Here is a 109,955-nt window from a genome sequence, read left to right on the forward strand (position 1 = left end):
CCAGGATGGCGCCGTCCATTTGAGCAGCGCCGGTGATCATGTTCTTGACGTAGTCGGCGTGGCCGGGGCAGTCAACGTGAGCGTAGTGGCGACCGGCCGTTTCGTACTCGACGTGGGCGGTATTGATCGTGATGCCGCGAGCCTTTTCTTCAGGTGCTGCGTCGATCTGGTCGTAAGCCTTGGCTTCGCCGCCGAACTTCTTGGACAGAACGGTAGCGATAGCAGCCGTCAGGGTCGTCTTGCCGTGGTCCACGTGACCGATGGTGCCAACGTTGACGTGCGGCTTGTTCCGCTGGAATTTTTCTTTTGCCATGATTTCTCCGAAAGAGCAAAACCTGTGTGGTGTTTAAGGTCTGCACCCCATTGCTTGGTCGCCCCGCACAGGTGACAGGGCGGCATGGGATCGCAGACCGGCAAAAACCGCAGCACCCCGGCGCCAAAACGCCTGGGTGCTGCGATTCAAAAGCCTTCAATTATACAAAAAAGCTTACTTCGAGCGAGCAGCAACGATGGCTTCAGCCACGTTACGGGGAGCTTCAGAGTAGTGCTTGAACTCCATCGTGTACGTAGCGCGACCTTGCGTCTGCGAGCGCAGCGACGTGGCGTAGCCGAACATTTCCGACAGAGGCACTTCAGCCTTGATGGACTTGCCGCCGCCGGCCATGTCGTCCATGCCCTGCACCATGCCGCGACGCGAGGACAGATCGCCCATCACGGTACCGGCGTAGTCTTCAGGCGTCTCGACTTCCACAGCCATCATGGGTTCCAGGATGACGGGGCTGGCCTTGCGGGCAGCTTCCTTGAAACCGAAGATGGCGGCCATCTTGAACGCCATTTCGTTCGAGTCCACATCGTGGTACGAACCGAAGGTCAGCGTGACCTTCACGTCCACGACGGGGTAGCCAGCCAGCACGCCGGAAGTCAGCGCTTCGATCACGCCCTTCTCGACTGCGGGGATGTATTCGCGAGGAACCACACCGCCCTTGATGGCGTCGACGAACTCGAAGCCCTTGCCGGGTTCCTGGGGTTCGACCGTGAACACCACGTGGCCGTACTGACCCTTACCACCGGATTGGCGAACGAACTTGCCGTCCACGTCCACGACCTTCTGGCGAATGGTTTCGCGGTAGGCAACCTGGGGCTTGCCCACGTTGGCTTCCACGTTGAATTCGCGCTTCATGCGGTCAACGATGATTTCCAGGTGCAGCTCGCCCATGCCGGCGATGATGGTCTGGCCCGATTCTTCGTCGGTACGCACGCGGAACGACGGATCTTCGGCAGCCAGGCGCGACAGGGCGATGCCCATCTTTTCCTGGTCGGCCTTGGACTTGGGCTCCACGGCCTGTGCAATCACGGGCTCGGGGAAGACCATGCGTTCCAGCACGATGGGGGCGTCCACGGAGCACAGCGTTTCGCCGGTCGTCACGTCCTTCAGGCCCACGCAGGCAGCGATGTCGCCGGCGCGGATTTCTTCGACTTCCACGCGCTCGTTGGCCATCATCTGCACGATACGACCGATGCGTTCCTTCTTGCCCTTGACCGAGTTGAACACGGTGTCGCCCTTGGTCAGGACGCCCGAGTACACGCGCACGAAGGTCAGCTGACCGACGAACGGGTCGGTCATCAGCTTGAAGGCCAGTGCCGCAAACTTTTCACCGTCGTCAGCCTTGCGGCTGAGCTTGGTTTCTTCGTTTTCGGGATCGGTACCGGTGACGTCAGGGATGTCCACAGGCGCCGGCAGGTAGTCGATCACGGCGTCCAGCATGCGCTGCACACCCTTGTTCTTGAAAGCGGTACCGCACAGCATGGGCTGGATTTCGGTAGCCAGCGTACGAGCACGCAGGCCGGCCTTCACGTCTTCTTCGGACAGAGTACCTTCTTCCAGGTACTTGTTCATCAGCTCTTCGCTGGCTTCAGCGGCGGCTTCCACGAGGTTCTCACGCCACTTGTTGGCGGTCTCCACCAGCTCGGCGGGGATCTCGTGGTATTCGAACTTCATGCCTTGCGAGGCTTCGTCCCAGATGATGGCCTTCATCTTGACGAGGTCGACCACGCCCTTGAAGTTGTCTTCGGCGCCGATCGGGATCACGACGGGCACGGGGTTGGCCTTCAGGCGCAGCTTCATCTGGTCAACGACCTTGAAGAAGTTGGCGCCGGTACGGTCCATCTTGTTCACGAAGGCCAGGCGGGGCACCTTGTACTTGTTGGCTTGGCGCCACACGGTTTCCGACTGGGGCTGCACGCCGCCCACGGCGCAGTACACCATGCAGGCGCCGTCCAGCACGCGCATGGAACGCTCCACCTCAATGGTGAAGTCCACGTGGCCGGGGGTGTCGATGATGTTGAAACGGTGCTCGGGGTAGGACAGGTCCATGCCCTTCCAGAAGCAGGTCACTGCAGCGGAAGTGATGGTGATGCCGCGCTCTTGCTCTTGCTCCATCCAGTCGGTCGTAGCAGCGCCGTCGTGCACTTCGCCCAGCTTGTGGGTCACACCGGTATAGAACAGGATACGTTCAGTGGTGGTGGTTTTGCCTGCGTCGATGTGGGCGGAGATACCGATGTTGCGGTAGCGCTCGATGGGGGTCTTGCGAGCCATGATGGATCCTTGATCGTATGGAGGGAGTCTCTGCCCGTTCCAGCCTCATGGTGCAGACGGACAGCAGTCTTATCTGGGGATGCTCCTAATCGAGACAAGGCCGCAGGCAAAAATGCATGCGGCCTGTCTGATCGGGAGCGAAGTGCTCTTAGAAGCGGAAGTGGCTGAATGCCTTGTTGGCTTCGGCCATGCGGTGAACTTCGTCACGGCGCTTCATGGCGCCGCCACGGCCTTCGGTGGCCTCGAGCAGCTCGTTGGCCAGGCGCTGGGCCATGGACTTCTCGCCGCGCTTGCGGGCGGCTTCCTTCAGCCAACGCATGGACAGAGCCAGGCGACGCACGGGGCGCACTTCGACGGGCACTTGGTAGTTGGCACCGCCAACACGGCGGGACTTCACTTCGACCATGGGCTTGACGTTGTTGATGGCAACAACGAAGGCTTCCAGCGGGTCTTTGTCAGGGTGCTTCTTTTGAATCAGGTCCAGGGCACCGTAGATGATGCGTTCTGCGACCGCCTTCTTGCCGCCTTCCATGATCACGTTCATGAACTTGGACAGCTCGACATTGCCGAACTTGGGATCCGGCAGGATTTCACGTTTGGGGACTTCGCGACGACGTGGCATTTTTTACCTCTATCTTGCTTCAGTTGGCATCTTTTCAGACACCGCGAGAGTCAACAGGACTCCCACTTACTCGACCCGCGCAAAACACTTGCGTTTGGGGTCACTACGCTGAATCTCGCGCCACGCGGGATACAGCACCTTCCTCGAAAAAACGCAGGGCTTACTTGGCCTTGGGCTTCTTCGCGCCGTACTTGGAACGGGATTGCTTGCGGTCCTTGACGCCTTGCAGGTCAAGGGAGCCACGCACGATGTGGTAACGCACACCGGGCAAGTCCTTCACACGGCCGCCGCGCACCAGAACAACGCTGTGCTCTTGCAGGTTGTGGCCTTCACCACCGATGTAGGAGATGACCTCGAAGCCGTTGGTCAGGCGCACCTTGGCAACCTTACGCAGAGCGGAGTTAGGCTTCTTAGGCGTCGTGGTGTACACACGGGTGCACACGCCGCGGCGCTGAGGGCAGTTTTCCATAGCAGGGCTCTTGGATTTGACAACTTCGACCGTGCGGCCCTGACGCACGAGTTGGTTAATGGTTGGCATTAATAAACGTCCCTAAACGTGAATTGCTTGCGAAAAGCGAAAACGTGAATCCCTTCGGAAATTCCGAAAAGCCCTCGACTGTACCAGCTTGCGGGAGATCGCACAACTGCACCCCCTCCAAGCCAGTACGCGAGGGCCTGCGCGACAGGCGCGGGGCTTACTTGATCCAGAGGCGGATCGCATCCCAGGCACGGCCGAAGAAGCCCGCCTGCTCCACGCCTTCCAGCGCCACCAGCGGCACTTCGGCCACGGTGTCGGCACCCATCTTGACCTTGAGCGTGCCCATGGCCTGGCCCTTGGTGAACGGGGCGATCAGCGGGTCCTGGCGCACGACTTCGGTGCTCAGCTTGCCGCCGCTGCCGGCCGGCACGGTGACCACGATGGGCGTGGTGCGGCCGATCTTGACGGTGTTCGCCTTGCCCTTCCAGACTTCGGGCGTGGCCACGGCCTGCTCGGCATCGAACAGCTTGACCGAATCGAAGGCCGCATAGCCCCAGTTCAGCAGCTTCTGGCTTTCATTGGCACGCGCGTTCTCGCTGGCCGCGCCCAGCACGATGGAGATCAGGCGGCGGCTGCCCACGTTGGGCAGATCGCGCTTGGCGGTGGCCACCAGGCAGTAGCCGGCGGCGGCCGTGTGGCCGGTCTTGAGGCCATCGACGGTCGGGTCGCGGAACAGCAGCGAGTTGCGGTTGGTGCCGTTGGAGGCCGGTGTGCCTGGATAGAAGTACTTCTTGGTCGAGTAGTAGTGCATGTACTCGGGGAAGTCCTGCATCAGGCGCTGGGCGAGGATGGACAGGTCGCGCGCCGTGGTCAGGTGGCCGGGCTCGGTCAGGCCTTCGGGGTTCTTGTAGCTGGTGTTCTTCATGCCCAGCGCCTTGGCCTGCTCGTTCATGAGCCGCACGAAGTTCTCGGCCGAGCCGCCCACGCCTTCGGCCAGGGCCATGGTGGCGTCGTTGCCGGACTGCACGATCATGCCCTTGACCAGGTCATCGACCGGCACCTGCATCTTGGGGTCGATGAACATGCGCGAGCCGGGCATCTTCCAGGCGCGCTCGCTCACGGGCAGGCGCTGCTCCAGCGTGATCTTCTTGGCGCGCAGCGCGTCGAAGACCAGGTAGCCGGTCATCAGCTTGGTCAGCGAGGCCTGCTCGATGGGCGCATCGATGTCCTTGGCGCCCAGCACCTGGTTGGCGGTGACATCGACCAGCAGATAGTTGCGCGCCGCGATTTCGGGCGGCTGGGGCGGGGTGATCTGCGCCAGCGCCAGGGCCGGCGCCATGGCGGCCGCCAGTGCCAGGACTCGCAGCGTGGAGGAAAGTGGCTTCATGAGGAAAACTCTCGCTAAAGGGCAGGGAATGCAGGAAAGGCGAAAACATGCCCGCCAGATGGGGCAGGCCTGTTGAGCAGCGGCGCGGGCCGCTAGGGGAGTGAGCGCAAATGGCGGACCACGAGGCTTTTGAGCAGCGGCAATTGTCCGTGAAAGAAATGACCGCCCCCGGGCACGACGGTAACAGGCAGTATCTGCGGGCGCGCCCAGTCCATGACGGCAGACAGAGGCACCGTGTCATCGGCTTCGCCGTGCACCACCAGGGTCCGGTCATGGGCTTCGGGCGGGACAGGCGCCACGGTGAAACGGCTGGCCGCCGTTCCCACCAGCACCGCCTTTTCCACCCGGCCCTCGTTCCAGAGCCCCGCCAGCACATGGCTGGTGACGAAGGCCCCGAATGAGAAGCCGGCCAGCGCGATCGGTCCTTCGGGGGCGACCTGGCGGACCACGGACAGCATGTCCTGGGCCTCGCCGACGCCTGCGTCGTGCTCGCCGGCACTGGCGCCCACGCCGCGGAAGTTGAATCGCACGGCCGTGTAGCCGCACTGCACGAAGGCACGCGCCAGGGTCTGCACCACCTTGTTGTCCATGGTGCCGCCGAACAGCGGATGGGGGTGGGCGATGATGGCCACGCCGCGCGGCGGTGCATCGGCGGCCGGCGCATCGCGCAGGGCCTCCACGGCCCCGGCAAGGCCGGTCAAGGTCAAACGTTCGGTCTGCGCATTCACAATCGCTATCCTAGTAGTAGCAGCCAATCCAAGCTGACAAAGCACTGATGCCCGGAAAGGCCCAAAGTTCCAGCCGGTGCTCAGCGGCCCACGTCGGGCGGCAGCAGCAGGCGCTCCACGGGCTGGCCGTTCTTGAGGTGGGACTCGACGATCTCGTCGATGTCGGACTCGTCCACGAAGGTGTACCAGGTGCCTTCGGGGTAGACCACGGCCACGGGACCGCCCGCGCAGCGGTCCAGGCAACCGGCCTTGTTCACGCGCACCTGGCCCTTGCCGGCCAGGCCCAGCTGCTTGACCTGCTTCTTGCAGTGGTCAAAGCCCGCCTTGGCGCCGTGCAGCGCACAGCAGTCCTCGCCGTTGGGCCTCTCGTTGAGGCAAAAGAAGATGTGGCGCGCATAGTAGTTGCCTGCGCCTTGCTGGCCGCTGTCGGCCCCGGGACGTGGGTGTTCGCTCATGGAGCGGATTCTAGGCCTGCGGCACTGCAGGCGCCGGGGGCGGCGGAGGTGCCGCATCGCGGCGCGCCAGCCTGAGCAGCACATAGACCAGGGTCGCATAGGGCCACAGCCAGCCCAGCCACTGACCCAGCCCGTAGAAGCGGATGAAGCGGCCCTGCTCCCAGGCCTGCAGCGTTTCCGAGAAATAGGCGCTGGTGGGGGCCTGGTTCAGGATGCTCAATTGCAGCACCAGCACCAGCAGCAAGAGGGCCGCACAGGCCCGGCGCGGCAGCGGCATGGCCACCATGGCCAGGCCCAGGCCACCCCACACGCCCATGCGCACCGGCAGGTCCACCCACTCCCAGGCATGGGCCGGCCCCCAGCTCAGCGCGGCCGACAGTGCCGAGACACCGATGCCGATCACCACCGCAGAGCCCGCCAGCATGGCGCGCCGGCCCATGTGGCGCATCACGCAGTAGGCCAGCAGACAGGGCACCCACAGGCCCAGCATCACGCACAGCATCTCGGTCACGGGCGACAGCGGCGTCAGCGCGGACTCGCGCAGCGGCAGCCACATGAGGAAGGGCGTGCCTTCAAGCAGATCCAGCAGCCCCTGCTCCAGCCGCTCCAGCACCTGGCCCAGGCCAAAGGGCACGGCGGCGGGAAAGAGCAGCGCCCAGGGCCACAGTGCCAGCAGCACCATGGCGCCGCCGCCGTCCTCGCCCAGCCAGTGGGTGCGAAAGGCGCTCCAGCGCGCCAGCGCGCCCAGCCGCTCCAGCAGCAGCGCCACCAGCGCCCCCAGCAGGGTGCCGCCCGCATTGAGCACCAGGTCCAGGTTGGAGGGAACACGCCGCGGCAGGTAGATCTGCAGGAACTCCATGGACAGCGACAGCAGCGTGCCGGCCAGCGCCGCCAGCGGCACGGCCGCACGCGGGCTGCCGCTGCGCACCAGGGCCAGCGCCAGGAAAAAGCCCAGCGGCGCGTAGCCGACGATATTGATGTTGATGTCGAACCAGGTCCAGTACGGCGGCGGGATCTTTGCCGTCAGGAAGACCAGCGGATCAATGCCCTGGGCACGCCAGCCATCGAAAGGAAACAGGCTGGCGAAAACGATGAGCACCGCATAGACCAGCGCCAGCGGCCAGGCCGAAGTCTTTTGCACCACGCCCTGCCTCCCTCTTCGTTGGATCGGTTTCTCAGAAAGGTTTGACGACCACCAGGATGACGATGGCCACCAGCAGCAGCACCGGCACCTCGTTGAAGAAACGGAACCAGCGGTGGCTGTGCTGGTCCCGGTTGTCGATCAGCTTGCGCAGCAGGCGCGCGCAGGCGTGGTGGTAGCCGATGACCAGCAGCACGCCGGCCAGCTTGGCATGCATCCAGCCGCTGCCCGGCCCCTTGCCGATGCCGTAGCCCAGGTACAGCCACAGGCCCAGGCCCAGTGCAGGCACGGCCAGCAGCGTGGTGAAGCGCAGCAGCTTGCGTGCCATCAGCAGCAGGCGCTCGCGCTCGGCCACCGAGCCGGGCGTGACCATGGCCACGTTGACGAAGATGCGAGGCAGATAGAACAGGCCCGCGAACCAGCTTGCCACGAAAACGATATGAAAGGCTTTGACCCACAGCATGCGGGCAGTGTACGTGCGTACAGGGGTGCGCCAGGCTGCGCAGGCGCAAAAGCCGAGTCCCGCGTGCCGGCGTCGTCGCCAGGGTTGCGGGGCCTGCGGCGGGAATGGGGCACAATTTTCGGCATGCATCTGTCCAGCCCCACCCCCTTCCCGCACAACCGCCCCCGTCGCCTGCGCCGCGACGCCTTCACGCGCAATCTGGTGCGCGAGAACGTGCTCACGGCCCATGACTTCATCTACCCCGTGTTCGTGCACGAAGGCACGAACCAGCGCGAGGCCGTGCCCTCCATGCCCGGCGTGGACCGCCTGAGCCTGGACCTGCTGCTGCCCGTGGCCGAGCAGTGCGTGCAGCTGGAGATCCCGTTCCTGGCGCTGTTCCCCGCCATCGAGACCTCGCTGAAGACGCCCGACGGCAAGGAGGCGCTCAACCCCGACGGCCTGATCCCGCGCGTGGTGCGTGCGCTCAAGAAGGAATTCCCGCAACTGGGCGTGATGACCGACGTGGCCCTGGACCCCTACACCAGCCACGGCCAGGACGGCATCCTGGATGAGTCCGGCTACATCATCAACGACGAGACCGTGCAGGTACTGGTGGGCCAGGCCCTGAACCATGCCGAGGCCGGCGTGGACATGGTGGCGCCCAGCGACATGATGGACGGCCGCATCGGCGCCATCCGCGAGGCGCTGGAGGCCCACGGCCACATCCACACCCGCATCATGGCCTACAGCGCCAAGTACGCCAGCGCCTTCTACGGCCCGTTCCGCGACGCCGTGGGCACGCGCGGCGCGCTGGGCAAGGCCGACAAGAACGTCTACCAGATGGACCCCGCCAACACCGACGAGGCCCTGCGCGAAGTCGCCCAGGACCTGGCCGAAGGCGCCGACATGGTCATGGTCAAGCCCGGCATGCCGTACCTGGACGTGGTGCGCCGCGTCAAGGACGAATTCGGCGTGCCCACCTTTGCCTACCAGGTCAGCGGCGAGTACGCCATGCTCAAGGCCGCCGCCGCCAACGGCTGGCTGGACCATGACCAGGTGATGATGGAATCGCTGCTGGCCTTCAAGCGCGCAGGTGCCGACGGCATCCTGACCTACTTCGCCATCGACGCCGCGCGCAAGCTGCGCGGCTGAGCGCATGCAGCCGGTGACGCCGCCCGCGGGAGCCGCTCCCGCCGCCAGGAACATGCGCATCTTCCACCTGCAGCCGGGCGGCGCCACCGAACTGGCCGCCCTGCCCGACCAGGCGCCCGCGCAGGGATTCGTCTGGATCTCCTGCACCCGCGCCACCCTGCAGGAGCGGCTGGCCGAGGTGCAGCGCACGCTGCAGCTGCTGTCGGGCCAGCAGCTGGTGGACCTGCATGTCTCGGACCTGCTCAACGCCCAGCTGCCCTCGCGCTACGACTACACCTCGCAGTACGACCTGCTGGTGTTTCGCCGCCTGGCCAGCGGGCAGGCACGTGCCGCCCCGCAGGCCGGCACGGCCTCTTCGCCTGCGGCGCAGGCGCTGCCCCCCTCACCTCCCGTGCGCCGCACAGGTCCGCCCGTGCTGCGCAACATCGACACCAGCCCCGTGGGCTTTGCCATGTTCGATCAGGTGCTGCTGTCCGTGCACCCCGACGACTGCACCGTGCGCGACGCCTATGCCGCGCGGCTGCTGGCCGCCGTGCCCAATGACCCCCGCGAGGGGCGGCTGAACCCCACCTCCGGCACGCGGCTGCCTGCCAGCCCGCCCGATCTCATGCTGCGCGTGGTCAACCTCATCGTGGACGGCTTCCTGGACCTGCGCCGCGAACTGTCGCGCCAGCTGGACCACTGGCAGACCGAGCTGCTGCGCCCGCGCACGCGCTTTGCCAACTGGAGCGCCCTGCTGGACGCACGCCTGGCCCTGCACGAGCTGGACGAAGTCTGCGAAGACCAGCGCGCCGCCGTGCAGGACTGGACGGACGCGCTGGAGACCTGGGCGCCGCCTGAAGATGCGGTGGCGCTGCGCGAGCTGGACCTGCTCAAGGTGCGCAGCCGCGACGTGCTGGAACACATAGAGCGCGTGGTCCACCACGTGCGGCGGCTGGAGCAAAGCACCGAGACCGTGGTGCAGATGCATTTTTCGGTGCAGAGCAACCGCACCAACGACATCATGCGCACGCTGACCGCGCTGACGGCCGTCTTCCTGCCGCTGAACCTGATTGCCGGCATCTTCGGCATGAACTTCGAGTTCATCCCCCTGGTGCACAAGCAGGACGGCTTCTGGTGGGCCATGGGCTCGATGACGACGATTGCCGTGGGCCTGACCGTGTTCTTCTGGCGCAAGCGCTACATGGCGCGCACGGCGCAGGACTAGGGCCCCGCCCGCTCCAGCGGCATCCACAGCGTGAAGCGATTGCCGCCGGCCAGCGGCGCCCAGTCCAGCCGCGCCTGCAGCGCCAGCGCGCGCGTGCGCATGTTCACCAGTCCCTTGCGGCCCTCGGTGGGTGCCTGGGCGCGGTCGAAGGGGTGGCCGTCGTCCTCCACCAGCACCTGCACGCCGGCCCGGCCGTCCAGCGGGGCCTGGGCCGTGCGCACCGTGATCTCGCGCGCGCCGCTGTGCTTGATGATGTTGGTCAGCACCTCCTGCAGGATGCGCAGCACATGCAGGGCGGCCTGCGCGTCCAGCCAGGGCAGCGCGGGCAGGTCGCTCACCTCCCAGTGCAGCCGCAGCCCCGCCCCCTCCAGGCGCGGCCCCAGCCGATAGCGCAGCCCGGCCAGCAGCGCCAGCAGGTCGCAGTCCAGCGGCTCCAGAGAGTCGATGGACAGCTTCAGGTCATCGATGCACTCCTGCAGCAGCTGCACCAGGTCCACCGTGCCGGCCTGGTTGAACTCCACCACGCGCAGCGCGCTCATCAGCGAAGAGCCCACGCCGTCGTGCATCTCGCGCATCAGGCGCTGGCGTTCCTGCATCAGCGTCTGCTCGCGCTCCACGGCCAGCAGGCGTTCATGGGCCTGGGCCAGCTCGGCCTCCTGGGCCTTGAGCCGTTCCGCCAGATGCAGGTTGGCGTTCTCTGCCACGGCCAGCGCGCCGTTGTAGCGCCGGTAGGCCACCAGCAGGAACAGCGTGAACAGCCCCAGGTACACATAGGGCGTGAGGTAGATGCTCTCTATGCTGATCAGGTAGCTCTGCAGCGCCAGGTCATGGAAGCCGATGGGTAAAGACAGCAGCATCCACACGGCCAGCATGGTGCTGCCGCCATCGCGCATGCGCCAGGCGCCCGCCACGGCCATGCACAGCACCAGGATCTCCGGCGGCACCATCAGCAGCCGCAGCAGCGGCAGGATGGTCTCGTGCGCCGGCCCCCACAGCGGCACCGCCACCAGCAGCACCGTGCCCACATAGCCCTGCAGCACCCGGGCCAGCCAGGGCCGGCGCCTGCGCTGCATCAGGCACAGGAAATGGAAGGCCGCCACCGTGGCGCCCATGAGGCCGGCCAGCGTCAGCCAGGAGAACCAGCCGTCCGACAGGGCCAGCCCCTCGCCGTCCACCATGAACTGCAGCGAGCCCAGCAACTGGCACAGCGACATCAGGAAGAACAGCAGGAACACCACATCCCCGCGCCGCCGCTGCAGCGTCCACAGCGCCAGCGCGAACAGGCCCAGCACCAGGTAGGAGCCCGCCGTGTAGACCACCAGATCGGCCTGGAGCAGGCTGCGCAGCCGCCAGGACAGGCGCAGCGACTCGGCCGGCCCCGCCCACAGGCTGGACAGCGCCCCGCCCACGCCCTGCTGGCTGGCCATGCGCACATGCACCTGCAGCGGCCTGCCCGGCTGCGCCAGCCCGCCCAGGTCCAGCCACACCGGCCGGTTGAAACTGTTCCACACCCGGCTGCCGCGCGTCTGCCAGGCCAGCTTCCCATCCACATACACCGCCACCGTGCCCACCGTCTGCCAGCGCGGGATATACAGGCGCGCGCCCTGGGGCGTGGGCTCCAGCGCCGCAGGCGGCACCACGGCGCGGAACCAGCGCACCTCGGGCGGCGCCGCGGCCAGGTCGCCGCTGCCCGACACGGCCCTGTCGCCCCCATAGGGCAGGTCCACATCGCTCCACGGCGTCGATGCATCCAGCACCGCGTCGTCGGCCGACGCAAGCGCCGCAGGCGGCGCCCAGTGCGGGCTGCCCGACCGCCACAGCTGCGCCTGGCGCAGTTGCACCGCTTCGCCTGCGGCGGGGCCACGCAGCCCGAACGCCCCCGCCAGCAGCATCGCCAGCGCCACCAGCCCCGCCGAAACCAGCAAGACCCTCCCCTGCAGCAGCGGCTGCGTCATCTGCCCACCCTGGCGGCGCTCATTGCCGCCCCTCGGCCAGCCAGCCGCGCTGCAAGGCCACATGCATCATCTGCGTGCGGCTGGACACCTGCAGCTTGCCGTAGATGCGCCGCACGAAGGTGCGCACCGTATGGCGCGACACGCCCAGCTGGCGCGCCACCTCGTCCAGCGTGTGGCCGCGCGCCACCAGGCGCAGCACCTCCAGCTCGCGCGTGGACAGCGCCTGCGCGGCGGCCTGCGGCTCGGCAGGCGGCTGCAGCCCGGCCACCGCCCCGGCCCGCTGCTGGCGCAGCAGCAGCTTGCGCGCCACCATGGGATTGATGGGGCTGCCGCCCGCGTGCAGGCTGCGCACTTCCTCCAGCACCGCGTCGGCGGCCAGGTCCTTGAGCAGATAGCCCATGGCGCCGGCCTCGATGGCGGCCAGCACATGCTGCTCGTCGCCAAAGATGGTGCTGACCATCACCGCCGCCCCCGGATGGCGGGTGCGTACGGCAGCAATCACCTCCAGGCCGCTGCCATCGGGCAGGCCCAGGTCCACCAGCATCACGTCCATGGCACCGGCCCCATCGGCCCGGCCGAGCTGGTGCAGGGCCTCCGCGCGGCTGGCTGCCGCCCAGCACAGGACCATGTCCTTCGCGGCATTGATCACGCCCACCAGGGCGTGGCGGCAGGCGGCGTCGTCCTCCACCACGGCCACGCGGATGACTGTGGCGCCACCCGTCGCGGCGGCAGAGTAAGGGTCTGTGTGCGTGTCCATGTGGGTGGAGTGCGTGGCGAGGGCCGCATGTTCACATGGAACAAGACCGCTGTCATGTCGCCCGGATAGGTGACATGGGCGGCATGGGTGACACGGGCGGCATGGCGCCCCCGCCCCCTCTCATCGGCCATGTAGCCCGAACGGGGGACATACAGAAAGCCGGACACCCCATAGATTTGCCCTCTTCAGCACATCACCGAGATGCTGTGCCTACCGAGGGGGTCCGCCATGTCCATGATCCATCCGTCTGCTGCAGCCGACGTACCACCCATACCCACGCCGAGCCCCTGGGGCCGGACATTGCCGGGCCTGGCGGGCGGGTTGGCACTGGCCCTTGCCGGCGTCGCGGCCCAGGCCGCCACACTCACCGTCACCACCGCCGGCGAGATTGCAGACACCGAGCCGCTGTCTCGTGCGCAATGCTCGCCTGCCGCAGGCGACCGCAACTGCGACACCCTGCGCGACGCCATCAACCATGCCGCCGATGGCGACACCATCGTCTTCGGCGCGGCCCTGGATGGACAGACCATCTCGCTGACCCGCTTTACCAACTGCCTGGACACCGGGCAGGCCGCCGGCGCCACCTGCCTGCCCCTGGCCAGTTGGCCCGGCTACGTCTCGCAGTTCGGCCCCAGCGCCTTCTTCATCAGCGGCAAGCGCATCACCGTCGACGCCACCGCGAATGGCCTGACGCCCCAGGGCGTGAGCGTGCAGCGCCTCGGGACCGCACCCGGTTTCCGGCTGTTCGACATCGATGCGCAGGGTGGACTGGTCCTGCGCGGCCTGACCCTGGCCGGGGGGCAGGCCACAGGCGGCTCCAGCCGCTTTGGCGGCGGCGCGCTGGGTGCGGGCGGTGCCATCTTCAATCGGGGCCAGCTCACCATCGAACGCAGCACGCTCACGCGCAATCACGCACAAGGGGGGCAAGGAGGCAGGCTTTCCTTGAACTCTTTTGCAGGTGCCGGCGTGGGCGAGGATGGGACTTTGTCCCCGGGGGGACGGCCGAACGCTGGCGGCCCGGACGATGGCGGCCTGGGCGGTGGCAGTGGCAGCGCCAGCGGCAAGTCCGGCGGCTTCGGTGGTGGCGGCGGCGGCTCCGGCGGTGGCGGCTTTGGCGGTGGTGGTGGCCGTCGTGGCAGCGGTGGCGGCTTCGGCGCTGGCAACGGTGGGGGCGGCGCCTTCGACGCTGGCGGTGGCGCAGGCGGCATGGGAGGGGCCATTTTCAACAACGCAGGCACCTTGACGCTGAACCAGGTCACCCTCGCTGGCAACGGTGCACACGGCGGGCTGGGCAACAGCAGCGGCGGCGGCGCCGGCCTGGGTGGCGCCGTTTTCAACTACAACGGCGTGCTCACCATCCGTTTCTCCACCCTGGCCGGCAATACCGTGCAGGCCAATGGCGACGACAACCCTGCCGCGCAAGGCGGCGCCATCTACAGCCTGGGCGATTCCCAGGCCGCCTGCAGTGCGGGTGGCAACACCAGTTGCACTCGCAGCGGTGCCTCGCTGGAGATGCAGGCCAGCATTGCCCAGGGCAGCGTGTTCGAGCCGGCCACCAAACAGCCCGCTGGCAGGGACGTGGTGCTGGACCTGCGCAATGGCGGCACCAGCGATGCCAGCGGCAGCGACAACCTGCTGGGCCTGGCGCAGGCCCTGAACAATGCCGACATCAGCGCCCTGGCCTTCACCACGGGCAACCCGCAGCTCAGCCCCCTGGCCAGCCACGGCGGCCCCACCCAGACCATGTTGAACAGCACCGGCAGCCCGGCACTGGACGGGGTGGCCTGCACGGCCGCACCCGGCACGGACCAGCGCGGCGTGGTCAGGCCCCAGGGTGCGCGGTGCGACATCGGCGCCGTGGAGGCGAACGTCTTCCAGGCGGCATTGACCGTTCTGGCCAGCGGCGCGGGCGGCGTATCGGCGCAGCCCTCCCCGCCTGCGGCCACGGGTGCCGTACAGGACTGCGGCCACCCAGGCGGCCTGTGCCAGGCCGGCTATGGCTACTTCGAAGGCGCGCCCACCCTGGTGACCCTGGCCGCCACCCCCGACCCTGGCCATGCCTTTGCCGCCTGGGGTGATGCCTGCAGCGGCAGCACGTCCACCTGCAGCGTCACCATCGATGCCGCCAGGAGCGTACAGGCCAGCTTCACGGCCTTCAGCGTCACGGCAAGCCTGCCCTCCGGCACCTACGGCACGGCCTACAGCCAGCCGCTGGCGCCCGTGCCCGGCGGCGGCGTGGGGCCGTTCAGCTACAGCGTGGGCAGTTTGCCCGCAGGCTTCAGCCAGGCCGCCGGCACGCTCTCGGCCCCAGCCACGCAGGCGGCAGGCAGCTACAGCTTCACGCTGACCGCCACCGATGCCAACGGCGCCACCACCGAGCCCGCAGCCGTGACCGTGGTGATCGGCCCGGCAGCCACCAGCGCCCACCTGTCGGCCTCCCCCGCTGCGCCAGGCCATGGCCAGAGCGTGACTTTCAGCGCCCAGGTCACGCTGCCTGCCGGCGCCAGCGGCACGGTGGATTTCTTGAACGGAACGCAGGTGCTGTGCGCCAGCGTTCCGGTGACCGGCGGGCAGGCCAGCTGCAGCGTGCCCCGGCTGCCACCGGGCACGGCCACGGTGCAGGCGCGCTATGTGCCCGGTGATGGAAACACCACCGGCTCGGACAGCAACACCGTGACCGTCACGGCGGCCCCCGCACCATCTGCGGCGCCCATTCCAGCGCTGGGCGCCGGGGGGATTGCGCTGCTGAGCCTGCTGACCGCAGCGGGCGCGGCGTTGTCGCGCAGGATGGGCACTTCACGGAAAATCGGCGCTGGCACATCGCCACGCACCCCCAGGAGTTCCCCATGACCGCATCCGCAAGCCGGAGCCCGCTTTCACGCCGCAGCCTGCTGGCCGCCAGCGCAGCCACCGGCCTGGCCCTGTGCGAAAGCGCCCTGGCCGCCCCCGCCGCCCCCGGGAAAAGCACCGAAGCCGCCGTGCTCACCATCAGCGGCCCCGGCGTGCGCGGCAACCGGGGGCCGCTGGACCCGGTGGCCGACCTGCTGCTGAAAAACCATGGCCTGGCCTTCGACTCGGCCTGGACCACAGGGGCTGGTGCGCTGGAGCGCCTGCCCACGGTGGAGATCACGCCCCATATCGAATACGACGGCCAGCCCCACCGGCTGCGCGGCCCGCTGCTGGCCACCGTGCTGCAGGCGGCCGGCGTGGACAGCGCCGCCGCAGCGGCCAGGGGCCAGTGGATCACCCTGCAGGCCATCGACGGCTACCGCGCCCAGCTGCCGCTGGCGCAGGCCCTGCAATGGCGCATGCTGCTGGCCACGCACATGGACGGCCGGCGCCTGGGCCTGGGCGGCCTGGGCCCGCAATGGGCCATGTACGACGCCAACCGCATTGCCGATCTGGCAGGCAAACCGCTCAAGGAACGCTTTGCGCAGGCGCCCTGGGGGCTGTACCACATGGGGCTGCACGCGCAGCAGCCGCAGGGCTGATCCCAAGGCTGCGCATGGTTCCGTTTCGGCGGGGCTGTGCAGGACCTCCGCAAGGGGGTGCCGGCTCCTTTGCCCGGCCCGCCAACCTGCACAGCCCTGCCACCCGTTGGCGGCGGCAAGCTCAGCATAGCGTTGACCACATTGCAACCCGGCCTGCGGCGCGCATTTGGAGTACCATTTCGCGATCCCCTCGGGGGATACGGGCTTGGCGGCCCGGAACAACGTAGGCGCAGCAGCCGCATGCCTTTTGATGAGGCAGCGGCTTTTCATCTTCCCGGTGCTGCGCCGGGCACGGTTCCGTTTTTGGCGGGGCTGTGCGGGACCTCCGCAAGGGGGTGCCAGTTCATGCCAAAGGAGCCGCCATGCCTGACCTCGATGCGCCCAGCGGAGCACACGCCTCCCCGCCTTCCTTCTCTTCCCCGCAAGTGCCGAGGGAAGAGACCAGCCTGTACTACCCCATTTCCGAATACGAGGTCTATCGCATCAAGGACTGCATGCACCAGATGGGCCTGGTGATCGACCTGTGCTGCATGGCCGGCCCCGACCAACAGCTGAACGACCTGGGCGGGCTGATGAGCTTCCTGACCGCGCAGCAGCGCGCGCTGCGGGGCACGCTGCAGACCGTGCAGGCGCGCAAGGCGACGCCGGGGCCGGCCTGTGATCCTGACCCCGGGGGTTGATCAGGCCAGGTGCTGATCGAAGAAGGCCAGCGTGCGGTCGCGCGCCTGCAGGGCGCTGGCCTCGTCGTAGGCGCTGCGCTGGTCGCAGTTGAAGCCGTGGTCGGCGTCGTACAGGTGCACCTGCACATGCTTTTGCGCCTGGGCGAAGGCCTGCACGGCGTCCACGGGAATGTGCGTATCGCGCCGGCCGAAGTGGGCAATCACGGGGCACAGCGGCTCGCGGCCCATCTCCAGCGGCGTGGTCATGCCGCCGCCGTAGTAGCAGGCCGCAGCCGACAGGCTGGGCAGGTTGCAGGCAGCGCGCCAGGCCCACAGGCCGCCCCAGCAAAAGCCCACGATGCCCACCTTGCCGCCCGGCACCAGCGTGGCGGCATGGGCGATGGCGGCCTCGATCTCGGGCAGCACGCCGGGCTGGGGCAGCGCCTCGGCGGCGGATTTCAGCGCCATGCCCTTGGCACGGTCGGCGTCGCCATAGCCCAGGTCCACACCGGCCTCGACACGCGTGAACAGTGACGGCGCCACGGCCACATAGCCGCGGGCTGCCAGGCGGTCGGCCACGGCGCGGATATGGGCGTTGACGCCGAAGATCTCCTGCAGCACCACGACGGCGCCGCGCGCGGGCACATCGGGCCGCGCCACCCAGGCCGGCGAAGCCGTGCCATCCAACGAAGTCAACTGCACAAAACTGCCCATGTCCGCGTTCCTTTCTGTCTGAGAACCTGTTGTGATTTCCCGGTGGGCGGACGCGCCCCGCAATGCTGTAATGGCGGCGGGCCGGCCCGTGCGGCAATTCTTTCACAGGAGACATTCGATGGAACGAAAAGTCGTGCGTACCGGCAAGCGCCGGGCACAGGTGGGCGGCGGCAACCTACAGGGAATGCGATGGACCTCAAACCGCTGATCACGCTGGTGGCCATCATCAACCCGCTGGCCATCGTCCCCTTCTTCATCCACTACACCGAGGGATTCAGCGCCCAGCAGCGCCAGCAGACCATTCGCACGGCGGCGCTGGCCTCGTTCTGCGTGATCGCGGCCTGCGCCATCATCGGGCTGCAGGTGCTGGACTTCTTCAACATCTCGCTGCAGAGCTTTCAGGTGGGCGGCGGCCTGCTGCTGCTGATCAGCGCCATGAACATGCTCAACGCCCGCCCGGCCGAGGAACGGCCCAACGCGCCCACGCTGGTCGCTGGCGCGGAAAAGGCTGCCATGGGCAACAGCATTGCCGTGGTGCCGCTGACGATTCCGCTGCTGACGGGGCCGGCCTCCATGTCCACCGTGGTGATCTACGCCGACCAGGCACGCACCATCTGGCAGCACCTGGCCCTGGTGGGCTATGGCGTGGTGGTGGCGCTGGTGGTGATGGTCTGTTTTTCGCTGGCCGACCCGATCGCCCGCGTGCTGGGCAAGACCGGCATCAACGTGATGACGCGGCTCATGGGCCTGATCCTCGCGGCCCTGGCCGTGGAGGTGATGGCGGGCGGGCTGGTGAAGATCTTCCCCATCCTGGCATCGCCCGCGATCGTGCCCTGAGCGGGCTGGCTGACTGGTGGCCTTACTGCCGGTTCAGATCGGTTCAGGCCGGCACGGCCCGCGCGCGGTCGGCGCTGCCGTCGCAGGCACCGCCGCAGCCCGTGATGGGCTGCTCGGGCAAGGCCTCAGGGTGCGCCAGGGAGCCCGTGGCGGGATCGAAGCCCGCACTGCGCAGATGCAGGGCCAGCGCCGCATCCATGGTCTGCGCATGGTGCACGAACCAGGCCGCCAGCTCGCCCGCCATGCTGCGGATCACGGCCAGATCACCGGCCGCCGCCTTGCTCGCCCCCTCGCGCATCACCTGCAGCACCACCTTGTGCTGCAGGCTGTGGCAGTTCGTGCTGGTGAAGCGCGTGGACTGCATCCAGCGGTCTTCCTGGTCGAAATGCACCTGCGTATGCGCGATCAACTCATCCCAGCGCTTGCACAGCTGCGCATCATCGGCCGCCTCCACCTCGGCCAGCAGCAGGACGAACTCCTGATGCACCTCGTCCATGGCCGGCAACTCCAATGCCAGCGCTCCGCTCCATTCCAGCACGGCCATATGCTTCTCCTGCCTTCATCGTGAAAGCCTGCAGCTTAGGAACAGCACCGCCCAACCCGTTTGACCCACATCAGCCAACCCAAAAACAGCCAAGCCCCGCGAGCGGGGCTTGGTCAAGGCGGATAAAACTGGCGCGGCCAAAAGGCCAGGGGCACCGAGCAAGAGCCGCCTCGCGGCGAGGGCGTCGTCCCCCTCCCTCGCGAAGCGAGTAGAGAGGCGCCGTGCAACGGGGGAAGCGGCGTCAGCCGCTCAGGGGGAGCTTACTGTCCAAACTTCCGCTTGGCATCAGCCACGCAGGTGTCCTTGGCAGCGCCGCTCATGGTGTCGCAACGGGCCTTGGCAGCCTTGTAGTCGGCTTCGCGGGTTTCCTCGGCAGCGTCCTTGCGGGTTTCTGCCACGTTGGCAGCCTTGGCTGCGGAGTTGGCAGCGGGCTCGGCCTGGGCCTTGTTCACCTTGGCGGCTTCCACGGCGTGCACGTGGGCGGCCTTGGCATCCTTCACGCAGACATCCTTGGCGTCGCCCTTGAGGTCATCGCACTTTTCCTTGGCGATGTCGTAGTCCGCATCAGCCTTGGCCTTGAGTGCCTTTTCGCTGTTCTTGGGCGAAGGATTGCGGCGCGATTCCAGTTCGGCCTTGGCCACGTTTTCCTGGCCCTTGGCCTGCTTCTCGCAGACGTCCTTGGCGTTGTCCTTGAGCGGCTTGCACTGTTCCTTGGCAGCCTTGTAGTCGGCCTCGATCTGGTTCTTGGCGGCCGTGTGCTCCGCATTGGTCATGGCCATGGCGCCGGAGGCCATCAGGCCCAGGGCGACAGCGGAAAGCATATGGCGAAAGCGTTGCGGTGTTTGCATGATGGAACTCCTTGTATTTGTACTGAACCGGCCCTTGTTGCCTGCGGCGGCGGGCCATTGGTGCGTGCCCTCAGGCACGCTGGCTGTCGAGGAGCGGATGGCGGCGCCGGCCAGGGCGTCCAGCCCATCCGCAGTCCACCCTCGTCAGTCTTCGAAGCGGAAGTCGGGGTTGCGCTTTTGCCAGTCGGTCAGCTGCTTTTCGGCAGCGTCGCGGGCCAGGCCCTGGCGCTCCTGCAGCTTGCCCAGGAATTGCTCGCGCTTGCCGGCGATCACGTCCAGATCGTCATCGGTGAGCTTGCCCCATTGCTCACGGATCTTGCCGGTGAATTGCTTCCAGTTGCCCTTGATGCGGTCTTCATTCATGGCTTGGTCCTTTCAGTGATGTTGAAGTAGCGCTGTGCAATCAGGCCTTGTTTTTTCAAAGCCGCGATCTGCATCAGCGACGGTTCCACTGTAAAAAACCTGGGGGCTGCGCGTCGTAGTCTGGACCTAGTGTTGACGGTCGTCCCAGGGGCAGCCGAGACGGTGGGATCGGGACTACAGCCCCTGACGGACGCGCGGGAAGCACTGGGTCAGGCGCGGCCCGCCCCTGCCCTGAGTACCCGGCCTTTTCCCCGTATGTCAGCGCCTGCGTCGTGGCGGTTGCGGGGTTGCAGTCCTGCCGAAGGACAGGACTGCTTCGTCAACTGACTCGCCGTGATTGTTTGAACGTAGCGCGCAGCGCGAAGAGAGTTTCACGGCGAACCCCGCAGCCGCCACGGCGCAGGTTGCCCCGCAACGAAGCGAAGGGGTCGCGGACATTCGGGTCGCCTTCTTTGATCTGCCCTTTCTTGGCGAATCAAGAAAGGGCAGTCGGCTGCCGGGCCGAGACCCGGCCTCGAAAAGCAACCACCCGGCAGGGGCGGAAAAAGCCCCACTTGCTTGCAGAGCCAATTGCCGAGAACAAAAAACGGCCAGCGGATGCAATGCACCCACCAGCCGTTCTCAAGAGAATGGATGGGCTGGAAATCCAGCCGCCGCTCAGTGCCCCTGCTGCCCCAGCCACTCATCGATTTGCGCAATGGCGGCATCGGCCGCCGTCGCCAGCGCCTTCGCGCCGCCTGCGGCATCGCCAGAGGCGGCAGGACTGCGCACCTCGAACAGCTTCTGACCCAGCAGGCGGTCCACGGCACCGCTTTGCTCGACCAGGGTGGCGCGCAGGCGCACGACGCCGGCACTGGAGCCGGGCGCGTCGAAGACCTGGCTGAACTCTTCGATGTCCACGCGCAGCAGCGTGGGCACGGCGCCCTGCAGGCGCGGCTGGGCCACGCTTTCGCTGCTGGCCAGCACGGGGCGCTGCAGGCCCAGTTGGCTGCGCAGGCGCTGCTGCAGCAGCAGTGCAGGAGGCTGGCTCCAGCGCGCCAGCTGGTAGGGGCGCAGTTCCTGGCCGTTGGCATAGGCCAGGCGGTAGAACATGGCGGTGCTGCCGTCGGACAGGGCGGGAGCCTCCACATCGGCCAGCGCCAGCGGCGTGCGTGCCTGCGGGGCGGCGGATGTGGCGGACTGCGCGGGCGTGGACAGCGGCGCCAGGCCGAAGTCATAGCGCGCGGGCTGGGCGGGGGGCTGCGGCAGGGCCGAGCAGCCGGCCAGCAGGATCAGGGCGGCGGCCAGTCCAGCGCTGGCCACGGCGGTCTTGCGAGATGGGGACATGCGGGTTCCTCGGTCAGGGCTGGGTGGCTGCGGACGGGGCGACGAAGCCGGGCTCGCCCGGCCCCGGGCGGGCCTGGCCCGGCCCGTAGATCACGGCCTGCGGGTTGTCGCTGAAGCGGCTGGCCGCCGTGCCCATCTGGCGCGCGGCGCGCGAGACATCGTCGGCCGCGCGGTTGGCGTGCGGCACCGTGCTGCGGCCCAGCGAATCGGCCATGCGGGTCAGTGCGCGCGTGCTCTGGGCGATCTGCTCCAGCGGCCCGTCCTGCGCGTTCACGCGGCGCACGGTCTGCTGCAGTTCGGAGGCCACGGCAGAGGCGCCGTTGCTGGCCTTCTCCAGCGACTGCAGGGTGTTGTGGGCGTCGGCGGCGAGCTGCGGCACCTGGGTGGACAGCGTGCGGTCCAGGTTCTGCGTGAGCTGCTGCACGCCTGCGGCAGCGGCTGCAATGTTCTCCAGCGCCTGGCTCACGCGCTTTTGGTTGTCGGTGTCCAGCATGTCGCTGAGGCGGCGCGAGATCTCATCGGCGCGCTCCAGCAGCACCTGCCCCTGGTCGGCCAGCATGCTCAGCGGCGACGAGCGCAGCGGCAGGCGCGGCAGGCCGCTGGGCCCCGGGGGCAGCTGGGGCTGAGGCTGGTCCGCATCATCGAGCTGCACATGGGCCAGGCCCGTGACGCCCTGGTAGCCCAGCACGGCGAACGTGGTGGGCGTGATGGGCGTGTTCACACCGATGGCGATGCGGATCAGCACATTGCCATTGGTCTGCGGATCGAATCCGATCCGCGTGACCTTGCCCACCGCCACGCCCTTGTAGCGCACGGCCGCCTGGGCCTGCAGCCCGCTGATGCCGTCCTTGGTGGACAGCTCGTACTCGTTGTACTGCCGCGTATCGCGCGTCAGCCAGATCGCCAGCCCCGCCAGCAGGGCCGCCACGACCAGCACGAAAATGCCGGCCGCCATGGCATGTGATTTGTTTTCCATATCAATGGTCCATAACGTTAGCCCAGCAAACAAGGCATGGGGCCGCGGCCCCCAGTCAATCCACAACTCAGGGCGAGACCTTCAAAACCGGCGCACCCCAAGGCAAGGGACACCGAGCAAGGGCCGCCCCGCCGCGAGGGTGTCGTCCCCCCCCGCAAAGCGAGAGGGGGGAAGGCGCGAAGCGACTCAGGGGGGCTTCTCATACCGTGCTCATCGCGCGCCTGCCGCGCTCCCCCTGGAAGAAATGCTCGATGAACGGATGCTTGAACTCGGCCACCTCGCGCGGCGGGCCGCTGACCAGCACCTTCTTCTCGGCCAGCACGGCCACGCGCGAGGACAGGGCGAACAGCGTGTCCAGGTCGTGCGTGACCATGATGACGGTCAGGCCCAGCTCGGCACGCAGTTCGCGCAGCAGTTCGCAGAATTCGTCGGAGCTGGTGGGGTCCAGGCCGGCCGTGGGCTCGTCCAGCAGCAGCAGGGGCGGGTCCATGATCAGCGCCCGCGCCAGCGCCACGCGCTTGATCATGCCGCCCGAGAGATCGGCCGGCATGCGCGAGGCATGCTCGGGCTTGAGGCCCACCATCTGCAGCTTGACCAGGGCCGCGTCGCGCACCAGGTCGTCGGGCAGCGTGCCCTGCTCGCGCAGCGCGAAGGCCACGTTGTCCAGCACGCTGAAGGCCGAGTACAGCGCCCCGTGCTGGAACAGCATGCCCACGCGGCTGGCGGCGCCCTCGCGGCCCATTTCGCTGGCCGGGCGGCCCAGCACTTCGACACGGCCCTTGGTGGGCTCCAGCAGCCCCAGCATCTGGCGCAGCAGCACGGTCTTGCCCGTGCCCGAGCCGCCGACGATGGACAGCATCTCGCCGCGCTGCACATCCAGGTCCAGGTCCTGGTGCACGGCAAAGGCGTTCTCGCCTTCGCCGAACACGCTCCACAGCCCGGCGATGCGCACGATGGGCTCGTCGGCTGCGGGCGTGGAGGAGGTTTCGGTGTCCATGGCCATCAGATTCCGACATCTTTGAAAAGGATTGCGAAGATCGCATCCACCACGATCACCATGGTGATGGCCGTCACCACCGAGGCCGTCGTGCCCTTGCCCAGGCTCTGCGTATTGGGCTCCACGCGCAGGCCCCAGTGGCAGCCGATCAGGGCGATGAGGGCGCCGAAGACCACGGATTTGCCCATGGCGATCCAGAGGTTGCCGATCTTCACGGCGGCAGGCAGGGCCTCGGCAAAGTAGGCACCCGTGACGCCCATGGTCAGGTCGGCCGCGAGCATGCCGCCGGCCAGCGCGGCCAGCGTGGTCCACAGCGAGACCAGGGGCATGGCGATGGCCAGCGCCAGCGCGCGCGGCAGCACCAGGCGAAAGCCGTGCGGTATGCCCATGACCTGCATGGCATCCAATTCCTCGGTCACGCGCATGACGCCGATCTGGGCGGTGATGGCCGAGCCCGTGCGGCCCGCCACCAAAATGGCCGCCAGCAGCGGACCCAGCTCGCGGATCAGCGAGATGCCCAGGATGTTGACGATGAAGGATTCAGCCCCGAACTGGCGCAGCTGCAGCGCCATCAGGTAGGCCAGCACCACGCCGATCAGAAAGCCCACCAGGGCCGTGATGGGTAGGGCCGTGGCGCCCATGGAGTAAAGATGACCGGAGATGTCGCGCCAGGGCCCCCGGTGCGGCGCACGCGCGAAGCGCAGCAGGTCGATCAGCAACTGGCCGATGAGCCGCGTCATCTGCGCGAAATGGCCGCAGGCGTTGATCACCAGGCAGCCCAGGCTGTCGATGCGCTCCAGCAGGTTCGGGCGCGGGGGCGGCGGCGCAGGCTCCTTGGAGAAACGGCCCACGCGTTCGAGCATGGCGCGCTGCGCATCGCTGGCCGCAAGACGCGCGGGCAGGCGACGGCCCCAGTGGTTCCACAGCAGTTGCGCGCCCACGTGGTCCAGCCAGTCCAGCCCTTCGAGGTTCCAGCCCAGGTCATCGCCCTTGGCATCGGCCAGCTGCGCACGCAGCCTGCGCCATTGCGCCCGCCGGCCCAGCTCGGCCGCGCCCCAGGAGCCGGTCAGCAACGCCCACTGGCCGTCGTTGTCGCGGCGCAGGCTGCATTGGGGGGGATTGTTGAGGGCAGACAAGTGCGGAAAGTCCTTGGGGGTTGCGAAGGCGGGGCGCGCAGGCAGGGCCGGGCGGCATTGCAGCCAAGACCGCAGGATAACCGAGCGGCACGGGCCGCAGATTGCCTGGCGGCGCCGTGCGCACGACAGCTTTGCCCTACGCGTGCAATTTTTATCAAAAAACCAGCGCGACAGCCATGACTGCTGCATGCGTTGCTGCAAAAAAAGGAGTCCAGCGCGCTTTCCCTCTCGACAGTGCGCATGCCGTCCGCACAATGGGCCGAAGCACCAACCCCGGCTCCCAAGGACGTTCCGGCCCGCAGCGGACGCCCGCCCATCTCCATGAGCAACACCACCTTCGACTACATCGTCATCGGCGCCGGCACGGCGGGCGCCCTCCTGGCCAACAGGCTTTCGCGCGATGGCCGCAGCCGCGTTCTGCTGATCGAGGCGGGCGCCAAGGACGACTACCACTGGATCCACATCCCCGTGGGCTACCTGTACTGCATCGGCAATCCGCGCACCGACTGGCTCTACCAGACCGAGCCCGACGCAGGGCTCAACGGCCGCAGCCTGCGCTATCCGCGCGGCAAGACGCTGGGCGGCTGCTCCAGCATCAACGGCATGATCTATATGCGCGGCCAGGCCCGCGACTACGACAGCTGGGCCGAGCTGACCGGGGACGACGCCTGGCGCTGGGACCAGGTGCTGCCGGCCTTCCGCCAGCATGAAAGCCATTGGCGGCTTGATGCCGGCGGCAACGCCGATGCAGGCTTTCGTGCCCTGCACGGCGGCACGGGCACAGGCGGCAGCGCTGAATGGCGCGTGGAGCGGCAGCGCCTGCGCTGGGACATCCTGGACGCCTTTGCCGAAGCCGCCCAGCAGGCCGGCATTCCGGCCACCGAGGACTTCAACGGCGGCAGCAACGAGGGGGTGGGCTACTTCGAGGTCAACCAAAAGGGCGGCCTGCGCTGGAACACCGCCAAGGCCTTCCTGCGGCCCACCTGCTATGGCCGCCCCAATTTCGAGCTGTGGACCCATGCCCAGGTCAGCCAGTTGCTGTTCGAACAGCTGCCCGCCGGCGGCCTGCGCTGCAGCGGCGCCCAGGTCTGGACCGGCTCGGAAATGGTCAATGTGCAGGCAAGCCAGGAGGTGCTGCTGTGCGCGGGCGCCGTCAACTCCCCGCAGATTCTGCAGCTGTCGGGCATCGGTCCGGGCGCGCTGCTGCAGAACCACGGCATTGCCGTGCGCCACGACCTGCCCGGCGTGGGCGAGAACCTGCAGGACCATCTGCAGATCCGCTCGGTCTACAAGATCAAGGGCGCGCGCACGCTCAACACCATGGCCAATTCGCTGTGGGGCAAGGCCGGCATCGGCCTGGAATACCTGCTGCGCCGCAGCGGGCCGATGAGCATGGCGCCCTCCCAGCTGGGGGCCTTCACGCGCAGCAGCCCGCAGCAGGCGCACCCCAATATCCAGTACCACGTGCAGCCGCTGTCGCTGGACGCCTTCGGCGAGCCGCTGCACGGTTTTCCGGCCTTCACGGCCAGCGTCTGCAACCTCAATCCCACGAGCCGGGGCACGGTGCGCATCCACAGCGGGGACTTCCGCCAGGCGCCGGCCATTGCGCCGCACTACCTGTCCACACCCGAGGACCGGCAGGTGGCCGCCGACAGCCTGCGCGTGACACGCCGCATCGTCGGCCAGAGCGCCCTGGCGCGCTTCGCCCCCGAGGAATGGAAGCCCGGCGTGCAGTACCAGAGCGACGAGGATCTGGCGCGCCTGGCCGGCGACATCGCCACCACCATCTTCCACCCCGTGGGCACGACGAAGATGGGCCGCGCCGACGACCCCATGGCCGTGCTGGACAGCCGCCTGCGCGTGCGCGGCGTACAGGGGCTGCGCGTGATCGATGCAGGCGCCATGCCGCGCATCACCAGCGGCAACACCAACAGCCCGACGCTGATGATGGCGGAGAAGGCCGCCGGCTGGATTCTTGCGGACCGGCAGGGGCAGGCAGGGATAACGACAGCGACAACGACAGCGACGGCGGCACCAGCCGACGCAGCGGTGGCGATGGCCGCCTGAGGGGCGGCAAGCCCGGGCGGGCCAGGGTTGTTGTGGGCAGAAACAGATCGATGAGGAACGAATGGTCGCCCGGGCGTCAAAGCCGCGGCGCCCGGTGTTCACGGCCCTTTGCTGGTGCAATCCCGCACTTTTGCGGTAACTGCGGGAAATCCCCGATGCACCACCCAGGTGCGACCATTAAAGTCCACCCACTCTCGCGGCACCACAGTGCTGCACAAGAGGGGCCGAGGAGACAACTCGTACACAACCAGATCAACATTCATAAATAGCATCCCAAGATGCATTTCCCAGAGCGCCGGCAAGTCCGGCGCTTTTTTTATGCCTGCGGCCAGCCTGCTGCGGCACCTGGGCGGTGCGACAATCGCCGCCCTATGGAATGGATCATCGTCTCGCTGGCCTCGATGCTGGCCGGCTTCGTGGACGCCATCGTGGGCGGCGGGGGCCTCATCTTGCTGCCCGCGCTGTTCGCCACCTTCCCCACCGCACCGCCCGCCACGCTGCTGGGCACCAACAAGAGCGCCTCGGTCTGGGGCACGGCCATGTCCACCTGGCAGTACGGCCGCAAGGTGCAGTTGCCCTGGCGCGCGATGATGCCGGCGGCCTGCGTGGGCATGGCGGGCTCTTTTGCGGGCGCCTGGGCCGTCACGCAGATCTCCCCCGATTTCCTGCGCCGGCTGCTGCCGCTGGTGCTGCTGGGCGTGCTGGTCTACACGCTGGCGCGCAAGGACATGGGCCGCCACCACACGCCGCACTATTCGGGCCGCGCCGAGACGCTGATCGCCTGCGCCATCGGCCTGGTGATTGGCTTCTACGACGGTTTCTTCGGCCCCGGCACGGGCAGCTTCTTCGTGTTCCTGTTCGTGCGGCTGATGGGCTATGACTTCCTGAATGCGTCGGCCTCGGCCAAGCTGCTGAACATGGCCACCAACCTGGCTGCGCTGGCGCTGTTCGCGCTCAAGGGCCATATCTGGTGGCACCTGGCCGTGCCCATGGCGGTGGCCAATGTGCTGGGCGCCATGCTGGGCACGCACATGGCCCTGCGCCATGGAACGGGCTTTGTGCGCGGCATTTTCATCGGCGTGGTGAGCCTGCTGATCCTCAAGACCGGCTACGACGCCTTCATCGCCTGAGCGCGGGCCTGCGGCGTTCGCAACACCTGCCATCGGCGTTGGCGACGGCAACCTTCTATAATTGCCGACTTTTCGCCTTGAGCTGCGGCGGCTGGTGCATGTCGCACCCCTGCCAGCGGCCGTACCCGACCAGCCGACCAGCCGCAAAAAACCGGCCCCGCCGTCCATGGCCCATGCACTGATGCGTGCCTTGGCGCTTTCTTCATGCTGCGGCGCCGGGGTCAGGTCTTGAGCGACAGCCCAGGAGTTCCATGAAACGCTTTACCGTCATCGCCGCCGCCGCGCTGGCCCTGTGGACCGCCGCCGGCGTTCAGGCCCGCCCCTTCGACGCCATCCAGAAGGAAGGCACGCTGCGCCTGGCCACCGAGGGCTACTACGCGCCCTTCGCCCATTTCGAGGGCAAGCAGCTGACCGGCTTCGAAGTCGAGCTGGCCCAGATGATGGCCGCCAAGATGGGCGTGAAGTACGAGTGGAAGACCATCAGCTTCGACGCCCTGCTCACCGGCCTGCAGCAGGACCGCTGGGATCTGGTGATCTCCTCGCACGGCATCACGCCCGAGCGCGAGAAGGCCGTGACCTTCACCCAGCCCCACTACTGCTCTGGCGCCATCGTGATGTCGCTGGACCCGGCCATCCGCTCGGGCAAGGACCTGGCAGGCAAGACGGTGTCGGTGCAGACCGGCACCACCTATATGCAGTACATGGAGAAGAACCTGCCCGGCATCAAGCGCCTGGTCAACTTCCCCACCAACGAGGCCGCCCGCAATGCGCTGCTGTCCAAGCGGGTGGACGCCTGGGTGACCGAACGCTTCATCGCCAAGGAACTGCAGCAAAAGAACCCCAATGCCCAGCTCAAGCAGGGCGAGTTGCTGCTGGTCGAGCGCATTGCCGCCGCCGTGGCCAAGGACAACAAGTCGCTGGCCGATGCCTGGAACAAGGCCTTCAAGGAAGCCCTGGCCGACGGCAGCTACGCCAAGCTGTCGCAGAAATACTTCCACGAAGACATCCGCTGCCCTGACTGAGGCCCCGGGCAGATCTGCCCGACCGGCGCCCACTTGCAGGGCGCCTTTTTGTTTCTAGCCCACCTATGCTTACCGTCCTCTGGCCCGCCCACTGGAGCCGCTCGCAGCGCAGCAACGCCACCCTGGTCACGGCCCTGCTGCTGATGGTGCTCGTGGTTTCGCTGCTGGGGCAACTGCTGTCCCTGCTGCCCGAGCCCATAGGCTCCAATGCCGACACCTTCGCCGAAGGCGCGCGCACCACGCTGTACCTGACGCTGGTCAGCGGCGCCGCCGGCCTGGTGCTGGGCATCGCCGCCGCGCTGGCGCGCACCTCGCGCACGGCCGCCCTGCGCTGGGCCGCGGGCTTCTACGTCTGGGCGATCCGCGGCACGCCGCTGCTGGTGCAGATCCTGTTCATCTACTTCGCGCTGCCGGTGCTGATCCCGGGCCTGAACCTGCCCGACTTCGCAGCCGCCTGCATTGCACTGGCGCTGAACGTGGGCGCCTACAACGCCGAAGCCGTGCGCGCCGGCCTGCAGGCCGTGCCGCGCGGCCAGGCCGAGGCCGCACGCGCCCTGGGCCTGCCGCGCATCTGCGTCTTCATGGACGTGGTGTTCCCGCAGGCCTTCAAGATCTCGCTGCCGCCGCTGGTGAGCAACTTCGTGGCCCTGCTCAAGGATTCGTCGCTGGCGTACGCCATCGGCGTGGTGGAGCTGACCAATGTGGGCAACCGCATCCAGTCGGCCACCTTCCAGCCCGTGGAGACCCTGGTCACCGTGGGCGTGACCTACCTGGTGCTGACCACGCTGGTGACCCAGGTCACGGCTGCCGTGGAGTACCGCTTCGACGTGGAGGGCCGCCACAAATGAGCGCCGACAAGCTGGCACGGGGCATGCCCTACATCGTGGCCGAGAAGGTCACCAAGTCCTTCGGCAGCCACCAGGTGCTCAAGGGCGTTTCCACGCAGTTCTGCACGGGCGAGGTGACGGTGATCATCGGCGCCTCAGGCTCGGGCAAGTCCACGCTGCTGCGCGCCATCAACCGGCTGGAGCCGCATGATGGCGGGCGCATCACCATCGACGGCGTCGAAGTCACCGACAACGAAGCCACGCTGCAAAAGCAGCGCTGCGAAGTGGGCATGGTGTTCCAGCAGTTCAACCTGTTCGGCCACATGACGGTGCTGGACAACGTGACCCTGGCGCCGCGCCGCATCCACAAGACGCCGCGCGCCCAGGCCAATGCCAAGGCCATGGCCCTGCTGGAGCGCGTGGGCATGCAGGCCCATGCCCACAAGTACCCGTGGCAGCTGTCGGGCGGCCAGCAGCAGCGCGTGGCCATTGCCCGCGCCCTGGCCATGGAGCCGCAGGTGATGCTGTTCGACGAGCCCACCAGCGCGCTGGACCCGGAGATGGTGCAGGAAGTGCTGGACGTGATGCGCGAGCTGGCACGCGGCGGCATGACCATGATCGTGGTCACCCACGAAATGGGCTTCGCCCGCGAGGTCGCCGACCGCGTGATGTTCTTCGACCAGGGCTGCATCGCCCACGAGGCACCGCCCGCCGAGTTCTTCGGCAACCCGGCCAGCGAGCGGATCGCGGCGTTCATCGGGCGCATGGGGCATTGAGGCCTGGGCCTGCGCACGCAGGCTGCTCAAGAAAACAAAGAGCCGGCAATGCCGGCTCTTTTGCTTTCTCAATCCTCCAGCTCGCCAGCAGACGGCGGCGGCAGCGCGGCAGCGCGGTTGGATGCCACGGGCACCGATGCCTCGGGCGGCTCGTAGCGCGGCAGGCCGGGCAGGTTCACGGTTTCTGCGTCCAGCGTGATTTCGGAGACGCGGCGCGGGGCGCCTATGGGCACGCCGGCCTGGCCCTTGCGCATGGCGGCCATGTCCTCCAGGCTGGGGTAGCGGCCCAGCAGCCAGTAGTCGAACACGCGGCGTGCCAGCGGCGCGGCAGCGGCGGCGCCAAAGCCGGCGTTCTCCACGATGACGGCGACGGCGATGGTGGGGTTGTCGGCCGGCGCGTAGGCGATGTACAGCGAGTGGTCGCGCTGGAACTCGGACAGGCGCGAGGCGTTGTACTTCTCGTTCTGGCGCACGCCCACGGCCTGAGCCGTGCCGGTCTTGCCGGTGGAGGTGTAGGGCGCGTTGCCGAAGATGCCGCGCGAGGTGCCCTCCACCGTCACGGCGGCCACGGCGGCGCGCACGGCTTCCACGTTCTCGGGCTTGTAGCCCATGCTGGTGCCGGGGTCCTTGTTGATGGCCGAGAACTGCTGCGTCACGGCATCGACACGGCCCACGGCCAGGTGGGGCCGGTGCTTGACGCCCTTGGCCGCCAGCGTGGACATGGCGTTGGCCAGTTGCAGGATGGTGAAGTTGTTGTAGCCCTGGCCGATGCCCAGCGAGATGGTCTCGCCCGCGTACCACTTCTTCTGCTCGGGCCGCTTGTAGGTGTTGCGCTTCCACTCGGTGCTGGGCAGCACGCCGCGCGCCTCGCCGCGCACGTCGATGCCGGTGATCTGGCCGAAGCCCAGCGGCTTCATGTAGTCGTGGATCATGTCCACGCCCATGTCGTTGGCCAGCATGTAGTAGTACACGTTGGACGACTTGATGATGGAGCGGCGCAGGTTGGTCGGCCCGTTGGGGTGGCCCGAGCGGAAGGTGTGGCCGCCGAAGGTCCAGCTGCCGTTGTCCATGATGGTGGTGTCGGGACGGCGCTTGCCCGACTCCAGCGCGGCAATCGCCATGAAGGGCTTGTAGGTGGAGCCCGGCGGATAGGTGCCCCGCAGCGCGCGGTTGAGCAGCGGGCGGTTGATGGATTCGTTGAGCGCGGTCCAGCTTTCCTGGTCGATGCCATCGACGAAGAGATTCAGGTCGAAGGTCGGGCGGCTGACCATGGCCAGCAGCTCGCCGCTGCGCGGATCGATGGCCACCAGGGCGCCACGGCGGTCGCCGTACAGCTCCTCCACCATGCGCTGCAGCTTGATGTCCAGCGACAGCACCAGGCTGTCGCCGGGCGTGGCGGGACGGCTGCCGAGCTTGCGCACGGCATGGCCGCCGGCCGAGGTTTCCATCTCTTCCCAGCCGGTCTGGCCGTGCAGGTCGGTTTCGTAGCTCTGCTCCACGCCCAGCTTGCCGATGACGTCGGTGCCCCGGTAGTTGGCGGCGTCGTCGGAGTCTTCCAGCGCCTCTTTCTCGCGCTGGTTGATACGGCCGATGTAGCCGATGACGTGGCTGGCCGTGTCCTGCATGGGGTAGGTGCGAAACAGCCGCGCCTTGATGTCCACGCCCGGGAAGCGATAGCGCTGCGCGGCGAAGCGCGCGACCTCGTCATCGGTCAGGCGCGTGCGGATGGGCAGGGAGTCGAAGCTGCGGGAATCATCCACCAGGCGCTTGAACTTGCGGCGGTCGCGCGGCGTGATCTCGACGATCTCGGCCAGGCCGTCGATGGTCTCTTCCAGGTTGCCCGCGCGCGAGGGCATGATCTCCAGCGTATAGGCCGAGTAGTTGGTGGCCAGCACCACGCCGTTGCGGTCCAGGATCTGGCCCCGGTTGGGCACGATGGGCACCACGGCCGTGCGATTGCTTTCGGCGCGCTCGGCCAGCTCCTCATGGCGCTGCACCTGCAGCACCAGCAAGCGAGCCACCACCAGCCCGAAGGCCAGCAGCACCACCACGCTCATCACCCATGCGCGCAACCTGAATCGCTGCAGCTCGGCTTCTGTATTGCGGATTTCCATCACGCGTCAAGCCTCACAGGGGACGGTTCTCGTCACTGTCCGGCGGACGGCGCTGCGGCGCCAGCAGCAGGCCGCTGACCAGGGGCCACAGCAGGGCCTCGATCAAGGGAGCCACCACCACCAGCGGGCCGGGCACGATGCCGCCGGCCACCATGCGCAGCAGCACCTGCAGGCCGTGCACGACGGCGAACAGGGGCAGCAGGTGCAGCGCCTGCACGGGCGTGGAGAACCAGGACAGGCGCCGGCCCATGGCGCCGGCCGCGAACACCAGCAGCGCATAGGCCAGAGCATGCTGGCCCAGCAGGGAGGAGCGGTCCACATCCATGCACAGGCCCAGCAAAAAGGCCACGCCCATGCCCACGCGCTGGGGCTGGTTCAGCGCCCAGAAGGCCAGCAGCACCATCAGCAGGTCGGGCTGCCAGGCCTGGCGGCCCAGCGGCAGCATGTTGAGTGCCAGCGCCGCCAGCAGGCTGACGACGATGAACAGGGGGTTGACCGGCAGCAGCAGCTGCTGGCCGCGCGGCATGATCATGCGGGCTCCTTCCTGGCGGAGGCGGGTGCGGCGGGAGCAGCGGGTGCGGCAGGCGTGGCCGGTGCATCTGTCTTGCCGGCCTTGGAGGCTTCCTTGCCCTTGCCGTCCTTGGCCTTGTCTTTTTCCTTGCCCTTGTCTTTTTCCTTGCCCTTGCCGGCGCGCAGGGGTTCGGCTGCGCCTTCCGCCTCGGGATGGGTGGCGCGGTCCAGCGGCTTGAGCACCACCACGTGGCGCACGCCCTGCACGCGGCCCACGGGCTCGCAGTAGATGCGCGAGAAGGCCGAGTCGGCGCGGCGCTCCACCGAGACCACCTTGGCCACGGGCAGGCCCGGCGGGTACAGGCCATCGACACCGCTGGTGGTCAGCAGGTCGCCTTCCTGGACATCGGCATTGCTGGGCATGAAGCGCAGCTCTATGCCGCCGGTGCGCAGCGGCGACGGATCGCCATAGGCCACGCTGCGCGCGCCGGTGCGCGGGTTGAAGACGGGAATGGCCTGGTCGCGGTCGATGAGCAGGGTGACTTCGGCACGCAGCGGATACACGCGCGTGACCTGGCCGACCACGCCCTTTTCATCGAGCACGGGCGAGCCCTGGTCGATGCCATCCACCTGGCCGCGGTCGATGACCACGCGGCGCGTATAGAGGTCGGGGCTGTCGTAGACCACCTCGGCAGCGGTGCCGGGCGTGGTGAGGCGATCGCGCAGCTGCAGCAGCTCGCGCAGGTGGTCGTTTTCCTGGATCAGCTCGTCGGCCAGCGATGCACGCTGGGCCATGGCCACCAGTTCCTTGCGCGCGGCCTGTTCGCGGGCCTGGGCATCGTCCAGCGAGCCCAGGTAGCGGCTGGCGTCGTGCACGGCCTGCACCGGCTTGAGCATCACCCATTGCACGGGGTACAGCACGGTGGCCACGGCCACGCGCACGGGATCGGTGATCCTGAAACGCGCATCGGCCACCATCAGAAACAGCGCCAGGGCGCTGTACAGGGCCAGTTGCGAGACCCGCGAGGGCCGCCGCTTGAACAGCGAGGGCGCCGAGTGGTCCAGGGTATTGGGATTCATGCCGCCCTCCCGCGTGGCAGGGCCTGCCCTGCCGCACTTGCTGCAGCCTGGAAAGCACGGGCCGGTCCCGGTGCGAAGGAAGGCAGGGCAAGCATGCAGGTCACCACGGAAGGGGGAGAAAAATCGTTGCAGTCAGACGGCTGAGGCCCCGGGCCCGCGACAACGGGCCCCGGCCTGCGCCGCATCAGTCGCTGGTGAAGATGCTGCCCTGGCGGTCCATGGTCTCCAGCGCCATGCCGCAGCCGCGCACCACGCAGGTCAGCGGCTCTTCGGCCACCAGCACGGGCAGGCCGGTTTCTTCGGCCAGCAGGCGGTCCAGGTCACGCAGCAGCGCGCCGCCGCCGGTGAGCATCATGCCGCGCTCGGCAATGTCGGCGCCCAGCTCGGGCGGTGTCTGCTCCAGCGCGTTCTTGACGGCGCTGACGATCTGGTTGAGCGGATCGGTCAGGGCTTCCAGCACCTCGTTGGACGAGATGGTGAAGCTGCGCGGCACGCCTTCGGAGAGGTTGCGGCCCTTGACTTCCATCTCCTTGACTTCGGAGCCGGGGAAGGCCGAGCCGATGTTCTTCTTGATGGACTCGGCCGTGGGCTCGCCGATCAGCATGCCGTAGTTGCGGCGGATGTAGCTGATGATGGCTTCGTCGAACTTGTCGCCGCCCACGCGCACGGAGCCCTTGTAGACCATGCCGCCCAGCGAGATCACGCCGACTTCGGTGGTGCCGCCACCGATGTCCACCACCATCGAGCCCGAAGCCTCGGACACCGGCAGGCCGGCGCCGATGCCGGCAGCCATGGGTTCCTCGATCAGGTAGACGGAGGTGGCGCCTGCCGCCTCGGCCGCGTCCTTGATGGCGCGGCGCTCGACCTGGGTGGAGCCGCAGGGCACGCAGATGATGATGCGCGGGCTGGGCGTGAGCACCGAGCGCGGATGCACCATCTTGATGAACTGCTTGATCATCTGCTCCGTGATGACGAAGTCGGCAATCACGCCGTCCTTCATCGGGCGGATGGCCTCGATGTTGCCGGGCACCTTGCCCAGCATGGCCTTGGCCTCGCGGCCCACCGCCTGGATCACCTTCTTGCCGTGCGGCCCGCCTTCGTGGCGGATGGCGACAACGGAGGGTTCGTCCAGAACAATGCCCTTGTCGCGGGCGAAAATCAGGGTGTTGGCTGTGCCAAGATCAATGGCAAGGTCGGTGGAGAAATACCGACGGAAAGCTCCGAACATTACGAGAGTCCTCTCAGGCACGGCATGCTCGTCGGCCTGCCATCGCCGGGATGAAAGTTAGGGAGTCTGGATGGGGTTGGCTTTTCGCACAATGACCGGCTCGGAGAGGGTATTGCGGCAAAGCCGAGATAATACCGTATCCCCTGTGAATAACTTCTACTGCCGGGGCTTGAAATACGGGTTTACATCCCGTTGCCCCCTTCAAAAATCCTATGGCACTGAACGCACAAGACATCGCACGCATCGCGAACCTGGCACGACTTGAGCTCTCCTCCACCGAGAGTGAGCGCATGCTAGGCCAGCTCAATGATTTTTTCGGCATCGTGGAGAAGATGCAGGCTGTGGATACTTCAGGCGTCAGCCCGCTGTCACATCCGGTCGCCGCCATCCAGGACATTGCCCTGCGTCTTCGCGAGGACATTGCCAGCGAGCCCGACCAGCGCGACGCCAACCAGCGCAGCGCACCGGCCGTCGAGCGCGGCCTGTTCCTGGTCCCCAAGGTGATCGAGTAAGCGCCGCGCGCCCTCGTCACTGGCATCCGTCCCCGTTTTCCGCACCCCATACATGACCCAGCAAACCACTGATCTGCACACGCTCGGCGTGTCGGCCCTGTCGGCCCTGCTGCGCGAGCGCAAGCTCGGCGCCGTCGAAGCCGCCCAGCATTTCCTGGCCCGCGCCCAGGCGCACCAGAACCTGGGCGCCTTCGTCAGCATCGACGAAGAGGCCACCCTGGCCCAGGCCCGCGCTGCCGACGCCCTGATTGCCCAGGGCAAGGGCGGCCGCCTGGCTGGCGTGCCCATTGCGCACAAGGACATCTTCGTCACGCGCGACTTCCCGACCACGGCCTCCAGCAAGATGCTGGCCGGCTACCGCTCGCCCTTCGACGCCACCGTGGTGACGCGCCTGGCCGAGGCCGGCGCCGTGACGCTGGGCAAGCTCAACTGCGATGAATTCGCCATGGGCTCGGCCAACGAGAACTCGGCCATCGCGCCCGTGGGCTTCGACGCCCCCGCGCCCGTGCGCAACCCCTGGAACACGGACCGCGTGCCCGGCGGCTCCTCGGGCGGCTCGGCCGTGGCCGTGGCCGCCGGCCTGGCGCCCGCCGTCACCGGCACCGACACGGGCGGCTCCATCCGCCAGCCCGCATCGTTTTGCGGCATCACGGGCATCAAGCCCACCTATGGCCGCGCCAGCCGCTACGGCATGATCGCCTTCGCCTCCAGCCTGGACCAGGCCGGTCCCATGGGCAAGAGCGCCGAGGACTGCGCCCTGCTGCTGTCCGAGATGTGCGGCCCCGACCTGGACCGCGACTCCACCAGCCTGGACGTGCCCGCCGAGGACTTCACGACCCGCCTGAACGACGGCATCGAAGGCCTGCGCATCGGCATCCCCGCCGAGTTCTTCGGCGAAGGCCTGTCGGCCGACGTGCGCGCCGCCGTGGATGGCGCGCTCAAGGAATACGAGAAGCTGGGCGCCCGCCTGGTGCCCATCTCGCTGCCACGCACCGAGCTGTCGATTCCCGTGTACTACATCCTGGCCCCAGCCGAGGCATCGTCCAACCTGTCGCGCTTCGATGGCGTGAAGTTCGGCCACCGCGCCAAGAACTACACGGACCTGGTGGACATGTACAAGAAGACCCGTGCCGAAGGCTTCGGCGACGAGGTCAAGCGCCGCATCATGATCGGCGCCTATGTGCTGTCCGAGGGCTACTACGACGCCTACTACCTGCAGGCGCAGAAGATCCGCCGCATGATCGCCGACGACTTCCAGGCCGCCTTCCAGCAGTGCGACGTGATCGCCGGCCCCGCCGCGCCCACCGTGGCCTGGCAACTGGGCGGAAAGAGCGACCCGCTGGCCAACTACCTGGCCGACATCTTCACGCTGCCCGCATCGCTGGCCGGCCTGCCCGGCATGAGCGTGCCCGCAGGCTTTGGCGAGGCCGGCATGCCCGTGGGCCTGCAGCTGATCGGCAACTACTTCAAGGAAGGCCAGCTGCTCAACGCCGCCCACCGCTTCCAGCAGGCCACCGACTTCCACCTTCAAGCTCCGAAGGGCATCTGAGACCCCATGACCGCGAAACTCATCCAGGGCTATGAAGTCGTCATCGGCTTCGAGACCCACGCCCAGCTGGCCACCCAGTCCAAGATCTTCAGCCGCGCCAGCACCGCCTTCGGCGCCGAGCCCAACACCCAGGCCTGCGCCGTGGACATGGCGCTGCCCGGCACGCTGCCGGTGATGAACAAAAAGGCCGTCGAGTGCGCCATCCGGCTCGGCCTGGCGCTGGGCTCGCACATTGCGCCGCGCAGCATCTTCGCGCGCAAGAACTACTTCTACCCCGACCTGCCCAAGGGCTACCAGATCTCGCAGTTCGAGATTCCCGTGGTCCAGGGCGGCGAAGTGTCCTTCTTCCTCGGCGACGAGAAGAAGACCATCCACCTGGTGCGCGCCCACCTGGAGGAAGACGCCGGCAAGTCGCTGCACGAGGACTTCATCGGCCAGTCGGGCATCGATCTGAACCGCGCCGGCACGCCGCTGCTGGAGATCGTGACCGAGCCCGACATCCGCAGCACGGAAGAAGCCGTGGCCTACGCCAAGACGCTGCACCAGATCGTGACCTGGATCGGCATCTGCGACGGCAACATGCAGGAAGGGAGCTTCCGCTGCGACGCCAACGTCTCCGTGCGCAAGCCCGGCCAGCCGCTGGGCACGCGCCGCGAGATCAAGAACCTCAACAGCTTCAAGAACATGCAGCTGGCCATCGACTACGAGATCCGCTGGCAGATCGAGGAAATCGAGGACGGCCGCCGCATCCAGCAGGCCACCGTGCTGTTCGACCCCGACACGGGCGAGACGCGCTCCATGCGCACCAAGGAAGACGCGGCCGACTACCGCTACTTCCCCGACCCGGACCTGCCGCCGCTGGTGGTCGCGCCCGAGTGGGTGGAACAGGTCAGGGCCGACATGCCCGAACTGCCGCGCGCCATGGCCGCGCGCTTTGTCGAGCAGTACGCCCTGCCCGAGTACGACGCCACCACGCTGACGCAAAGCCAGGCCATGGCCGCCTACTTCGAGGACACGGCCCGGGCCTGCAATGCGCCCAAGCTGGCCAGCAACTGGATCATGGGCGAGATCTCGCGCCGCCTGAACACCGAGGAAATCGGCATGGAGGCCGCCAAGGTCTCCAGCGCCCAGCTGGCCGCGCTGATCCAGCGCATCGGCGACGGCACCATCTCCAACAACGCCGCCAAGCAGGTCTTCGAGGCGCTGTGGAGCGGTGAAGGCAGCGATGTCGATGCCATCATCGAGGCCAAGGGCCTCAAGCAGATGAACGACACGGGCGCCATGGAGAAGATCATCGACGAGGTGATCGCCGCCAACCCGGCCAACGTGGAGCAGTACCGCGCAGGCAAGGACAAGGCCTTCAACGCCCTGGTCGGCCAGGTCATGAAGGCTTCCAAGGGCAAGGCCAACCCGGCGCAGGTCAACGAGCTGCTCAAGGCCAAGCTGGCCTGACCGGCCGCAGCGGGCGCCCCCACGCGCTCCGGGGGGCGCCTGCCTCAATCCACCGAGGCGCCTGATTGCCGCACGGCCTGGCCCCACTGCGTGATCTCCGAGGCCACGAAGGCATCCATCTCCCGGGGCGTGGTGGGTGCAGCCTCCGATCCCCGGTCGCTGATGAACTTGCGCATCTCGGGGCTGCGCAGAATGGCCACGGCCTCGCGGTTGAGCCGGTCGATCACTTCCTGCGGCGTGCCCCTGGGGGCCATCAGGCCCAGCCAGCCCACGGCCTCGAAGCCCCGGAACTCGGGCAGGCCCGATTCGGCAATGGCCGGCACCTCGGGCAGCTGGCTGGAGCGGGCGCTGGAGGTCACACCCAGCGGCACCGCCTTGCCCGCCTGGATATTGGGCAGGGCGGCCGTCACCGAATCCACCATCAGCGGCACCTGGCCGCCCACGAAGTCCGCCTGCGCGGGGCCGCTGCCCTTGTAGGGGATGTGCTCTATCTGTATCTTGGCGCGCGCCTTGACCATCTCGGCGCTCAGGTGCTGGGTGCCGCCGATGCCGGCGCTGGCGTAGTTCCAGCGGCCCGGCTCGGCACGCGCCTTGTCCACCAGATCTTTCATGGATTGGATGCCAGCACCCGGGTGCGCCAGGAACACCAGCGGCACCTTGGCGATCAGCGTGATGCCCACCAGGTCGGTGCGCGGGTCGAAATTCACCTTCTTGTACAGCGTCTGGTTCACGGCCATGGCACTGCCGGCCACGAGCAGCGTGTAGCCGTCGGCCGGGCTGCGCACCACCTGCTCGCTGCCGATGTTGCTGCCGGCCCCGGCCTTGTTCTCCACCACCAGCGGCTGGCCCAGCTTCTGGGCGAGCTTTTCCGCCAGCGCGCGCGCAAAGATGTCCGTGGCCTGCCCGGGCGGGAAGGGCACGACCAGGCGGATGGGCTTGTCGGGATAGGCGGCGCTGGCCGGCATGGCAAAGGCGGCGGCCGCGCAGGCGGCGGCGGCCAGAATGATCTGCTTCATGGTGTCGTTGTCTCCTGCGGGCCAGTTTAGCGGCGGCATGCCCGCTGCACCCGCACGCCGCTGTCCCGCAGCCAACAGCGCACCAGGCCATCTGCCGGAACAATCGGCGCACACCACAGGAGACTCCATGACCGCCAGCACCGACCGCCTGCACATCCCCGGCCTGCCCTGGGCCGACTCCCCTGAAACCGTGGGCCTGGGCAGCGCGCGCCTGGCGCGCCTGTCGGCCCGTCTGCAGCGCGGCGTGGACACCGGCGAGATCCCGGGCGCCGTGGCCCTGGTGGCACGGCGCGGCAAGCTGGCCTACCTGGAGAGCTTCGGCCTGCTGGACCCCGAGGCCGGCACGGCCATGCGGCCCGATGCCATCTTCCGCATCGCCTCCATGAGCAAGCCCATCACCTCGCTGGCCATCATGATGTTGGCCGAGCAGGGGCGGCTGTCCATCATCGAGCCTGTGGAGCAGTACCTGCCCGAGCTGGCCGCGCTGCGCGTGGGCCTGGAGCGCGCGCCGCTGGCACGCTCCATCACGCTGCAGGACCTGCTGCGCCACACCTCCGGCATTCCCTACGGATTCGCCGGCACCGAACACCCCATCAAGAAGATGTACCTGGATGCGGGCCTGTTCAGCGGCAAGTTCACCAATGCGCAGTTCATCACCAAGCTCGCGCAGCTGCCGCTGGTGGCCCAGCCCGGCGAGACCTGGGAATACGGCATGTCCACCGACGTGCTGGGCCGCGTGGTCGAGGTGGTCAGCGGCCAGACGCTGGCCGCCTTCGTGCGCGAGCACATCACGGGGCCGCTGGGCATGGCCGACACGGGCTTTCATGCACCCGACAGCGAGATCGCACGGGCCGCCCGGCCCCAGCCCGAAGGGCCGCAGAAACAGATGCCGCCCATCCCCCCGGTCACGCGCGCCATGATGTTCGAGTCGGGCGGCGGCGGCATGGTCTCGACCATGGCCGACTATGCGCGGCTGTGCCTGTTCTGGTGCAACGGCGGCACGCTGGACGGCGTGCGCCTGGTCTCGCGCAAGACCGTGGAGCTGATGACCACCAACCACCTGCCCGCCAGCGTGCGCATGGGGCCGGACATGGCGTACTTCGGCGCCCAGCTGCCCTCGCCCGAGGTGGGCCAGGGCTTCGGCCTGGGCTTTGCGGTGCGCACGGCGCCCGGCCTCAACCCGCTGCCGGGCAGCGTGGGCGACTTTTCATGGAGCGGCATCTACGGCACCTTCTTCTGGGTGGATCCGAAGGAGGATTTGTTCGCCATCCTCATGATGCAGTCCATGGCCCAGCGCATTCCCTACCGCTGGGTGATGCGCGAGGGCGTGTACCAGTCCGTGGTGGACTGAATCTTCCAGATTTGCACCAAGGCAGTGCAAAGCCCATGCTGCCAGCAAGAGTGGCGTCCCTTCCTAAAATGACGCGCTTTTGCAGCCCTCCCCGGGGCCGTGCAGGCAAAGACAAAAAGACAACAAGGCCATGGGCTGGAACAGAAAAGCATGGGGGCCGGTGGTGCCACGCCCCGCGCCTGCGGACATGTGGCGCGTGGCCATGGGCTCCATCGTGGGCATGGGGCTGGCCACGGCCCTGGTCTGGCTGGCGCATGCGGGCACCTGGGATCTTCCCCTGCGCCTGTTCGCGCCACTGGGTGCCACGGCCGTCCTGTTGTTCGCCGTGCCCACCAGCCCGCTGGCCCAGCCCTGGTCCTGCGTGGTGGGCAATACGGTGTCGGCGCTCTGGGCCCTGTTCGTGCTGCAGTGGTGCCCGCCCCAGCTGGCCCCTGCGCTGGCCGTGGGTGGCGCCATAGGCTGCATGCTGCTGACGCGCTCGCTACATCCGCCGGGTGGCGCCATGGCCCTGCTGACGGTGCTCAACGCCAAGGCCTCGCTGGCCGCCGGCTGGATGCTGCCCTTCCTGCCCGTGGGCGCGCTGACACTGGGGCTGGTCCTGGCGGCCACGGCGCTCCACCGCGCCACGGGCCGGCGCTATCCCCACCATGCCGACACGGCGCCCAAGGCCGCGCCCGCCGATGCGGCCCACCGCCATGCCTCGCGCCTGGGCCTGTCCCATGCCGATCTGGAGGGGCTGCTGCTGCGCTTCGGCCAGGAAAACAACCTGGAAGCCGATGACCTGGCCGAGCTGCTGGCCGCCGCCGAGGAAACCGCCATCGAGCACCGCCTGGGCGGCGTGCGCTGCGCCCAGCTGATGACGCGCGATCCCGTGAGCTGCTCCATGGACGACGACGTGCACGCCGTGGCCGCACGCTTTCGCGCGCACCCGGCCAAGAGCCTGCCGGTGCTGGACGCCGATGGCGGCCTGGCCGGCACGGTCTCCCGTGCCGAGCTGTACGAGTGGCTGTGGATGAGCCCCGTGCGCCCGGCCGAATCTGCGGCAAAACCTTCTTTGTTGAACTGGCTGGGCCAGCGCCTGCCCGGCAAGACACGGGCCGCGCCCCGCCTGTCGGAGCTGCCCCAGCTGGTTCATGCGCCTGAACTCAGCGTGGACGAAGACACGCCCGTGGGCCAGCTGCTGGACGCCCTGGCCCGGCACAGCGTGCCCTGCATTCCCGTGATGCGCGAAGGCCGGCTGACCGGCCTGATCACGCGCACGGATCTGATGCGGCTGCTGCTGCAGCCGGGCAGACAGGGCGACCCGGCAATGCGCCAGTTTCAGGAAGTGCGCCCAAGCGCAGCTTCCTGAAACCTGGCCATCAGAACAGCACGCGGCAGCGGATGGTGCCCGGAACCTGGGTCAACTTTTCCACGGCCAGACCCGAGGACTGGGCCGCCAGGTCGATCACCACATAGCCCACCTTCTCGTCGGTGCGCAGGTACTGGCCGGCGATGTTGATGCCGTTCTCGGCAAACACCTGGTTGATGGCCGACAGCACGCCGGGCTGGTTGTGGTGCACGTGCAGGATGCGGTTCTGGCCGGGGTGGGCGGGCAGCGCCACTTCGGGGAAGTTCACCGCCGAGGTGGTGGTGCCGTTGTCGCTGTACTTGACCAGCTTCTCGGCCACTTCCAGGCCGATGTTGGCCTGGGCCTCCATGGTGGAGCCGCCCACGTGCGGGGTCAGGATGACGTTGTCCAGGCCGCGCAGGGGCGAGACGAATTCATCCTTGTTGCTGCGCGGCTCGGTGGGGAACACGTCGATGGCGGCACCCAGCAGCTTGCCGGCCTTCAGGGCCTTGGCCAGCGGCTCGATTTCCACCACGGTGCCGCGCGAGGCATTGATCAGGATGGCGCCGGGCTTCATGGCCGCGATTTCCTTGGCGCCGATCATCCACTGGGTGGAGGGCAGCTCGGGCACGTGCAGGGTGACGATGTCGCTGCCGGCCAGCAGATCGGCCAGCGATGCGGCCTGGCGCGCATTGCCCAGCGGCAGCTTGGTGGACACGTCATGGAACAGCACCTGCATGCCCACCGACTCGGCCATCACCGACAGCTGGGTGCCGATGGAGCCGTAGCCCACGATGCCCAGCGTCTTGCCGCGGATTTCGTAGGAATTCTCGGCGCTCTTGAGCCAGCCGCCGCGGTGGGCGGAGGCGTTCTTGGCAGGCACGCCGCGCAGCAGCAGGATGGCTTCGGCCAGCACCAGCTCGGCCACCGAGCGCGTATTGGAGTAAGGCGCGTTGAAGACCACCACGCCGCGCTCGCGCGCCGCGTCCAGGTCCACCTGGTTGGTGCCGATGCAAAAGCAGCCCACGGCCACGAGCTTTTGCGCGGCGGCAAACACGTCGGCCGTCAGCTGCGTGCGCGAACGGATGCCGACGAAGTGCACGTCGGCGATCTTGCGCTTGAGCTCCTCGCCTTCCAGCGCGCCCGTCACGGTCTCCACATTGGTGTAGCCCGCATTGCGCAGCACTTCGAGTGCGGAAGGATGGATGCCTTCGAGCAGCAGGAACTTGATCTTCGATTTATCCAGCGACGTTTTGGTCATGGGCGAGCCCTCTCTAGTCAGTCAGAAATCAGAGCGAGCATTACAGCGGATTCGGGAAGCCGCTACAGCCGGTAGGCCCAAAGCCCGCGCGCCCGCAAGCGGGAGAACCATGCGCCCTGCGGCCATGAACGCCCCGCCATTCGGCAGGCGCTCATTGCAGAACGGCGCATGCAACGGGAGCACATGCACACTTCGAGATTGGCGCGAAATGTAAAACATTGAGAACCGGTGCGCCCGTGCGCGGCAGCCTTCCTAGAATTCGCGCGTCTGTGTCCGGCGCTTTCAAATCAATAGCAACAGAACAGGCCTGCAGGCGGGCCGGACACGCCCTTGTTTTACGAACCAACCGAGGATTCCGATGATTACAAACATGCTGCGCAGGATCGAGGACCTGCTGGTGCAGGTGGTGCGCGTGGTGCTGCTGGTGTTCTCCCTGCTCGTGCTGGTGGGCATGGCACTGTGGACCTGGGAGAGCTTCAGGCCCGGCAAGGCCGAGGCGCCCCAGGCCGTGGCCCAGGAATTGAACTGGAAGGACGCCAGGCCCGACCTGCAGTTCGTCGTGGACGAAACCAGCCGCGACCTGGGCGCGGGCGGCGGCGAACCCGCCATGGAAAAGCGCCTGGCCGATCCGGCGCTGCGCCCCGCCTTCCAGAAGGCCGACGCCCTGGTGCGCGCCTACGTGAACAAGGATCCCGCGCGGCGCGAGCGCACCGAACGGGACAACCAGGCCCGGGGCCTGGCGCCGCTGCACCCGCTGCTGCAAGGCGACGCCCTGCCGTCCGAGGCCGATGTGCAGCGCCGCATCCAGGAGCGCGGGCAGCGCGAAGGCGATGCCGGGGCCGTGGATGCGGCGGCCGACGCAGCGGCTGCCGCAGCCGCCTCCACCGGCGAGGAGGACGGCTGGATGGTCGAGCCCGTGGATACCGCCGCCGCCATCCATGAGCGCGCCCAGGCCGCCGAGCTGGAGCACGGCAAGGGCGCTTATGCGGCCTATGTGCAGGGCCTGCCCGCCGCGCTGGAGCAGGTCTTCGGCAATGCCGCCCTGGAGCCGCGGCTGCAGGCGCAGACGGCCCAGCAGATCCTGTCCACGGTGCTGCTGAACTACACGCTGTCCCTGGACAATGCGGCGCGCGCGCTGCGCGGCGAGGACAGCCACGGCAGCAGCTCCTGGAAGGAGCGCTTCGGCGCCGTGGAGACGGCCTTCTGGAGCATGCTGATGTCATTCCTCGTGCTGGTGGTGATGGTGCTGGTCTTCATCCGCATGGAGCGCCACCTGCGCGTGATCAGCCAGCAGCATGGCCAGGCACCGCGCCAGCCCTGAGGCCTTGCGCTATCGTTGCCGCTTTCCTTTCTGCTTGCCGCCCATCCGCATGACACGCAACACCACCACCCCCATCCATCCGCAATTCCTGGGCCGCATGTCGCCGCGCGCCTTCAAGCCGGAGGCACTGAGCCAGGCCCAGATCGAGCAACTGGCCGACGCCGCGCGCTGGGCGCCTTCGGCCAGCAACAAGCAGCCCTGGCACTTTGCCTATGCGCTGCGCGGCGATGCGAACTGGCAGGCCTTCAGCACCATTCCCAACGAGTTCAACCGCCGCTGGTGCCTGGAGGCGGGCGCGCTGATCGTGCTGATGTCCGACCGCCAGGCCTCGCCCGGCAAGCACAGCTTCGACGCGGGCTGCGCCTGGGGCTACCTGGCGCTGGAAGCCCACGCCATGGGCCTGGCCACGCACGCCATGGGCGGCTTCTCGGCCGACGCCGCACGCGAGGTGCTGCGCCTGCCCGAGCACCTGGAGCCCGAGGTGGTGATCGCCGTGGGCTGGCGCGGCGATGCGGCCACCCTGCCCGACGATCTGCGCGAGCGCGAGGTGCCCTCGCCCCGCAAGCCGCTGGCTGAAGTGCTGAGCGCCGGCCCCGTGGCCACGGGCGGCTGACGGCGGGTTCCAAGTCCTACGCCGCTTTGCGGGGATGCCCCGGATGGCCTGCCCAGGCCCCGGGGCTACACTGGTCCACAGGCCTGCGGCGCAGCAGGCGTCCATGACCCCAAGGAGTTGCCATGACCCCATCCACCAGCCCCAATCTCGACAAGCTGCGCAACATCGTCCAGAAGTTCGGCGCCAGCTCCTTCACCACGGACCAGGTGGCCAGCGAATACGACGACGCTCCGGCCACGGCGGAAAGCACCGAGCAATTCGACGCCCTGCTGCAGCGCCACGCGGCCGTGCTGGGCATCCATGCCGTGCCCGGAAGCGGCGGCCAGGGCCACGGCGCCACCGTCTGGCAGCCGGCCTGAGCGCGCAGGCGGCGCAAAGCACGGCGCCGCTACACTCGCTGCGGCCGGCACGGTGCCGGCGCGCAGTTTCCTTTTGATGTCCTCACTCTCTCCCCATACCTGGCTGCAGCTGTCCGTGGCAGCCAGCGCCTTGCTGGTGCTCGCCTCCATCGGCTGGGTCTGGCACGGCACGCGCGCCCTGCCCGCGGATTCGCGCGATGGCCGCAGCGCCCGGCGCATGGCGGCCCTGTTCGCCCTGGGCGCCCTGGCCTGGCTGGCCTACGGCCTGTACACGGGCTATGCCGTGCTGTGGAAGGCCGACGCGCTGATGCTGTTCGCCCAGCAAGGCGCGCTGCTGCGCCTGCCGTTTCTGCTCGGCGGACTGGCCTGGGTGGCCGCGCTGCTGGTCACGCGCGTGCTGCGCATGCTGGGCCGGGCCGGATCGGCATGAGCCGGCGCTGACCCCACGGTGCGAGCGCTCAGGGCGCCGCCACCTCCTTGGGCAGCACATAGGCGCGCACGCTGTCCCCGGCCTTGGTTCCCGTCGAACCATGCCCACCCGCCACCACCACCAGGTACTGGCGCTGATCCGTGCCCAGATAGGTCATGGGCGTGGCCTGGCCGCCTGCGGGCAGGCGGTCCTGCCAGAGCTGGCGGCCGCTGTCCACGTCATAGGCGCGCACATAGTTGTCCAGTGCCCCCGAGTAGAAGGCCACGCCGCCCGCGGTCATCACCGGGCCGCCAATGCCGGGCACGCCCATGCGAAAGCCCAGCGGCAGCGGGCTCAGGTCACGCGGCGTGCCGTTGCGGCGCTGCCAGACGATCTGGCCCGTGCGCAGGTCGGCACCCGCCACAAAGCCCCAGGGCGGCGCCTGGCAGGGAATGCCCAGCGGCGAGACAAAGGGCTTGAGCCGCACCGCAAACGGTGCGCCGAAGTTTTCGTTGAGCGCGGGCAGGCCGTCCTTGGGCGGGCCGCCATCCTGCACCAGCAGCGAGGTATCGTCCGCACGCGGCACCAGGGTGGAGACGAAGGCCAGCCGCGTGGGCGTGGCAAACACCACCTGCCGGCGCGGGTCCACGGCCACGCCGCCCCAGTTGAAGACGCCGAAGTTGCCCGGATAGATCAGCGAGCCCTGCTCCGAGGGCGGCGTGAAGCGCCCCTCGTAGCGCAGGCGGCGAAAGGCCAGCCGGCACCACAGTTGCTCGAAGGGGCTGGCGCCCCACATGTCGCGCTCGGTCAGGGCCGGGGGGTTGAAGCTCAGTTGCGAATGCGGCTGCGTGGGCGCCGTGCGGTCGCCGCGTGCCGCGCCCTGCGGCGCAGCCACCTCGGTGACGGGCAGCAGCGGCTGGCCCGTGCGCCGGTCCAGCACGAACAGCTCGCCCTGCTTGGTGGGCTGCACCAGGGCGGGCACGCTGTGGCCGCCGATCTCCAGGTCGATCAGGCTGGGCTGCGAGGGCACGTCGTAGTCCCAGAGATCGTGGTGCACGGTCTGGAACACCCAGCGCACGGCGCCCGTGGCAATGTCCAGCGCCACCACCGAGGACGAATACTGCTCGGCCTCGGCGCTGCGCCGTCCGCCCCATTGGTCGGGCGGCGCATTGCCCATGGGCACGAAGACCAGGCCCAGCGTCTCGTCCACGCTGGAGATGGACCAGCTGTTGGGCGAGCTGGGCACATAGGTCTGCCCCGGGGGCAGCGGCGTGCTGTTGCCTGGCCGCCCCGGGTCCCAGGCCCACAGCAGCGCGCCGGAGCGGATGTCGAACGCACGGATCACGCCCGAAGGCTCGCGCGTGGAATGGTTGTCCAGCACCGTGCCCCCCACGATGATGCGGTCGCGCGCCACCACCACCGGCGAGGTCGAGTAGTACGAGCCCGGCTTGCGCTCGGGCATGCCCTGCCAGAGGTCGATCTGGCCCTGGCCGCCCGCCACATTGCTGCAGGTCTGGCCATCTGCGGGATTGAGCGCGACCACCTTGCCGTCGGCCGTGGCCATGAACAGCTTGGCAGTGCAGCGGCCGTCATCGCCAGGGGCTGCAGAAGCCGAAGCCGTGGATGCGGCGGTGGGTGCAGGCATGGCCTGCGCGCCGGGCTTCCTTGCAGCCGGCGCCACCGCCGAATGCGTCTGCCCTGCCGCCGCATCGAACTGCGCGGCCGCCTGCGCCGACTGGTAGGACAGGCCCCGGCAGGTCAGATGCTGCAGCGCCAGCCCCTTGGGCATGGGCAGGTCGCGCCGCCACAGCTGCTTGCCCGTGGTGGCATCGAGCGCAATCACCGACTGGTGGGGCGTGCACAGGAACAGGCGCTCGCCGATCTTCAGCGGCGTGACCTCGAACGTGGTTTCTTCGGGATCGCCGGGTTTGCCGCGCACATCGCCCGTGCGGAACTCCCAGGCCAATTGCAGCAGCCGCACGTTGTGCGGGCCGATCTGGCGCAGCGGCGAATAGCGCTGGCCCGCTCCGGTGCGGCCATAGGCATGCCACTCGCCATCAGGCACGGCATCGGTGGCATCGCCCTGCAGCACCGGCGGGCTGCGCAGGCCACCGGCATCGGAGGCCACCATGGACATGTTCTGCACGGCCGTGACCTGGCCGTCGGCCGGCAGGTCCGACGCGGCGGCGGCCGCGCCCGCAAACTGGCCCTGGGTTTCATGGGCATCGCGCTGGCGCCCGAATGACAGGCCCGCAAGAATGGCCGTGCCCAGCACCACCAGAGCCAGCGCCGCATGGGCTGGTGCCAGGCCCCGGTTCTGGCCCATGTCGGGCTCATGGCGCAGCGCACGCACCGACCAGGGCAGCACCAGCAGCAGGCCCATCAACCAGGGCACCCCCAGGCGCCCCGCCAGCGGCCACCAGTCCAGCCCTATCTCCCAGACCGCCCACAGCGCGGTGCACAGCAGCCACAGCGCAAACAGCCACAGCGCCGCAGCCGAACGGCGCGCCACGCCCAGGCCCACGGCCAACAGCAGCACACCTGCCACCACGTAGTAGCCGCTGCCCCCGGCCCACAGCAGCTGGGCGCCTCCCCAGGCCAGCCAGGCACCGGCGGCCCACAGCCACAGCACCGTCAACCATCGCCATGCCGTCATGCATGCTCCCTTCTCGCGGCGGCCCGGCACCTGTGGCTGCAGCGCACACCAGCAGCCAGGCCTTGAGGGCCCGGGAAAATCCGTGGCCGGGAATGTAGTGACAGCCTAGACCGCCGCAATGGCAGCGCTTGCAGGACGAATCCGATTCACGCGCACCGGGCGTGCGACAGGCCGTTCGCGCCAGACGGGAAAGACAGGGGGCAAGGGCCGCTCAGCGTCCCGTGGGAGCCGCAGCGGCGGCGGCCGCGCTCCACAGCGCACGCAGCGGCACGAGCTCGGCATCGAAGCGCTGGTTGATGCGGCTTTTTTCCTGCTCCTGCTGCTGGATGAAGCGCTGCTGCTCCTCCTGGCTGCTGCGGTTTTCATCGAGCTGGCGGCGCAGGGAGGCGGGGGCCTTGGACGGGTCCTTGCGGTAGAACTCCATCTCGCCATCGATCTTGACGCGCTGGGCCTGCAGCTCCTGTATGCGCTGGCGCGCCAGGTTGGCGACCTGGTCGGTCTGCGACAGGGCCTCGGCGCGTTCGGCGTCGTGCGCGGCCTGGTTGGGATAGCGCGCAATCAGGGCGCGCTCGCGCGAGCGCTCCTCGCGCACACGGCGCTGTTCGGCCTGCTCGCGGCGGCGCTGGGCATCGAGCTCGGCGCGCTCGTTGTCGGTCAGCGTGGGGCCGACGCGGCGCAGCTCCACACCGGAGCTGCCCAGCACACGCTGGTCGCGGTCCACGCATTCGGCAATCGGGCGGTCTGCCGTCAGGCGCCGGCCCTTGGCGTCGGTGCATGCATAGATGCCGGCCGGCACGCCGGCATCCAGGGCGCAGGCAGGGCCAACCGTGGCACCAGCCAGGGCGCACCACAGGAACCGTGCATGCAACGCCTTGTTCATCAAACCCTTATTCCTTGTCGTTGACTCCGTAACGCTGGCGGTAGGCCAGCACGCGCTCATGGTGGCCGCTGCCTTCGCTGCCACCTTGAATCTCAAGATAAAGCAATAAGTCTGCCAGTTTTGCAATGGTGCAGACCTGCATGCCCAGCTGGTTGCGCACGTACTGCACGGCGCTGTGGGGCACGTCCTGGCCATTCTCGGTGGCCATTTCCTGGCGGTCCAGCGCGATCGCCACGGCATGCGGCGTGGCGCCTGCGGCGCGGATGATGGCGATGGACTCGCGCGCTGCCGTGCCGGCGCTCATCACGTCGTCCACGATCAGCACGCGGCCCTTGAGGGGCGCGCCCACCAGGGTCCCGCCCTCGCCATGGTCCTTGGCTTCCTTGCGGTTGTACGCAAAGGGCTTGTTCAGGCCCATGCGGGCCAGCTCCACGGCCACGGTGGCGGCCAGCGGGATGCCCTTGTAGGCGGGGCCGAAGATCATGTCGAACTCGATGCCGCTGGCCGCGATGGCTTTTGCATAGAATTCGGCGAGACGGCCCATCTTGCCGCCGTCATCGAACAGGCCGGCATTGAAGAAGTACGGGCTCATGCGCCCGGCCTTGGTCTTGAACTCGCCGAAACGCAGCACCCCTGCGTCAACGGCGAATTGCACAAATTCCTGCGCCAGACGGCCTGTGTCATCGGCCTGCAGATTACTCACCACCATGGATTCATCCTTGTTCAAATTGACCAGCCTCAACCTCAACGGCATCCGCTCGGCCTCGACCAAGGGCGTCGAAGCCTGGATCGAGGCCACTGCGCCGGATTGTATTTGCGTGCAGGAAATCAAGGCCCAGGCCGCCGACATGACCGGACGCTTCGAGCTGCTGGCCGGCCTGCGCGGCCACTTCCACTACGCCGAGAAGAAAGGCTACTCGGGCGTGGGCGTCTACAGCCGCCACGAGCCCAGCGATGTCGTGGTCGGCTTCGGCTCGCACGAATTCGACGCCGAGGGCCGCTACGTGGAGGCGCGCTTCGACACGCCCGCGCGCAAGCTGTCCATCATCAGCGCCTACTTTCCCAGCGGCAGCTCGGGCGAACTGCGCCAGACGGCCAAGTTCCGCTTTCTGGCCGAAATGCACGATCACCTGATGCGCATGAAGGGCGAGCGCGAGTTCATCCTGTGCGGCGACATCAACATCGCCCACCAGCAGATCGACCTCAAGAACTGGCGCAGCAACCAGAAAAACAGCGGTTTCACGCCCGAAGAGCGCGAGTGGATGACAAAGTTGTTACACAAAACTGATCCCACGGGCGGTCTTGTGGACGTTTATCGCCTGCTCCAGCCCGACACCACGGACGCCTGCTACACATGGTGGAGCAACCGCGGCCAGGCCTATGCCAACAACGTGGGATGGCGCCTGGACTACCACCTGGCCACCCCGGCCACCGCCGCACTGGCTCGCACCGAGCACATCTACAAGGATGTGAAGTTCTCGGACCATGCGCCGGTCACCATCGGCTATGACATGAAGGTGTGAGACGTTCAAGCAGGGCCTTGGGTCGCGGCGGTTTGACTCGTCGCGCTCTCATACAGACACTGTGCGCATGATCTTTATCTGAGGGTTCCGAGATGAAATCCATTGCTGTCTCCAGCGCCAAGCGGCCAATCCATCTCACGATCAATGCAGATCTGGTGACGCAGGCCAAGGCCTATACCGACAATCTCTCGGCCACCATGGAATCCCTGCTGGCCGAATACGTTGCCAGGCAGGAGGGCGCACAGCGTGAGCGCCAACGGCTTGCCGACGCCTGCGCCAGCGACTGGAACGCGGTCAACATCGCGGTGGGTTCGTTCGCAGACGAGCACTCGACGCTCTAGTGGCGCAATTCGACGTTCATCGCAACAAGGGAGCCTTGCGCGACTCGATTCCCTACGTCGTCGTGGTCCAGTCCTCGCTGTTTGACCGCTACCGCCGTCGCGTCGTGGTTCCACTGGTTCGGCAGAATCTGCTGCCGCGCGGCACTCCAACCGTGGGTGCGAGGATGAATCCTGTGTTTGTCATTGAAGGCGTGCCGGTCGTCCTGCATGCCCTGGACATGGTTTCAGTCGCCCTGGATCAATTGGGTGAAGTGGTGGCCTCACTGGAGCATGAAGGCCAAGCCATCGCCGATGCGCTGGACGAATTGCTGACCCGGTCCGGGGGCTGACCCAAGATCGTTTTCAAGGAGGCCAGGGCTTGGGCCCTGCCCTCCTCGGACTTCAGCCCGGGCGCACGCCTCACTCCAGCGCCTTGCCCATGTCCTCCACCACCTTCTTGGCGTCGCCGAAGACCATCATGGTCTTGTCCATGTAGAACAGCTCGTTGTCCAGGCCCGCATAGCCGGCCGCCATGGAGCGCTTGTTGACGATCACCGTCTTGGCCTTGTAGGCCTCCAGGATGGGCATGCCGTAGATGGGGCTGCCCTTGACGTGTGCGGCGGGGTTCACCACGTCGTTGGCGCCCAGGATGATGGCCACGTCGGCCTGGCCGAACTCGCTGTTGATGTCCTCCATCTCGAAGACCTGGTCGTAGGGGACCTCGGCCTCGGCCAGCAGCACGTTCATGTGGCCCGGCATGCGGCCCGCCACCGGGTGGATGGCGTACTTCACGGTCACGCCCCGTTCGGTGAGCTTGTCGGCCAGCTCCTTGACCGCGTGCTGGGCACGCGCCACGGCCAGGCCGTAGCCGGGCACGATGACCACGGTCTCGGCATTGCCCAGGACGAAGGCCGCATCGTCGGCGCTGCCGCTTTTCACGTTGCGCTGCTGCTGGGAGCCTGCCGCCGCGCTGGTGGCCTCGCCGCCGAAGCCGCCCAGGATCACGCTGAAGAACGAGCGGTTCATGGCCTTGCACATGATGTAGCTCAGGATGGCGCCCGAGCTGCCCACCAGCGATCCCGCAATGATCAGCATGCTGTTGTTCAGCGAGAAGCCGATGCCCGCCGCCGCCCAGCCCGAGTAGCTGTTGAGCATGGACACGACCACCGGCATGTCCGCGCCGCCGATCGGAATGATCAGCAGCACGCCCAGCAGCAGGCCCAGGGCGATGACCAGCACGATGTCCATCCAGCTTTGGCTGTGCCAGAAGCCGAAGACGAAGAAGGCCGCTGCCAGCCCCAGCACGGCGTTGAGCGCATGCTGGCCCTTGAACTGCACGGGCGCGCCCTGGAACAGGCGGAACTTGTACTTGCCGCTGAGCTTGCCGAAGGCGATCACCGAGCCCGTGAAGGTCACGGCGCCGATGAAGGCGCCCAGCGCCAGCTCCACGCGGTTGCCGCCCGGGATGGCGCCGCCTTTGGCCGTGATGGCAAAGGCCCAGGGCTCGGCCACGGCGGCCACGGCGATGAACACCGCCGCCAGGCCGATCATGCTGTGCATGAAGGCCACCAGCTCGGGCATCTTGGTCATCTCCACGCGCTGGGCCATGACCGCACCGGCCGTGCCGCCGACCAGCAGGCCCAGCAGCACCCAGCCCAGGCCCAGGGCGTTGCCGCCGGCCAGCTGCACGATGAGCGCCGCCGTGGTCAGCACGGCGATCACCATGCCGGCCATGCCGAACAGGTTGCCGCGTATGGAGGTGGTGGGATGCGACAGCCCCTTGAGCGCCTGGATGAAGCAGACGCTGGCCACCAGGTAGAGCAACGTGACGAGGTTCATGCTCATGACTGGCCCTCCGCCTTGGCGTCCTTGCCGTCCTTGGCCGGAGCGCTCTTGCGCTCTTTCTTGCGGAACATCTCCAGCATGCGCCGCGTGACCAGGAAGCCGCCGAACACGTTGACCGCGGCCAGCGCCACGGCCAGCACGCCCATGGTCTTGCCCAGGCCCGTTTCCGTGAGCGCCGCCGCCAGCATAGCGCCGACGATGACGATGGCCGAGATGGCATTGGTCACCGCCATCAGCGGCGTGTGCAGCGCGGGCGTGACGGTCCACACCACGTGGTAGCCCACGTAGATGGCCAGCACGAAGATGATGAGATGGATGATGGTGGGGGATACGGCTTCCATGTCATTTCCTCCGCAGCTGGCCTTCATGGGCCATCAGGCACGCGGCCACGATGTCGTCCTCCATGTCCACATGCAGGGCGCCATCCTTGTTGATGATGAGCTTGAGAAAATCGAGCACATTGCGTGCATACAGGGCCGAGGCATCGGCCGCCACCATGGCGGGCAGGTTGGTCAGTCCCACGATGGTCACGCCATGCGTGACCACGGTCATGCCGGCCTGGGTCAGCGGGCAGTTGCCGCCGCGCTCTGCCGCCAGGTCCACGATGACGGCGCCGGGCTTCATGGCCTGCACCATTTCGGCCGTGACCAGCACGGGAGCGGGCCGGCCCGGGATCAGCGCCGTGGTGATGACCACGTCGGCCTGGGCCACGCGCTTGGCCACCTCGGCCTTCTGGCGGTCCAGCCAGCTTTGCGGCATGGGGCGCGCGTAGCCGCCCACGCCTTCGGCGGCCTCCTTTTCCTCGGCGGTCTCGTAGGGCACGTCGATGAACTTGCCGCCCAGGGATTCGACCTGCTCACGCACGCTGGGCCGCACATCGCTGGCCTCGATCACGGCGCCCAGGCGCTTGGCCGTGGCGATGGCCTGCAGGCCGGCCACGCCCACGCCCAGCACCACGACGCGCGCGGCCTTCACCGTGCCCGCCGCCGTCATCAGCATGGGAAAGAAGCGCTGGTACTGGTTGGCCGCGATCATCACGGCCTTGTAGCCCGCGATATTGGCCTGGCTGGACAGCACGTCCATGCTCTGCGCACGCGTGGTGCGCGGAGCCGCCTCCAGCGCATAGGCCGTCACTCCCGCATCGGCCAGGCGCTGCAGGCCTGCGGGCTGGAACGGGTCCAGCATGCCGACCAGCGTTGCGCCCTTGCGGATGCCGGGCAACTCGTCCTCCGAAGGGATACGGACCTTGAGCACCAGGTCGGCGCCCAGGGCGCCTGCCACATCGACGATCTCCGCGCCCGCTGCCTCGTACAAGGCATCGGGCACGCTGGCCGCCACTCCCGCCCCCGCCTGCACGCGCAGCACATGGCCTTGCGCACGCAGCTTCTTGACGGTCTCGGGGGTCGCAGCCACCCGGGTTTCTCCTGCCATGGTCTCGGCAGGCACGCCAATCAACATACCGGTTCTCCCTCGCGTGATGCCGGTACCCGCCCGGCATTGCGCAGGTGGCGGCCCGGCCCATCCTCGAAAAAATCCTTGCGTGCCTGCATCGGGGGCAGGCTGGCTTGGCGGCACGGCTAGCTTGTAACACGGCGGCGTTGCCGCAGCCACGGGGTCTGCCCGCGAGGCTGTCTCCTGTCCGTCACAGGACCTGGATTGCCACGAGATGACAGCCACATTAAATGATCGCCATCCACGGCCCGGCGGACCGCTGCCGTGTCCCAATGCGCCTTTGAACGACTGCAGCGGCGCATCCGCGCAGTGCGAAGGAATACACCATGGGACTCTTGCAAAGACTGTTCGGAAATCATTCGCGCGGCGGCCACCACGGGGGCGGCGCATACCGTGCCGCAGCCGTGGCGGCGGTCTGCCCCGGCTGCCGTGCATCCATTGCCGCCAGCTCGCGCTTTTGCCCGCAGTGTGGCGGCGCGGTGCTGCCGCAGGCCTGCAGGAACTGCAACGCCAGCCATCCGGCCGGCGCGCGGTTTTGCGGGCAATGCGGCCAGCCGACCACCTGACGGCGCAAGCGGGGCGGCCCTGCGCTGCCATCAGGGGAAGGAGCGGGAATAATGGGCGCTTTCGCCAGAAGCACCCACGCCGCCCATGCTCCAGTACCACACCATCCCCGTCACCGCCTTCCAGCAGAACTGCTCGCTGGTCTGGTGCGACCAGACCATGGAAGCCGCCGTCATCGATCCGGGCGGCGACCTGGAGCAGATCGGCTGGGAGATAGAGCGCCTGGGCCTGGCGCTCAAGGCCATCTGGCTCACGCATGCCCACATAGACCATGCGGGCGGCACGCGCGAGCTGGCCGATGCACAGCAGTTGCCCATCATCGGCCCCCATCCCGGAGACCAGTTCTGGATCGATGCCCTGCCCCAGCAGGGCGCCATGTTCGGCTTCCCGCATTCGGACCCCTTCACGCCCACGCGCTGGCTGCACGATGGCGACACGGTGAGCATCGGCCAGGAGACGCTGCAGGTGCGCCACTGCCCCGGCCATACGCCCGGCCACGTGGTGTTCCATGCGCCGCAGATCGACCGCGCCTTCGTGGGCGACGTGCTGTTCGCGGGCAGCATCGGCCGCACCGACTTTCCCCAGGGCAACCACCAGCAGCTGATCGACAGCATCGTCCAGCGCCTGTGGCCCATGGGCGACCAGACCGTGTTCATCCCGGGCCACGGCCCCGAAAGCAGCTTCGGCCGCGAGCGCAAGAGCAACCCCTACGTGGGCGGGACCTGAGCCTGCAGTTGTCTCAGCCCAGCACCTCGATCCACCGATAGCCCAGACGCACGCTGCCGCCCGCCTGCAGCTTGCGCAGCTCCTCATTCACGCGCTGGCGCGAGGCGCCCACCACATGCGACAGATCACCCTGCGATATGCGCAGCAGGGTGCGGCCACCGGGCAGGGGCTGGCCGTTCTCTGCCGCCAGAACCTGCAAGGTGGCCCAGACCCGGGCATGCAGCGTGTCCTCCGAACTGATGAAGATGGTGTCCAGCAGCCCGTTCACGCGCAGGCTCAGCAGGCGCGCCACAGCCAGGCATGCGGGCGCATCGCGCTCCAGGAAGTCCAGCAGCGGCTGGCGCGGCAGGACCAGCACCTCGACATCGCCATCGGCCACCAGGTCCACGGGCACAGGCGCATTGCCCAGCACCGAGCTGATGCCGGTGATCTCCCCGGCCTCCAGCCAGCGCGTCATGCGCTCGGTGCCGCCCACGGTGAAGGCCACGACACGAAAGCGCCCTGACAGCAGCACCAGCGCATGGTCGGCCGCATCGCCGCGCTTTTGCACGAACTGTCCATCGCGGTAGCGGCGCCTGGAGCCTATGGCCCGCAGCCCGCGTGCCGATGCGGCCGGCAATTCGGCCAGCAGGTCCACGCGATAGCGCTCGCTGCGCGCCTGCGCCAAAGAGGTGTTGGGGGAACCGAGCTTGGTGTTCACCCGCCCATTGTCCCTTTCGCGGCAATTGGCGCATAGCACCGTCCTTGTAATCGGCCCCATACCCACACGTATGGAGCCCGCCCCATGATCCGCACCACGCTCGCCCTGGTATCCGCCTTCGTGTTCGCCCTGCTCTCGACCCAGGCAGCCCTGGCACAGACGCCCACGCTGCGTATCCAGGACTACCCCGGCATCGGCAATTTCCTGGTGCGCGTGGCCAACGCGCGGGGACTGTGCGAGAAACACGGCATACGCTGCGAACTGCGCCCCATCCCGCAGGCGCCGCTGGCGCTGCAGACCTTGCTGGCCGGTGACCTCGACGTGGCGTTTACACCGCCCGAGGTGCTGCTTCAGGCGGTCAACAAGGGCGCCGACCTCAAGGTGATCGGCAGCGGCGCCAGCGCGCCGACGTTCTTCCTCATGGCTTCGTCGGCCCTGCCCACCCCGCATGCCGCCCAGGGCTATCCCGCCGTGATGCAGGACTTCAGGGGCCGGCGCATCGGCGTGACGGCGCGTGGCAGCGCGGCCGAGTTCCAGCTCGTGAGCCTGCTGCAGGGCGCGGGCATGAAGGCGGACGACGTCACCATCGTCGCCGTGGGATCGCCCAACACCGCCTTTCCGGCGATTGCGCAAAAACAGGTCGATGGCCTGATGCTGTTCTCGCCCATGGACGGCTTTTGCGAGGTCAGCCAGGCCTGCCGCATCGTCGTCGATCCGCGCAGGGGCCAGGGTCCCGCCGAGGTGTTGGACACCAACGGCGCCGGCGTGCTGCAGGTGGTGCGCGCCGACTTCCTGCGCAAGAACGCCCAGGCCGTGGAGGGCTTGCGCCGCGCCATGAACGAGGCGGCCGACTATGCCCGCGAACCGGCCCATTTCGATGCATTGCTCAAAGTCGCGCAGGACAGCTTCAGGATCAACACGCCCGGCGGCGACCGGATCCTGGAAGTGGCGCTGCGCAACGCCATTCCTTCCATGCAGTTCGCAGTGGTCCCCGGGGCATTGCAGCACGCCGCCCGCTACCTGCAGCGCACGGGGCAGATCAGCCGGCTGATCGACACCGCGCCCCTGCTGGTGCAGTGAAGGAGGCGCTCGCCATGACTCCCAATGGATCACGCCTTCCGCCCCCGCAGGCCATTGCCGCCGACGGCCTGCAGCTGAGCTTCGACGGCCGCACGCAGGTGCTGGACAACATTGCGCTGCAGGTGGCCGAGGGCGAATTCGTCTCGCTGGTCGGGCCCAGCGGCTGCGGCAAGACCAGTCTGCTCAACCTCTGCGCAGGCCTGGTGGCCCACACCGGCGCCGGCACGCTGCGCGTGCTGGGCGAGGCACCGCGCCTGGGCAGTTCCCGCGTGGGCTACATGCTGGCGCGCGACAGCCTGCTGCCCTGGTGCACGGCGCTGGAGAACGCCGCCTTCGGCGCGCGCGTGCGCGGCGTCGGCACAGCCGACAGCACGGAGCGCGCACTGCGCATGCTGCAGGAGGTGGGCCTGGCCGACCATGCGCAGGCCCTGCCCAAGGCCTTGTCCCACGGCATGCGCCAGCGCACGGCGCTGGCGCGCACCTTTGCGCTGGACGCGCAGCTGCTGCTGATGGACGAGCCCTTCGGCGCCCTGGACGCGCAGACCAAGCTGCAGCTGCAGGACCTGCTGCTGCGCCTGTGCCAGCAGCACCGCCACAGCGTGCTGTTCGTGACCCACGACCTGGCCGAGGCCGTGGCCGTCTCCGACCGCGTGGTGGTGATGTCCTCGCGACCGGGCCGCATCATCGCCGACCTGCCCATAGACCTGCCGCGCCCGCGCTCCATCCGCGACCTGCAGAAGTCGCCGCGCTTCCATGAACTCTATGCGGCCCTGTGGTCGCAGCTCGAATCGGGATGGGTGCACCATGAAGGCTGACCGTCTGCAATGGCTGGCGCTGCATGCGCTGTTCATCTGTCTCGTGCTGGGACTGGCCGAATGGGCCGCCGCGCGCCGCTGGCTGGACCCCACCTTCTTCGGCCAGCCCAGCGGCGTGGCCGCCTATCTCTGGAACCATGCGGGCACGGCCCGGTTCTGGTCCGACCTGGGCTGGACGCTGGCGGCCGTGGCCTGCTCCTTCGTGCTGGGCAGCGTGGCCGCCTTCGCCACGGGGCTGGCCTTCGTGCGCTGGCCGGCCATCGAACGCTTTGCGGAGCCCTACTTCAACGCGCTGAACGTGATGCCGCGCATCGCGCTGGCGCCCCTGTTCATCCTGTGGTTCGGGCTGGGGCTGGGCAGCAAGATCGCCGTGGGCTGCTCGCTGACCTTCTTCATCGTGCTGTCGGCCACGGTGGCAGGCATGCGGGGCGTCAGCCAAGACCACGTCACGCTGTGCCGCACCCTGGGCGCCAGCGCCGCCACCACCTTCTTCGAGGTCACGCTGCCCGGCGCCGTCCCGGTGATCTTCTCGGGCCTGCGGCTGGGATTGATCTATGCCCTGCTGGGCGTGGTGGGCACCGAGATCATCGCCAGCGAAAAGGGCCTGGGCCAGACCCTGGCCTACCTGGGCTCCACCTTCGACATCAATGGCGTCATGGCGCTGCTGCTGGTGCTGGCCCTGCTGGGCGTGGGCATGGTGCGCTTCATGTCCTGGGCCGAGAGGCGGCTGCTGCACTGGCAGTGAGCCCGCCAGCACTCTCTCCCCACCTTCCTTCCTCTTCCTCCCCTTCCATCCGTTCCTCCAAGGAGTACCCCCATGGCCAATGCCGCCCCCATGCAGCTGATCGACATCGACGCCCGCTACCACCACATCCGCCCCGTGCCGCGCATGCCCAACTTCGCGGCCTGGATCGAGGGCGTGGACCTGACCCGGCCCCTGTCCCCCGAGGTGCAGGCAGAACTGCGACAGGCCCTGTACGACTTCGAGGTCATCTTCTTCCGGCCCCAGGCCATCACGGCCGAGCAGCATGTGGCGCTGGCGCAGGTGTTCGGCCCGCTGTCCAAGGGCTCGTACTTCGAGCGCAAGAGCGGCATGCCCGACGTGGAGATGATCATCTCCGACAAGGACCGCCCGCCCGCCATTGACAACTGGCACACCGACATCAGCTGGAAGCAGCAGCCGCCGCTGGGCACCGTGATCCAGATCGTGACCACGCCACCGGCCGGCGGCAACACCTGCTGGACCAGCACCAGCAAGGCCTATGACTGGCTCTCGCCCGGCATGCAGCAGTACCTGGAAGGCCTGCAGGCAGTCCATACCTGGGAGGAATCGGGCTTCCGGGAGTACCTGGGCCGCAAGGGCGAGGAGGCGCTGTTCGAGGCGCTGCGCCAGTTCAAGCCCGTGACGCATCCCGTGGTGCGCACCAACCCCGATTCAGGCCGCAAGTGCATCTTCGTCAATGCCGATTTCACGCGCCACATCACGGGCGTGGACCGGCACGAGGCGCGCGGCGTGCTCGCCTTCCTGCTGGACTGGCTGAAGAAGCCGGAGTTCATGGTGCATCATCAATGGGACGCGGGCGGCATCGCCATCTGGGACAACCGCAGCACGCAGCACTATGCTGTGGCCGACTACTGGCCCCACTACCGCGTGAACCAGCGCGTCACCTTCGACACCCCTTCCACCCAATGACAACGAGACACGGAGACAGCTTCATGAGCACGCAAGAGCACCTGCAGTTCTATATCGACGGCCAATGGGTTCCCCCGGCCGTGCCGCGCACGCTGGATGTGATCAATCCGTCCACCGAGGAGGTGGCGGCCCGCATCAGCATGGGCTCGGCCGCCGATGTCGATGCAGCCGTGGCCGCCGCACGCCGCGCGTTCGACGGCTTCTCGCAGACCACGCGCGACGAGCGGCTGGCCCTGCTGGACAAGGTGCTGGCGGTCTACATGTGCCGCATCGACGAGGTGGCGCAGACCATCTCGCTGGAGATGGGCGCGCCGCTGTGGCTGTCGCGCGCGGCCCAGGCCACGGTGGGCGCGGGGCACCTGAAGCAGACCCTGCAGGTGCTCAAGGAATTCGAATTCGAGAGCGTGCGCGGCACCACCGGCATCGTGCATGAGCCCGTGGGCGTGGTGGGCATGATCACGCCCTGGAACTGGCCCATCAACCAGATCATGTGCAAGGTGGCACCGGCCCTGGCGGCGGGCTGCACCATGGTGCTCAAGCCCTCGGAGATCGCGCCGCTCAACGCCATCCTGGTGGCCGAGATCCTGCACGAAGCGGGCGTGCCGGCCGGCGTGTTCAACCTGGTCAACGGCGACGGCCCCTCGGTGGGCGAGGCCATGTCCGTGCACCCCGGCATCGACATGATGACCTTCACCGGCTCCACGCGCGCGGGCATTGCCGTGGCCAAGGCCTCGGCCGATACCGTCAAGCGCGTGACCCAGGAGCTGGGCGGCAAGTCGGCCAACATCGTGCTGGACGATGCCGATATCGAAAAAGCCGTGGCCCAGGGCGTTAACGCCTGCTTCACCAATTCGGGCCAGAGCTGCAACGCACCCACGCGCATGTTCGTGCCGCGCGCCCTGCATGCGCGCGCCGTGGCAGCCGCCAAGGCCGCTGCCGAGGGCATGAAGGTGGGCGATGCACTGGCCGACACCGGCGCCATGCACATGGGCCCCGTGGTCAGCGAGGCGCAGTTCCGCAAGATCCAGGGCCTGATCGAGGCCGGCATCGCCGAAGGCGCCACCCTGGTGGCCGGCGGCACGGGCCGCCCCGAGGGCCTTGCGCGCGGCTACTTCGTGCGGCCCACGGTATTCGCCGACGTGCGCAACGACATGACCATTGCGCGCGAGGAGATCTTCGGCCCCGTGCTGGTCATCCTGCCCTACGACACGGAGGAGGAGGCCATCGCCCAGGCCAACGACACGCCCTACGGCCTGTCGGGCTACGTGCAGTCCGGCAGCCTGGAGCGCGCACGCCGCGTGGCCTCGCGCCTGCGCACCGGCATGGTCCACCTCAACGGCGCGGGGCCGGACTTCGGCGCGCCGTTCGGCGGCTACAAGCAGTCGGGCACGGGCCGGGAATGGGGCGAGCACGGCTTCAAGGAGTACCTTGAAGTGAAAGCCGTGATGGGCTATCAACCCAAGCAAAAAGCCGCCGCCTGAAGGCGGCTGCCTACCCGCGCCGTGCGGCCTCGTAGAGGCCTTCCACGCGCGGGATGTTGCGCTCCAGCTCGCGGATGCGCTCGGGGCCTGCGGGGTGGGTGGACAGGAATTCCAGGCCACCACGGTCGCCCGTGGCCTGGCCCATCTTGCGCCACAGCGAGACCGAGGCCTGGGGGTTGTAGCCGGCGCGCGCAGCCAGTTCCAGGCCCACGAGGTCGGCCTCGCTCTCGTCGCCCCGGCTGAATTTCAGCGACAGCAGCTGGCCGCCCAGGCGGGCCGCCGCATTGCCCAGGTCGCCCAGGCCCAGCAATTGGGCCCCCAGCGAGATGCCGATGCTGGTGGCCTGGTTCTTGGCCAACTGCTCGCGCGAGTGCTCGCGCAGCGCATGGGCCATTTCGTGGCCCATGATCATGGCGATCTCGTCGTCGGTGAGCTGCAGTTGCTCGATGATGCCCGTGTAGAAGGCTATCTTGCCGCCCGGCATGCAAAAGGCATTGATCTCCTTGCTGCCGATCAGATTCACCTCCCAGCGCCAGGCATTGGCACGCGGGTTCCATTGGGCGGTGTACGGAATCAGCCGCCGGGCAATGGCGCGCAGCCGCTGCAGCTGCGGGTTGCTGTCGCCAGCCAGCGCGCCCTGGGCGCGGGCCTTGGCCAGCAGTTGCTGGTACTGGTCGGTGGCGGCGCCTTCCAGCGTCTCGGCCGGCACCAGCTTGCGCAGGCCCGAGGCACCGCCCACCTGCACCTGTGCCGCCACCGGCGCCGTGGCCAGGCCCATGGCCGCCGCGCTGCCGGCCAGCAGAAAACCGCGACGCGCGCGCCAGGGCGCGCAGGCACAGCCCCAGGCGGACGGGGCACAGGGTTCGGAGGAGAGATGGGATGGCTGCTGCATGCCGCCAAGTCTAGCGGCCATGCATGCCTGAAACATGCGGAGAACAGCGCATCGTGAAGAGCGGCGCCGGCCTACAAAGAGTTACGCCATCTGCGCGGCCATCACGGCCCGCTGCGCCCGCATCTCGGCGCCGATCACCAGCATCAGCCCCGCCAACACGGCCAGCAGCCCCAGCCACGATTGCAGCGGCTGCCGCTCGCCCACGACCCACACCGCCAGCACGAAGGCCGCCACGGGCTCGATCAGGCTCAGCGTCACGCCCGTGGGGCCGGAGATGCTGCGCAGCCCGATGGAAAACAGCATGTGCGCCAGGCCCGACACCACCACGCCCAGGTAGACCACCACCAGAACGGCCGCCAGGCTCCACTGCGGCAGGCCGCTTTGCACCAGCGCAATCGGCACCGCCATGCAGGCCGCCCCGGTGAAGACATAGAAATTCACCACGCGCGGCGACATGTGGGTGACCAGGCGCTTGTTGATCAGCGCATAGCCCGCGTACGACAGCCCCGCCAGCAGGCACAGGGCCAGGCCGCTCCAGGACAGCGTGGCGCCGCCCCGTGCCATCACCATGGCCGCGCCTCCCGCCACGCTCACCAGCGTGCCGGCCCACCACAGGGCAGACAGGGGCGCGCGCAGCACCAGCGCCTGCATCAGCCCGGCCCAGATGGGGCCGCTGCCAATGGCCACGGCCGTGCCCACGGCCACGCCCGTGAGCGTCACGCCCTCGTAGAAAAAGATGCTGTAGCCGCCGATTCCCATGGAAGCCAGCACGAACCAGGCCGGACGCAGTCCCAGGTGCACCGGGTTGGGCAGCAGCGGCTGGACGGGTGCCCCGCCCTGCCCGGCCCGCCCGCGCAGCCTCCAATGGGAAACCGCCAGCAGCGCCCCCAGAAACAGGCTGGAGACGGCCAGCTGCGCGGCGCCCACCCAGAACGGCGAGAGCCCGCCCGCGCCCAGGCTTTGCGCCGTGCCCGTCGTGCCCCACAGCACGGCAGCCACGGAGACGAAGGCGATGCCGACGGCGGAGGAAGAAGCGGAAGAGTTGCGAACCATGGCGCCATGTTGCGCCTGGCGCGGCCGGGCATTTGTCGAGAAACGCTCGTAGTCCGGAGGACTGTGAACGGGCTAGCCGCGCAGTTGCCGCGCCGTCACGCCCCGGTCGCGCCGCAGCGCATAGGCCAGGGCGCTGGCCGAGGCATAGCCGCAGCGCAGCGCCGTGGCCTCCAGGGGCAGGCCCCGCGCCAGCCCGCGCTCGGCCGCATCCAGGCGCAGGCCGCGCAGCCAGGCCTGGGGCGGCTGGCCCGCCAGCTCCACAAAGCGCGCGTGAAAGCGCTGGGCGCTCATGTGGCACAGGGCGGCCAGCCGGGCCGTGGGCCAGTCCTCGTGCAGCGCGGCCTGCACCTGCGCGGCCAGCCCTTGCAGGTCCAGCCCCCGGCGCGCCAGCAGGCCGGGCGCCTGCAGCACCTGGGCCAGCTGCTCGGCGGCCGGGCCTTCCGACTCCCGGCCGCGCAGGGCCGGCGGCACGGAAAAGCGCCGCATCCGGTCCAGCCCCGGGCCGCTGGGCGCATCGATGACGAACACGCGCGAGCGCGGCGCCGCCAGGTAGCCGTGGTCCACGCCGGCGGGGATGAGCATGCCGCTGACGGCGTCCACAAAGGCGCTGCGCCCGCCCACCTCCAGCTCCATGCGGCCCTGCAGGGCATAGAGGATTTGCGCATGGCCGTGGGCATGGGCCTGGTGCTCGCCGCTGTAGCTGCGCACCGAGCTGTGCGGCGCGAAGGCGGTATCGGTGGCATCGGCCGCGCCGTCTTGCGCGGCGGCATCGCTGTGGAGGGAAGAGAGGGTGTAGGCCATGGCGGCATCCTGTGCCCGCGATGGTAGCGCGCGCCAGTCCGCGCCACCATGGGCCCGATAATGGCCGCAGCCTGCCGCAGCACAACATGACCGAGCCGTCCACCACCACCCCCTCCGCCCCCTCCACCGCCGCCGAAACGCCCCGCCGCAGCTGGGGCCAGACCCTGCGCGTCTATGCCGAGCCGGCCAGTCTGCGCATGCTGGCCCTGGGTTTTTCGGCAGGCCTGCCGCTGCTGCTGGTGCTGGGCACGTTGTCGTTCTGGCTGCGCGAGGCCGGCGTGGACCGCACCACCATCGGCTACCTGAGCTGGGTGGGCCTGGCCTATGCCTTCAAGTGGGTCTGGTCGCCGCTGGTGGACCGCATGCCGCTGCCGCTGCTCACGCGCTGGCTGGGGCGGCGGCGCGGCTGGCTGCTGTTCGCGCAGATGCTCATCGTCGCCGGGCTGTGTGGCATGGCATTCAACGATCCGCGCGTCTCGCTCACGCCGCTGGTGTGGTGCGCGCTGGCCGTGGCCTTCGGATCGGCCACGCAGGACATTGCGCTGGACGCCTACCGCATCGAATCGGCCGACACCGAGCGCCAGGCCGCGCTGGCCGCCACCTACCAGACCGGCTACCGGCTGGCCATGATCTGGGCCGGCGCCGGCGTGCTGTGGCTGGCCGCCCGCGCCGAGGTGGCGGGCACGGCGGGCTACCAGAGCGGCGCCTGGCAAGTGGCCTACCTGGCCATGGCCGCCTCCATGGCCGTGGGCATGCTGACCGTGCTGCTCTCGCCGGAACCGGTGCCACGCCCGCTGGCGCCTGCCCGCAACGCGGCCGAGTGGCTGCACAGCGCGCTGGTCGAGCCCTTTGCCGACTTCCTGGGCCGCTACCGCTGGCAGGCGCTGCTGGTGCTGGGCCTGATCGCCATCTACCGCATCAGCGACGTGGTCATGGGCATCATGGCCAACCCCTTCTACGTGGACATGGGCTTCACCAAGGACGAAGTGGCCGCCGTGACCAAGGTGTACGGCGTGATCATGACGCTGGCGGGCGCCTTCCTGGGCGGGGCGCTGGCCATGCGCTGGGGCGTGATGCGCGTGCTGATGCTGGGCGCCGCGCTGTCGGCCGCCACCAACCTGCTGTTCGCCTGGCTGGCCACGCGCGGCCATGACGTGAATGCGCTGGTCTGGGTGGTGAGCGCGGACAACCTGGCCGGCGGCATCGCCTCGGCGGCCTTCATCGCCTACCTGTCGGGGCTGACCAATGTGCAGTACTCGGCCACGCAGTACGCGCTGTTCAGCTCCATGATGCTGCTGGCGCCCAAGTGGCTGGCCGGCTTCTCGGGCGCCTTTGTCGATGCGCATGGCTACGTGAGCTTCTTCCAGGCCACGGCCCTGCTGGGCCTGCCCGTGCTGGTGCTGATCGCGCTGGCCTCGCGCGTGCATGCGGTGCGGCCCGCGCAACGCGGCAGTTGAGCGGCTGGCCGCAGGCTGCGCTGTTTTACCGAACTTTACGCAAGCGACAAGCACGGCTGACGGGGCGCTGCGAGCATCGTCGCAATACGACGCCAGGCCCCAGCATGAATACACTGCCCTCCATGAGTACGCACCATCTTCTGATGATCGAAGACGACACCCGCCTCGCGCAGATGGTGGGTGACTACCTGGGCAACAACGGCCTGCAGGTCACGCACATGGGTGATGCCCGCAGCGGCCTGGAGCAGCTGCAGCCCGCCGACGGCGTGCCGGGCGCCGACCTGCCCGACCTCGTCATCCTCGACCTCATGCTGCCCGACATGGACGGCCTGGAGGTCTGCCGGCGCATCCGCGCCCTGCCCGGCCCCGCAGCCCAGGTGCCGGTGCTGATGCTCACGGCCAAGGGCGACCCCATGGACCGCATCATCGGCCTGGAGATCGGCGCCGACGACTACCTGCCCAAGCCCTTCGAGCCGCGCGAGCTGCTGGCGCGCATCCGCGCCATCCTGCGCCGGCGCGGCGGCGGCGGCGAGGGCTCGGCCGCAGGCCAGCCGACCACGGCACTGCGCTTCGGCAGCCTGGAGATCGACCGCGACGCGCGCAGCGTCACCGTGGCGGGCCAGCCCTGCGAGCTGACCTCCTACCAGTTCGACCTGCTGGTCACGCTGGCCGAGCGCGCGGGCCGCGTGCTCACGCGCGACCAGATCATGGAGGCCGTGCGAGGCCGCGAGCTGGAGGCCTTCGACCGCTCCATCGACGTGCACATGGGCCGCATCCGCGCCGCCATCGAGGCCGACCCCAAGGCGCCCAAGCGCATCCTGACCGTGCGCGGCGTGGGCTACGTCTTCGCCAAACAACAAGACTGACCGCTGCATGAAGCTGCTGTCCCTCTTCTCCCAGCGCCTGTACCTGCGCATCTGGCTGGCCGTGGTCGGCGGCGTGGCCGTGCTCACGCTGACGGTGGCCTGGGCCTGGCAGATCGCGGCCGAGCAGAACGCGCAGAACGTGCAAAGCGCCAGCTCGCCGCCCTCGCGCGACGTGGCCATGCGCGACGGCCAGGGCAACGTGATCGCCCAGGGCCGTGCGCGGCGCCTGCCCGGCCCGCCCGAGGAGGGGCTGCGCTTCGAGATCGAAGGCACGGACGGCCAGACCTACATGCTGCACATGGCGCCGCGCCCGCCGCGCGGCGACCGCCCGCCGCACGACGGCGCCGCCGCCTTCTGGCTGCGCCCGCCCTTCGGCTTTCTGTGGCTGCTGGGCCTGGTGGGCGTGGCCGTGGCCGTGGGCGTGTTCCCCATCATCCGCCGCCTGCTCAAGCGGCTGGAGAACCTGCAGCGCGGCGTCAAGCGCTTTGGCGAGGGCGACCTGTCGGTGCGCGTGCCCGAGCACGGCAGCGACGAGGTGGCCGACCTGGCCCACCAGTTCAACGCCGCCGCCGCGCGCATAGAGACCCTGGTGACCTCGCACAAATCGCTGCTGGCCAATGCCTCGCACGAGCTGCGCTCGCCGCTGACGCGCATCCGCATGGGCCTGGAATTCATGGGCGACGACCCGGCCAGCGCCCGCGCGCGCGCCGAGATCCAGCGCAACATCAGCGAGCTGGACCAGCTGGTGGACGAGATCCTGCTGGCCAGCCGGCTGGAGACCTATGAGGGCGACGTGGGCACGATCGAGCCCGTGGACCTGATCGGCCTGGCCGCCGAGGAATGCGCGCGCGTGGATGCCGATCTGGACCTGCAGTCCACCGACGCGCTGGAAGTGCCCGGCATCTCCAAGCTGCTGCGCCGCGCCGTGCGCAACCTGCTGGAGAACGCGCGCCGCTACAGCCAGGGCGCCATCACGCTGGAGCTGGCGCGCCAGGACGCCATGGCCGAGATCCGCATCTGCGACCACGGCCCCGGCGTGGCGCCGGCCCACCGCGAGCGCATCTTCGAGAAGTTCTTCCGCCTGCCCGGCGCCAGCGAGCGCTCGGGCGGCGTGGGCCTGGGCCTGGCCCTGGTGCGCTCCATCGCCCAGCGCCACGGCGGCAGCGTGCACTGCGAGGGCCGCGCCGACGGCCAGCCGGGCGCCTGCTTCGTGCTGCGGCTGCCGCTGGCCTGAGCTGCCGCCTGCGGCTCAGCCGCGCCGGTGCTGCCACTCCACACGTTCCACCAGGTCCCTGAGCAGGTCGAAATGCCAGCGGGTGCGCTTGAGCAGGCGGCCGTAGCGCGAGCGGGGAAAGCGGTAGGCGCCATCGGCCAGCTCGATGGCGCAGGATGCCAGGTGCCACTGCTGCTCGAACGCCTGGTGGCTCTCCGGCGGGTCGGCGCGCATGCGGCGTATGTGCGCCAGCGCCAGCTCCACCGCGCATTCCACGTCGAACTGGCGGGCCTTGCGGTCGGGCTTTTTGCCACAGACCTCGGCCAGGGTGACCAGCCGCCCCTCGATGACGACCAGACAGACATGCATGGCCTGCCACGCGCTGGGCCAGTCGGAAGGCCTTGCGGCTTGCGACCGCTTGGGCAACGGCTGCGCCTGCACTGCCGCACCGGCAGTGTTTTTGCGGGATGTCATGGGGTCAGCCCTCCTGATAGAGAAGAGGGCTGGAAGGGGCAAGCGCAGCGCTGGGGCTGGCAAGGATGGGGAGGGTCATGGTCTGTTTTCCTACGAGATCACAGAAAACCACCGGTTGAGTTTCTACGCACAACAGGTGGGCGTGGTGGTTAGAAACACGTCCGTAGCCGTGCGGGCGTCCTTGCGGATAGCCCCCACCACGCCCGAAACCATGCGGACAGGCGCAAGCAAATGCGCCAATCCGACGAGATAAGGCATGACAAAGCCCCGCTTTAAGGTGGGGGCTGCAACCTCACGGAAGGTGTTTCTACGCACCGGGCCTTTCGGCTTGCGGGCAGTTTAACGGGGCCAGGGCGGGCCGGCCAGCCGCGCGCTCAATCCCGGCCCAGGTGCTCGCACAGAAAGTCGATGAACACGCGGGTCTTGCGCGGCAGGTGGCTGCTGTCGGGAAAGACCACGCTGATGGGCTGGGGCGGCAGGGCGTGGTCGGGCAGCACGCGCTGCAGCACGCCGCCGGCCAGGTCGTCCTCCACAAACCACGCAGGCAGCACGGCCACGCCCAGCGAGGACCGGGCCAGGGCGCGGATGGCGGTGGAGGAGTTGGATTGGTGGGCCGCCCGGCCCACCACGTCCACGCCCTGGCCGCCGGCAGTGCGCAGCGTCCAGGCCGTGGGATGGGCGAGGTTGCTGTTGGCAATCCAGGGCAGGTCTGCCAGGTCTTCGGGCCTGCGCACGGGATGGCTGCGCAGGAAGGCGGCCGAGGCCACCAGCACGATGTCGTAGCCGGCCAGCCTGCGGCTTTTGAAGCTGGAGTCCGCCAGGTGGCCCAGGCGCACGACCAGGTCCAGCTTTTCGGCCACCAGGTCGCTCAGTGAAGAGTTGACGTCATAAGCCACCGAGATGCCCGGGTAGCGCTCCAGGAAGGCCGGGATCAGCGGAAGAATGTACTTCTCCCCGTATTCGCTGGTGGTGCTGATGCGCAGCCGGCCCGCGATGCGGTTGCCGCTGTGCATGGCGTTGTCGAAGGCGCTGCCCACGTCGCGGACGATGCCCTTGAACTCGTCGTAGAACTCCCGCCCGGTTTCCGTCAGGGCGATGCTGCGGGTGTTGCGCACCAGCAGGGCCACCGACAGCGCCTCTTCCAGCGCCTTGACGTGCAGGCTGGCCATGGCCTTGCTGATGCCCAGGAAGTCCGCCGCCCTGGTGTAGGAGCCGAAATCCACCACGGCCAGAAACGTCTGCGCGCGGTGCAGCAGCGTGTGCATGGCCGTGCTTGTGGGGGTCATTGTTCAATCCAGTCAAACAAAGAGTCCAGCATAGCCCCATCGACGTGGCCGCCCGCGCTCTTTAGTCTTGCCCCTCCTGAAAGCGCAAGATGACATACCGATACCGCCTGGCCACCGTTTTCCTGATGGGTTTCTTCGTCGACTGCATCAACATCTTCATGCCCGCCGTCGCGCTGCCCACGATTGCGGCCGAGTTCCATGTGGGCATCTCGGCCGGGGCCTGGGTGGCCAATGCCTACATGCTGGGATTGACGCTGGCCATTCCCCTCGCCCCCTGGCTGGCCGACCGCTGGGGCGCGCGCGGGATGATGGCGGGCTCCATGCTGGCATTCGCCCTGGCTGCCTGGGCCTGCGGCGAGGCGGGCAGCTTCGGCCAGCTGGTGGGCTGGCGCTTCATCCAGGGCATGGCGGGCGGCCTGGTGATTCCCGTGGGCCAGGCCCTGGCCTTCAATCGGTTCCAGGGACCGGAGCGCGCGCGTGTCTCCACGCTGGTCATGGCCGTGGCGCTGATCGCACCGGCCCTCTCGCCCTGGCTGGGCGGGCTGATCGTGGACCACGGCTCCTGGCGCTGGGTGTTCCATTCCAATATTGCGCTGGCCCTGGCCGCCGCAGGCCTGGCCTGGCTGTGGGTGCGCGATGCACCGGCCACGGCCCGGCAGCGGCCGGACCTCAAAGGCCTGGGGCTGGTCAGCGCCGCGCTGGCCGCTTGGCTGCTGGGCATGTCGCTCTATGGCGCAGGCCAAGGTTCGGGCCAGGGCCTGGCGCTGGCCTGGCTGGGCATGGCGGCGGGCCTGGCCTTCACGGTGCTGTATGCCATCCATGCCCGCAAGACGGCCCACCCCATTGTGGAACTGCAACTGCTCAAAAGCCCGCGCCTGCGCATGTCGGTGGCCGTCTACCACGCCATTCCCGGCGTGTTCACGGGCGTGAACCTGCTCAACATCTTCTACCTGCAGGACATGCTGCACCTGAGCGCGCAGGCCACAGGCCGATTCATGATGGTCTACGCCTGCGGCGCCCTGGTGTCCATGCTGGTGGGCGGCCGGCTGTACAACCGCGCGGGCGCACGGCCCCTGTTCATCGCCAGCATGGTGCTGCACAGCCTGGGCATTGCGGCGCTGGCCGCCGTGGCAGCCCCTGCCGACCCCTGGCTGCTGGCGGCCGCCTACGGCCTGATGGGCCTGGGCGGCGGCCTGGGGGCCAATACCGCGCAGACGACGGCGCTGCTGGACTTCGATGGCCGGCAGACGCAGCAGGCCAGCGTGATCTGGAACCTCAACCGGCAGATGGCCTTCAGCGTGGGCGCTGCGTTCTTCCTGATGGTTTTCAACACGCTCGCCACCCGCCTGGACGCAGGCCGGGCCTATCACATGACGTTTCTGATCGCATCGCTGGCAGGGCTTGTGCCCCTGCTGAAACTGCGATCGCTGCACACCCCCAAGGACCACCATGCAAGACAACAAGCCCATCGACCGTGACATTGACATCGGCATCGCCGAACGCAGCATCCACCAGGTGCACGAGCTGATCCACACCGTCTTCACCCAACCAGCGGGCGCACAGGCTGCGCTGCAGGCGCTGATGCCGCAGTTCAGCCCGGAGTTCAGCATGGTGACCACCACGGGCAGACTTGTCGGCCTGGACGATGTGGAACAGATGTTCAGGCGCGCGGCCGGCCAGCGGCCAGGGCTGGAGATATCCGTCTCCGACATGCAGCCCGTATGGCAGGACACGGCCGGCCTGGCCATGCGCTATCTGGAAACCCATCGCCTGGACGGCGTGGAGACCTCGCGCCGATCAGTCGTGATCCTCAAACGTGCGGGCCAAGGGGTGCTGTGGCACTACCTGCATGAGACGGCCCTGGGCTGATGGCCCAGTCCGCGCTCGCCGCTCAGCCCCGCAGGTAGCGGTCGGCGATGCTGCCGGGCACGTAGAGGCCGCGCTCCAGGTAGAAGTCCAGCTTCTTGCGGTCGGGGGCGCGCAGCTTGATGAGCGGCACAGGCGCCTGTTCGGTGCGCGAGAACATCAGGCGGATCTTGAGCGGGGTGCGGCCCCAGTTACCCTGCACGTGCAGGAAGAAGGGGCCGTCCTCGGCCTTGGCCAGCCGCAGGCGGTAGCTGCCGCCGGCGCGCAGCACGCGCTGCATGGCCAGGTGCATGCTGAGGTAGGCGGGCATGTCGATGCCCTGGCGCAGTTGCTCGTATTCGCCGGCCTGCTGGAGCTGGGCGATATAGGCCTCGCCCGTCTGCGGCAGGACCTGTTCCACGTATTCCTTGTGCAAGGCCGCGATGAAGGCGCTGCCCGGGGGCGCGGCCATGAGCCAGTTCTCGACCACGGGCACCTGCGGGTCGCGGGTGTAGCGCTCCAGGTAGTAGGCGACCAGGTCGGCGCCGCTGCGCTGCTGCTGCTCCAGCAGCCAGTCCAGCGGCTCGGTGAGGATGGTGCTGGCGTCCAGCCAGATGCCGCCGTGGCGGTGCAGCAATTCCAGGCGCAGCCAGTCCGAGCGCTTGGCCACGGGCAGCTGCTGCAGGTTGCCGGGCAGTTGCGGCACGTATTGCGGCAGTTGCGCGTCGTTGAGGATGCGCAGGCTGTAGCCAGGGTTCAGGCGGGCCCAGTTGTCGAAGCAGCGCTGTATGAGCAGTGGCACCGAGTCGCCATTCCAGTAGGCCCAGATGATGCGGGGTATGGGCGTGGAGACGGGCACGGGCGCCGCAGGCCCGATGTCATGGCTGCGGAAGTCGGGCGCGGGGCCCTGCTCCAGGCGGCGTGGGAAGGTGGCGTAGAAGCGGCGCATGCCGGCCGCCAGCCACAGCTCGCCCCGGGTTTTCAGTTTCAGGCCGCTCATGCGTGGGCTCCCGGTGTTCCCAGTTGCTGCGCGCGGCGCTCCCAGCTGCGCAGCTTCCATGCGCGCAGCCACCAGCCGCGCCGCAGATAGGCCTGGCGCAGGGCCGGCAGGGACAGCGGGGAGATGCGGCCGAAGTCCGCCAGGAACTGCTGCGCCAGCGCCTGCCGCTGCGCGGGCGGCATGTCCCGCTGCCGGTCAAGAAATCGCAGGGCGCCGATGAGGTTGCGCGCGGCCTGGTGCGCCCAGGCGAACTGCAGGCGCCCGTCGTTGCGCAGCGCATCGTCCTGCAGGGCTTGCACGGCCTGCGCCAGCGGCCACAGGGCGGCGGACTGGTCTGCCGCCTTGACCGGCGTCATGGACGCAAGGATGGAGTTGGCACGCTGCCGGTAGGCCACCCAGGGCTGGGGGCAGTAGTAGAAGCTGGCGCAGCGCAGCGCCATCTGCGGCATGGTCATCATGTCTTCGAAATAGCGGCCTGCAGGAAAGCGCAGGCCGGCATCCCACAGGCTGCGGCGCGAGATCTTGGACCAGGCATGCAGCTGCCCCGTGCGCAGCAGGCCGGCCAGCAGGGCGCCACGGTCCTGCGAGCACTGCAGCGTGGGGCCCTGGAAGCTGTGCCGGTGCGCCTCGCCGCGCAGGCGGTGCTTGAGGCGCGGGGCCTCGCGCCAGACGGAGAAGTCGCAGAGCACGGCATCGGGCGCATGTTGTTTCACGATGGCCGACAGCCCGGCAATCGCGCCGGGCAGCAGCTTGTCGTCGGAGTCCAGGAACCACAGGTAGTCGCCCGTGGCCGCATCGATCATGGTGTTGCGCGCCGCGCTCAGGCCGGCGTTGCGCTCGTGCTGCATGAGCTGCAGGCGGCCGGGCCAGCGCTGGTCCAGCTGCTGCATCAGGGCCCAGGAGCCATCGGTGGAGCAGTCGTCCAGCACCAGCACCTGCACGCCGGCATCGGCCTGGTCCATGACGGACTGCAGGCATTCCTCCAGGTAGGGCAGCACGTTGTAGACGGGCACCAGGATGCTGAGCCAGGTCACGGACGCTCCCCCTGCAGCAGGCGGGCGAACAGGTCTTCGTACTGGCCGGTCATGCGCTGCAGGCTGTAGTGCGACAGGGCTTCCTGCCGCGCGGTGGCGGCCATGCGCACGGCGGCCTCGTCATCCTGCAGCGCCTGCTGCAGGGCGTCGGCCAGCGATTCAGGGTCGGCGTGCCCGGCCAGCAGGCCGTTGTCGCCGGGCCGCACCACTTCCTGCACGCCCACCACGCGGCTGCCCACCACCACGCAGCCCGCCGCCATGCCTTCCAGCAGGGACAGGGGCATGCCCTCGTAGTGCGTGGACAGCACGCAGACGCGGTGCGCACGCAGCAGGCCGGGCACGTCGTTGCACATGCCGATGAATTGCACCTGGTCCTGCAGACCCAGCTCGGCGCTGAGCCGCTGCGCCGCCTGCTGGGCGCGCGCCTTGCCGCCGCCGGCCAGGGTCAGCGTGGGCTTGAGGCCGCGCTGGCGCAGCACGGCCAGCGCGCGCAGCAAGGTGGCATGGTCCTTTTGCCGCGCAAAGCGCGCGGCCATGACGATGTCCGGGCGGCGCTGCAGCAAGGGGGGAGGCTCCTGCAGATAGGGCTCGGGCCGGATGCCGTTGCTGATGGCCATCAGCTTGGCGGCAGGAAAGCCGCGGTCCTGCAGGCTCTGGCGCACGCCTTCGGAGCAGCCGACGATGGCGGCCGTGCGCTCGGTCAGCCACAGGGCCTGCGCCAGCCGCCAGCGCGTGTAGCGCTCGCGCGAGTTGTGTTCCACATGCACCAGGCAGGGCACGCCGGCCCACAGCGCGGCAAAGCGGCCCCAGAGGTGGTCGCTGAACCCATGGGCGACGACGATGTCCGGCCGAAAATCCAGGCAGATGCGGCGCAGTTGCCAGACGGTGGCGGCATGGGACCAGCCGGCGACCACGTCGACATCGATGCCGCCGTCGCGCAGCTTCTGCACGCGTTCATCGGAGGTATTGCGCTTGCGCCGAAGCACCAGCCGGGCGTCGAAGCGGCCCGACGCGCGGTGCGCCGACACCAGATCCACCGCCACCTGGGTGGCACCCGAGAAGCCGCCCGTCACGAAGTGCAGCACCCGGGGCCGGGCGGTGGTGGCGCGCTCCGTCACCGCACGGCTCCGCTGGCCCTTTCCAGGCCATGCAGCGATGACCACAGGGCCACCACGAGGAAGACGAAGAAGACGATGCCGCTGTTGTGCACGAAAAATTGCTGTGACATGCCGAACGCCAGGTACATGGCTGGCATCAGGCTGCCCAGGATACGCAGCAGCAGGGCCTCGCGCCAGGGGGTGCTGTCCGCAGGCCACAGCGCCATGCGCCGCCGCGAGGGCCAGAACAGCCACAGCAGCGAGATGAACAGCGCTGCCTGCAGCAGAACGCCCGGCACGCCGAGCTTGACCCAGATGTCCAGGAAGTCGTTGTGGATGAAGTTGTATTCGCGGATGGACTGGCCATAGCTGCCGGCGTCCACGCGCCGGTGCATCTCGTCCACATAGCCCTGCATGCCCCAGCCCAGCAGAGGCTTCTCGCCGATCATCTGCACGGCCAGCCGGTACTGCTCCAGCCGGGTGCCCAGCGAGGTGTTGGAGTTGCCGGCATGAAGGTAGGTGCTCACATCCAGGTAGACCTCATCCACGCGCTCGCTGACGCGCGGGATGAAGGCCATCACGGTGGCCAGCGCCACCACAATTGCAGCGCAGCCCAGCAACAGGCGCCCGAAGTACTGCGGGCGGTACATGCGCACCAGCACCATCAGCATGAAGAACATCGGCAACAGCGCCAGCCACCCGCCGCGCGAGCCCGACAGCAGCGAAGCCAGCGCCCCCAGCGCTGCAGCCGCCAGCACCAGCAGGCGCCAAAGCAGGGAGCGCTGGTGCCAGAAGGACACGGCATAGATGCAGGAGAAGCAGCCCAGCAGCAAGGCCATGTTGCCCCACTGGATGGCATTGGTGTAACCCGTGGCCCGTTCCATGCCCAGCACGCAGACCTGCCACAGGGCCATGAAGCCCGCGCCTGCGCTGCCCAGCGGAATGCCCCACAGGAAGATCCGCGCCGTGGGCGGATAGCACATGGCGAACAGCAGGCTGACCGCGCCCAGGATGAATTTCACGGGCCGGTCGAACTGCCCGGTGCCCCCGTCCAGCACGGACAGGAAGTACCACATCACCGCCATGCCCATGAACAGCGCGACCAGCAGCCAGGTGCCGTTGGACTGCCGGTATCTGACCCAGCGAGGCAGAAAACACAGGGCGCCCAGGACCATGAGGCCGGCGCCATAGGAATAGCCCGAGCGCAGCCACAAGGCCAGCCCGGGCACCAAAATAGCGGCCAGGGTCGTGAGGAGCCCTGGCAGCTTCGACTTGTCAAATCTCATCAAGACCGCAACTTTCTGCCCCAAAATGCGGGCATTCCGCTTTCCATCCGCTCATGAAAAAAATTCCTGCGGTCTTATTCAGGCTGCTCCATCGCTGGGCGGCGCCTTCCAAAATCGGCGCAGATTACACCATGCCTGCGCCCTTGCAGCTGCCCCCATCGCCCCCGGCAGCCGATGGTCTTGCAGCGGAAATCCCGAAAACGATCTGGACGTACTGGAACCAGTCCGGCCTGGATCCCTTCGTCCAGCAGTGCGTGGACAGCTGGCGGCGGCAGTGCCCGGATCACCAGGTCATCGTCGTGACGCCAGAGAACCTGGGACAGTACGTCGCCTGCGGCGACCTTCCTGCGGCGTTTGCCGAACTCCATCCCACCAAGCAATCGGACTGGCTTCGCCTGTACCTGGTGGCACACCACGGCGGCTACTGGTTCGACGCCACCACGCTGCTGACCGCGCCGCTGGACTGGATGAGCGCCTCCCCCGGCGCAGGCGCTGCCGAGCTGGCAGGCTTCTACCTTGAGGGCTTCACCAGGGACAGGCGCTACCCCGTGATCGAAAGCTGGTCATTCTGCGCTCCGGCCGGCTCGCGCTTTGTATCGGAATGGCAAAAGGAGTTTCACCAGGCGCTGATCGTGGACGGCCCCGAGGCCTATCTGCAGCGCCTGCAGTCGCGGCCCGACGCCGCCGAGCTGCTGCAGGGCATTCCCGATCCAAATTACCTTCTGATCCATGTGACGGCCCAGCAGGTGATGCGGCGCCTGCCCGATGCCCGGCTCACGCTGTTCAAGGCCGAGGACACGGCCTTCTTCTATCACTCTGCCCTGCGCTGGAAGTGGTACCTGCTCTACCCCCAGCTGTGCCTGGCGAAGGCGCCGCAGGTGGCGGCGCCCATCGTCAAGCTGCGCGGCGGGGAGCGGCGCCATTTCACGGACATGCTGGCTTTGCACGGAGGTGCTGCGCCCGGCAGCATCTGGAGCCGCGCGCTGTCGGCGCGCTGAGACACACAAAGCGGGCCGAGGCCCGCTTTGTTCAATGCCCGCCTGCGAAGACTTCGCCGGCTTTCAGGCGGTACAGCGTGCCGCAGTAGGGGCACTTGGCTTCGCCGGTGTGGGCCACGTCCAGGTAGACCTTGGGATGGCTGTTCCACAGCTTCATGTCGGCCTTGGGGCTGGGGCAGAACACGCCGCCCTGGGCGTTGAGGTCCTTGGCCGCCAGTTCGACGGTGGCATTCGTTGTCATGCTTGCTTATCTCTTTCGTGGGTCTCTAGGGATGTTCAGACCCGAGTCAGCCAATGGGCGTACTTGGGGTTGCGGCCGTTGACGATGTCAAAGAAGGCCTGCTGGATCTTTTCGGTGAGGGGGCCGCGGCTACCCGCGCCGATCTCGATGCGGTCTACCTCGCGGATGGGCGTGACTTCGGCGGCCGTGCCGGTGAAGAAGACTTCGTCGGCGATGTACAGCTCGTCGCGCGTGATGCGCTTTTGCACCACTTCCAGGCCCAGGTCCTTGCAGATGTGCATCACGGTATTGCGCGTGATGCCGTTGAGCGCGCCGGCCGACAGGTCGGGCGTGTAGACCACGCCGTCCTTGATGACGAAGATGTTCTCGCCCGAGCCCTCGGAGACGAAGCCCGAGGCGTCCAGCAGGATGGCCTCGTCGTAGCCGTCGTCCAGCGCCTCGGTGTTGGCCAGGATGGAGTTGGTGTAGTTGCTCACCGCCTTGGCCTGGCTCATGGTGATGTTCACATGGTGGCGCGTGAAGCTGGAGATCTTCACGCGGATGCCGCGCTGCATGCCTTCTTCGCCCAGGTAGGCGCCCCAGGCCCAGGCCGCGACCATCAGGTGGATGGTGTTGCCCTTGGGGGAGACGCCCAGCTTGCGGTCGCCGATCCAGGTCAGCGGGCGCAGGTAGCACGATTCCAGCTGGTTGGCGCGCACGACCTCGACCTGGGCCTGGTTCACCGCTTCCTGGGTGAACGGGATCTGCATGCGCAGGATCTTGGCGCTGTTGAACAGGCGCTTGGTGTGGTCTTCCAGGCGGAAGATGGCCGTGCCCTGCTCGGACTTGTAGGCCCGCACGCCCTCGAATGCGCCGCAGCCGTAGTGCAGCGTGTGGGTCAGCACATGGATCTTGGCATCGCGCCAGTCCACCAGCTGGCCATCCATCCAGATCTTGCCGTCACGGTCGGCCATCGAGGGAACAACGGGGCTCATAGGAACATCCTTGGGGGTATTGAACAGAACACCAACCCGGTATTTTAGGGCGCAGGGGCTGCCTCGGGGGCCGCAGACGCCGGCTCGGGCTCGGGCGTGGGGCGTACCAGGGTCCACTTCATGAGACGGCCACTCTTGAACTCGCAGGTCACATGCGACTGCGTGCCGTCGGTCCAGCGGTAGATCTCGGGCTGCTGGCCCTCCTCGGACAGGCGCTCGCCCAGGGAGCGCGTCATGGCCACCACGTGCATCAGCGAGACCTTGGGCTTGAGCTTGACGTTGAGCATGACGGCGCTGCCCACATAGCCCATGGGCCGGTCCGCGGCCTTCCTCATGATGGACATCAGCCGCGTGAAATGCAGCAGCAGCCACATCATGATGCCGCCGCCCACGGCGACCACACCCATCCAGCCATAGGACTGGTGCGCAGCCACCAGCAGTACGAGCAGGCCCAGAGGAATCAGGATATTGCGCAAATTCATGGCGCCGATTGTCTTATGGAGGCGCCGCAGGGCCGCTGCGGACAGTGCGTATGCCCCCGCAATGCGCTCGGCAAGCGCGTCAGCCCATCCCTCGGACGATGTTCATGGCCTCGTCCACGCGTTCGACGGCATGAACGGTCAGACCCGGGATGGCCTTCTTGGGCGCATTGGCCTTCGGTACCACGGCCATGGTGAAGCCCAGCTTGGCGGCTTCCTTCAGTCGCTCCTGGCCGCGCGGCGCGGGGCGCACTTCGCCGGCCAGGCCCACTTCGCCAAAGGCGAGGAATCCCTTGGGCAGGGCGCGGCCACGCAGGCTGGAGGTGATGGACAGCATGACGGCCAGGTCGGCCGCAGGCTCGCTGATGCGCACGCCGCCCACGGCGTTGACGAACACATCCTGGTCCGCGCAGGCCACGCCCGCGTGGCGGCTGAGCACGGCCAGCAGCATGGCCAGCCGGTCGCGGTCCAGGCCCACGGACAGGCGCCGGGGCGCGGGGCCGCCCTGGTCGACCAGGGCCTGTATCTCCACCAGCATGGGGCGCGTGCCCTCCAGCGTGACCAGCACGCAGGAGCCGGGCACGGGCTCGCTGTGCTGGGACAGGAAGATGGCGCTGGGGTTGGTCACGCCCTTGAGGCCCTTCTCCGTCATGGCGAAGACGCCGATCTCGTTGACCGCACCAAAGCGGTTCTTGATGGCGCGCACCAGGCGAAAGTTGCTGTGCGTATCGCCCTCGAAGTAGAGCACCGTGTCCACCATGTGCTCCAGCACGCGCGGGCCGGCCAGTGCGCCTTCCTTGGTCACGTGGCCGACCAGGATCACGGTGATGCCCGTGGTCTTGGCCGCGCGCGTGAGGTGGGCCGCGCATTCGCGCACCTGGGCCACCGAGCCCGGCGCCGAGGACAGCTGGTCCGAGTACACGGTCTGTATGGAGTCGATGACGACCACGGCCGGCTGGGTGGCCTCCATGGTGGCGAGGATCTTCTCCAGCTGGATCTCGGCCAGCACGTTGACCTGGCTGGCCTCCAGCCCCAGGCGGCGCGAGCGCAGCGCGACCTGGGCACCGCTTTCCTCGCCCGTGACATACAGCGTGGGCAGGCCGACGCGGTGCAGCGCGTCCATGGCCTGCAGCAGCAGGGTGGACTTGCCGATGCCGGGATCGCCACCAATCAGCACCACGCCGCCTTCGACAATGCCGCCGCCCAGCACGCGGTCCAGCTCCTCGATGCCGCTGGGCGTGCGCGCCACGTCCTGGGCCTCGATGGCCGACAGCGGCATCACGGCCTGGACATTAGCCAGGCCCGCATAGCCCTGGGGCTGGCTGAGCCGGTTCTTGCCCGCGCTCGCAGGCTCGGCAACGGCCTCGATCAGCGAGTTCCAGGCCCCGCAGGCCGGGCACTTGCCCAGCCAGCGCGGGCTGGTGCCTCCGCAGGCATTGCAGATGAACGTGGTTTTGTCTTTGGCCATGGGGTGAGCACTATACCGAGGGGTGGCCGCCGCCCTGGCACGCATGTTTCGCGCCTATCGCAGTTGCGTGACGGAAAGATATCGGTTATAGTTCACTTCTTCGCTGCAGAAAATGCAGTGAAAACGAAATTACTGCGGATTACCGCGCGATGGAGCAGTCTGGTAGCTCGTTGGGCTCATAACCCAAAGGTCGGAGGTTCAAATCCTTCTCGCGCAACCACCACGAAAAAAAGCCCACTTCGGTGGGCTTTTTTTCGTCTGTGCTATCCGTTCTTTTCTCCAGGCAGGTCAGCTCGGATCGTTCAGGTCTTCATGGTGGTCGGCCGTGCCCTGCTTCCAGTAGGAGGCCACGCGCATGCGCTTGGGCGATGCGCCCTTGGCCAGCAGCAGGCGACGCAGCTCGGCCATGGCGCTGTGCTCGCCCGCCGCCCAGATATAGCCGTCGTCCTGGGGCAGCTCCAGCGCCTGCACGGCATCGGCCAGCGATTCGACCCAGTCGCAGTCCAGCCGGGCCGTGCTGCTCCACTGACGGCGGTCGGCCGGGTTGCGCAGCTGCACGCGCACCACGGCGCGGCTGCCGGCGGGCAGCTCGGCCAGGCGCCGCTCGATGGCGGGCATGGCGGTCTCGTCGCCGAACAGCCAATGCCATGGCAGGTTGGCCGAGATCACCAGGCTGCCGCGCGGACCGGCCAGGCCCACCCACTGGCCCAGCGGGGCGGTCAGGGCCCATTCGGTGGCGGGGCCGGCATCGTGCAGCGCGAAATCCATGATGAGGTTCTGGCGCGCGGCGTCGTAGCGCAGCGGCGTGTAGTCGCGCAAGGTGGGACGCTCGTCCTCCACGAAGGTCGGACGGCCATCGAGCAGCACGGGAAGCGCGGGCAGTTCGCGCCCGGCCTGCGGCAGGATGAGCTTGACGTGGTCGTCAAAGCCGGCGCTCACGAAGTCCTCCAGATCGGGGCCGCCCAGGGTCAGGCGGACAAAGCCGGGGGTGGGCTGCTCGCGCGAGAGCAATTGCACATGGCGGGCGCGGAAGGAATGGCGAACACGGTGGACGACGGGCGCCGGTGTCACGGCAGAGGTGGCTGGATTGGGCAAGTTCATTGGCGAAACGGCCTGCGACGGCCTAGAATGTTGATTTAGTCCACCAATTCTCTGTCATCCGTTGACTTTGTCAACGTATTTCCACAAGACCCTGCCATGAATGCCTCCCTGCCCGCCGATATCTTCGAGGCCATGCACGAGCTGCTGCACCTGTTCCGCTCGCGCATGCGCGAGGACATGGAGTCCATGGAGCCCGGGCTGACGCCCAACGAGGTGCGCGTGCTGATGTACGTGGGCCGGCACCCGGGCCGCACGCAAAGGGATCTGGTCGACCACAGCCACATGGACAAGGCCCAGCTCGCGCGCATGCTGGCGCAGCTGCAGGAGCAGGGATGGCTGGACCGCGAACCGGACGCCCGCGACCGCCGCGTGCGCTGCCTGAGCCTCAGCCCCCAGGGGCAGGCCCTGTTCGACCGGCTGCGCCAGTCGCGCCAAGCGCTGGCGGCCCGGCTGCTCAAGGATTGGGAGCCCGCCGCGCAACAGCAGTTGATGGCGCTGCTGGAGCGGGCCAGGGACAGCGTGGAAGCCGCGCCCTGATCAATCGATGGTCTTGTTCACGCGCGGCGCGACGGCGCACATGAGTTCATAGCCCAGCGTGCCTGCGGCCTCGGCCACCTCGTCGATGGGCAGCACGGCGCCGTTGCTGGCGCGGCCCCACAGTGTGACCTCGCTGCCCATGCCGGCATCGGGCACGGGCGTCAGGTCCACGGCCAGCATGTCCATGCTCACGCGGCCCAGGGTGCGGGTGCGCACGCCGTTCACCAGCACGGGCGTGCCCGTGCCGCAGTGGCGTGGATAGCCGTCGGCATAGCCGCAGGCCACGGTGCCCAGGCGCAGGGGGCCGTCGGCCGTGAAGCGCGATCCATAGCCCACGCTCTGCCCCTCGCTCAGTTGCTGCACGCCGATGATGCGCGAGCTCAGCGTCTGCGTGGGCTGCAGGCCCCAGTGGGCCGCCGTGTGCTGCGGATAGTCGGGGGCGCTGCCGTAGAGCACGATGCCCGGCCGCACCCAGTCGCAGCGCACCAGCGCGTCGTCGCCCTGGCGCAGCGTGGCTGCGCTGTTGCCCACGCTGCGCTCGCCGGGCAGGTCGCGCGTGGCGTCATGAAAGCGCTGCAGCTGTGCCGAGATTCCGGGCTGTCCGGCCCCTGCGTCGGCATCGCTGAAATGGGTCATGAACGAGATTTCCTCCACCTGGGGCAAGGCGTTCAGCCGGGCCCAGGCCGCGCGGTATCGCTCGGGCGTGAAGCCCAGGCGGTTCATGCCGGAGTTCATCTTGAGGAAGACGCGGTGGCCGTTCTGCGTCTTGTGCGCGGCCAGCCAGTCGATCTGGGCGTCGCAGTGCACGGCATGCCAGATGGACAGGCGCGAGCACAGCTCCAGGTCGCGCGGCTCGAAGACGCCTTCCAGCAGCAGGATGGGGCCGCGCCAGCCCAGCTGGCGCACGCGCTCGGCCTCGGCCAGGTCCAGCATGGCGAAGCCGTCGGCGCCGCGCAGGGCCTCGAACACGTTCTCGATACCGTGGCCATAGGCGTTGGCTTTGACCACGGCCCACAATTTGGCATCGGGGACCGCCTGCCGCACCCGCTCCAGGTTGTGGCGAAGCGCGGCGGAATGGATGGTGGCAAGAATGGGACGCGGCATGGTTTTCACTCAGTCAGAAGCTTGGGATTCTGGCACTGCCAGCCAAAGGCCGCGTGATATAACCGCCAGTCACTTGCCACGGGGTCCTTATTTAACCGGTCAGCAGCCCTGCAGCTGACCCCATCTGCCTATCCATGAAGCGCGGTTTCTACACCATCATGTCAGCGCAGTTCTTCAGCTCGCTGGCAGACAACGCCCTGTTCGTGACCGCCGTGGAACTGCTGCGCACCAATGGCGCCCCCGAGTGGCAGCGCGCCGCCCTGGTGCCCATGTTCGCGCTGTTCTACGTGATCCTGGCCCCCTTCGTCGGCGCCTTTGCCGACGCCCTGCCCAAGGGGCGGGTGATGTTCATCAGCAATGCGATCAAGATCGTGGGCTGCCTGATGATGCTGTTCGGCAACCACCCGCTGCTGGCCTACGCCGTGGTGGGCCTGGGCGCAGCGGCCTACTCGCCGGCCAAGTACGGCATCCTCACCGAATTGCTGCCCGCCTCCCAGCTGGTCAAGGCCAATGGCTGGATCGAGGGGCTGACCATCACCTCCATCATCCTGGGCGTGCTCGTGGGCGGGCAGTTGCTGAGCCCGGGCATCTCGGCCCATCTGCTGGACTTCGACCTGCCGCTGCTGGACACGGGCGTGGACACGGCCGCCGAAGCGGCGATTGCCGTGCTGGTCGGCGTCTATGCGCTGGCCGCCTGGTTCAACCTGCGCATTCCGCTGACCGACACCATCCTGCGCCCGCTGCGCCAGGACCCCAGCAAGAGCCTGCTGGCCAACACCCTGGCCCTGCTGCCCGACTTCTGGACCTGCAGCCAGCGGCTGTGGGGGGACAAGCTGGGCCAGATCTCGCTGTCCACGACCACGCTGTTCTGGGGCGTGTCGGGCAACCTGCGCTACATCGTGCTGGCCTGGGGCGCGGCGGCCCTGGGCTACGGCACCTCCCAGGCATCGGCCCTGGTGGGCGTGGTGGCCATCGGCACGGCCGCAGGCGCCATCCTCGCGTCCATGCGCATGCGGCTGGACAACGCCACGCGCGTGATTCCGCTGGGCATCACCATGGGCCTGCTGGTGATCGCCATGATCTTCATCAAGAGCGTGTGGGTGGCCATTCCCTTCCTGATCCTGCTGGGCGGCCTGGGCGGCTTCCTGGTCGTGCCCATGAATGCGCTGCTGCAGCACCGCGGCCACAACCTCATGGGCGCGGGCCGCTCGATTGCCGTGCAGAACTTCAACGAGCAGGCCTGCATCCTGGCGCTGGGCGCCTTCTATGCGCTGTCCACCAAGTTCGGACTGTCGGCTTTCGGCGCCATCACGGTGTTCGGCCTGGTGGTGGCCGGCATCATGTGGCTGATCGGCCGCTGGCACGTCAGCAACGTGCGCAACCATCCCGAGGAAGTCGAGCGCCTGCTGGTGATTGCCCGCAAGGATTGCCATTGAGACTACCCCCTGAGGCGCTTCGCGCCTTCCCCCAGGGGGGACGACACCCTCGCGGCGGGGCGGCCCTGGCTCGGTGTCTCTCGCTTTGGGCCTCGCCAGTTCCATAGGGCGCTATCGATTGATAGGCCTGGTCTAAATGGTCTTCTCGTATTGTGTTCGGTGCGGGCTTTGCCTGACCGGGCACTTTTTCGTGGTTTTATGCATAGCCCGCTGCCCGTTCTCGCCCTGCTGTTCAACACCCTGGTCTGGGGTCTGGCCTGGTGGCCGTTTCGCGCCATGCACGAGGCTGGCCTGCATCCGCTGTGGGCCACGGCGCTGATGTATGCCCTGGTGCTGGCGGGGCTGGTGGCGCTGCGCCCGGCCAGCCTGCGCCAGGCGCTGCAGTACCCGGCGCTGATCCTGCTGGGCGCCTGCGCGGGCAGCAACAACATCGCATTCAACTGGGCCGTGACCATTGGCGATGTGGTGCGCGTGGTGCTGCTGTTCTATCTGATGCCGGCGTGGTCCGTGCTGCTGGCCTGGAAGATCCTGGGCGAGCGGCCCACGCCGGCCGCGCTGACGCGGCTGCTGCTGGCCTTTGGCGGGGTGGCGCTGGTGCTGGTGCCCGAGGGCACATTCAGCGGCGGCTCGCCCGGGCTGCTGCGCGGTCTGTCGCTGGCCGACGGCCTGGCAATGTTCGGCGGCTTCACCTTTGCGCTGACCAATGTGCTGCTGCGCCGCCTGCAGGCCGTGCCGGCGCAGGCGCGCATGCTGGCCATGTTCAGCGGCTGCATGGCCATGGGGCTGGCCAGCGCCTTCGCGGGCAGCAGCGTGGGGCTGGTGCCGCCCATGCCTGCGCCGCAGGCCGGCTGGATGCTGATTGCCGCCGGCCTGGCCGTGCTGCTGATGCTGGGCAACTGGGCGCTGCAGTTCGGTGCCGCACGCCTGCCGGCCGGCGTGACCGCCGTGGTCATGCTGGCCGAGGTGGTGTTTGCCAGCGTCTCCTCGGTGTTGATTGCAGGCGAGGTGCTGACGCCGCGCACGCTGCTGGGGGGCGCCTGCATCATCGCGGCCGCGCTGCTGTCTGCACTGGCACATGCACGGCGGCGTGGGGCTTGACGCCCCGCCCGTACTCACGCTGCGCAATCAGCCCGTGAGCTGCCCGGCCAGCAGCAGGTAGCCCGGCAGCCAGCCCGTGAGCACGCCCTGCGCAATGCACAGGGCGCCCGTCACGCGGCCGATGTTGCGGCCCAGGGCCAGCAGCACGAAGAACATGGCCCACAGCACGGCCCAGGCCGCCCAGTTGGCCGCCATCCACCAGTCGATGGCGGTGCGCGCGCCCAGCAGGGTGTCGATGGCCACCGGCACGGCGGTGATGGCCACGAACAGGCTGAACCAGCCCAGGCCCCGGCCATCGGCGCCCGTGAAGCGGTTGATGGCCACCCACAGGTAGGTGAAGGCGAACAGCAGGGTCAGCGCGCCGGTCTTGACCGAGGCCGCATCAGGCTCGGGCCCGAAGGCCGAGGCCAGGCCGATGATCAGCGAGACCAGGCCCGCGAACACGTTGATGACCCAGATCTCCCGGTCGGCAATGCGCCCCAGCATCCACAGGCCGTTCAGGCACAGCACGGCGCCCACGTAGAACAACGACAAACCCAGCCACATCGCAAGTCTCCTTTTGCTTTTTTGCTTTGAAGTGCCTTGCGCGCCGTGTTCATTTCCCGGAACGAGCGCGCACGGCAAGGCGCCGCCGCCCCGTGGCCGGGTGCAGCGGCGTCCGTGAAACAGTTCATCCCCGGGCCCGCCCCTGGTGGGCATCTGCGTGCTGGCGGACGGGTCCGCTGCAGAGATGCCGCCTGTGATCCAGGGCAGGTGCACCGGCGCGGCCCTTGCCGGGCACGCGGCGGTGGAGTGTGCCGGCAGGCGGTGCTGCCGGTCTTTGGCGCTGGTCCTTGGTGCCTCAGGCCGCCTGCGTCTGCAGGCGGCGGCGGGCGCGTTCCAGCTGCTGCGCCACCTGGCGCGGGTTCATGCCGTACATGTCGGCAAAGCCGGCTTCGGAGGTCTGGCCGCTGGCCTCGAAGGCGCGCAGCAGCGCCTCGTCGCGGGCGGTGCGCGCATCGGCCTCGGCCAGTGCCTCGGCCACCAGGGTGTTGGTGGCCTCGTCACGGCCTTGCACGCGCGCCGCGTAGTCGTCGCGCGACAGGCCCGATGCCTCGTAGGCCGCGATGATGCGGTTGCGCAGCTTGGGCGCCAGGTCTTCGGGCGAGCGGTGCTGGCGGCGGCGGAAGACTTCGATCAGCGCATGGTGCACATGCTCGGGCGCCATGGCCTCGACCGACTGGCCCTGCAGGTCATGCCGGGCCTGGCCGCTGGCCACCACGGTGAGGTAGCGGCTCGAGCGCGTGTGCTGGGACAGGGCCAGCTTGAGCTGGTCGCGGTCAATGGCTTCAGGATGGGCGGCCAGCAGGTCCTCGAAGATGCCGCGCTTGAGCGGCAGCGGCTGCTCGCCGAACAGGTTCGGATGCCATTGGGCCAGTTGCGCCAGCAGCGGATGCTGGGTGCGCACGGGCCTGGAAGCGTTGGCCTCGGCACTGGCGGCCATGCCGGATGCGGCATCGGCGGCAGGCTCGGTGGCCTTGCCCTTGTTGCGGCCACGTCCGCCACGGCGCGAGCGCTTGCGGCCCTGGCCATCGGCGCTGGCTGCAGCCTGCGGCTCGGTGCCGGCAGCGGCGTCCGCCGGCAGCGCGGCGCTCTGTTCTTGCGGTTCAGACACGGATTCAGTCATGGCGGAGCACGTGGGCTTGGAGAAAACGAAACCCCGCATCATGCCAGCATTGCAAAGGCTTGCGCGGGCATAGGCCCCACGGCGTCGCGCTGGAGGCACAGATGCGCAGTCGGTACGCGGCTGGTCTCAGGCCAGCAGGGCCTCGTCCAGCACCTCGATCCAGTGGCGCACGGGCAGGTCCGTGCCGTTTTGCAGGTGGACGATGCAGCCCATGTTGGCCGAGAGGATGGCGGCGGGCCGCCGGGCATCGAAGCCTTCGGTCAGCGCACCGATCTTGCGGTCGCGCAACTGGTGCGAGAGTTCGGGCTGCAGCACCGAGTAGGTTCCCGCCGAGCCGCAGCACAGGTGAGACTCGGTGCGCGCCACGCGCAGCTCGAAGCCCAGCCTGGCCAGATGGGTTTCCACGCCGCCGCGCAGCTTTTGCCCGTGCTGCAGCGTGCAGGGCGGGTGGTAGGCCATGGGCGCGGCCGGTGCGCGCACCCTGCCCTGCAGGCGCTCGGCCAGCTCGGGCAGGAGTTCGGGCAACAGCTCGCTCAGGTCGCGCGTGAGGGCGCTGATGCGGGCTGCCTTGTCCGCGTACTGCGCATCGTCCTTGAGCAGATGGCCGTATTCCTTGACGGTGACGCCGCAGCCCGAGGCATTCATGACAATGGCCTCCACCGCGCCGCTGTCCACCTGCGGCCACCAGGCGTCGATATTGGCGCGCATCTGCGCCTTGCCGCCTTCCTGGTCGTTGAGGTGGAATTTCACGGCGCCGCAGCAACCGGCCTTGGGGGCGATCACGGTCTGTATGCCGGCCGCATCCAGCACGCGCGCCGTGGCGAAGTTGATGCGCGGCATCATGGCCGGCTGCACGCATCCGGCCAGCAGCAGCACCTTGCGCACATGCTCGCGCACGGGCCAGGCGCCCGCATCCTGGGGCTGGGGCACTTTCTCGGCCAGGACTTCGGGCAGCAGGCCGCGCACGGCCTGGCCCAGCTTCAGGGCCGGGGCGAACAGCGGCGAGTTCAGCCCCTCCTTGAGCGCCCAGCGCCTGGCGCGCTCGCCGAAGGGGCGCGGCACCTGTTCCTCGACGATCTTGCGGCCTATGTCCACCAGGTGGCCGTACTGCACGCCGCTGGGGCAGGTGCTTTCGCAGTTGCGGCAGGTCAGGCAGCGGTCCAGGTGCTGCTGGGTGGCGCGCGTGGGCGTCTCGCCCTCCAGCACCTGCTTGATCAGGTAGATGCGGCCACGCGGCCCGTCCAGTTCATCGCCCAGCAATTGGTAGGTCGGGCAGGTGGCCGTGCAAAAGCCGCAGTGCACGCACTTGCGCAGAATGGCTTCGGCCTCCTGGCCCTCGGGCGTGGCGCGGTACTGGGGTGCGAGTTGGGTCTGCATGGTGGGGCTCTTGTTGTATGGGTATCGGGGAACGGTCAGGCACGGCAGCCGGACGCGGCGGTCACGCGCGAGGCGCGGCCCGCCGGCCCAGCAGCAGGGGCAGCCGCGCACGGTCGGCCCACAGCGGCGGCAGGGACAGCAGGCACAGCACCACGGCCAGCGGCACGACGAACACAAAGCCCAGGTGCCGGAAACCCAGCGCACCCGCAATGCCGCCCAGCAGGAACATGGACAGCAGCCCTGCGAACAGCCGCAGCCGCACATGGTTGGCGTGGACCCGGTGCTCGGGCGGGCTGCCATGGCGATTCCAGTAAAGCGCGCGGCCCAGCTCCATGCCCAGGTCGGTGATCACGCCCGTCATGTGCGTCGTGCGGATCTGCGAGGACGACATCTTGGTCACCGTGGCGTTCTGCAATCCCATGATGAAGGACAGCAGCAGCACGGCCAGCGGCACGGCGAACGGCGTGGGCCAGGCCAGCATGGCCGCGCCCAGCACGCCGAAGAGCAGCATCAGCGCGGCTTCCAGCAGCAGCGGCAGCGCATAGCTGCTGCGCAGCCGGTGGTGGCGCGCCCAGTTGACCAGCAGCGACGTCGCGGCCGCGCCGCACAGAAAGGCCAGCAGCGCGCCGCAGGCACTGAGCACCAGCGCCGTATTGCCCAGCACGAGGTTGTCGGCCAGCAACGAGACAAAGCCCGTCATGTGCGAGGTATAGGAGTGCACCAGCAAAAAGCCGCCCGCATTCACCGCACCCGCGTTGAAGGCCAGCAGCAGGCCCAGCGTGCGGTTGCTGGCCACCGTGCGGTGCCGGTCCGTGAGCAGGTGCAGGTGGTGGCGCATGCGCATGGGCGAAGTCAGGCGTTGGCCCGGCCTACCAGGCGGCGGCCAGCCGGCCGCGGTTGAAGATGCCCGCAGGATCGAAGGCCTGCTTGAGCCGCGCATGCAGCGCGGCCGTAGCATCAGCCGCCTGGGCGTCGAAATCGGGCTCGGCGCCGGGCTGGTCTGCGGCCTCGGAGCGGAACAAGGTGGCCGATCCGCCCGCTGCTTTTGCCAGCGCGCGCAGCGCATGGCCCAGCGCACGCGGCGCCTGTACCCAGCGCAGTGCGCCGTGCCATTCGATCAGCGGCCCCGTGCAGCCGTCCGGCAGCGCCAGGGCCGGAGCCGTCTGCGGCACGGACAGGCGCCACAGCGCATGGCCCGGCGCGCGTGCGGTGAACCAGGGCAGCTGCTGCTCGCGGCAGGCCTGCCAGTCGGCAGCGGCATGCACAGGGTCCATGCGCTGCACACGCTCGCCACCCAGGCGCTCGCAGGCCGCCTGCACGGCGGCACGTGCGCCGCGCAGGCGCAGGTACAGCACGCCCTGGGCTGCGCCCTCCTCCTGCAGCCAGCAACTGGCATTGAGCGGCAGCGGCTGCCCGCCCCAGGCATTGAGCCAGTCCAGCGCCTGCTGCTGGCTGCACGCGAAGCGCAGCGTGGCCTCGGCCGGCGCCACGGGCAGCACCTTGAGGCTGACCTCGGTGATCAGGCCCAGCGCGCCCCAGGAGCCCGCCATCAGCCGCGAGACGTCGTAGCCCGCCACGTTCTTCATGACCTGCCCGCCGTAGCGCAGCAGCTCGCCCTGGCCGTTGATCATCTCCAGCCCCAGCACGAAGTCGCGCACGGCGCCCACGCTGGCACGCGAAGGCCCGGACAGGCCGCTGGCCACCATGCCGCCCACGGTGGCGTTGCGGCTGTCTGCATCGAAATACGGAGGCTCGAAGGCCAGGCACTGGCCCTGGGCGGCCAGCAGGGCCTCGATCTCGGCCAGCGGCGTGCCGGCGCGCACGGTCACGACGAGTTCGCTGGGCTCATAGCTGACCACGCCGGCCAGCGCCCGCGTGTCCAGCAGCTCGCCCTGCAGGGCCAGGCCGTGAAAATCCTTGGTGCCGCCGCCGCGTATGCGCAGCGGCGTGGCGTCGGCCGCAGCAGCGCGCACGCGCTGGGCGATCTGGAGGAGGTGGCTTTGGGCTGAATCCATGGCCTGCATCGTAGCGGCTGGGCCCTTTTGCGCCTCGGTGCGGACCCGTGAATTTTTTGAACGGCGCGCTTGAAGTTCTGCGGGCGGCGCAAAACAGCCGGGACGAAAAAGCAAAGACGCCATCTCTGCAGCGGCTCCAAAGCAAAAAAGGCCCCGGTGCAAGCACCGAGGCCAATCCGCAATGAACTCCCTGGAAACCGATCAGCGGTAGTACGCCACCTCGCCGTGCGTGGTGATGTCCAGGCCTTGGCGTTCGGACTCTTCGCTGACGCGCAGGCCGACGACCAGGTCGCAGATCTTGTAGGAGATGCCAGCCACCACGCCGGACCAGACGATGGTCAGCAGCACGCTCTTGACCTGCACCCACACTTGGTGGCCCATGTTGAAGTCTGCGGGCTCGATGCCGCCCAGGCTGGAGGCGCAGAACACGCCGGTCAGGATGGCACCCAGGATGCCGCCCACACCGTGCACGCCGAACACGTCGCAGACGTCATCGACCTTGAGCAGCTTCTTGAGGCCCGACACACCCCACAGGCAGACGGGACCGGCGATCAGGCCCATGACGATGGCGCCCATGGGGCCCACGAGGCCGGCCGCCGGGGTGATGACCACCAGGCCGCCCACGGCGCCCGATGCGGCGCCCAGCATGGAGGCCTTGCCCTTGTGCAGGGCTTCGGCGGCCAGCCAGGAGATGGTGGCGGCGCCCGTGGCGACGATGGTGTTGATGAAGGCCAGGCCGGCAATGCCGTTGGCAGCGCCTGCCGAGCCGGCGTTGAAGCCGAACCAGCCCACCCACAGCAGCGAGGCACCGACCATGGTCAGCGTCAGGCTGTGCGGAGGCAGTGCCTCGCGGCCGAAGCCGATGCGCTTGCCCAGCATGTAGGAGCCCACCAGACCGGCGATACCGGCGTTGATGTGCACCACGGTGCCGCCGGCGAAGTCCAGCGCGCCGTCCTTGCCCAGCAGGCCGCCACCCCAGACCATGTGGGCCATGGGGATGTAGCTGAAGGTGAACCACAGCACCGAGAACAGGATCACGGCCGAGAACTTGATGCGCTCGGCGAAGGCGCCGACGATCAGGGCCACGGTGATGGCGGCGAACGTGGACTGGAAGGCCACGAACACGTACTCGGGAATGGTCGGCAGCGCGCCGGCCAGCGTGTCGGGCGCAATGCCCTTGAGGAAGATCTTGCTGAAGCCGCCGAAGAAGTTGCCTTCGCCCGCAAAGGTCAGCGAGTAGCCGTACACGGCCCACAGCAGCGTGATCAGCGAGAAGATCACGAACACTTGGCAGAGCACAGACAGCATGTTCTTCGTGCGCACCAGGCCGCCGTAGAACAGTGCCAGGCCCGGGATCACCATCAGGATCACCAGCATGGTCGAGGTCAGCATCCAGGCCGTGTCACCGGCGCTGAGTGCGGGGGCCGGCGCCTCGGCTGCGGCCGCGGCGGCGGGGGCTGCTGCAGCGGCCGCATCGGCAACGGCTGCTGCGGCGGCGGGCTCCTGTGCCAGGGCAGCGGCGCCTGCGGCCAGCAGGCCCAGCCCCAGGCCCATGGAAAGAAGTCGTTTGGTCATGGCAGTCTTTCGGGAAACGAGGGGTTGAAACTCACAGTGCGCTGTCGCCGGTCTCGCCGGTACGGATGCGGACGGCCTGCTCGATGGGCAGCACGAAGATCTTGCCGTCACCGATCTTGCCGGTGCGCGCAGCGGCCTCGATGGCATCGATCACCTGGTCCACCAGCGCATCGGGCACGGCGGCCTCCAGGCGCAGCTTGGGCAGGAAATCGACCACGTATTCCGCGCCGCGATACAGCTCGGTATGGCCCTTTTGGCGGCCGAAGCCCTTGACTTCGGTCACGGTGATGCCCTGCACGCCGATGTCGGAGAGCGCCTCGCGCACCTCGTCGAGCTTGAAGGGCTTGATGATGGCGGTCACCAGTTTCATGATGCTTTGCTCCTCAGGTCCGGTTACAGGGTCTTGGTCAGCGTCACGATCAGGCGCGCCTTGTTGACGTCACCGAAGTACGACTTCTTGTTCGCACCCGTCACGGCCGCGCCCAGCGACACGCCGTCGCCGAAATCGTAGGCACCGCCCACGCTGTAGTCCATATAGTTGGGCACGCCCAGGCCCTTGATGTCGCTGGCAAAGCGGGTGAAGCCCAGCGATGCCTTGACCGTCACCTTGGGCATCACTTCCTGGGTGAAGCCCAGCCACAGGTAGCCGGTGTTGCGGCCCGACAGTCCCGAGCCGGCCTTCTCGCCGGCCCAGCCGAAGTAGTCCTTGGACACGGTGTGCGAGTACTTGGCCGTGAACGGTCCATAGGTGGCCGCGCCATACAGCTCGGTGGTGTTGCCACTGGAATTGCCCGAGTACAGGTACTGCAGTGCGCCGAAGTCCAGGTCCACCTCGCCGGCCTTGAACTTGTAGCCGCCGTAGAAATCGGTTTCCAGCGAATTGCGGGGCAGCCAGTCCACGCTGGAGTTCCAGTTGCCGATGTACCAGCCGCTGTCGCCGAAGGTGTAGTCGAAACCGCCTTGCAGGGCCGGCTTGACGGCCTTGTTGCGTCCCGTGTCCTGGTCCTGTCCGCGGAACTTGTAGTTCGTCGTCAGGGACACATTGGCCGTGAGCTGGGCGTGGGCCCAGAGCGGAGCGATGGCGACACAGGCGATGGCGAGCGACTTGAGGCTGGCACGGGACATGGGATCCTCCGGTTTGAAAAATTTCGTGACAACCGGGTTAAGCACGGACCGTGCCAGTCTTTTTTGCTCGGTGGTGCGCCTTCCGACTCACCAATGCGGCACCGCAGCATCCTCGCATGCACCGGCTTTGTGCAGAAGTTCTGCACCGTTACGGTGATAGCGGTCGCTCACATGGCTGAGATGAAACATTGCACCAAAACAGTGCAATCAGACAGATCCGATGTGCTTGCCGGCAGCTGCAGATTGACGCGCATCAATGCCCACCCCCACAATCGCGGCTCCCTCCTGGCGTGGCACTCGATCCAGTTGGTGTGGGCGTTTCCCAGACGCACTGCCGGCTTCAGGTTTTCCAGTCCCGATCTCCGCGCCTTCGTGCGTCCGCACGTCTGTTTGCCAGCCCCCCACCACGGCTGGCGTCTTCCCCTGTCTACGGGTCGCCTCCATGCGTGCCGGTGCGCCGGCATGCAGGCCTGCGCGCGCCCGCCCATACGGAGTTCCTCATGTTTATTCGCCTGTCCAAATCCGCCATGGTCCTTGCCATGGCCTTTTTCGCGTCCCTGGTCGCCTTCGGCAACATCACCGACTACGCAACCAACTTCGCCTTCGTGCACCACGTCTTCCTGATGGACACGACATTCCCCGGCAACGGGATCATGTACCGCGCCATCCAGACGCCATGGGTGCACCATGCGGGCTATATCGGCATCATTGCACTGGAGACGACGACCGCCGTCCTGTGCTGGATCGGCGGCTGGCGGCTGCTGCAGGCGCGACAGGCCGGCACCCGGGCCTTCCGCGCCGCCAAGTCATGGGCGGTGGCGGGGCTGACCCTGGGCTTTCTGACCTGGCAGGTCGGCTTCATGTCCGTGGGCGGCGAGTGGTTCGGCATGTGGATGTCCAAGCAGTGGAATGGCGTGCCCGATGCCTTCCGCTTCTTCATCACGCTGCTGCTGGTGCTGGTCTATTTGACGATGGACAACGACGCCATCCAGGAAGAAGACAAGGCGGCGCAAGGCTGAGCGCCACCTCCTTGCTGCCTGCGCCGTCCGGGCCTCAGAAGGTGGCCGAAGGAAGGTCCTGCCGTGTGAAGACCAGGGAGACCTTGGCCTCCTCGGGAATGGGCGGCAGGCTGGCATCCCAGGCCGTCCAGGCCTGGCGCAGCTCGGCCAGGCGCTGGGGCTCGCGGTCGCGCAGGTTGGCGCGTTCGCGCGGGTCCTGGGCGACGTTGAAGAGGTATTCCACGCCTTCGATCTGCAGGTATTTCCAGTCACCGCGCACCAGGGCGCGCTGGGCGCGGTGCTTCATGCGCCAGCACAGGTCTCGCTCGGGGTTCCAGGCGCCATCGTCCATGAGGGGCAGCAGGCTGATGCCGTCCAGCGGGTAGTCGGCGTGGCCGTGCACGCCGGCGGCGGCCAGGAAGGTGGTGGACCAGTCCATGGTGAGATTGGGCGTATCGCTGACGATGCCCGCCGGCATGCGCTCGGGCCAGCGCGCCACCAGGGGCACGCGGATGCCGCCTTCGAGCAGGTCCATCTTCTGGCCGATGAAGGGCCAGTTGTTGGAAAAGCGTTCGCCGCCGTTGTCGCTGGTGAAGACGATGAGCGTGTTCTCGGCCATGCCCTTTTTCTCGAGCGCGTCCAGCACCCAGCCAATGCCTTCGTCCATGTGGTGGATCATGCGCTGGTAGGTCTCGATGCTGCCTCCGTCGGTGTGCTTGCCGAAGCCGCCGATGCGCCGCGACTCCTCGAGGTCGTCGCGCGTGAGCCAGGGCCAGTGCGGGGCGCTGTAGTGCAGGGACAGGTAGAAGGGCTTGTCGGCCGTCTGACGCTCGACGAAGTCCACGGCGCGGCGGCTCAGCAGGTCGGTGAGATAGCCCTCTTCCTCGTGCGGCTCCTCGTTGATCCAGAAGTCGGGGCGGCCGCGCGGGTCGCAGTGGGCGAAGTAGTCGGCGCCGCCTGCATGGAAGCCGTAGAACTCCTCATAGCCCGACATGCGCGGGCCGAAATGCGGCGGGTAACCCAAGTGCCATTTGCCGACCAGGGCGGTGGCGTAGCCGGCGTCGCGCAGCAGCGAGGCCACGGTGGGATGGTCGGGCGGCAGGCCCAGCACTTTGTCGCCGTGGACGCTGGCGATCGGCTCCTCGGCCGCGCCGCGCAGGCGGTACTGCCAGCGGCCCGTGGCCAGGGCAAAGCGCGTGGGCGAGCACACGGCCGAGTTGGAATAGCCACGCGTGAAGCGCATGCCCTGCGCGGCCATGGCGTCCAGGCGGGGCGAGACATCGGTGGCGCGGCTGTGCGCATCGCGCGCGCCCGTGCAGCCGAGGTCGGCGTAGCCGAGGTCATCGGCCAGGATGAAGATCAGATTGGGGCGCTGGGTTGCCATGGGAGCCAGGAGACAGTGGATGCGTTGGGAAAGGGAGTATCGCCAAAACGGCGATGCCTCAGGGCCTCAGGCCCTAGTGGCGGCTTCAGTCGTTGGTCAGGTGGATGCGCTTGACCAGGGCGGCCCACTGCGCGGACTGTCCCTTGGCGCGCGCCTGGGCCTCGGCCACGGTGGAGCCGACCATCTCGATGTCCAGGGCCTTGGCGCGCTCCTTTTGCTCGGGCGCGCGGATGGCCTCGTTCATGGCGTCGACAAAGCGCTTTTGCACGGCGGGCGGCACGCCCTTGGGCGCGGCCAGCAGGATCCAGAAGGTGCCGTCGAACTCGGGAAAGCCCGACTCGGCAATGGTCGGCAGCTCGGGCGCCAGCGCCGAGCGCGTCTTGCCCGAGGTGGCCAGGGCGATCAGCTTGCCGCTCTGGACCTGGGGGAAGACCGTGGGGCCGGCCAGGAAGCCGCAGTCCACCTGGCCGCCCAGCAGGTCCTGCATGGCCGGCGCGGGGCCCTTGTAGGGCACATGGACCATCTTCGCGCCCGAGGTGGCCAGCAGCGATTCCATGACCAGGTGGCCCGGCGAGCCCGCGCCGCCCGAGGCATAGGTCAGCTCGCGCGTCTTGCTGGCGGCCACCATGTCCTTGACGGACTTGAAGCCCGTGCCCGGGCCGCAGACCAGGGTCTGCGAGAAGCGCGCAGCCACGACCAGGGTTTCCAGCGCATCGGCCTTGTAGCCCATGTTCTTGTAGACATGGGGGTTGACGGTAAGCACGGGGTCCATGGCCCACAGCCAGGTGTAGCCATCGGGCGCGGAGCGTGCGACCTCGGCCGCGCCGATGTTGCCATTGGCGCCGGGCTTGTTGTCCACGACCACGGCCTGGCCCAGCGCCGCCTGCATGGCGGCGGCCACGGGGCGCAGCGAGATGTCGGAGGGGCCGGCCGGCGGATTGGGCACGACGATGCGTATGGGCCTGGCCTTGGGCCATTCCTGGGCCAGGGCGGGCGCCGCGCACAGCACGGCGGCGGTCAGGGCCACGGCGGCACGCGCCAGGGCTGCGAGGGGGCTGGGCATACTTGTCTCCTTGTCGTTGTCTTGCGGCCAATGTACGCAGGCCGCAGACAATGCATCTAATCCATCATCCCTAGCGTAAACCCGAAACCGGCCCGCGAGCCCATGACCGACCTCCACCGCTGGCGCCACCCCGCCGTGCTCGACGACATGTTCCTCTACCACCTGGCGCGGCTGCAGGCGGCCGCTGGCAGCCGTGTGGTGCGCCTGTGCGAGGGCCGCTACGGCATTACGCGGCGCGAGTGGCGCATGCTCTGTCTGCTGGCCGAGGCCGGGCAGCTGCAGCCCTCGCAGCTGGCCGAGCAGGCGCAGCTGGACCGCACGCGCACCTCGCGCGCGGTCACGGCGCTGCTGGCCAAGGGGCTGTTGTGGAAAGAGAGCCAGGTGGGCGATGCGCGCCGCGCGCTGCTGCGCCTGAGCGACACGGGCCGCGCCCTGCATGCCGAGCTGTTCCCGCAGGTGCAGGCCATCAACCGCGAGCTCATGGACGCCGTGCCCGAGCCCGAGCTGCAGGCCATGGCCAGCGCCTTTGCGCGCATCCGCACGCGGGCCCGCGAACTGGAGGCAAGCAGCCCGCCGCCCAAGGCGCCGCGCAACCGCAAGAAACCGGCAGCGCCCTGACGCCAAGGCCCAGGAGGTCAATCACCCCTGCAGGTACACCACATGCGTGTGCGTGTACTCGTACAGGCCGTGCTTGCCATCAGCACCGCCCACGCCGGACTTGCGCACGCCCGCGTGGAAGCCCTGCATGGCCTCGAAGTTCTCGCGGTTGATGTAGGTCTCGCCGAAGTCGATCTCGCGCATGGCCTGCATGGCCTTGGACAGGTCGCGCGTGTACAGCGACGAGGTCAGCCCATATTCGCAGTCGTTGGCCAGGGCGATGGCCTCGTCCAGGTCCTCCACCACCTGGATGGGCAGTACGGGGCCGAAGATTTCCTTGCGCATGATCTCCATGCCGGCATGGCAGCCGGCCAGCACCGTGGGCTGGAAGTGAAAGCCCGCGCCCAGGTCTGCGGCCTGCCCGCCCGTGACCAGTTGCGCGCCGTCGGCGATGGCCTGGCGCACCTTGGCCTGCACGCTGTCCAGGCCCTTCTGGTTGATCAGCGGGCCCATTTCCACGTCGGGCCGCGCAATCGGGTCGCCATAGCGCGTGGCGGCCATGGCCTGGGCGATGCGGGCCGTGAACTCGTCGGCCACCTGGCGCTGCACGTAGACGCGTTCGGCGCAGTTGCAGACCTGGCCGGTGTTGATGATGCGCGAGTCGCGGATGGCGCGCACGGCCAGGTCCAGGTCGGCATCGGCCAGCACGATGGCCGGGGCCTTGCCGCCCAGCTCCAGGTTGAGCTTGGTGATGTGGGGCGCGGCGGCTGCGGCGATGCGCTCGCCCGTGGCCACGCTGCCCGTGAAGCTGACCATGTCCACGCCCGCATGGCCGGCCAGCGCAGCGCCCGTGCCGCCCTGGCCATAGACCACGTTGAACACGCCGGCCGGCAGCTCGCACTGGGCCAGCAGCTCGGTGAAGGCGTGGCAGTTGATGGGCGTTTCCTCGCTGGGCTTGATGACGATGGTGTTGCCCGTGAGCAGGGCCGGCGCCATCTTGCGGGCGATCAGGAAGAAGGGGAAGTTCCAGGGCAGGATGCCCGCGACCACGCCCAGTGGCTTGCGCAGCAAAAAGATCTGCTCGTTGGCCCGGTCGCTGGTGATGACCTCGCCCTCGATGCGGCGCGCCCATTCGGCCATGTAGTCCAGATAGTCGGCGGTGAAGTTCACCTCCACCTCGGCCAGGCCCAGGACCTTGCCCTGCTCCTCGGTGATGGTGCGCGCAATGCGCGCGGCGTTGTCGCGGATGCGGGCCGCCACGCGGCGCAGGTACTGCGCGCGCTCCACGGCCGGGCGGCGCGCCCAGGCTTTGTGGGCGCCGCGCGCAGCGGCGATGGCGCGGTCCACATCGGCCTGGCTGGACAGGGGCGAGCGCGCCAGCACCGCGCCCGTGGCGGGGTTGGTCACCTCATGCAGTTCGGCGCTGTCGGTGAAGCTGCCGGCGATGAAATTGCGCAGCACGGTAGGGGATGCCATGGAGTTCTCCTTGGGTTCAGTAGGTGCGGGATGCAGGGGCCGCCTGGTCCGTGGCTTGCGTGGCGCGATAGCGCCCCAGGTTGGCCAGCGCGGCCTGGCGCAGCAGGCTGATGTCTATGCCCACGGCGATGAAGCGGCAGCCCCAGTCCGCATAGCGGCGCGCATCCTCCTCGCGCGGCGCGAGGATGCCGCAGGCCTTGCCGGCGGCCAGCGTGGCCTGGACGGTGCGGCGTATGGCGTCCTGCACCTCGCCCTGGCCGGCATCGCCTGCATGGCCCATGCCCGTGGACAGGTCGGCGGGGCCGATGAAGACGGCGTCCACGCCATCGACGGCCGCGATCTCGGCCGCATTGGCCACGCCCCGGGGCGATTCGATCTGCACGATCAGGCACAGCTGTTCATGCGCCGTGCGGATGTAGTCGGGCACAGCATCCCAGCGCGTGGCCCGCGTCAGGCCGCCGCCCACACCGCGCACGCCGTGGGGCGGGTAGCGCATGGCGCGCACCAGTTCGCGCGCCTGTTCGGCCGTCTCCACCATGGGCACCATCAGCGTCTGCACGCCCACGTCCAGCAGTTGCTTGATGAGCACGGTGTCGCCCTGCACGGCGCGCACCACCGGGTGCGTGGCGTAGGGCGCCACGGCCTGCAGCTGGCCCAGCAGCGTGGGCACGGTGTTGGGGGCATGCTCGCCATCGACCAGCATCCAGTCGTAGCCCGTGGTGGCGATGATCTCGGCCGCATAGGGCGTGGCAAAGCCGGCCCAGATGCCGTACAGCGGCTCGGCGCGCCGCAGCGCGGCCTTGAAGGGGTTGGCAGGCAGTTGCATGGCGGGCTCCTTCAGTGCGTGTACGGGCGGTGCAGGGCGCACTCGGGATTGAGCTCCACGCCGAAGCCAGGCCTGTCCAGCGCCGACATGCGCATGCGGCCATTGACGGGCACGGGCTCGCCCAGCAGTTGCGGATGGAACATGGGCACGACCTCGTCGGCCTTGGGGGCCATCATCAGGAACTCGGCAAACGGGCTGTTGTGGCGCGTGGCCACGAAGTGGTAGCTGTAGACGCTGGAGCCATGCGGGATGACCAGGGCCTGGTGGGCATCGGCCAGGGCCGAGATCTTGAGCAGCTCGGTGATGCCGCCGCACCAGCCCACGTCGGGCTGGATGATGTCGCAGCAGCCCATCTCCAGCAGCTGGCGAAAGCCCCAGCGCGTGGCCTCGTGCTCGCCCGTGGTCACCAGCATGCCGGTGGGCACGTTCCTGCGCAGGGCCGCGTAGCCCCAGTAGTCGTCGGGCGGCAGGGCCTCCTCGATCCACTTGAGGCCATGGGCCTGCGCACCCTGGGCCAGGCGCGTGGCGTAGTTCACGTCCAGGCTCATCCAGCAATCCAGCATGAGCCAGAAGTCCGGGCCCACGCGCTCGCGCATGGTGGCCAGCTCCTGCAGGTTGCGGCGCAGGCCCTCCTCCCCTTCGGCCGGGCCGTGGTGCAGCGGCATCTTGCCGCCGATGAAGCCCATCTTCTGCGCCAGGTCGGGCCGGGCGCCCGTTGCGTAGAACTGCAGCTCGTCGCGCACGGCGCCACCCAGCAGCTGGTGCACGGGCTCGCCGCGCACCTTGCCCAGCAGGTCCCACAGCGCCAGGTCCACGCCGGAGATGGTGTTGATGACGATGCCCTTGCGGCCGTAGTACAGCGTAGACAGGTACATCTGGTCCCAGATGCGCTCGATGTCGGTCACCCGGGCGCCTTCGAGGAAGCGGGCCAGGTGCTTTTCGACGATGTAGGCCGCAGGCTCGCCGCCCGTGGTCACGGCAAAGCCCACGCGTCCGGCGCTATCCTCGATCTCCACCACCAGCGTGCCCAGCACGTTGATGCCGAAGCTGCGGCGGCTTTGCCGGTACTCGGGGTACTTGGCCATGGGCGTGGCGATGTGGTCGTCGATCCAGTGGCCGTCGGACTGGTCGTGGTAGTCGGCGCCGCCGCCCTTGAGCGTGAAGGCGCGCACCTGCTTGATGGTGGGGATCTGTGTCATGGGATGGTTCTGCTCCGTGTGCAAGTGGTTCAGGCGGCCGACGGTGCGGCCAAGGCCGGCGCCAGGCGTGCGCGCACGCCCAGCACCAGGGCCGCAGCCAGCAACGTGGTGCCGGCCAGCAGGTACAGGCCGGCCGCCGGGGAGTGGAAAAAGCCCTCGGCCCAGTTCTTGACGATGGGGGCGATGAAGCCGCCCACGGCGCCGAGGGAGTTGATGAAGGCGATGCCGCCAGCGGCCGCAGCGCCGGCCAGCGTGTTGGCGGGAAAGGTCCAGAACACGGGCTGCACTGCGATGAAACCGGCCGCCGCCAGGCACAGCGCGGCCACACCCAGCAGGGGGCTGGAGAAACTCACCGATGCAGCCATGCCCACGGCAGCCATCACCAGCGTCAGGCTGGCGATGCCGCGCGGCTGGCCTGTTCGCTCGGCATGGCCCGGAATCCACCAGGCGGCCAGCAGCGCGCACAGCCAGGGAATGGCCGAGACCACGCCCACCAGCAGGCCCACCTTGGTGCCCAGCAGGCCCGCCACCTGGCTGGGCAGGTAGAACACCACGCCATAGACGCTGGCCTGGATCAGCAGGTAGATCAGCGCCAGGTAGAGCACGCGCGGCTGGCACAGCGCGGCCAGCAGGCTGTGGCCGTGGCGGCCCTTGGCCCGCTCTTCGCTGTCGAGAATGTCCTGCAGCAGCGCCTTGTCCTCGCGGCTGAGCCAGGTGGCGTCGGCGGGGCGGTTGTCCAGGTGGAAATACGCCCAGATGCCCACGGCCACGGCCATCAGCCCCTCCACCGCGAACAGCCACTGCCAGCCGTGCCAGCCGCCCATGCCGTCCAGCTCCAGCAGCAGGCCCGACAGCGGGCTGCCGAAGATGAAGGCCAGCGGCGCACCGAAGTAGAAAAAGCCCATGGCCTGCGCGCGGTGCGCTGCCGGGAACCAGTAGGTCAGGTACAGGATGACGCCGGGGAAGAACCCCGCCTCGGCCACGCCCAGCAAAAAGCGCAGCACGTAGAACGTGGTCTGGTCGTGGGCGAACATCATGGCCGCCGACACCAGGCCCCAGGTGACCATGATCCGGCACATCCACATGCGTGCACCCACGCGGTGCATGATCAGGTTGCTGGGCACTTCCAGCAGCGCATAGCCCGCGAAGAACACGCCCGCGCCAAAGGCGAAGGCCGCATCGCTGATGCCGGTATCGGCCTGGAAGGCCACCTTGGCAAAGCCCACGTTGGCCCGGTCCAGGAAGGCCATGATGTACATGAGCAGAAGAAAGGGCAGCAGGCGCCAGGAGATCCTGGCGAGCAGGGGAGCGGGGAGTTTTTTCATGACGGTCCTGAAGGCGATGGAGAGCCATCACGCCCACAAAAATGGGGGCGCGGAAGGCGTGCTTTTTCGGAAGGCGAGAGGCGGCTGCGGCTTGGGTGCCGGTCGCATCAGCGCGTCATGAAACAGGCGATGGGCTGTGCATGTCTTGTCTCCTGGATTGGGTCTGTTTTTTCTTGTCGCAGGGCCAATGTACGGCGCATGATCGATGCTCAACAAATCGAATTTCGGTCACATCCGATACCTTGCGCTTATGCCTGCGAATACGCCCGAATCCGCTCCGCCCGTGCTGCACCGCAGCCTGCTCAACCGTCTGCGCTACAAGCACCTGCACATGCTGGTGGCGCTGGGATCGAGCCTGAACCTGCACCGCGCATCGCTGAGCCTGGCCATGTCCCAGCCTGCGGCCACGCGCATGCTGCGCGAGATCGAGGACATGTTCGGCTGCCAGCTCTTCGAGCGCCTGCCGCGCGGCATGCGGCCCACGGCGCTGGGCGCGCAGCTGGTGCGCTTTGCCGAGGCCTCGCTCAACAGCCTGGACCGCTGCGCCGAAGACCTGGCCGCGCGCCGCCAGGGCGGCTACGGCTACCTGTCCATCGGCACCATCATGGGCGCAGCACCCGACCTAGTGATGACGGCCGTGGCGCGCATGAAGGCGCAAAGCCCGCAGCTGCGCCTGCGCATCATGGGCGACACCAGCGACCAGATCCTGCGCCTGCTGGACCAGCGGCGCATCGACATGGCCATTGCGCGGCGCAGCCCTGCGGCCCACAGCAGCAGCTACAGCTTCGAGGAACTGGGCAACGAGCGGCTGCTGGTCGTCGTGCGCAGCGGCCATCCGCTGACACGCCGGCGCAAGCTGGGCTGGCAAGAGCTTGTCGGCGACTGGCCCTGGATACTGCAGCCGGCCACCAGTCCCGCGCGCATCGCGCTCGACCAGCTGCTGCAGCGCCTGGAACTGCCTGCGCCGGCCGACATCATCGAATGCAGCTCGGTGTACTCCATGCAGCAACTGGTGCAACTGACCGACGCCGTGATGCTGCTGTCCGAATCCGCGCTCAAGGACTATCTGCGCATGGGCCTGGTCAGGGCGCTTCCGGTCTGCATCGACGTGCCCATGGCGCCCTTCGGCATCCTCACCCGCACCGACGACGCGCCCACGCAGGAGCAGCAGCGCTTCATCGCGCTGCTGCGCGCGCAGGCCCGGGGGCTGGCTCAGGCGGGTTGAGCCAGCACCTGCCCCATCGCGGCCTGGAACCTCGGATCGAGCATGGCGCTGACGTTGCAGCGCGACCAGCGCGAAACGGCCGAGGGATCGACATGGAAGACACGGCCCGGCGCCATGCTGATCTTGCGCGGCACCAGTTGCTCGGCCAGCCGCAGCGAGTCCTGCACACCGGGGAAGGCCACCCACAGGTACAGGCTTTGCGGGCTGCGCGCAAAGACTTCGCAGCCGTGGGCATCGAGCCAGCCCAGCGCCTGGGCCGTGGCCTGGCCCAGCTTGTGGCGCAGGCGCACCAGGTGGCGCTCGTAGTGGCCCTCGCGCAGCATCACGTCCACCATGCGCTCGCAGTACTCGGAGCCGCTGACGTGGATCAGCGCCTTGAGGTCGGCCAGGTCGCTGGCCAGCGCGTCGTTGCAGGCGATGAAGCCCACGCGCAGCGCGGCCGAGAAGGATTTGGAGAAGCTGCCGATGTAGATGGTGCGCTCCAGCTGGTCCAGCGTGGACAGGCGCACGGCCGAGGTGGGCTTGAAGTCGGCCAGCGGGTCGTCTTCGACGATGAGCAGGTTGTGGCGCTCGGCCAGTTGCAGCACCTTGTAGGCCTTGGCGGCCGAGATGTCCGAGCCCGTGGGGTTGTGGGCCAGCGACTGCGTGAAGAACAGGCGCGGCCGGTGCTGGGCCAGCAGTGATTCGAGCGCGGCCACGTCGGGCCCGTCGGCCAGGCGCGGCACGCCGACCACATGGGCGCCGGCCAGCCTGAGCTTGCCGAACAGCGGGTAGTAGCCGGGCTCGTCCACGAGCACGGTGGCCCCCGGCGGCACGAAGTAGCGGATGACCAGGTCCATGGCCTCGTTGGCGCCATGGGTCAGCACCAGCTGGCCCGGCGTGGCCTGCAGGCCGAAGTCACCCAGCTTGCGCACCAGGCTGTCGCGCAGCGGCGCATAGCCGTAGCGGCTGCCGTAGCGGAACAGCGATCCCAGCCCCGTGCGCACCACCTTCTGGTGGTAGCGGTCCAGCCGCATGTCGGCCAGCCATTCCACGGGCGGAAAGCCGTCGCCCACGCCCACGCAGTCGGGCTGGGTCTTGAGCTGCTCGCGCATCAGCCAGACGATGTCCATGGCGCGACCCAGCTGGCCCGCGTCCTCATCGGTGCGCTGGGCACCGCGCCCCGTGCCCAGCACGTAAAAGCCCGAGCCCCGGCGCGGCTCGACGATGCCGCGCGAGACCAGCAGGTCGAAGGCCGAGACCACGGTGTTCTTGGCATAGCGGTGCAGCTGCGCCAGCTCGCGCAGCGAGGGCAGCTTGTCGCCAGGGCGGTACACGCCGTCGGCGATCTGCTGGCCGATCAGGTCGGCCAGCTTATCGGCAATGGGGGCCGAGCGCCCTCTGGTGTCTGCCATGCGCCCTCCGTTCATGTTGCAGTGCGATGGTACTGTTCCCCGAAACTGTACCTTTTGAAAGCGGTACAGTTTTCCTACAGTCCGGCGACCAGAGTTTTGATCCGAGGAGATGTCTTCCATGGTTGCCGATTCGCGCCTGCCCAATTTCCGTGCCCTCACACCGGCCCAGCGCCGGGATTTCCTGGCCGATGCCTGCGGCCTGTCCGATGCCGAGCGCGCCCTGCTCGCCGCCCCCGGCGCCCTGCCCCTGGCACTGGCCGACGGCATGATCGAGAACGTGTTCGGCAGCTTCGAGCTGCCGCTGGGCGTGGCCGGCAATTTCCGCGTCAACGGCCGCGACGTGCTGGTGCCCATGGCGGTGGAGGAGCCCTCGGTGGTGGCCGCCGCCTCGTACATGGCCAAGCTGGCGCGCGAGGACGGGGGCTTTCAGACCTCCAGCACGCTGCCGCTGATGCGCGCCCAGGTCCAGGTGCTGGGCGTGACCGATCCGCACGGCGCACGCCTGGCCGTGCTGCAGGCGCGTGCGCAGATCATCGAGCGCGCCAACAGCCGCGACAAGGTGCTGATCGGCCTGGGCGGCGGCTGCAAGGACATCGAGGTCCACGTCTTCCCCGACACGCCGCGCGGCCCCATGCTGGTGGTCCACCTGATCGTGGACGTGCGCGACGCCATGGGCGCCAACACCGTCAACACCATGGCCGAATCGGTGGCGCCCCTGGTCGAGCAGATCACGGGCGGCAGCGTGCGGCTGCGCATCCTGTCCAACCTGGCCGACCTGCGGCTGGCCCGCGCCCGCGTGCGGCTCACGCCGCAGACCCTGGCCACGCAGGAGCGCAGCGGCGAGGAGATCATCGAAGGCGTGCTGGACGCCTATACCTTCGCGGCCATCGACCCCTACCGCGCGGCCACGCACAACAAGGGAATCATGAACGGCATCGACCCCGTCATCGTGGCCACGGGCAACGACTGGCGCGCGGTCGAGGCCGGCGCCCATGCCTATGCCAGCCGCAGCGGCAGCTACACCTCGCTGACGCGCTGGGAAAAGGATGCCGGCGGCGCCCTGGTCGGCAGCATCGAGCTGCCCATGCCGGTCGGCCTGGTCGGCGGCGCCACCAAGACCCATCCGCTGGCACGCCTGGCGCTGAAGATCATGGACCTGCAGTCCGCCCAGCAGCTGGGCGAGATCGCCGCCGCCGTGGGCCTGGCGCAGAACCTGGGCGCCCTGCGCGCCCTGGCCACCGAAGGCATTCAGCGCGGCCACATGGCCCTGCACGCCCGCAACATCGCCCTGGTGGCCGGCGCCACGGGCGACGAGGTGGATGCCGTGGCGCGCCAGCTGGCCGCCGAGCACGACGTGCGCACCGACCGCGCGCTGGAAGTGCTGGCCGCGCTGCGCGCCAGGGCCTGACCAGCGCGCGGCCCCACAAACAAAAACCCAAGGAGACACACATGACAAGCAAGGATCCCGCCGACTGGCGGCTGGCCGAGGTCTGGGGCGACACCGTGGACCTGCGCCACCTGGCCTGGGCGATTGCCATCGGCACCGGCATCAGCGTGCTGGGCTTCTACCTGGCCAGCCGCTGGCTGGCCACGGTGGTCGAGTCGCGCCAGCTGGCCCACGCCTACGCCATGCTCGCGGGCCTTGCCGGCTGCGTGATCGCCGGCGTGATCTGCGCACGCGCCTTTCCGCCCAAGCGGGAAGTGACCGAGCTGGACACCTCGAACGACCCCGAATGGCGCCGCGAAGTGCTGGAGGAGCTGGCGCGCCAGCCCGGAGGCCTGGGCACGGTGCAGGACCTGCCGCCCGCCGTGGTGCAGGAACTCAAGGAGCTCAAGCTCTACGAACTGTTCGCCGACAAGGCCGGGAGGGCATGAGATGGAAACCCTGCTGACCAATGACATCGCCGTCGCAGCCGCGATGGGACTGATAGGCGCCGTGGTGTTCGCCGCCATCGGCCTGGTCTCCGGCACGGACGAGACCACCACGCTGGCCCCGCTCACCCTGCTGGTGGTGCTGCTGGGCGTGCCGCCCGCCGGCGTGTTCACCTTCTTCCTGGCCGGCGCCGTGGCCAAGCACATGACGCATGCCGTGCCCACGGCGCTGCTGGGCATTCCCGGCGACACGCTGGCCACGCCGCTGCTGCAGGACGCCAACATGCTGCGCAAGCTGGGCGTGCCCCACATCGCGCTGCGCAAAATGGTCTCGGGCGGCATCGTCGCGGCCTTTGTCGCCGTGCCGCTGGCCGTGCTGTTCGCCGTGATGCTGGCGCCCTTCGGCAGCATGATCACCAAGACGGCGCCCTGGATCTTCCTGGCCGCCGCCCTCCTCATCGCCTACTTCTCGGCGGGGCGCTGGGCCTCGGTGATGCTGCTGATTCCGTTCGTGGTGGTCATCATTGCGCTGCAAAGCCTCACCGCCAAATACGAGGTCAAGCTCAGCATCAGCTACTTCCTGGGCATTGCCATCGGGCCGCTGATCGCCGACCTGTTCACCGTGATCTCGCCGGCCGGCCGCCAGCGCATGCTGCGCGACAAGGTGCGCCAGTTCAACCTGGCGCCCGACGTGAAGGGCTGGTCAGGCTACTTCCCCAACCCGCTCAAGGTGCTGGACCGCGTGCAGACGCGCTGGACCCTGGCCACGGCCACCATCTCCAGCGCCACCTTCGTCTTCAGCCCCGTGGCCATGACCGTGGTGCTGGGCGAGCTGGTGGGCTCGCGCATCAAGCATGCCTACCACCGCCTGACCACGGTGCTGAGCGCGCGCAACGGCGTGACCGAGGCCACCTACATCGCCGAGGCGCTGATCCCGCTGATCGCCTTCGGCCTGCCGCTGAGCCCGGTGGCCGCCGGCCCCGCCGCGCCGCTGTTCAACGCGCCGCCGCGCTTCACCGTCGATGCCGCCACGGGCCAGGTGAACAACCTGCACAACCTGCTCAGCCACTGGGAGTTCCTGGGCTACGGCATGCTGGCCGTGCTGCTGGCGGCCATCGTGTCCTACCCCTTCGCCATGAACTTCGCGCGCAGCGCGGCGCTGTTCGTCTCGCGCCGGGTCAGCCACGAGGCCATCATCGCCACCTTCGTGGGCCTGATCATCGTCATCAGCGTCTGGGAAGGCCAGTTGCTGGGCCTGCTCGTGATCCTGACCATGGGCCTGCTCGGCGGCCTGCTGTCACGCGGCTTCGGCTTCAACACCGGCGTGCAGTTCATGGGCTACTACACGGCCGTGCTGAGTGTGCCGGCGCTGGTGAAGCTGTTCTGATTTTTGCGCCGCAAGGGTCAGAACATTCTGAGATTTGGGGGCAGCGCCGCACCCGCCGCCCACAAGGTCCAAGGCCGTTGCCATACTGGGTCACCGAGGCCGCCGCACCGCTGGCGGCCTCTTCCTTTGTGTCTGGCTTTGTGTCTGTCTTTGTGTCTGTCGTTTCTGCGAGGTGCCCATGGGTCTGGCCCTGGTTCAAAGTCGTGCGCTGCTGGGGCTGGCCGCCCCGCGTGTCACCGTGGAAGTGCATCTGGCCAACGGCCTGCCGTCGTTCACGCTGGTGGGTCTGGCCGATGTCGAGGTCAAGGAAGCGCGTGAACGCGTGCGCTCGGCACTGCTGAATTCCGGGCTGGAGTTCCCGAGCAACAAACGCATCATCGTCAACCTGGCGCCCGCCGACCTGCCCAAGGATTCGGGGCGCTTCGACCTGCCCATTGCGCTGGGCATTCTCGCGGCCAGCGGCCAGATCAATGGCGATGCACTGGCCGAGTATGAATTCGCAGGCGAGCTGTCGCTGTCGGGCGCGCTGCGGCCCGTGCGCGGCGCGCTGGCCACGGCCCTGGCCCTGCACCGCCAGCAGGACGGCGCCCGCCTGGTCCTGCCGCCGGGCAGCGCGCAGGAGGCGGCCTTTGTGCCGTCGGCCCAGGTGTTCTGCGCGCACCACCTGCTGGACGTGGTGCGCCGCTTCATCACTCGCTCGGCCAATGCCCTGGTGCAGACGGAGCAGGACACGGACTGTGCCTGCTGCAGCGACGAAAGCGAGGACACCGGCGAGACCGACGAAACCGACGAAACCGACGCCTTGCCGGCAGCAGGCGACACCCAGACATGCTCCGGCCCGGGCTGGCATGCGGTGCAACCACAGCCCGCTGCCCCAGTGCGCAGCAGCCTGGACCTGGCCGAGGTGCGTGGCCAGGCACAGGCGCGGCGCGCGCTGGAAATTGCGGCGGCCGGAGGCCACGGCCTGCTGCTGGTGGGGCCGCCGGGTTCGGGCAAATCCATGCTGGCCCAGCGCTTTGCCGACCTGCTGCCGCCCATGAGTGACGACGAGGCACTGGAAGCCGCCGCCATCGCCAGCCTGGCCGGCCGCTTCACGCCGGAGCGCTGGCGCCAGCGCCCCACGGCCAGTCCGCATCACACGGCCAGTGCCGTGGCCCTGGTCGGAGGCGGCTCGCCACCGCGCCCCGGCGAGATTTCGCAGTCCCACCACGGCGTGCTCTTCCTCGATGAATTCCCCG

General features: G+C 68.2%; 109 protein-coding genes and 1 tRNA gene (1 of these 110 running past the window's edge). 48 read left to right on the top strand and 62 right to left on the bottom strand.

Annotation, left to right across the window (positions count from 1 at the left end; translation table 11 throughout):
* The 9 genes from AC57B5_RS18785 to AC57B5_RS18825 form a co-directional block, all read right to left on the bottom strand.
* Positions 1–313: GTP-binding protein (locus tag AC57B5_RS18785; RefSeq protein ID WP_496400124.1), on the bottom strand; the 313-nt coding region annotated here is incomplete at its 3' end.
* Positions 314–487: 174 nt separating this feature from the next.
* Complete coding sequence (gene fusA / locus AC57B5_RS18790; RefSeq protein WP_013800248.1) at positions 488–2,596, bottom strand: elongation factor G; 2,109 nt, start codon at positions 2,594–2,596, stop codon at positions 488–490.
* 148 nt (positions 2,597–2,744) lie between these two features.
* Complete coding sequence (gene rpsG / locus AC57B5_RS18795) at positions 2,745–3,218, bottom strand: 30S ribosomal protein S7 (RefSeq protein WP_012202326.1); 474 nt, start codon at positions 3,216–3,218, stop codon at positions 2,745–2,747.
* A 160-nt stretch (positions 3,219–3,378) separates the two neighbouring features.
* The gene (gene rpsL, locus AC57B5_RS18800; RefSeq protein WP_012202325.1) at positions 3,379–3,756 is read right to left on the bottom strand and encodes a 30S ribosomal protein S12; all 378 of its coding nucleotides are present in this window, start codon (positions 3,754–3,756) and stop codon (positions 3,379–3,381) included.
* Between the two features lie 157 nt (positions 3,757–3,913).
* Positions 3,914–5,083 (bottom strand): D-alanyl-D-alanine carboxypeptidase family protein, encoded by a 1,170-nt coding sequence (locus AC57B5_RS18805; RefSeq protein ID WP_013800247.1) that lies wholly within the window; start codon positions 5,081–5,083, stop codon positions 3,914–3,916.
* A gap of 92 nt (positions 5,084–5,175) precedes the next feature.
* The gene (locus AC57B5_RS18810; protein ID WP_012202323.1) at positions 5,176–5,811 is read right to left on the bottom strand and encodes an alpha/beta hydrolase; all 636 of its coding nucleotides are present in this window, start codon (positions 5,809–5,811) and stop codon (positions 5,176–5,178) included.
* A gap of 80 nt (positions 5,812–5,891) precedes the next feature.
* Positions 5,892–6,266: a (2Fe-2S) ferredoxin domain-containing protein gene (locus AC57B5_RS18815; protein ID WP_012202322.1), complete on the bottom strand. Its 375-nt coding sequence runs from the start codon at positions 6,264–6,266 to the stop codon at positions 5,892–5,894.
* A gap of 10 nt (positions 6,267–6,276) precedes the next feature.
* On the bottom strand, positions 6,277–7,410 hold the full coding sequence (locus AC57B5_RS18820) for a VanZ family protein (RefSeq protein ID WP_013800244.1): 1,134 nt from the start codon (positions 7,408–7,410) through the stop codon (positions 6,277–6,279).
* A gap of 31 nt (positions 7,411–7,441) precedes the next feature.
* Positions 7,442–7,870 carry a CopD family protein gene (locus tag AC57B5_RS18825; RefSeq protein WP_496400125.1) on the bottom strand — a complete coding sequence of 143 codons (429 nt, stop codon included), beginning with the start codon at positions 7,868–7,870 and terminating at the stop codon, positions 7,442–7,444.
* A 123-nt stretch (positions 7,871–7,993) separates the two neighbouring features.
* On the opposite strand from AC57B5_RS18825, the gene hemB reads away from it, so the two are divergent.
* Together hemB and AC57B5_RS18835 are read left to right on the top strand one after the other, a co-directional pair.
* Positions 7,994–9,001, top strand: a complete 1,008-nt coding sequence (hemB, locus tag AC57B5_RS18830) for a porphobilinogen synthase (protein WP_013800242.1) — start codon at positions 7,994–7,996, stop codon at positions 8,999–9,001.
* A gap of 4 nt (positions 9,002–9,005) precedes the next feature.
* Entirely contained in the window at positions 9,006–10,208 is a 1,203-nt protein-coding gene (locus AC57B5_RS18835) for a magnesium transporter CorA family protein (protein WP_496400126.1), read from the top strand.
* Here the strand turns inward: AC57B5_RS18835 and AC57B5_RS18840 are convergent.
* Together AC57B5_RS18840 and AC57B5_RS18845 are read right to left on the bottom strand one after the other, a co-directional pair.
* Positions 10,205–12,163 (bottom strand): sensor histidine kinase, encoded by a 1,959-nt coding sequence (locus AC57B5_RS18840; RefSeq protein WP_496400127.1) that lies wholly within the window; start codon positions 12,161–12,163, stop codon positions 10,205–10,207. The two genes, AC57B5_RS18835 and AC57B5_RS18840, sit on opposite strands and share 4 nt — an antisense overlap.
* A gap of 19 nt (positions 12,164–12,182) precedes the next feature.
* Positions 12,183–12,920 carry a response regulator transcription factor gene (locus tag AC57B5_RS18845; RefSeq protein ID WP_216295277.1) on the bottom strand — a complete coding sequence of 246 codons (738 nt, stop codon included), beginning with the start codon at positions 12,918–12,920 and terminating at the stop codon, positions 12,183–12,185.
* A 228-nt stretch (positions 12,921–13,148) separates the two neighbouring features.
* On the opposite strand from AC57B5_RS18845, the gene AC57B5_RS18850 reads away from it, so the two are divergent.
* The 3 genes from AC57B5_RS18850 to AC57B5_RS18860 all read left to right on the top strand — a co-directional run bounded on the left by AC57B5_RS18850 (position 13,149) and on the right by AC57B5_RS18860 (position 17,091).
* Complete coding sequence (locus AC57B5_RS18850; protein WP_496400128.1) at positions 13,149–15,770, top strand: choice-of-anchor Q domain-containing protein; 2,622 nt, start codon at positions 13,149–13,151, stop codon at positions 15,768–15,770.
* Entirely contained in the window at positions 15,767–16,411 is a 645-nt protein-coding gene (locus AC57B5_RS18855) for a molybdopterin-dependent oxidoreductase (protein ID WP_496400129.1), read from the top strand. Before AC57B5_RS18850 ends, AC57B5_RS18855 begins: the two co-directional genes overlap by 4 nt.
* A 362-nt stretch (positions 16,412–16,773) precedes the next feature.
* A complete protein-coding gene (locus tag AC57B5_RS18860) occupies positions 16,774–17,091 on the top strand; it encodes a hypothetical protein (protein ID WP_496400130.1) in 318 nt (105 codons plus the stop codon).
* On the opposite strand, the gene AC57B5_RS18865 is transcribed toward AC57B5_RS18860, so the two are convergent.
* Positions 17,092–17,784, bottom strand: coding sequence for a dienelactone hydrolase family protein (locus tag AC57B5_RS18865; RefSeq protein ID WP_013800233.1), 693 nt, complete (start codon positions 17,782–17,784; stop codon positions 17,092–17,094).
* A 189-nt stretch (positions 17,785–17,973) separates the two neighbouring features.
* Between AC57B5_RS18865 and AC57B5_RS18870 the strand changes: the two genes are divergently transcribed.
* Positions 17,974–18,621 carry a MarC family protein gene (locus AC57B5_RS18870; RefSeq protein WP_012202311.1) on the top strand — a complete coding sequence of 216 codons (648 nt, stop codon included), beginning with the start codon at positions 17,974–17,976 and terminating at the stop codon, positions 18,619–18,621.
* Positions 18,622–18,664: 43 nt separating this feature from the next.
* On the opposite strand, the gene AC57B5_RS18875 is transcribed toward AC57B5_RS18870, so the two are convergent.
* The 7 genes from AC57B5_RS18875 to AC57B5_RS18905 form a co-directional block, all read right to left on the bottom strand.
* Positions 18,665–19,165 carry a hemerythrin domain-containing protein gene (locus AC57B5_RS18875; RefSeq protein ID WP_492386188.1) on the bottom strand — a complete coding sequence of 167 codons (501 nt, stop codon included), beginning with the start codon at positions 19,163–19,165 and terminating at the stop codon, positions 18,665–18,667.
* A gap of 260 nt (positions 19,166–19,425) precedes the next feature.
* On the bottom strand, positions 19,426–20,013 hold the full coding sequence (locus AC57B5_RS18880) for a hypothetical protein (protein ID WP_096914293.1): 588 nt from the start codon (positions 20,011–20,013) through the stop codon (positions 19,426–19,428).
* 144 nt (positions 20,014–20,157) lie between these two features.
* Positions 20,158–20,376, bottom strand: a complete 219-nt coding sequence (locus tag AC57B5_RS18885; protein ID WP_012202308.1) for a CsbD family protein — start codon at positions 20,374–20,376, stop codon at positions 20,158–20,160.
* Positions 20,377–21,033: 657 nt separating this feature from the next.
* Entirely contained in the window at positions 21,034–21,702 is a 669-nt protein-coding gene (locus AC57B5_RS18890) for an ABC-type transport auxiliary lipoprotein family protein (RefSeq protein WP_496400131.1), read from the bottom strand.
* A gap of 13 nt (positions 21,703–21,715) precedes the next feature.
* Positions 21,716–22,678, bottom strand: a complete 963-nt coding sequence (locus tag AC57B5_RS18895) for an MlaD family protein (protein WP_013800229.1) — start codon at positions 22,676–22,678, stop codon at positions 21,716–21,718.
* Between the two features lie 199 nt (positions 22,679–22,877).
* Positions 22,878–23,681, bottom strand: coding sequence for an ABC transporter ATP-binding protein (locus AC57B5_RS18900; protein ID WP_012202305.1), 804 nt, complete (start codon positions 23,679–23,681; stop codon positions 22,878–22,880).
* Entirely contained in the window at positions 23,681–24,811 is a 1,131-nt protein-coding gene (locus AC57B5_RS18905) for an MlaE family ABC transporter permease (protein WP_034397875.1), read from the bottom strand. Before AC57B5_RS18905 ends, AC57B5_RS18900 begins: the two co-directional genes overlap by 1 nt.
* A 321-nt stretch (positions 24,812–25,132) precedes the next feature.
* On the opposite strand from AC57B5_RS18905, the gene AC57B5_RS18910 reads away from it, so the two are divergent.
* From AC57B5_RS18910 to AC57B5_RS18930, 5 genes are all read left to right on the top strand, one after another.
* Positions 25,133–26,878, top strand: a complete 1,746-nt coding sequence (locus tag AC57B5_RS18910) for a GMC family oxidoreductase (protein ID WP_496400866.1) — start codon at positions 25,133–25,135, stop codon at positions 26,876–26,878.
* Positions 26,879–27,249: 371 nt separating this feature from the next.
* Positions 27,250–28,008 carry a sulfite exporter TauE/SafE family protein gene (locus tag AC57B5_RS18915; RefSeq protein ID WP_013800226.1) on the top strand — a complete coding sequence of 253 codons (759 nt, stop codon included), beginning with the start codon at positions 27,250–27,252 and terminating at the stop codon, positions 28,006–28,008.
* Between the two features lie 251 nt (positions 28,009–28,259).
* The gene (locus AC57B5_RS18920; protein ID WP_043821856.1) at positions 28,260–29,030 is read left to right on the top strand and encodes an ABC transporter substrate-binding protein; all 771 of its coding nucleotides are present in this window, start codon (positions 28,260–28,262) and stop codon (positions 29,028–29,030) included.
* A gap of 65 nt (positions 29,031–29,095) precedes the next feature.
* A complete protein-coding gene (locus tag AC57B5_RS18925; protein WP_012202298.1) occupies positions 29,096–29,878 on the top strand; it encodes an amino acid ABC transporter permease in 783 nt (260 codons plus the stop codon).
* Positions 29,875–30,633: an amino acid ABC transporter ATP-binding protein gene (locus tag AC57B5_RS18930; RefSeq protein ID WP_012202297.1), complete on the top strand. Its 759-nt coding sequence runs from the start codon at positions 29,875–29,877 to the stop codon at positions 30,631–30,633. Before AC57B5_RS18925 ends, AC57B5_RS18930 begins: the two co-directional genes overlap by 4 nt.
* A 68-nt stretch (positions 30,634–30,701) precedes the next feature.
* Here AC57B5_RS18930 and mrdA read toward each other — a convergent pair whose 3' ends face one another.
* The 4 genes from mrdA to AC57B5_RS18950 all read right to left on the bottom strand — a co-directional run bounded on the left by mrdA (position 30,702) and on the right by AC57B5_RS18950 (position 35,565).
* Positions 30,702–32,747 (bottom strand): penicillin-binding protein 2, encoded by a 2,046-nt coding sequence (gene mrdA, locus AC57B5_RS18935; protein ID WP_097204528.1) that lies wholly within the window; start codon positions 32,745–32,747, stop codon positions 30,702–30,704.
* Between the two features lie 13 nt (positions 32,748–32,760).
* On the bottom strand, positions 32,761–33,279 hold the full coding sequence (mreD, locus tag AC57B5_RS18940) for a rod shape-determining protein MreD (protein ID WP_013800223.1): 519 nt from the start codon (positions 33,277–33,279) through the stop codon (positions 32,761–32,763).
* Positions 33,276–34,337: a rod shape-determining protein MreC gene (mreC, locus tag AC57B5_RS18945; RefSeq protein ID WP_199961546.1), complete on the bottom strand. Its 1,062-nt coding sequence runs from the start codon at positions 34,335–34,337 to the stop codon at positions 33,276–33,278. Before mreC ends, mreD begins: the two co-directional genes overlap by 4 nt.
* A 184-nt stretch (positions 34,338–34,521) precedes the next feature.
* Entirely contained in the window at positions 34,522–35,565 is a 1,044-nt protein-coding gene (locus tag AC57B5_RS18950; RefSeq protein WP_012202293.1) for a rod shape-determining protein, read from the bottom strand.
* A gap of 212 nt (positions 35,566–35,777) precedes the next feature.
* On the opposite strand from AC57B5_RS18950, the gene gatC reads away from it, so the two are divergent.
* From gatC to gatB, 3 genes are read left to right on the top strand one after another with little or no spacing between them, the layout of a single operon-like run.
* A complete protein-coding gene (gene gatC, locus AC57B5_RS18955) occupies positions 35,778–36,077 on the top strand; it encodes an Asp-tRNA(Asn)/Glu-tRNA(Gln) amidotransferase subunit GatC (protein WP_012202292.1) in 300 nt (99 codons plus the stop codon).
* Positions 36,078–36,129: 52 nt separating this feature from the next.
* Complete coding sequence (gatA, locus tag AC57B5_RS18960; protein WP_192368702.1) at positions 36,130–37,626, top strand: Asp-tRNA(Asn)/Glu-tRNA(Gln) amidotransferase subunit GatA; 1,497 nt, start codon at positions 36,130–36,132, stop codon at positions 37,624–37,626.
* A 6-nt stretch (positions 37,627–37,632) separates the two neighbouring features.
* The gene (gatB, locus tag AC57B5_RS18965) at positions 37,633–39,078 is read left to right on the top strand and encodes an Asp-tRNA(Asn)/Glu-tRNA(Gln) amidotransferase subunit GatB (protein WP_496400132.1); all 1,446 of its coding nucleotides are present in this window, start codon (positions 37,633–37,635) and stop codon (positions 39,076–39,078) included.
* 44 nt (positions 39,079–39,122) lie between these two features.
* Here gatB and AC57B5_RS18970 read toward each other — a convergent pair whose 3' ends face one another.
* Complete coding sequence (locus tag AC57B5_RS18970) at positions 39,123–40,094, bottom strand: tripartite tricarboxylate transporter substrate binding protein (RefSeq protein WP_448676125.1); 972 nt, start codon at positions 40,092–40,094, stop codon at positions 39,123–39,125.
* Positions 40,095–40,221: 127 nt separating this feature from the next.
* Between AC57B5_RS18970 and AC57B5_RS18975 the strand changes: the two genes are divergently transcribed.
* Positions 40,222–41,445 (top strand): serine hydrolase, encoded by a 1,224-nt coding sequence (locus AC57B5_RS18975; protein WP_492386182.1) that lies wholly within the window; start codon positions 40,222–40,224, stop codon positions 41,443–41,445.
* A gap of 130 nt (positions 41,446–41,575) precedes the next feature.
* Entirely contained in the window at positions 41,576–42,796 is a 1,221-nt protein-coding gene (locus AC57B5_RS18980; protein ID WP_496400133.1) for an HPP family protein, read from the top strand.
* Positions 42,797–42,806: 10 nt separating this feature from the next.
* Here AC57B5_RS18980 and serA read toward each other — a convergent pair whose 3' ends face one another.
* Positions 42,807–44,036, bottom strand: a complete 1,230-nt coding sequence (gene serA / locus AC57B5_RS18985) for a phosphoglycerate dehydrogenase (protein ID WP_496400134.1) — start codon at positions 44,034–44,036, stop codon at positions 42,807–42,809.
* Positions 44,037–44,394: 358 nt separating this feature from the next.
* Here serA and AC57B5_RS18990 point away from each other — a divergent pair, with 358 nt between their 5' ends.
* The 4 genes from AC57B5_RS18990 to AC57B5_RS19005 all read left to right on the top strand — a co-directional run bounded on the left by AC57B5_RS18990 (position 44,395) and on the right by AC57B5_RS19005 (position 46,759).
* The gene (locus AC57B5_RS18990; RefSeq protein WP_012202285.1) at positions 44,395–45,357 is read left to right on the top strand and encodes a hypothetical protein; all 963 of its coding nucleotides are present in this window, start codon (positions 44,395–44,397) and stop codon (positions 45,355–45,357) included.
* Between the two features lie 49 nt (positions 45,358–45,406).
* Positions 45,407–45,970: a nitroreductase family protein gene (locus tag AC57B5_RS18995; protein ID WP_034397858.1), complete on the top strand. Its 564-nt coding sequence runs from the start codon at positions 45,407–45,409 to the stop codon at positions 45,968–45,970.
* A 122-nt stretch (positions 45,971–46,092) separates the two neighbouring features.
* The gene (locus tag AC57B5_RS19000) at positions 46,093–46,329 is read left to right on the top strand and encodes a hypothetical protein (protein WP_013800215.1); all 237 of its coding nucleotides are present in this window, start codon (positions 46,093–46,095) and stop codon (positions 46,327–46,329) included.
* Positions 46,330–46,405: 76 nt separating this feature from the next.
* Positions 46,406–46,759, top strand: a complete 354-nt coding sequence (locus AC57B5_RS19005; protein ID WP_496400135.1) for a hypothetical protein — start codon at positions 46,406–46,408, stop codon at positions 46,757–46,759.
* Between the two features lie 28 nt (positions 46,760–46,787).
* Here AC57B5_RS19005 and AC57B5_RS19010 read toward each other — a convergent pair whose 3' ends face one another.
* The 3 genes from AC57B5_RS19010 to pyrE form a co-directional block, all read right to left on the bottom strand.
* A complete protein-coding gene (locus AC57B5_RS19010; protein WP_496400136.1) occupies positions 46,788–49,394 on the bottom strand; it encodes a membrane-bound PQQ-dependent dehydrogenase, glucose/quinate/shikimate family in 2,607 nt (868 codons plus the stop codon).
* 211 nt (positions 49,395–49,605) lie between these two features.
* Complete coding sequence (locus tag AC57B5_RS19015; protein WP_097204544.1) at positions 49,606–50,274, bottom strand: DUF4124 domain-containing protein; 669 nt, start codon at positions 50,272–50,274, stop codon at positions 49,606–49,608.
* Positions 50,275–50,281: 7 nt separating this feature from the next.
* Positions 50,282–50,983 (bottom strand): orotate phosphoribosyltransferase, encoded by a 702-nt coding sequence (gene pyrE / locus AC57B5_RS19020; protein ID WP_013800211.1) that lies wholly within the window; start codon positions 50,981–50,983, stop codon positions 50,282–50,284.
* A gap of 10 nt (positions 50,984–50,993) precedes the next feature.
* On the opposite strand from pyrE, the gene AC57B5_RS19025 reads away from it, so the two are divergent.
* The 3 genes from AC57B5_RS19025 to AC57B5_RS19035 all read left to right on the top strand — a co-directional run bounded on the left by AC57B5_RS19025 (position 50,994) and on the right by AC57B5_RS19035 (position 52,467).
* Positions 50,994–51,797, top strand: coding sequence for an exodeoxyribonuclease III (locus AC57B5_RS19025; protein WP_013800210.1), 804 nt, complete (start codon positions 50,994–50,996; stop codon positions 51,795–51,797).
* Between the two features lie 92 nt (positions 51,798–51,889).
* Entirely contained in the window at positions 51,890–52,138 is a 249-nt protein-coding gene (locus AC57B5_RS19030; protein ID WP_043791083.1) for a type II toxin-antitoxin system CcdA family antitoxin, read from the top strand.
* Positions 52,138–52,467: a CcdB family protein gene (locus tag AC57B5_RS19035; RefSeq protein WP_043791081.1), complete on the top strand. Its 330-nt coding sequence runs from the start codon at positions 52,138–52,140 to the stop codon at positions 52,465–52,467. Before AC57B5_RS19030 ends, AC57B5_RS19035 begins: the two co-directional genes overlap by 1 nt.
* A gap of 70 nt (positions 52,468–52,537) precedes the next feature.
* Here AC57B5_RS19035 and AC57B5_RS19040 read toward each other — a convergent pair whose 3' ends face one another.
* The 3 genes from AC57B5_RS19040 to AC57B5_RS19050 are packed head-to-tail and all read right to left on the bottom strand — an operon-like array spanning position 52,538 to position 55,420.
* Positions 52,538–53,962 (bottom strand): NAD(P)(+) transhydrogenase (Re/Si-specific) subunit beta, encoded by a 1,425-nt coding sequence (locus tag AC57B5_RS19040; RefSeq protein ID WP_012202277.1) that lies wholly within the window; start codon positions 53,960–53,962, stop codon positions 52,538–52,540.
* Positions 53,959–54,303, bottom strand: coding sequence for an NAD(P) transhydrogenase subunit alpha part 2 (locus AC57B5_RS19045; protein ID WP_012202276.1), 345 nt, complete (start codon positions 54,301–54,303; stop codon positions 53,959–53,961). Before AC57B5_RS19045 ends, AC57B5_RS19040 begins: the two co-directional genes overlap by 4 nt.
* 1 nt (position 54,304) lies before the next feature.
* Complete coding sequence (locus AC57B5_RS19050) at positions 54,305–55,420, bottom strand: Re/Si-specific NAD(P)(+) transhydrogenase subunit alpha (RefSeq protein WP_012202275.1); 1,116 nt, start codon at positions 55,418–55,420, stop codon at positions 54,305–54,307.
* A 320-nt stretch (positions 55,421–55,740) separates the two neighbouring features.
* On the opposite strand from AC57B5_RS19050, the gene AC57B5_RS19055 reads away from it, so the two are divergent.
* Both AC57B5_RS19055 and AC57B5_RS19060 read left to right on the top strand, forming a co-directional pair.
* Positions 55,741–55,980: a zinc ribbon domain-containing protein gene (locus AC57B5_RS19055; RefSeq protein WP_013800208.1), complete on the top strand. Its 240-nt coding sequence runs from the start codon at positions 55,741–55,743 to the stop codon at positions 55,978–55,980.
* An 85-nt stretch (positions 55,981–56,065) separates the two neighbouring features.
* The gene (locus tag AC57B5_RS19060) at positions 56,066–56,704 is read left to right on the top strand and encodes an MBL fold metallo-hydrolase (RefSeq protein WP_012202273.1); all 639 of its coding nucleotides are present in this window, start codon (positions 56,066–56,068) and stop codon (positions 56,702–56,704) included.
* 13 nt (positions 56,705–56,717) lie between these two features.
* Here AC57B5_RS19060 and AC57B5_RS19065 read toward each other — a convergent pair whose 3' ends face one another.
* Positions 56,718–57,404, bottom strand: coding sequence for a Crp/Fnr family transcriptional regulator (locus tag AC57B5_RS19065; protein ID WP_013800207.1), 687 nt, complete (start codon positions 57,402–57,404; stop codon positions 56,718–56,720).
* A gap of 84 nt (positions 57,405–57,488) precedes the next feature.
* Here AC57B5_RS19065 and AC57B5_RS19070 point away from each other — a divergent pair, with 84 nt between their 5' ends.
* From AC57B5_RS19070 to AC57B5_RS19090, 5 genes are all read left to right on the top strand, one after another.
* Positions 57,489–58,484 carry an ABC transporter substrate-binding protein gene (locus tag AC57B5_RS19070; protein ID WP_496400137.1) on the top strand — a complete coding sequence of 332 codons (996 nt, stop codon included), beginning with the start codon at positions 57,489–57,491 and terminating at the stop codon, positions 58,482–58,484.
* A gap of 14 nt (positions 58,485–58,498) precedes the next feature.
* The gene (locus tag AC57B5_RS19075) at positions 58,499–59,299 is read left to right on the top strand and encodes an ABC transporter ATP-binding protein (protein WP_065347701.1); all 801 of its coding nucleotides are present in this window, start codon (positions 58,499–58,501) and stop codon (positions 59,297–59,299) included.
* Complete coding sequence (locus AC57B5_RS19080; RefSeq protein WP_013800204.1) at positions 59,289–60,044, top strand: ABC transporter permease; 756 nt, start codon at positions 59,289–59,291, stop codon at positions 60,042–60,044. The genes AC57B5_RS19075 and AC57B5_RS19080 overlap by 11 nt, the downstream gene beginning before the upstream one ends.
* A gap of 72 nt (positions 60,045–60,116) precedes the next feature.
* Positions 60,117–60,992, top strand: coding sequence for a TauD/TfdA dioxygenase family protein (locus AC57B5_RS19085; RefSeq protein WP_016448570.1), 876 nt, complete (start codon positions 60,117–60,119; stop codon positions 60,990–60,992).
* A gap of 23 nt (positions 60,993–61,015) precedes the next feature.
* Positions 61,016–62,473, top strand: a complete 1,458-nt coding sequence (locus AC57B5_RS19090; protein ID WP_496400138.1) for an aldehyde dehydrogenase family protein — start codon at positions 61,016–61,018, stop codon at positions 62,471–62,473.
* A 10-nt stretch (positions 62,474–62,483) separates the two neighbouring features.
* Here AC57B5_RS19090 and AC57B5_RS19095 read toward each other — a convergent pair whose 3' ends face one another.
* The 3 genes from AC57B5_RS19095 to AC57B5_RS19105 form a co-directional block, all read right to left on the bottom strand.
* Complete coding sequence (locus AC57B5_RS19095) at positions 62,484–63,386, bottom strand: M48 family metallopeptidase (RefSeq protein ID WP_013800201.1); 903 nt, start codon at positions 63,384–63,386, stop codon at positions 62,484–62,486.
* A gap of 60 nt (positions 63,387–63,446) precedes the next feature.
* Positions 63,447–64,418: a DMT family transporter gene (locus tag AC57B5_RS19100; RefSeq protein WP_065347688.1), complete on the bottom strand. Its 972-nt coding sequence runs from the start codon at positions 64,416–64,418 to the stop codon at positions 63,447–63,449.
* Between the two features lie 72 nt (positions 64,419–64,490).
* Positions 64,491–65,219, bottom strand: coding sequence for a helix-turn-helix domain-containing protein (locus tag AC57B5_RS19105; RefSeq protein WP_013800199.1), 729 nt, complete (start codon positions 65,217–65,219; stop codon positions 64,491–64,493).
* Between the two features lie 86 nt (positions 65,220–65,305).
* On the opposite strand from AC57B5_RS19105, the gene AC57B5_RS19110 reads away from it, so the two are divergent.
* The 3 genes from AC57B5_RS19110 to AC57B5_RS19120 all read left to right on the top strand — a co-directional run bounded on the left by AC57B5_RS19110 (position 65,306) and on the right by AC57B5_RS19120 (position 68,776).
* Positions 65,306–66,676, top strand: a complete 1,371-nt coding sequence (locus tag AC57B5_RS19110; RefSeq protein ID WP_096914310.1) for an AmpG family muropeptide MFS transporter — start codon at positions 65,306–65,308, stop codon at positions 66,674–66,676.
* Between the two features lie 104 nt (positions 66,677–66,780).
* Positions 66,781–67,542, top strand: a complete 762-nt coding sequence (locus AC57B5_RS19115) for a response regulator transcription factor (protein ID WP_043821893.1) — start codon at positions 66,781–66,783, stop codon at positions 67,540–67,542.
* Positions 67,543–67,549: 7 nt separating this feature from the next.
* Entirely contained in the window at positions 67,550–68,776 is a 1,227-nt protein-coding gene (locus AC57B5_RS19120; RefSeq protein ID WP_063327723.1) for an ATP-binding protein, read from the top strand.
* A 15-nt stretch (positions 68,777–68,791) separates the two neighbouring features.
* On the opposite strand, the gene AC57B5_RS19125 is transcribed toward AC57B5_RS19120, so the two are convergent.
* Entirely contained in the window at positions 68,792–69,229 is a 438-nt protein-coding gene (locus AC57B5_RS19125; protein ID WP_313236298.1) for a hypothetical protein, read from the bottom strand.
* A gap of 374 nt (positions 69,230–69,603) precedes the next feature.
* Positions 69,604–70,515, bottom strand: a complete 912-nt coding sequence (locus AC57B5_RS19130) for a LysR family transcriptional regulator (RefSeq protein ID WP_034365695.1) — start codon at positions 70,513–70,515, stop codon at positions 69,604–69,606.
* A gap of 89 nt (positions 70,516–70,604) precedes the next feature.
* On the opposite strand from AC57B5_RS19130, the gene AC57B5_RS19135 reads away from it, so the two are divergent.
* On the top strand, positions 70,605–71,993 hold the full coding sequence (locus AC57B5_RS19135) for an MFS transporter (protein ID WP_447914811.1): 1,389 nt from the start codon (positions 70,605–70,607) through the stop codon (positions 71,991–71,993).
* Positions 71,965–72,384 carry a DUF4440 domain-containing protein gene (locus AC57B5_RS19140; RefSeq protein WP_496400139.1) on the top strand — a complete coding sequence of 140 codons (420 nt, stop codon included), beginning with the start codon at positions 71,965–71,967 and terminating at the stop codon, positions 72,382–72,384. The genes AC57B5_RS19135 and AC57B5_RS19140 overlap by 29 nt, the downstream gene beginning before the upstream one ends.
* 22 nt (positions 72,385–72,406) lie before the next feature.
* On the opposite strand, the gene AC57B5_RS19145 is transcribed toward AC57B5_RS19140, so the two are convergent.
* Genes AC57B5_RS19145 through AC57B5_RS19160 form a run of 4 tightly spaced genes read right to left on the bottom strand, consistent with a single transcriptional unit; the run spans position 72,407 to position 76,777 of the window.
* On the bottom strand, positions 72,407–73,360 hold the full coding sequence (locus AC57B5_RS19145) for a glycosyltransferase family 32 protein (protein ID WP_099732481.1): 954 nt from the start codon (positions 73,358–73,360) through the stop codon (positions 72,407–72,409).
* Positions 73,357–74,394 carry a glycosyltransferase family 2 protein gene (locus tag AC57B5_RS19150; RefSeq protein ID WP_496400140.1) on the bottom strand — a complete coding sequence of 346 codons (1,038 nt, stop codon included), beginning with the start codon at positions 74,392–74,394 and terminating at the stop codon, positions 73,357–73,359. The genes AC57B5_RS19145 and AC57B5_RS19150 overlap by 4 nt, the downstream gene beginning before the upstream one ends.
* The gene (locus tag AC57B5_RS19155; RefSeq protein ID WP_034397824.1) at positions 74,391–75,512 is read right to left on the bottom strand and encodes a glycosyltransferase; all 1,122 of its coding nucleotides are present in this window, start codon (positions 75,510–75,512) and stop codon (positions 74,391–74,393) included. Before AC57B5_RS19155 ends, AC57B5_RS19150 begins: the two co-directional genes overlap by 4 nt.
* Positions 75,509–76,777, bottom strand: coding sequence for an O-antigen ligase family protein (locus AC57B5_RS19160; RefSeq protein ID WP_063327727.1), 1,269 nt, complete (start codon positions 76,775–76,777; stop codon positions 75,509–75,511). The genes AC57B5_RS19155 and AC57B5_RS19160 overlap by 4 nt, the downstream gene beginning before the upstream one ends.
* A gap of 131 nt (positions 76,778–76,908) precedes the next feature.
* Here AC57B5_RS19160 and AC57B5_RS19165 point away from each other — a divergent pair, with 131 nt between their 5' ends.
* On the top strand, positions 76,909–77,775 hold the full coding sequence (locus AC57B5_RS19165) for a capsular polysaccharide synthesis protein (RefSeq protein ID WP_496400141.1): 867 nt from the start codon (positions 76,909–76,911) through the stop codon (positions 77,773–77,775).
* Between the two features lie 31 nt (positions 77,776–77,806).
* Here AC57B5_RS19165 and AC57B5_RS19170 read toward each other — a convergent pair whose 3' ends face one another.
* From AC57B5_RS19170 to radA, 4 genes are all read right to left on the bottom strand, one after another.
* A complete protein-coding gene (locus AC57B5_RS19170; protein ID WP_012202256.1) occupies positions 77,807–78,016 on the bottom strand; it encodes a zinc-finger domain-containing protein in 210 nt (69 codons plus the stop codon).
* Between the two features lie 35 nt (positions 78,017–78,051).
* Positions 78,052–78,990: a branched-chain amino acid transaminase gene (locus AC57B5_RS19175; RefSeq protein ID WP_034397818.1), complete on the bottom strand. Its 939-nt coding sequence runs from the start codon at positions 78,988–78,990 to the stop codon at positions 78,052–78,054.
* A gap of 44 nt (positions 78,991–79,034) precedes the next feature.
* A complete protein-coding gene (locus AC57B5_RS19180; protein WP_012202254.1) occupies positions 79,035–79,472 on the bottom strand; it encodes a hypothetical protein in 438 nt (145 codons plus the stop codon).
* 79 nt (positions 79,473–79,551) lie between these two features.
* The gene (radA, locus tag AC57B5_RS19185; protein WP_043821911.1) at positions 79,552–80,937 is read right to left on the bottom strand and encodes a DNA repair protein RadA; all 1,386 of its coding nucleotides are present in this window, start codon (positions 80,935–80,937) and stop codon (positions 79,552–79,554) included.
* Positions 80,938–81,080: 143 nt separating this feature from the next.
* On the opposite strand from radA, the gene AC57B5_RS19190 reads away from it, so the two are divergent.
* Positions 81,081–81,157: transfer RNA gene (locus tag AC57B5_RS19190), tRNA-Met, on the top strand.
* Between the two features lie 68 nt (positions 81,158–81,225).
* Here AC57B5_RS19190 and AC57B5_RS19195 read toward each other — a convergent pair.
* Complete coding sequence (locus AC57B5_RS19195; RefSeq protein ID WP_496400142.1) at positions 81,226–82,038, bottom strand: siderophore-interacting protein; 813 nt, start codon at positions 82,036–82,038, stop codon at positions 81,226–81,228.
* A gap of 96 nt (positions 82,039–82,134) precedes the next feature.
* On the opposite strand from AC57B5_RS19195, the gene AC57B5_RS19200 reads away from it, so the two are divergent.
* The gene (locus tag AC57B5_RS19200; RefSeq protein WP_012202251.1) at positions 82,135–82,575 is read left to right on the top strand and encodes a MarR family winged helix-turn-helix transcriptional regulator; all 441 of its coding nucleotides are present in this window, start codon (positions 82,135–82,137) and stop codon (positions 82,573–82,575) included.
* Here AC57B5_RS19200 and alr read toward each other — a convergent pair whose 3' ends face one another.
* The gene (gene alr / locus AC57B5_RS19205) at positions 82,576–83,679 is read right to left on the bottom strand and encodes an alanine racemase (protein ID WP_063327731.1); all 1,104 of its coding nucleotides are present in this window, start codon (positions 83,677–83,679) and stop codon (positions 82,576–82,578) included.
* Between the two features lie 134 nt (positions 83,680–83,813).
* Between alr and lplT the strand changes: the two genes are divergently transcribed.
* Positions 83,814–85,115 (top strand): lysophospholipid transporter LplT, encoded by a 1,302-nt coding sequence (lplT, locus tag AC57B5_RS19210; protein ID WP_013800185.1) that lies wholly within the window; start codon positions 83,814–83,816, stop codon positions 85,113–85,115.
* A 198-nt stretch (positions 85,116–85,313) separates the two neighbouring features.
* The gene (locus tag AC57B5_RS19215; RefSeq protein WP_496400143.1) at positions 85,314–86,213 is read left to right on the top strand and encodes a DMT family transporter; all 900 of its coding nucleotides are present in this window, start codon (positions 85,314–85,316) and stop codon (positions 86,211–86,213) included.
* A gap of 27 nt (positions 86,214–86,240) precedes the next feature.
* Here AC57B5_RS19215 and AC57B5_RS19220 read toward each other — a convergent pair whose 3' ends face one another.
* The 5 genes from AC57B5_RS19220 to glcE all read right to left on the bottom strand — a co-directional run bounded on the left by AC57B5_RS19220 (position 86,241) and on the right by glcE (position 91,280).
* The gene (locus AC57B5_RS19220; protein WP_013800183.1) at positions 86,241–86,759 is read right to left on the bottom strand and encodes an AmiS/UreI family transporter; all 519 of its coding nucleotides are present in this window, start codon (positions 86,757–86,759) and stop codon (positions 86,241–86,243) included.
* Between the two features lie 295 nt (positions 86,760–87,054).
* On the bottom strand, positions 87,055–87,921 hold the full coding sequence (locus tag AC57B5_RS19225; RefSeq protein WP_192368679.1) for a ProQ/FinO family protein: 867 nt from the start codon (positions 87,919–87,921) through the stop codon (positions 87,055–87,057).
* A gap of 84 nt (positions 87,922–88,005) precedes the next feature.
* Positions 88,006–89,256: a glycolate oxidase subunit GlcF gene (gene glcF, locus AC57B5_RS19230; protein WP_034399085.1), complete on the bottom strand. Its 1,251-nt coding sequence runs from the start codon at positions 89,254–89,256 to the stop codon at positions 88,006–88,008.
* Positions 89,257–89,317: 61 nt separating this feature from the next.
* Positions 89,318–90,100, bottom strand: a complete 783-nt coding sequence (locus AC57B5_RS19235) for a YoaK family protein (protein WP_012202244.1) — start codon at positions 90,098–90,100, stop codon at positions 89,318–89,320.
* A gap of 25 nt (positions 90,101–90,125) precedes the next feature.
* Positions 90,126–91,280 (bottom strand): glycolate oxidase subunit GlcE, encoded by a 1,155-nt coding sequence (glcE, locus tag AC57B5_RS19240; protein WP_492805615.1) that lies wholly within the window; start codon positions 91,278–91,280, stop codon positions 90,126–90,128.
* Between the two features lie 38 nt (positions 91,281–91,318).
* On the opposite strand from glcE, the gene AC57B5_RS19245 reads away from it, so the two are divergent.
* Positions 91,319–91,456 (top strand): hypothetical protein, encoded by a 138-nt coding sequence (locus AC57B5_RS19245; protein ID WP_156179898.1) that lies wholly within the window; start codon positions 91,319–91,321, stop codon positions 91,454–91,456.
* 16 nt (positions 91,457–91,472) lie between these two features.
* Here AC57B5_RS19245 and amt read toward each other — a convergent pair whose 3' ends face one another.
* From amt to AC57B5_RS19260, 3 genes are read right to left on the bottom strand one after another with little or no spacing between them, the layout of a single operon-like run.
* On the bottom strand, positions 91,473–92,846 hold the full coding sequence (gene amt, locus AC57B5_RS19250) for an ammonium transporter (protein ID WP_170962109.1): 1,374 nt from the start codon (positions 92,844–92,846) through the stop codon (positions 91,473–91,475).
* A 31-nt stretch (positions 92,847–92,877) separates the two neighbouring features.
* Complete coding sequence (locus AC57B5_RS19255; RefSeq protein ID WP_012202241.1) at positions 92,878–93,216, bottom strand: P-II family nitrogen regulator; 339 nt, start codon at positions 93,214–93,216, stop codon at positions 92,878–92,880.
* A 23-nt stretch (positions 93,217–93,239) separates the two neighbouring features.
* Positions 93,240–93,971, bottom strand: a complete 732-nt coding sequence (locus tag AC57B5_RS19260) for a TorF family putative porin (RefSeq protein WP_013800176.1) — start codon at positions 93,969–93,971, stop codon at positions 93,240–93,242.
* 500 nt (positions 93,972–94,471) lie between these two features.
* Between AC57B5_RS19260 and AC57B5_RS19265 the strand changes: the two genes are divergently transcribed.
* The gene (locus AC57B5_RS19265) at positions 94,472–94,990 is read left to right on the top strand and encodes a DUF2165 family protein (protein ID WP_088166697.1); all 519 of its coding nucleotides are present in this window, start codon (positions 94,472–94,474) and stop codon (positions 94,988–94,990) included.
* Between the two features lie 34 nt (positions 94,991–95,024).
* Here the strand turns inward: AC57B5_RS19265 and AC57B5_RS19270 are convergent, their stop codons facing one another.
* Together AC57B5_RS19270 and AC57B5_RS19275 are read right to left on the bottom strand one after the other, a co-directional pair.
* The gene (locus tag AC57B5_RS19270) at positions 95,025–96,353 is read right to left on the bottom strand and encodes a sulfatase family protein (protein ID WP_496400144.1); all 1,329 of its coding nucleotides are present in this window, start codon (positions 96,351–96,353) and stop codon (positions 95,025–95,027) included.
* 85 nt (positions 96,354–96,438) lie between these two features.
* A complete protein-coding gene (locus tag AC57B5_RS19275) occupies positions 96,439–97,416 on the bottom strand; it encodes a tripartite tricarboxylate transporter substrate binding protein (RefSeq protein ID WP_013800171.1) in 978 nt (325 codons plus the stop codon).
* A 102-nt stretch (positions 97,417–97,518) separates the two neighbouring features.
* On the opposite strand from AC57B5_RS19275, the gene AC57B5_RS19280 reads away from it, so the two are divergent.
* Positions 97,519–98,034 (top strand): MarR family winged helix-turn-helix transcriptional regulator, encoded by a 516-nt coding sequence (locus tag AC57B5_RS19280; protein ID WP_013800170.1) that lies wholly within the window; start codon positions 97,519–97,521, stop codon positions 98,032–98,034.
* Positions 98,035–98,055: 21 nt separating this feature from the next.
* Here AC57B5_RS19280 and aldA read toward each other — a convergent pair whose 3' ends face one another.
* The 4 genes from aldA to AC57B5_RS19300 are packed head-to-tail and all read right to left on the bottom strand — an operon-like array spanning position 98,056 to position 102,839.
* On the bottom strand, positions 98,056–99,489 hold the full coding sequence (gene aldA, locus AC57B5_RS19285) for an aldehyde dehydrogenase (RefSeq protein WP_373788995.1): 1,434 nt from the start codon (positions 99,487–99,489) through the stop codon (positions 98,056–98,058).
* 16 nt (positions 99,490–99,505) lie between these two features.
* Entirely contained in the window at positions 99,506–100,315 is an 810-nt protein-coding gene (locus AC57B5_RS19290; RefSeq protein WP_428148183.1) for an HpcH/HpaI aldolase family protein, read from the bottom strand.
* A gap of 11 nt (positions 100,316–100,326) precedes the next feature.
* Positions 100,327–101,514, bottom strand: a complete 1,188-nt coding sequence (gene rhmD / locus AC57B5_RS19295) for an L-rhamnonate dehydratase (protein ID WP_496400145.1) — start codon at positions 101,512–101,514, stop codon at positions 100,327–100,329.
* 29 nt (positions 101,515–101,543) lie between these two features.
* A complete protein-coding gene (locus tag AC57B5_RS19300; RefSeq protein WP_123695055.1) occupies positions 101,544–102,839 on the bottom strand; it encodes an MFS transporter in 1,296 nt (431 codons plus the stop codon).
* 205 nt (positions 102,840–103,044) lie between these two features.
* Here AC57B5_RS19300 and AC57B5_RS19305 point away from each other — a divergent pair, with 205 nt between their 5' ends.
* Positions 103,045–104,064, top strand: a complete 1,020-nt coding sequence (locus AC57B5_RS19305) for a LysR family transcriptional regulator (protein ID WP_496400146.1) — start codon at positions 103,045–103,047, stop codon at positions 104,062–104,064.
* Here AC57B5_RS19305 and AC57B5_RS19310 read toward each other — a convergent pair.
* Positions 104,052–105,458, bottom strand: a complete 1,407-nt coding sequence (locus AC57B5_RS19310; RefSeq protein ID WP_123695051.1) for an aminotransferase-like domain-containing protein — start codon at positions 105,456–105,458, stop codon at positions 104,052–104,054. The two genes, AC57B5_RS19305 and AC57B5_RS19310, sit on opposite strands and share 13 nt — an antisense overlap.
* Before the next feature lie 118 nt (positions 105,459–105,576).
* Between AC57B5_RS19310 and AC57B5_RS19315 the strand changes: the two genes are divergently transcribed.
* The 4 genes from AC57B5_RS19315 to AC57B5_RS19330 all read left to right on the top strand — a co-directional run.
* A complete protein-coding gene (locus AC57B5_RS19315) occupies positions 105,577–106,866 on the top strand; it encodes a hydroxymethylglutaryl-CoA reductase, degradative (RefSeq protein WP_016448615.1) in 1,290 nt (429 codons plus the stop codon).
* Positions 106,867–106,907: 41 nt separating this feature from the next.
* Entirely contained in the window at positions 106,908–107,333 is a 426-nt protein-coding gene (locus AC57B5_RS19320) for a hypothetical protein (RefSeq protein ID WP_016448616.1), read from the top strand.
* 1 nt (position 107,334) lies between these two features.
* The gene (locus AC57B5_RS19325; RefSeq protein ID WP_065345412.1) at positions 107,335–108,717 is read left to right on the top strand and encodes a tripartite tricarboxylate transporter permease; all 1,383 of its coding nucleotides are present in this window, start codon (positions 107,335–107,337) and stop codon (positions 108,715–108,717) included.
* Between the two features lie 178 nt (positions 108,718–108,895).
* A protein-coding gene (locus tag AC57B5_RS19330; RefSeq protein WP_496400147.1) for a YifB family Mg chelatase-like AAA ATPase crosses the window boundary here: on the top strand, positions 108,896–109,955 show its 5' portion. It continues 590 nt past the right edge of the window; 1,060 of the gene's 1,650 nt are visible here — the first part of the coding sequence; it begins with the start codon at positions 108,896–108,898; the stop codon falls past the right edge of the window.

The organism is Delftia sp. BGA-UO-ETr-SB1 (assembly GCF_059567865.1).

Bases quoted from the DNA above. Each gene is read 5' to 3' on its own strand.
- fusA (WP_013800248.1), bottom strand. From the start codon at position 2,596: ATGGCTCGCAAGACCCCCATCGAGCGCTACCGCAACATCGGTATCTCC.
- rpsG (WP_012202326.1), bottom strand. From the start codon at position 3,218: ATGCCACGTCGTCGCGAAGTCCCCAAACGTGAAATCCTGCCGGATCCC.
- rpsL (WP_012202325.1), bottom strand. From the start codon at position 3,756: ATGCCAACCATTAACCAACTCGTGCGTCAGGGCCGCACGGTCGAAGTT.
- AC57B5_RS18805 (WP_013800247.1), bottom strand. From the start codon at position 5,083: ATGAAGCCACTTTCCTCCACGCTGCGAGTCCTGGCACTGGCGGCCGCC.
- AC57B5_RS18815 (WP_012202322.1), bottom strand. From the start codon at position 6,266: ATGAGCGAACACCCACGTCCCGGGGCCGACAGCGGCCAGCAAGGCGCA.
- AC57B5_RS18825 (WP_496400125.1), bottom strand. From the start codon at position 7,870: ATGCTGTGGGTCAAAGCCTTTCATATCGTTTTCGTGGCAAGCTGGTTC.
- hemB (WP_013800242.1), top strand. From the start codon at position 7,994: ATGCATCTGTCCAGCCCCACCCCCTTCCCGCACAACCGCCCCCGTCGC.
- AC57B5_RS18835 (WP_496400126.1), top strand. From the start codon at position 9,006: ATGCAGCCGGTGACGCCGCCCGCGGGAGCCGCTCCCGCCGCCAGGAAC.
- AC57B5_RS18840 (WP_496400127.1), bottom strand. From the start codon at position 12,163: ATGACGCAGCCGCTGCTGCAGGGGAGGGTCTTGCTGGTTTCGGCGGGG.
- AC57B5_RS18845 (WP_216295277.1), bottom strand. From the start codon at position 12,920: ATGGACACGCACACAGACCCTTACTCTGCCGCCGCGACGGGTGGCGCC.
- AC57B5_RS18850 (WP_496400128.1), top strand. From the start codon at position 13,149: ATGTCCATGATCCATCCGTCTGCTGCAGCCGACGTACCACCCATACCC.
- AC57B5_RS18855 (WP_496400129.1), top strand. From the start codon at position 15,767: ATGACCGCATCCGCAAGCCGGAGCCCGCTTTCACGCCGCAGCCTGCTG.
- AC57B5_RS18860 (WP_496400130.1), top strand. From the start codon at position 16,774: ATGCCTGACCTCGATGCGCCCAGCGGAGCACACGCCTCCCCGCCTTCC.
- AC57B5_RS18865 (WP_013800233.1), bottom strand. From the start codon at position 17,784: ATGGGCAGTTTTGTGCAGTTGACTTCGTTGGATGGCACGGCTTCGCCG.
- AC57B5_RS18870 (WP_012202311.1), top strand. From the start codon at position 17,974: ATGGACCTCAAACCGCTGATCACGCTGGTGGCCATCATCAACCCGCTG.
- AC57B5_RS18875 (WP_492386188.1), bottom strand. From the start codon at position 19,165: ATGGCCGTGCTGGAATGGAGCGGAGCGCTGGCATTGGAGTTGCCGGCC.
- AC57B5_RS18880 (WP_096914293.1), bottom strand. From the start codon at position 20,013: ATGCAAACACCGCAACGCTTTCGCCATATGCTTTCCGCTGTCGCCCTG.
- AC57B5_RS18885 (WP_012202308.1), bottom strand. From the start codon at position 20,376: ATGAATGAAGACCGCATCAAGGGCAACTGGAAGCAATTCACCGGCAAG.
- AC57B5_RS18890 (WP_496400131.1), bottom strand. From the start codon at position 21,702: ATGTCCCCATCTCGCAAGACCGCCGTGGCCAGCGCTGGACTGGCCGCC.
- AC57B5_RS18895 (WP_013800229.1), bottom strand. From the start codon at position 22,678: ATGGAAAACAAATCACATGCCATGGCGGCCGGCATTTTCGTGCTGGTC.
- AC57B5_RS18900 (WP_012202305.1), bottom strand. From the start codon at position 23,681: ATGGCCATGGACACCGAAACCTCCTCCACGCCCGCAGCCGACGAGCCC.
- AC57B5_RS18910 (WP_496400866.1), top strand. From the start codon at position 25,133: ATGAGCAACACCACCTTCGACTACATCGTCATCGGCGCCGGCACGGCG.
- AC57B5_RS18915 (WP_013800226.1), top strand. From the start codon at position 27,250: ATGGAATGGATCATCGTCTCGCTGGCCTCGATGCTGGCCGGCTTCGTG.
- AC57B5_RS18920 (WP_043821856.1), top strand. From the start codon at position 28,260: ATGAAACGCTTTACCGTCATCGCCGCCGCCGCGCTGGCCCTGTGGACC.
- AC57B5_RS18925 (WP_012202298.1), top strand. From the start codon at position 29,096: ATGCTTACCGTCCTCTGGCCCGCCCACTGGAGCCGCTCGCAGCGCAGC.
- AC57B5_RS18930 (WP_012202297.1), top strand. From the start codon at position 29,875: ATGAGCGCCGACAAGCTGGCACGGGGCATGCCCTACATCGTGGCCGAG.
- mrdA (WP_097204528.1), bottom strand. From the start codon at position 32,747: ATGGAAATCCGCAATACAGAAGCCGAGCTGCAGCGATTCAGGTTGCGC.
- mreD (WP_013800223.1), bottom strand. From the start codon at position 33,279: ATGATCATGCCGCGCGGCCAGCAGCTGCTGCTGCCGGTCAACCCCCTG.
- mreC (WP_199961546.1), bottom strand. From the start codon at position 34,337: ATGAATCCCAATACCCTGGACCACTCGGCGCCCTCGCTGTTCAAGCGG.
- AC57B5_RS18950 (WP_012202293.1), bottom strand. From the start codon at position 35,565: ATGTTCGGAGCTTTCCGTCGGTATTTCTCCACCGACCTTGCCATTGAT.
- gatC (WP_012202292.1), top strand. From the start codon at position 35,778: ATGGCACTGAACGCACAAGACATCGCACGCATCGCGAACCTGGCACGA.
- gatA (WP_192368702.1), top strand. From the start codon at position 36,130: ATGACCCAGCAAACCACTGATCTGCACACGCTCGGCGTGTCGGCCCTG.
- gatB (WP_496400132.1), top strand. From the start codon at position 37,633: ATGACCGCGAAACTCATCCAGGGCTATGAAGTCGTCATCGGCTTCGAG.
- AC57B5_RS18970 (WP_448676125.1), bottom strand. From the start codon at position 40,094: ATGAAGCAGATCATTCTGGCCGCCGCCGCCTGCGCGGCCGCCGCCTTT.
- AC57B5_RS18975 (WP_492386182.1), top strand. From the start codon at position 40,222: ATGACCGCCAGCACCGACCGCCTGCACATCCCCGGCCTGCCCTGGGCC.
- AC57B5_RS18980 (WP_496400133.1), top strand. From the start codon at position 41,576: ATGGGCTGGAACAGAAAAGCATGGGGGCCGGTGGTGCCACGCCCCGCG.
- serA (WP_496400134.1), bottom strand. From the start codon at position 44,036: ATGACCAAAACGTCGCTGGATAAATCGAAGATCAAGTTCCTGCTGCTC.
- AC57B5_RS18990 (WP_012202285.1), top strand. From the start codon at position 44,395: ATGATTACAAACATGCTGCGCAGGATCGAGGACCTGCTGGTGCAGGTG.
- AC57B5_RS18995 (WP_034397858.1), top strand. From the start codon at position 45,407: ATGACACGCAACACCACCACCCCCATCCATCCGCAATTCCTGGGCCGC.
- AC57B5_RS19000 (WP_013800215.1), top strand. From the start codon at position 46,093: ATGACCCCATCCACCAGCCCCAATCTCGACAAGCTGCGCAACATCGTC.
- AC57B5_RS19005 (WP_496400135.1), top strand. From the start codon at position 46,406: ATGTCCTCACTCTCTCCCCATACCTGGCTGCAGCTGTCCGTGGCAGCC.
- AC57B5_RS19010 (WP_496400136.1), bottom strand. From the start codon at position 49,394: ATGACGGCATGGCGATGGTTGACGGTGCTGTGGCTGTGGGCCGCCGGT.
- AC57B5_RS19015 (WP_097204544.1), bottom strand. From the start codon at position 50,274: ATGAACAAGGCGTTGCATGCACGGTTCCTGTGGTGCGCCCTGGCTGGT.
- pyrE (WP_013800211.1), bottom strand. From the start codon at position 50,983: ATGGTGGTGAGTAATCTGCAGGCCGATGACACAGGCCGTCTGGCGCAG.
- AC57B5_RS19030 (WP_043791083.1), top strand. From the start codon at position 51,890: ATGAAATCCATTGCTGTCTCCAGCGCCAAGCGGCCAATCCATCTCACG.
- AC57B5_RS19040 (WP_012202277.1), bottom strand. From the start codon at position 53,962: ATGAGCATGAACCTCGTCACGTTGCTCTACCTGGTGGCCAGCGTCTGC.
- AC57B5_RS19045 (WP_012202276.1), bottom strand. From the start codon at position 54,303: ATGGAAGCCGTATCCCCCACCATCATCCATCTCATCATCTTCGTGCTG.
- AC57B5_RS19050 (WP_012202275.1), bottom strand. From the start codon at position 55,420: ATGTTGATTGGCGTGCCTGCCGAGACCATGGCAGGAGAAACCCGGGTG.
- AC57B5_RS19055 (WP_013800208.1), top strand. From the start codon at position 55,741: ATGGGACTCTTGCAAAGACTGTTCGGAAATCATTCGCGCGGCGGCCAC.
- AC57B5_RS19060 (WP_012202273.1), top strand. From the start codon at position 56,066: ATGCTCCAGTACCACACCATCCCCGTCACCGCCTTCCAGCAGAACTGC.
- AC57B5_RS19070 (WP_496400137.1), top strand. From the start codon at position 57,489: ATGATCCGCACCACGCTCGCCCTGGTATCCGCCTTCGTGTTCGCCCTG.
- AC57B5_RS19075 (WP_065347701.1), top strand. From the start codon at position 58,499: ATGACTCCCAATGGATCACGCCTTCCGCCCCCGCAGGCCATTGCCGCC.
- AC57B5_RS19080 (WP_013800204.1), top strand. From the start codon at position 59,289: ATGAAGGCTGACCGTCTGCAATGGCTGGCGCTGCATGCGCTGTTCATC.
- AC57B5_RS19085 (WP_016448570.1), top strand. From the start codon at position 60,117: ATGGCCAATGCCGCCCCCATGCAGCTGATCGACATCGACGCCCGCTAC.
- AC57B5_RS19090 (WP_496400138.1), top strand. From the start codon at position 61,016: ATGAGCACGCAAGAGCACCTGCAGTTCTATATCGACGGCCAATGGGTT.
- AC57B5_RS19095 (WP_013800201.1), bottom strand. From the start codon at position 63,386: ATGGCCGCTAGACTTGGCGGCATGCAGCAGCCATCCCATCTCTCCTCC.
- AC57B5_RS19100 (WP_065347688.1), bottom strand. From the start codon at position 64,418: ATGGTTCGCAACTCTTCCGCTTCTTCCTCCGCCGTCGGCATCGCCTTC.
- AC57B5_RS19105 (WP_013800199.1), bottom strand. From the start codon at position 65,219: ATGGCCTACACCCTCTCTTCCCTCCACAGCGATGCCGCCGCGCAAGAC.
- AC57B5_RS19110 (WP_096914310.1), top strand. From the start codon at position 65,306: ATGACCGAGCCGTCCACCACCACCCCCTCCGCCCCCTCCACCGCCGCC.
- AC57B5_RS19115 (WP_043821893.1), top strand. From the start codon at position 66,781: ATGAATACACTGCCCTCCATGAGTACGCACCATCTTCTGATGATCGAA.
- AC57B5_RS19120 (WP_063327723.1), top strand. From the start codon at position 67,550: ATGAAGCTGCTGTCCCTCTTCTCCCAGCGCCTGTACCTGCGCATCTGG.
- AC57B5_RS19125 (WP_313236298.1), bottom strand. From the start codon at position 69,229: ATGACATCCCGCAAAAACACTGCCGGTGCGGCAGTGCAGGCGCAGCCG.
- AC57B5_RS19130 (WP_034365695.1), bottom strand. From the start codon at position 70,515: ATGACCCCCACAAGCACGGCCATGCACACGCTGCTGCACCGCGCGCAG.
- AC57B5_RS19135 (WP_447914811.1), top strand. From the start codon at position 70,605: ATGACATACCGATACCGCCTGGCCACCGTTTTCCTGATGGGTTTCTTC.
- AC57B5_RS19140 (WP_496400139.1), top strand. From the start codon at position 71,965: ATGCAAGACAACAAGCCCATCGACCGTGACATTGACATCGGCATCGCC.
- AC57B5_RS19145 (WP_099732481.1), bottom strand. From the start codon at position 73,360: ATGAGCGGCCTGAAACTGAAAACCCGGGGCGAGCTGTGGCTGGCGGCC.
- AC57B5_RS19160 (WP_063327727.1), bottom strand. From the start codon at position 76,777: ATGAGATTTGACAAGTCGAAGCTGCCAGGGCTCCTCACGACCCTGGCC.
- AC57B5_RS19165 (WP_496400141.1), top strand. From the start codon at position 76,909: ATGCCTGCGCCCTTGCAGCTGCCCCCATCGCCCCCGGCAGCCGATGGT.
- AC57B5_RS19170 (WP_012202256.1), bottom strand. From the start codon at position 78,016: ATGACAACGAATGCCACCGTCGAACTGGCGGCCAAGGACCTCAACGCC.
- AC57B5_RS19175 (WP_034397818.1), bottom strand. From the start codon at position 78,990: ATGAGCCCCGTTGTTCCCTCGATGGCCGACCGTGACGGCAAGATCTGG.
- AC57B5_RS19180 (WP_012202254.1), bottom strand. From the start codon at position 79,472: ATGAATTTGCGCAATATCCTGATTCCTCTGGGCCTGCTCGTACTGCTG.
- radA (WP_043821911.1), bottom strand. From the start codon at position 80,937: ATGGCCAAAGACAAAACCACGTTCATCTGCAATGCCTGCGGAGGCACC.
- AC57B5_RS19195 (WP_496400142.1), bottom strand. From the start codon at position 82,038: ATGAACTTGCCCAATCCAGCCACCTCTGCCGTGACACCGGCGCCCGTC.
- AC57B5_RS19200 (WP_012202251.1), top strand. From the start codon at position 82,135: ATGAATGCCTCCCTGCCCGCCGATATCTTCGAGGCCATGCACGAGCTG.
- alr (WP_063327731.1), bottom strand. From the start codon at position 83,679: ATGCCGCGTCCCATTCTTGCCACCATCCATTCCGCCGCGCTTCGCCAC.
- lplT (WP_013800185.1), top strand. From the start codon at position 83,814: ATGAAGCGCGGTTTCTACACCATCATGTCAGCGCAGTTCTTCAGCTCG.
- AC57B5_RS19215 (WP_496400143.1), top strand. From the start codon at position 85,314: ATGCATAGCCCGCTGCCCGTTCTCGCCCTGCTGTTCAACACCCTGGTC.
- AC57B5_RS19220 (WP_013800183.1), bottom strand. From the start codon at position 86,759: ATGTGGCTGGGTTTGTCGTTGTTCTACGTGGGCGCCGTGCTGTGCCTG.
- AC57B5_RS19225 (WP_192368679.1), bottom strand. From the start codon at position 87,921: ATGATGCGGGGTTTCGTTTTCTCCAAGCCCACGTGCTCCGCCATGACT.
- glcF (WP_034399085.1), bottom strand. From the start codon at position 89,256: ATGCAGACCCAACTCGCACCCCAGTACCGCGCCACGCCCGAGGGCCAG.
- AC57B5_RS19235 (WP_012202244.1), bottom strand. From the start codon at position 90,100: ATGCGCATGCGCCACCACCTGCACCTGCTCACGGACCGGCACCGCACG.
- glcE (WP_492805615.1), bottom strand. From the start codon at position 91,280: ATGCAGGCCATGGATTCAGCCCAAAGCCACCTCCTCCAGATCGCCCAG.
- amt (WP_170962109.1), bottom strand. From the start codon at position 92,846: ATGACCAAACGACTTCTTTCCATGGGCCTGGGGCTGGGCCTGCTGGCC.
- AC57B5_RS19255 (WP_012202241.1), bottom strand. From the start codon at position 93,216: ATGAAACTGGTGACCGCCATCATCAAGCCCTTCAAGCTCGACGAGGTG.
- AC57B5_RS19260 (WP_013800176.1), bottom strand. From the start codon at position 93,971: ATGTCCCGTGCCAGCCTCAAGTCGCTCGCCATCGCCTGTGTCGCCATC.
- AC57B5_RS19265 (WP_088166697.1), top strand. From the start codon at position 94,472: ATGTTTATTCGCCTGTCCAAATCCGCCATGGTCCTTGCCATGGCCTTT.
- AC57B5_RS19270 (WP_496400144.1), bottom strand. From the start codon at position 96,353: ATGGCAACCCAGCGCCCCAATCTGATCTTCATCCTGGCCGATGACCTC.
- AC57B5_RS19275 (WP_013800171.1), bottom strand. From the start codon at position 97,416: ATGCCCAGCCCCCTCGCAGCCCTGGCGCGTGCCGCCGTGGCCCTGACC.
- AC57B5_RS19280 (WP_013800170.1), top strand. From the start codon at position 97,519: ATGACCGACCTCCACCGCTGGCGCCACCCCGCCGTGCTCGACGACATG.
- aldA (WP_373788995.1), bottom strand. From the start codon at position 99,489: ATGGCATCCCCTACCGTGCTGCGCAATTTCATCGCCGGCAGCTTCACC.
- AC57B5_RS19290 (WP_428148183.1), bottom strand. From the start codon at position 100,315: ATGCAACTGCCTGCCAACCCCTTCAAGGCCGCGCTGCGGCGCGCCGAG.
- rhmD (WP_496400145.1), bottom strand. From the start codon at position 101,514: ATGACACAGATCCCCACCATCAAGCAGGTGCGCGCCTTCACGCTCAAG.
- AC57B5_RS19300 (WP_123695055.1), bottom strand. From the start codon at position 102,839: ATGAAAAAACTCCCCGCTCCCCTGCTCGCCAGGATCTCCTGGCGCCTG.
- AC57B5_RS19305 (WP_496400146.1), top strand. From the start codon at position 103,045: ATGCTCAACAAATCGAATTTCGGTCACATCCGATACCTTGCGCTTATG.
- AC57B5_RS19310 (WP_123695051.1), bottom strand. From the start codon at position 105,458: ATGGCAGACACCAGAGGGCGCTCGGCCCCCATTGCCGATAAGCTGGCC.
- AC57B5_RS19315 (WP_016448615.1), top strand. From the start codon at position 105,577: ATGGTTGCCGATTCGCGCCTGCCCAATTTCCGTGCCCTCACACCGGCC.
- AC57B5_RS19320 (WP_016448616.1), top strand. From the start codon at position 106,908: ATGACAAGCAAGGATCCCGCCGACTGGCGGCTGGCCGAGGTCTGGGGC.
- AC57B5_RS19325 (WP_065345412.1), top strand. From the start codon at position 107,335: ATGGAAACCCTGCTGACCAATGACATCGCCGTCGCAGCCGCGATGGGA.